This is a genomic window from Marinomonas rhizomae, assembly GCF_003315485.1.
GTDB lineage: Bacteria > Pseudomonadota > Gammaproteobacteria > Pseudomonadales > Marinomonadaceae > Marinomonas > Marinomonas rhizomae.
The window spans coordinates 115,343-230,171 of record NZ_QNSE01000001.1; the positions used below are offsets into that span (position 1 = coordinate 115,343).

General features: G+C 43.0%; 114 protein-coding genes (2 of these 114 cut by a window edge). 66 read left to right on the plus strand and 48 right to left on the minus strand.

Annotation, left to right across the window (positions count from 1 at the left end; genetic code table 11):
- From DFP80_RS00520 to DFP80_RS00545, 6 genes are all read right to left on the minus strand, one after another.
- Positions 1 to 322, minus strand: the start of a protein-coding gene (locus DFP80_RS00520) for a TRAP transporter large permease (RefSeq protein ID WP_113914858.1). 950 nt of this gene lie to the left of the window's left edge; 322 of the gene's 1,272 nt are visible here — the first part of the coding sequence; it begins with the start codon at positions 320 to 322; its stop codon lies beyond the left edge, outside the window.
- Entirely contained in the window at positions 322 to 885 is a 564-nt protein-coding gene (locus DFP80_RS00525; protein ID WP_113914859.1) for a TRAP transporter small permease, read from the minus strand. Before DFP80_RS00525 ends, DFP80_RS00520 begins: the two co-directional genes overlap by 1 nt.
- A gap of 66 nt (positions 886 to 951) precedes the next feature.
- Complete coding sequence (locus DFP80_RS00530) at positions 952 to 1,941, minus strand: TRAP transporter substrate-binding protein (RefSeq protein WP_113914860.1); 990 nt, start codon at positions 1,939 to 1,941, stop codon at positions 952 to 954.
- Positions 1,942 to 1,983: 42 nt separating this feature from the next.
- Positions 1,984 to 2,961: a hydroxymethylglutaryl-CoA lyase gene (locus DFP80_RS00535; RefSeq protein WP_113914861.1), complete on the minus strand. Its 978-nt coding sequence runs from the start codon at positions 2,959 to 2,961 to the stop codon at positions 1,984 to 1,986.
- 9 nt (positions 2,962 to 2,970) lie between these two features.
- Positions 2,971 to 4,206 carry a CaiB/BaiF CoA transferase family protein gene (locus tag DFP80_RS00540; RefSeq protein ID WP_113914862.1) on the minus strand — a complete coding sequence of 412 codons (1,236 nt, stop codon included), beginning with the start codon at positions 4,204 to 4,206 and terminating at the stop codon, positions 2,971 to 2,973.
- 117 nt (positions 4,207 to 4,323) lie between these two features.
- A complete protein-coding gene (locus DFP80_RS00545) occupies positions 4,324 to 5,211 on the minus strand; it encodes a LysR family transcriptional regulator (RefSeq protein ID WP_113914863.1) in 888 nt (295 codons plus the stop codon).
- 179 nt (positions 5,212 to 5,390) lie between these two features.
- Between DFP80_RS00545 and DFP80_RS00550 the strand changes: the two genes are divergently transcribed.
- Positions 5,391 to 6,071: a hypothetical protein gene (locus DFP80_RS00550; protein WP_113914864.1), complete on the plus strand. Its 681-nt coding sequence runs from the start codon at positions 5,391 to 5,393 to the stop codon at positions 6,069 to 6,071.
- A 195-nt stretch (positions 6,072 to 6,266) separates the two neighbouring features.
- Positions 6,267 to 7,655, plus strand: a complete 1,389-nt coding sequence (locus tag DFP80_RS00555) for an MATE family efflux transporter (protein ID WP_113914865.1) — start codon at positions 6,267 to 6,269, stop codon at positions 7,653 to 7,655.
- Between the two features lie 31 nt (positions 7,656 to 7,686).
- Here the strand turns inward: DFP80_RS00555 and DFP80_RS00560 are convergent, their stop codons facing one another.
- Entirely contained in the window at positions 7,687 to 8,436 is a 750-nt protein-coding gene (locus DFP80_RS00560; protein WP_113914866.1) for an SDR family oxidoreductase, read from the minus strand.
- Positions 8,437 to 8,537: 101 nt separating this feature from the next.
- Here DFP80_RS00560 and DFP80_RS00565 point away from each other — a divergent pair, with 101 nt between their 5' ends.
- Positions 8,538 to 8,906 (plus strand): winged helix-turn-helix transcriptional regulator, encoded by a 369-nt coding sequence (locus DFP80_RS00565; protein WP_113914867.1) that lies wholly within the window; start codon positions 8,538 to 8,540, stop codon positions 8,904 to 8,906.
- Positions 8,907 to 8,965: 59 nt separating this feature from the next.
- On the opposite strand, the gene DFP80_RS00570 is transcribed toward DFP80_RS00565, so the two are convergent.
- Complete coding sequence (locus DFP80_RS00570) at positions 8,966 to 9,832, minus strand: LysR family transcriptional regulator (RefSeq protein WP_113914868.1); 867 nt, start codon at positions 9,830 to 9,832, stop codon at positions 8,966 to 8,968.
- 136 nt (positions 9,833 to 9,968) lie between these two features.
- Between DFP80_RS00570 and DFP80_RS00575 the strand changes: the two genes are divergently transcribed.
- On the plus strand, positions 9,969 to 10,370 hold the full coding sequence (locus DFP80_RS00575; RefSeq protein ID WP_113914869.1) for a carboxymuconolactone decarboxylase family protein: 402 nt from the start codon (positions 9,969 to 9,971) through the stop codon (positions 10,368 to 10,370).
- A 78-nt stretch (positions 10,371 to 10,448) separates the two neighbouring features.
- On the opposite strand, the gene DFP80_RS00580 is transcribed toward DFP80_RS00575, so the two are convergent.
- The gene (locus DFP80_RS00580) at positions 10,449 to 12,062 is read right to left on the minus strand and encodes an NAD(P)/FAD-dependent oxidoreductase (RefSeq protein ID WP_113914870.1); all 1,614 of its coding nucleotides are present in this window, start codon (positions 12,060 to 12,062) and stop codon (positions 10,449 to 10,451) included.
- A 220-nt stretch (positions 12,063 to 12,282) separates the two neighbouring features.
- On the opposite strand from DFP80_RS00580, the gene DFP80_RS00585 reads away from it, so the two are divergent.
- Positions 12,283 to 13,110, plus strand: coding sequence for a 5'-nucleotidase, lipoprotein e(P4) family (locus DFP80_RS00585; protein WP_113914871.1), 828 nt, complete (start codon positions 12,283 to 12,285; stop codon positions 13,108 to 13,110).
- Between the two features lie 104 nt (positions 13,111 to 13,214).
- Here the strand turns inward: DFP80_RS00585 and DFP80_RS00590 are convergent, their stop codons facing one another.
- On the minus strand, positions 13,215 to 14,654 hold the full coding sequence (locus DFP80_RS00590) for an SLC13 family permease (protein WP_113914872.1): 1,440 nt from the start codon (positions 14,652 to 14,654) through the stop codon (positions 13,215 to 13,217).
- Between the two features lie 175 nt (positions 14,655 to 14,829).
- On the opposite strand from DFP80_RS00590, the gene DFP80_RS00595 reads away from it, so the two are divergent.
- Positions 14,830 to 15,288: a helix-turn-helix domain-containing protein gene (locus DFP80_RS00595; protein ID WP_113914873.1), complete on the plus strand. Its 459-nt coding sequence runs from the start codon at positions 14,830 to 14,832 to the stop codon at positions 15,286 to 15,288.
- 85 nt (positions 15,289 to 15,373) lie between these two features.
- Here the strand turns inward: DFP80_RS00595 and argC are convergent, their stop codons facing one another.
- Positions 15,374 to 16,312, minus strand: coding sequence for an N-acetyl-gamma-glutamyl-phosphate reductase (argC, locus tag DFP80_RS00600; RefSeq protein WP_113914874.1), 939 nt, complete (start codon positions 16,310 to 16,312; stop codon positions 15,374 to 15,376).
- A 279-nt stretch (positions 16,313 to 16,591) separates the two neighbouring features.
- On the opposite strand from argC, the gene DFP80_RS00605 reads away from it, so the two are divergent.
- Positions 16,592 to 16,960: a Fis family transcriptional regulator gene (locus DFP80_RS00605; protein WP_113914875.1), complete on the plus strand. Its 369-nt coding sequence runs from the start codon at positions 16,592 to 16,594 to the stop codon at positions 16,958 to 16,960.
- 42 nt (positions 16,961 to 17,002) lie between these two features.
- Here the strand turns inward: DFP80_RS00605 and DFP80_RS00610 are convergent, their stop codons facing one another.
- The 4 genes from DFP80_RS00610 to aguA form a co-directional block, all read right to left on the minus strand.
- Positions 17,003 to 18,871 carry a cation:proton antiporter domain-containing protein gene (locus DFP80_RS00610; RefSeq protein WP_113914876.1) on the minus strand — a complete coding sequence of 623 codons (1,869 nt, stop codon included), beginning with the start codon at positions 18,869 to 18,871 and terminating at the stop codon, positions 17,003 to 17,005.
- 56 nt (positions 18,872 to 18,927) lie between these two features.
- Positions 18,928 to 19,458 (minus strand): menaquinone-dependent protoporphyrinogen IX dehydrogenase, encoded by a 531-nt coding sequence (hemG, locus tag DFP80_RS00615; protein ID WP_113914877.1) that lies wholly within the window; start codon positions 19,456 to 19,458, stop codon positions 18,928 to 18,930.
- A gap of 201 nt (positions 19,459 to 19,659) precedes the next feature.
- Positions 19,660 to 20,637, minus strand: a complete 978-nt coding sequence (rsgA, locus tag DFP80_RS00620; RefSeq protein WP_113914878.1) for a GTPase RsgA — start codon at positions 20,635 to 20,637, stop codon at positions 19,660 to 19,662.
- 290 nt (positions 20,638 to 20,927) lie between these two features.
- Entirely contained in the window at positions 20,928 to 22,037 is a 1,110-nt protein-coding gene (aguA, locus tag DFP80_RS00625; protein WP_113914879.1) for an agmatine deiminase, read from the minus strand.
- Positions 22,038 to 22,475: 438 nt separating this feature from the next.
- Between aguA and DFP80_RS00630 the strand changes: the two genes are divergently transcribed.
- Entirely contained in the window at positions 22,476 to 22,748 is a 273-nt protein-coding gene (locus DFP80_RS00630) for a hypothetical protein (protein ID WP_113914880.1), read from the plus strand.
- A gap of 67 nt (positions 22,749 to 22,815) precedes the next feature.
- Here the strand turns inward: DFP80_RS00630 and DFP80_RS00635 are convergent, their stop codons facing one another.
- Entirely contained in the window at positions 22,816 to 24,165 is a 1,350-nt protein-coding gene (locus DFP80_RS00635; protein ID WP_113914881.1) for a sigma-54 interaction domain-containing protein, read from the minus strand.
- 154 nt (positions 24,166 to 24,319) lie between these two features.
- On the opposite strand from DFP80_RS00635, the gene DFP80_RS00640 reads away from it, so the two are divergent.
- A complete protein-coding gene (locus tag DFP80_RS00640; RefSeq protein WP_113914882.1) occupies positions 24,320 to 24,787 on the plus strand; it encodes a hypothetical protein in 468 nt (155 codons plus the stop codon).
- A 106-nt stretch (positions 24,788 to 24,893) separates the two neighbouring features.
- Here the strand turns inward: DFP80_RS00640 and DFP80_RS00645 are convergent, their stop codons facing one another.
- Together DFP80_RS00645 and hisA are read right to left on the minus strand one after the other, a co-directional pair.
- Entirely contained in the window at positions 24,894 to 25,703 is an 810-nt protein-coding gene (locus tag DFP80_RS00645; protein ID WP_113914883.1) for a hypothetical protein, read from the minus strand.
- A 211-nt stretch (positions 25,704 to 25,914) separates the two neighbouring features.
- Positions 25,915 to 26,676 (minus strand): phosphoribosylformimino-5-aminoimidazole carboxamide ribotide isomerase, encoded by a 762-nt coding sequence (gene hisA / locus DFP80_RS00650; protein ID WP_113914884.1) that lies wholly within the window; start codon positions 26,674 to 26,676, stop codon positions 25,915 to 25,917.
- Positions 26,677 to 26,815: 139 nt separating this feature from the next.
- Here hisA and arfB point away from each other — a divergent pair, with 139 nt between their 5' ends.
- The 10 genes from arfB to DFP80_RS00700 all read left to right on the plus strand — a co-directional run bounded on the left by arfB (position 26,816) and on the right by DFP80_RS00700 (position 34,961).
- Entirely contained in the window at positions 26,816 to 27,229 is a 414-nt protein-coding gene (arfB, locus tag DFP80_RS00655) for an alternative ribosome rescue aminoacyl-tRNA hydrolase ArfB (protein WP_113915125.1), read from the plus strand.
- 106 nt (positions 27,230 to 27,335) lie between these two features.
- The gene (locus tag DFP80_RS00660; protein WP_113914885.1) at positions 27,336 to 28,613 is read left to right on the plus strand and encodes an O-acetylhomoserine aminocarboxypropyltransferase/cysteine synthase family protein; all 1,278 of its coding nucleotides are present in this window, start codon (positions 27,336 to 27,338) and stop codon (positions 28,611 to 28,613) included.
- 77 nt (positions 28,614 to 28,690) lie between these two features.
- A complete protein-coding gene (locus tag DFP80_RS00665) occupies positions 28,691 to 28,894 on the plus strand; it encodes a DUF1289 domain-containing protein (protein WP_113914886.1) in 204 nt (67 codons plus the stop codon).
- Between the two features lie 182 nt (positions 28,895 to 29,076).
- Positions 29,077 to 29,658: a DedA family protein gene (locus DFP80_RS00670; protein ID WP_113914887.1), complete on the plus strand. Its 582-nt coding sequence runs from the start codon at positions 29,077 to 29,079 to the stop codon at positions 29,656 to 29,658.
- Positions 29,655 to 30,788, plus strand: coding sequence for a D-alanine--D-alanine ligase (locus tag DFP80_RS00675; RefSeq protein ID WP_113914888.1), 1,134 nt, complete (start codon positions 29,655 to 29,657; stop codon positions 30,786 to 30,788). Before DFP80_RS00670 ends, DFP80_RS00675 begins: the two co-directional genes overlap by 4 nt.
- Before the next feature lie 59 nt (positions 30,789 to 30,847).
- Positions 30,848 to 31,402 (plus strand): hypothetical protein, encoded by a 555-nt coding sequence (locus DFP80_RS00680; protein WP_113914889.1) that lies wholly within the window; start codon positions 30,848 to 30,850, stop codon positions 31,400 to 31,402.
- 2 nt (positions 31,403 to 31,404) lie between these two features.
- A complete protein-coding gene (locus tag DFP80_RS00685; RefSeq protein ID WP_113914890.1) occupies positions 31,405 to 32,190 on the plus strand; it encodes an NRDE family protein in 786 nt (261 codons plus the stop codon).
- A gap of 19 nt (positions 32,191 to 32,209) precedes the next feature.
- Positions 32,210 to 32,653 carry a YHS domain-containing (seleno)protein gene (locus DFP80_RS00690; protein WP_113914891.1) on the plus strand — a complete coding sequence of 148 codons (444 nt, stop codon included), beginning with the start codon at positions 32,210 to 32,212 and terminating at the stop codon, positions 32,651 to 32,653.
- A gap of 68 nt (positions 32,654 to 32,721) precedes the next feature.
- Complete coding sequence (locus DFP80_RS00695; protein ID WP_113914892.1) at positions 32,722 to 33,174, plus strand: hypothetical protein; 453 nt, start codon at positions 32,722 to 32,724, stop codon at positions 33,172 to 33,174.
- A gap of 2 nt (positions 33,175 to 33,176) precedes the next feature.
- Positions 33,177 to 34,961 carry a bifunctional lysophospholipid acyltransferase family protein/GNAT family N-acetyltransferase gene (locus DFP80_RS00700; RefSeq protein ID WP_113914893.1) on the plus strand — a complete coding sequence of 595 codons (1,785 nt, stop codon included), beginning with the start codon at positions 33,177 to 33,179 and terminating at the stop codon, positions 34,959 to 34,961.
- Positions 34,962 to 35,015: 54 nt separating this feature from the next.
- On the opposite strand, the gene DFP80_RS00705 is transcribed toward DFP80_RS00700, so the two are convergent.
- Complete coding sequence (locus DFP80_RS00705) at positions 35,016 to 35,900, minus strand: alpha/beta fold hydrolase (RefSeq protein ID WP_113914894.1); 885 nt, start codon at positions 35,898 to 35,900, stop codon at positions 35,016 to 35,018.
- Between the two features lie 339 nt (positions 35,901 to 36,239).
- On the opposite strand from DFP80_RS00705, the gene DFP80_RS00710 reads away from it, so the two are divergent.
- From DFP80_RS00710 to trxC, 14 genes are all read left to right on the plus strand, one after another.
- The gene (locus DFP80_RS00710; protein ID WP_113914895.1) at positions 36,240 to 37,814 is read left to right on the plus strand and encodes a cytochrome ubiquinol oxidase subunit I; all 1,575 of its coding nucleotides are present in this window, start codon (positions 36,240 to 36,242) and stop codon (positions 37,812 to 37,814) included.
- A 1-nt stretch (position 37,815) separates the two neighbouring features.
- Positions 37,816 to 38,952, plus strand: coding sequence for a cytochrome d ubiquinol oxidase subunit II (gene cydB / locus DFP80_RS00715; RefSeq protein WP_113914896.1), 1,137 nt, complete (start codon positions 37,816 to 37,818; stop codon positions 38,950 to 38,952).
- 64 nt (positions 38,953 to 39,016) lie between these two features.
- Complete coding sequence (gene cydX, locus DFP80_RS00720) at positions 39,017 to 39,127, plus strand: cytochrome bd-I oxidase subunit CydX (protein ID WP_024022402.1); 111 nt, start codon at positions 39,017 to 39,019, stop codon at positions 39,125 to 39,127.
- A 5-nt stretch (positions 39,128 to 39,132) separates the two neighbouring features.
- Complete coding sequence (cydD, locus tag DFP80_RS00725) at positions 39,133 to 40,920, plus strand: thiol reductant ABC exporter subunit CydD (RefSeq protein ID WP_113914897.1); 1,788 nt, start codon at positions 39,133 to 39,135, stop codon at positions 40,918 to 40,920.
- A complete protein-coding gene (locus DFP80_RS00730; protein WP_113914898.1) occupies positions 40,880 to 42,547 on the plus strand; it encodes an amino acid ABC transporter ATP-binding/permease protein in 1,668 nt (555 codons plus the stop codon). The genes cydD and DFP80_RS00730 overlap by 41 nt, the downstream gene beginning before the upstream one ends.
- 817 nt (positions 42,548 to 43,364) lie before the next feature.
- Positions 43,365 to 43,805 (plus strand): helix-turn-helix domain-containing protein, encoded by a 441-nt coding sequence (locus tag DFP80_RS00740; RefSeq protein WP_113914900.1) that lies wholly within the window; start codon positions 43,365 to 43,367, stop codon positions 43,803 to 43,805.
- A gap of 829 nt (positions 43,806 to 44,634) precedes the next feature.
- Positions 44,635 to 45,381: a DUF8608 domain-containing protein gene (locus DFP80_RS00745; protein ID WP_206610552.1), complete on the plus strand. Its 747-nt coding sequence runs from the start codon at positions 44,635 to 44,637 to the stop codon at positions 45,379 to 45,381.
- 114 nt (positions 45,382 to 45,495) lie between these two features.
- The gene (locus DFP80_RS00750; protein WP_113914902.1) at positions 45,496 to 45,861 is read left to right on the plus strand and encodes a VOC family protein; all 366 of its coding nucleotides are present in this window, start codon (positions 45,496 to 45,498) and stop codon (positions 45,859 to 45,861) included.
- 501 nt (positions 45,862 to 46,362) lie between these two features.
- Positions 46,363 to 46,794 (plus strand): acetyltransferase, encoded by a 432-nt coding sequence (locus DFP80_RS00760; RefSeq protein WP_113915126.1) that lies wholly within the window; start codon positions 46,363 to 46,365, stop codon positions 46,792 to 46,794.
- A gap of 515 nt (positions 46,795 to 47,309) precedes the next feature.
- Entirely contained in the window at positions 47,310 to 47,870 is a 561-nt protein-coding gene (locus tag DFP80_RS00770; RefSeq protein WP_113914904.1) for a helix-turn-helix domain-containing protein, read from the plus strand.
- Entirely contained in the window at positions 47,867 to 48,589 is a 723-nt protein-coding gene (locus DFP80_RS00775; RefSeq protein ID WP_113914905.1) for an AzlC family ABC transporter permease, read from the plus strand. The genes DFP80_RS00770 and DFP80_RS00775 overlap by 4 nt, the downstream gene beginning before the upstream one ends.
- A gap of 2 nt (positions 48,590 to 48,591) precedes the next feature.
- Positions 48,592 to 48,933 carry an AzlD domain-containing protein gene (locus DFP80_RS00780; protein ID WP_113914906.1) on the plus strand — a complete coding sequence of 114 codons (342 nt, stop codon included), beginning with the start codon at positions 48,592 to 48,594 and terminating at the stop codon, positions 48,931 to 48,933.
- A gap of 141 nt (positions 48,934 to 49,074) precedes the next feature.
- Complete coding sequence (locus DFP80_RS00785) at positions 49,075 to 49,260, plus strand: hypothetical protein (protein ID WP_113914907.1); 186 nt, start codon at positions 49,075 to 49,077, stop codon at positions 49,258 to 49,260.
- A gap of 443 nt (positions 49,261 to 49,703) precedes the next feature.
- Complete coding sequence (trxC, locus tag DFP80_RS00790) at positions 49,704 to 50,150, plus strand: thioredoxin TrxC (protein ID WP_113914908.1); 447 nt, start codon at positions 49,704 to 49,706, stop codon at positions 50,148 to 50,150.
- Positions 50,151 to 50,174: 24 nt separating this feature from the next.
- On the opposite strand, the gene DFP80_RS00795 is transcribed toward trxC, so the two are convergent.
- The 7 genes from DFP80_RS00795 to rnt form a co-directional block, all read right to left on the minus strand.
- Positions 50,175 to 50,432 carry a YfhL family 4Fe-4S dicluster ferredoxin gene (locus DFP80_RS00795; protein ID WP_113914909.1) on the minus strand — a complete coding sequence of 86 codons (258 nt, stop codon included), beginning with the start codon at positions 50,430 to 50,432 and terminating at the stop codon, positions 50,175 to 50,177.
- Positions 50,433 to 50,441: 9 nt separating this feature from the next.
- Positions 50,442 to 51,818: a prephenate-dependent tRNA uridine(34) hydroxylase TrhP gene (trhP, locus tag DFP80_RS00800; protein ID WP_113914910.1), complete on the minus strand. Its 1,377-nt coding sequence runs from the start codon at positions 51,816 to 51,818 to the stop codon at positions 50,442 to 50,444.
- 529 nt (positions 51,819 to 52,347) lie between these two features.
- Positions 52,348 to 54,483: a TonB-dependent siderophore receptor gene (locus tag DFP80_RS00805; RefSeq protein WP_258546969.1), complete on the minus strand. Its 2,136-nt coding sequence runs from the start codon at positions 54,481 to 54,483 to the stop codon at positions 52,348 to 52,350.
- A gap of 251 nt (positions 54,484 to 54,734) precedes the next feature.
- Entirely contained in the window at positions 54,735 to 54,995 is a 261-nt protein-coding gene (locus tag DFP80_RS00810) for an HP1242/YdcH family protein (RefSeq protein ID WP_113914912.1), read from the minus strand.
- Between the two features lie 359 nt (positions 54,996 to 55,354).
- A complete protein-coding gene (locus DFP80_RS00815; RefSeq protein WP_113914913.1) occupies positions 55,355 to 58,600 on the minus strand; it encodes a DUF748 domain-containing protein in 3,246 nt (1,081 codons plus the stop codon).
- 44 nt (positions 58,601 to 58,644) lie between these two features.
- Entirely contained in the window at positions 58,645 to 59,106 is a 462-nt protein-coding gene (locus DFP80_RS00820) for a YbaN family protein (protein WP_241560180.1), read from the minus strand.
- A gap of 68 nt (positions 59,107 to 59,174) precedes the next feature.
- Complete coding sequence (gene rnt / locus DFP80_RS00825) at positions 59,175 to 59,843, minus strand: ribonuclease T (RefSeq protein WP_113914914.1); 669 nt, start codon at positions 59,841 to 59,843, stop codon at positions 59,175 to 59,177.
- A 95-nt stretch (positions 59,844 to 59,938) separates the two neighbouring features.
- On the opposite strand from rnt, the gene DFP80_RS00830 reads away from it, so the two are divergent.
- From DFP80_RS00830 to DFP80_RS00850, 5 genes are all read left to right on the plus strand, one after another.
- The gene (locus DFP80_RS00830; RefSeq protein WP_113914915.1) at positions 59,939 to 60,826 is read left to right on the plus strand and encodes a flagellar protein MotY; all 888 of its coding nucleotides are present in this window, start codon (positions 59,939 to 59,941) and stop codon (positions 60,824 to 60,826) included.
- A 201-nt stretch (positions 60,827 to 61,027) separates the two neighbouring features.
- Entirely contained in the window at positions 61,028 to 62,260 is a 1,233-nt protein-coding gene (locus tag DFP80_RS00835) for an argininosuccinate synthase (RefSeq protein WP_113914916.1), read from the plus strand.
- Positions 62,261 to 62,441: 181 nt separating this feature from the next.
- Positions 62,442 to 63,359: a ribokinase gene (locus DFP80_RS00840; protein ID WP_113914917.1), complete on the plus strand. Its 918-nt coding sequence runs from the start codon at positions 62,442 to 62,444 to the stop codon at positions 63,357 to 63,359.
- Between the two features lie 74 nt (positions 63,360 to 63,433).
- The gene (locus DFP80_RS00845; protein ID WP_113914918.1) at positions 63,434 to 64,375 is read left to right on the plus strand and encodes a nucleoside hydrolase; all 942 of its coding nucleotides are present in this window, start codon (positions 63,434 to 63,436) and stop codon (positions 64,373 to 64,375) included.
- A 77-nt stretch (positions 64,376 to 64,452) separates the two neighbouring features.
- A complete protein-coding gene (locus tag DFP80_RS00850) occupies positions 64,453 to 64,722 on the plus strand; it encodes an RNA recognition motif domain-containing protein (RefSeq protein WP_113914919.1) in 270 nt (89 codons plus the stop codon).
- A 46-nt stretch (positions 64,723 to 64,768) separates the two neighbouring features.
- On the opposite strand, the gene DFP80_RS00855 is transcribed toward DFP80_RS00850, so the two are convergent.
- The 10 genes from DFP80_RS00855 to metG form a co-directional block, all read right to left on the minus strand.
- Entirely contained in the window at positions 64,769 to 65,095 is a 327-nt protein-coding gene (locus DFP80_RS00855) for a hypothetical protein (protein WP_113914920.1), read from the minus strand.
- Between the two features lie 202 nt (positions 65,096 to 65,297).
- The gene (gene aptA, locus DFP80_RS00860) at positions 65,298 to 66,623 is read right to left on the minus strand and encodes an omega-aminotransferase AptA (protein ID WP_113914921.1); all 1,326 of its coding nucleotides are present in this window, start codon (positions 66,621 to 66,623) and stop codon (positions 65,298 to 65,300) included.
- A 123-nt stretch (positions 66,624 to 66,746) separates the two neighbouring features.
- The gene (gene nth, locus DFP80_RS00865) at positions 66,747 to 67,382 is read right to left on the minus strand and encodes an endonuclease III (RefSeq protein ID WP_113914922.1); all 636 of its coding nucleotides are present in this window, start codon (positions 67,380 to 67,382) and stop codon (positions 66,747 to 66,749) included.
- 38 nt (positions 67,383 to 67,420) lie between these two features.
- A complete protein-coding gene (locus tag DFP80_RS00870) occupies positions 67,421 to 68,182 on the minus strand; it encodes an electron transport complex subunit E (protein WP_241560188.1) in 762 nt (253 codons plus the stop codon).
- Between the two features lie 15 nt (positions 68,183 to 68,197).
- On the minus strand, positions 68,198 to 68,815 hold the full coding sequence (gene rsxG / locus DFP80_RS00875; protein ID WP_113914924.1) for an electron transport complex subunit RsxG: 618 nt from the start codon (positions 68,813 to 68,815) through the stop codon (positions 68,198 to 68,200).
- A complete protein-coding gene (gene rsxD / locus DFP80_RS00880; RefSeq protein WP_113914925.1) occupies positions 68,815 to 69,873 on the minus strand; it encodes an electron transport complex subunit RsxD in 1,059 nt (352 codons plus the stop codon). Before rsxD ends, rsxG begins: the two co-directional genes overlap by 1 nt.
- On the minus strand, positions 69,874 to 72,855 hold the full coding sequence (rsxC, locus tag DFP80_RS00885; protein WP_113914926.1) for an electron transport complex subunit RsxC: 2,982 nt from the start codon (positions 72,853 to 72,855) through the stop codon (positions 69,874 to 69,876).
- Positions 72,855 to 73,451: an electron transport complex subunit RsxB gene (gene rsxB, locus DFP80_RS00890; protein WP_113914927.1), complete on the minus strand. Its 597-nt coding sequence runs from the start codon at positions 73,449 to 73,451 to the stop codon at positions 72,855 to 72,857. Before rsxB ends, rsxC begins: the two co-directional genes overlap by 1 nt.
- 10 nt (positions 73,452 to 73,461) lie before the next feature.
- Positions 73,462 to 74,043 (minus strand): electron transport complex subunit RsxA, encoded by a 582-nt coding sequence (gene rsxA / locus DFP80_RS00895; protein WP_012069258.1) that lies wholly within the window; start codon positions 74,041 to 74,043, stop codon positions 73,462 to 73,464.
- Positions 74,044 to 74,385: 342 nt separating this feature from the next.
- Entirely contained in the window at positions 74,386 to 76,437 is a 2,052-nt protein-coding gene (metG, locus tag DFP80_RS00900) for a methionine--tRNA ligase (RefSeq protein ID WP_113914928.1), read from the minus strand.
- A gap of 232 nt (positions 76,438 to 76,669) precedes the next feature.
- Here metG and apbC point away from each other — a divergent pair, with 232 nt between their 5' ends.
- The 7 genes from apbC to DFP80_RS00935 all read left to right on the plus strand — a co-directional run bounded on the left by apbC (position 76,670) and on the right by DFP80_RS00935 (position 83,209).
- On the plus strand, positions 76,670 to 77,752 hold the full coding sequence (gene apbC, locus DFP80_RS00905; protein ID WP_113914929.1) for an iron-sulfur cluster carrier protein ApbC: 1,083 nt from the start codon (positions 76,670 to 76,672) through the stop codon (positions 77,750 to 77,752).
- Positions 77,753 to 77,798: 46 nt separating this feature from the next.
- Positions 77,799 to 78,383, plus strand: a complete 585-nt coding sequence (gene dcd / locus DFP80_RS00910) for a dCTP deaminase (RefSeq protein WP_113914930.1) — start codon at positions 77,799 to 77,801, stop codon at positions 78,381 to 78,383.
- Positions 78,384 to 79,062: 679 nt separating this feature from the next.
- Entirely contained in the window at positions 79,063 to 79,506 is a 444-nt protein-coding gene (gene tenpIN / locus DFP80_RS00915; RefSeq protein WP_113914931.1) for a type III toxin-antitoxin system TenpIN family toxin, read from the plus strand.
- Positions 79,507 to 79,730: 224 nt separating this feature from the next.
- A complete protein-coding gene (locus DFP80_RS00920; RefSeq protein WP_113914932.1) occupies positions 79,731 to 80,510 on the plus strand; it encodes a hypothetical protein in 780 nt (259 codons plus the stop codon).
- 119 nt (positions 80,511 to 80,629) lie between these two features.
- Entirely contained in the window at positions 80,630 to 81,964 is a 1,335-nt protein-coding gene (locus DFP80_RS00925; protein ID WP_113914933.1) for a KAP family P-loop NTPase fold protein, read from the plus strand.
- A 448-nt stretch (positions 81,965 to 82,412) separates the two neighbouring features.
- A complete protein-coding gene (locus DFP80_RS00930; RefSeq protein WP_113914934.1) occupies positions 82,413 to 82,682 on the plus strand; it encodes a type II toxin-antitoxin system TacA family antitoxin in 270 nt (89 codons plus the stop codon).
- Positions 82,679 to 83,209, plus strand: a complete 531-nt coding sequence (locus DFP80_RS00935) for a GNAT family N-acetyltransferase (RefSeq protein ID WP_113914935.1) — start codon at positions 82,679 to 82,681, stop codon at positions 83,207 to 83,209. Before DFP80_RS00930 ends, DFP80_RS00935 begins: the two co-directional genes overlap by 4 nt.
- Positions 83,210 to 83,277: 68 nt before the next feature.
- On the opposite strand, the gene DFP80_RS20610 is transcribed toward DFP80_RS00935, so the two are convergent.
- Positions 83,278 to 83,445 carry a hypothetical protein gene (locus DFP80_RS20610; RefSeq protein ID WP_158601337.1) on the minus strand — a complete coding sequence of 56 codons (168 nt, stop codon included), beginning with the start codon at positions 83,443 to 83,445 and terminating at the stop codon, positions 83,278 to 83,280.
- A 477-nt stretch (positions 83,446 to 83,922) separates the two neighbouring features.
- On the opposite strand from DFP80_RS20610, the gene DFP80_RS00945 reads away from it, so the two are divergent.
- The 5 genes from DFP80_RS00945 (at position 83,923) to DFP80_RS00965 (ending at position 87,568) form a co-directional block, all read left to right on the plus strand.
- On the plus strand, positions 83,923 to 84,450 hold the full coding sequence (locus DFP80_RS00945) for an NUDIX hydrolase (protein ID WP_113914937.1): 528 nt from the start codon (positions 83,923 to 83,925) through the stop codon (positions 84,448 to 84,450).
- Between the two features lie 34 nt (positions 84,451 to 84,484).
- On the plus strand, positions 84,485 to 84,931 hold the full coding sequence (locus DFP80_RS00950; protein ID WP_113914938.1) for a DUF1499 domain-containing protein: 447 nt from the start codon (positions 84,485 to 84,487) through the stop codon (positions 84,929 to 84,931).
- 36 nt (positions 84,932 to 84,967) lie between these two features.
- A complete protein-coding gene (locus DFP80_RS00955; RefSeq protein WP_113914939.1) occupies positions 84,968 to 85,264 on the plus strand; it encodes a DUF1294 domain-containing protein in 297 nt (98 codons plus the stop codon).
- Positions 85,265 to 85,402: 138 nt separating this feature from the next.
- A complete protein-coding gene (locus tag DFP80_RS00960; RefSeq protein ID WP_113914940.1) occupies positions 85,403 to 86,281 on the plus strand; it encodes a diguanylate cyclase domain-containing protein in 879 nt (292 codons plus the stop codon).
- Positions 86,282 to 86,569: 288 nt separating this feature from the next.
- Positions 86,570 to 87,568, plus strand: a complete 999-nt coding sequence (locus tag DFP80_RS00965; RefSeq protein WP_113914941.1) for a branched-chain amino acid aminotransferase — start codon at positions 86,570 to 86,572, stop codon at positions 87,566 to 87,568.
- 232 nt (positions 87,569 to 87,800) lie between these two features.
- Here the strand turns inward: DFP80_RS00965 and DFP80_RS00970 are convergent, their stop codons facing one another.
- From DFP80_RS00970 to DFP80_RS00995, 6 genes are read right to left on the minus strand one after another with little or no spacing between them, the layout of a single operon-like run.
- The gene (locus DFP80_RS00970) at positions 87,801 to 88,556 is read right to left on the minus strand and encodes an iron ABC transporter ATP-binding protein (RefSeq protein WP_113914942.1); all 756 of its coding nucleotides are present in this window, start codon (positions 88,554 to 88,556) and stop codon (positions 87,801 to 87,803) included.
- Positions 88,549 to 89,511 carry an iron chelate uptake ABC transporter family permease subunit gene (locus DFP80_RS00975; RefSeq protein WP_113914943.1) on the minus strand — a complete coding sequence of 321 codons (963 nt, stop codon included), beginning with the start codon at positions 89,509 to 89,511 and terminating at the stop codon, positions 88,549 to 88,551. Before DFP80_RS00975 ends, DFP80_RS00970 begins: the two co-directional genes overlap by 8 nt.
- On the minus strand, positions 89,501 to 90,463 hold the full coding sequence (locus DFP80_RS00980) for an iron chelate uptake ABC transporter family permease subunit (RefSeq protein ID WP_113914944.1): 963 nt from the start codon (positions 90,461 to 90,463) through the stop codon (positions 89,501 to 89,503). Before DFP80_RS00980 ends, DFP80_RS00975 begins: the two co-directional genes overlap by 11 nt.
- Before the next feature lie 39 nt (positions 90,464 to 90,502).
- Positions 90,503 to 91,303, minus strand: coding sequence for a siderophore-interacting protein (locus DFP80_RS00985; protein WP_113914945.1), 801 nt, complete (start codon positions 91,301 to 91,303; stop codon positions 90,503 to 90,505).
- 26 nt (positions 91,304 to 91,329) lie between these two features.
- Complete coding sequence (locus DFP80_RS00990; RefSeq protein ID WP_113914946.1) at positions 91,330 to 92,235, minus strand: siderophore ABC transporter substrate-binding protein; 906 nt, start codon at positions 92,233 to 92,235, stop codon at positions 91,330 to 91,332.
- Positions 92,236 to 92,261: 26 nt separating this feature from the next.
- Positions 92,262 to 93,146: a helix-turn-helix transcriptional regulator gene (locus DFP80_RS00995; RefSeq protein ID WP_113914947.1), complete on the minus strand. Its 885-nt coding sequence runs from the start codon at positions 93,144 to 93,146 to the stop codon at positions 92,262 to 92,264.
- Positions 93,147 to 93,291: 145 nt separating this feature from the next.
- Here DFP80_RS00995 and DFP80_RS01000 point away from each other — a divergent pair, with 145 nt between their 5' ends.
- Positions 93,292 to 95,379: a TonB-dependent siderophore receptor gene (locus DFP80_RS01000; RefSeq protein ID WP_158601335.1), complete on the plus strand. Its 2,088-nt coding sequence runs from the start codon at positions 93,292 to 93,294 to the stop codon at positions 95,377 to 95,379.
- Positions 95,380 to 95,451: 72 nt separating this feature from the next.
- Positions 95,452 to 96,759, plus strand: coding sequence for an NtaA/DmoA family FMN-dependent monooxygenase (locus tag DFP80_RS01005; protein WP_113914949.1), 1,308 nt, complete (start codon positions 95,452 to 95,454; stop codon positions 96,757 to 96,759).
- A 221-nt stretch (positions 96,760 to 96,980) separates the two neighbouring features.
- Here the strand turns inward: DFP80_RS01005 and DFP80_RS01010 are convergent, their stop codons facing one another.
- Positions 96,981 to 97,505, minus strand: coding sequence for a hypothetical protein (locus DFP80_RS01010; RefSeq protein ID WP_113914950.1), 525 nt, complete (start codon positions 97,503 to 97,505; stop codon positions 96,981 to 96,983).
- A 219-nt stretch (positions 97,506 to 97,724) separates the two neighbouring features.
- Here DFP80_RS01010 and DFP80_RS01015 point away from each other — a divergent pair, with 219 nt between their 5' ends.
- Positions 97,725 to 98,003, plus strand: coding sequence for a hypothetical protein (locus DFP80_RS01015; protein ID WP_113914951.1), 279 nt, complete (start codon positions 97,725 to 97,727; stop codon positions 98,001 to 98,003).
- 110 nt (positions 98,004 to 98,113) lie between these two features.
- Here DFP80_RS01015 and DFP80_RS01020 read toward each other — a convergent pair whose 3' ends face one another.
- A complete protein-coding gene (locus DFP80_RS01020; RefSeq protein WP_113914952.1) occupies positions 98,114 to 98,653 on the minus strand; it encodes a CpxP family protein in 540 nt (179 codons plus the stop codon).
- A 220-nt stretch (positions 98,654 to 98,873) separates the two neighbouring features.
- Here DFP80_RS01020 and DFP80_RS01025 point away from each other — a divergent pair, with 220 nt between their 5' ends.
- From DFP80_RS01025 to DFP80_RS01035, 3 genes are all read left to right on the plus strand, one after another.
- Positions 98,874 to 99,560: a response regulator gene (locus DFP80_RS01025; RefSeq protein ID WP_113914953.1), complete on the plus strand. Its 687-nt coding sequence runs from the start codon at positions 98,874 to 98,876 to the stop codon at positions 99,558 to 99,560.
- Positions 99,560 to 100,948, plus strand: a complete 1,389-nt coding sequence (cpxA, locus tag DFP80_RS01030) for an envelope stress sensor histidine kinase CpxA (RefSeq protein ID WP_113914954.1) — start codon at positions 99,560 to 99,562, stop codon at positions 100,946 to 100,948. The genes DFP80_RS01025 and cpxA overlap by 1 nt, the downstream gene beginning before the upstream one ends.
- A gap of 282 nt (positions 100,949 to 101,230) precedes the next feature.
- Positions 101,231 to 101,452 carry a hypothetical protein gene (locus DFP80_RS01035; RefSeq protein WP_113914955.1) on the plus strand — a complete coding sequence of 74 codons (222 nt, stop codon included), beginning with the start codon at positions 101,231 to 101,233 and terminating at the stop codon, positions 101,450 to 101,452.
- Between the two features lie 20 nt (positions 101,453 to 101,472).
- Here DFP80_RS01035 and DFP80_RS01040 read toward each other — a convergent pair whose 3' ends face one another.
- The 3 genes from DFP80_RS01040 to DFP80_RS01050 form a co-directional block, all read right to left on the minus strand.
- A complete protein-coding gene (locus DFP80_RS01040; RefSeq protein WP_113914956.1) occupies positions 101,473 to 102,216 on the minus strand; it encodes a class I SAM-dependent DNA methyltransferase in 744 nt (247 codons plus the stop codon).
- A gap of 181 nt (positions 102,217 to 102,397) precedes the next feature.
- Complete coding sequence (locus DFP80_RS01045) at positions 102,398 to 103,690, minus strand: NCS2 family permease (RefSeq protein WP_113914957.1); 1,293 nt, start codon at positions 103,688 to 103,690, stop codon at positions 102,398 to 102,400.
- A gap of 275 nt (positions 103,691 to 103,965) precedes the next feature.
- Positions 103,966 to 104,826 carry a TraB/GumN family protein gene (locus DFP80_RS01050; protein ID WP_113914958.1) on the minus strand — a complete coding sequence of 287 codons (861 nt, stop codon included), beginning with the start codon at positions 104,824 to 104,826 and terminating at the stop codon, positions 103,966 to 103,968.
- Positions 104,827 to 105,046: 220 nt separating this feature from the next.
- Here DFP80_RS01050 and DFP80_RS01055 point away from each other — a divergent pair, with 220 nt between their 5' ends.
- From DFP80_RS01055 to DFP80_RS01100, 10 genes are all read left to right on the plus strand, one after another.
- Entirely contained in the window at positions 105,047 to 105,583 is a 537-nt protein-coding gene (locus tag DFP80_RS01055) for an RNA methyltransferase (RefSeq protein ID WP_113914959.1), read from the plus strand.
- A gap of 235 nt (positions 105,584 to 105,818) precedes the next feature.
- Positions 105,819 to 106,574, plus strand: a complete 756-nt coding sequence (locus DFP80_RS01060) for a DUF481 domain-containing protein (RefSeq protein WP_113914960.1) — start codon at positions 105,819 to 105,821, stop codon at positions 106,572 to 106,574.
- 12 nt (positions 106,575 to 106,586) lie between these two features.
- Positions 106,587 to 107,597, plus strand: coding sequence for a CobW family GTP-binding protein (locus DFP80_RS01065; RefSeq protein ID WP_113914961.1), 1,011 nt, complete (start codon positions 106,587 to 106,589; stop codon positions 107,595 to 107,597).
- A 212-nt stretch (positions 107,598 to 107,809) separates the two neighbouring features.
- Complete coding sequence (locus DFP80_RS01070) at positions 107,810 to 109,615, plus strand: acyl-CoA dehydrogenase C-terminal domain-containing protein (protein WP_113914962.1); 1,806 nt, start codon at positions 107,810 to 107,812, stop codon at positions 109,613 to 109,615.
- 82 nt (positions 109,616 to 109,697) lie between these two features.
- Positions 109,698 to 110,012, plus strand: a complete 315-nt coding sequence (locus tag DFP80_RS01075) for an SCP2 sterol-binding domain-containing protein (protein WP_113914963.1) — start codon at positions 109,698 to 109,700, stop codon at positions 110,010 to 110,012.
- A 108-nt stretch (positions 110,013 to 110,120) separates the two neighbouring features.
- Positions 110,121 to 111,818, plus strand: a complete 1,698-nt coding sequence (locus tag DFP80_RS01080; protein ID WP_309472352.1) for an AMP-binding protein — start codon at positions 110,121 to 110,123, stop codon at positions 111,816 to 111,818.
- A 41-nt stretch (positions 111,819 to 111,859) separates the two neighbouring features.
- Positions 111,860 to 112,408 (plus strand): DUF2889 domain-containing protein, encoded by a 549-nt coding sequence (locus DFP80_RS01085; RefSeq protein ID WP_113914964.1) that lies wholly within the window; start codon positions 111,860 to 111,862, stop codon positions 112,406 to 112,408.
- A gap of 11 nt (positions 112,409 to 112,419) precedes the next feature.
- Positions 112,420 to 113,172, plus strand: coding sequence for an enoyl-CoA hydratase-related protein (locus tag DFP80_RS01090; protein WP_113914965.1), 753 nt, complete (start codon positions 112,420 to 112,422; stop codon positions 113,170 to 113,172).
- Between the two features lie 299 nt (positions 113,173 to 113,471).
- Positions 113,472 to 114,242: an electron transfer flavoprotein subunit beta/FixA family protein gene (locus DFP80_RS01095; RefSeq protein WP_113914966.1), complete on the plus strand. Its 771-nt coding sequence runs from the start codon at positions 113,472 to 113,474 to the stop codon at positions 114,240 to 114,242.
- On the plus strand, positions 114,239 to 114,829 hold the 5' portion of the coding sequence (locus tag DFP80_RS01100; protein WP_113914967.1) for an electron transfer flavoprotein subunit alpha/FixB family protein. It continues 339 nt past the right edge of the window; 591 of the gene's 930 nt are visible here — the first part of the coding sequence; it begins with the start codon at positions 114,239 to 114,241; its stop codon lies beyond the right edge, outside the window. Before DFP80_RS01095 ends, DFP80_RS01100 begins: the two co-directional genes overlap by 4 nt.

Here is a 114,829-nt window from a genome sequence, read left to right on the forward strand (position 1 = left end):
CAGAAATAGCCGAAAAAATAGTGCAAGAAGCAATAGTGGCAATACCAAGGCCGCCAGGCCAATGACCGACCCAAGATTGGACGGCTCTAAATAAGTCTTTTCCTATGCCGCCTTGCAGTAAGATATTCGACATCAATAGAAACAGTGGAACAGATAATAAGATAAAACTGTCAAAGGAAGAGTAAAGTGCCAGTGGTGCCATCATGGGGGAAAAACCAGCCAACAACAGCATGCCTAAGCCTAATCCACCAAGAGCAAAAGCAACAGGTATGCCAATCAACAGCGCTAAGACCATAATTGTTAGTAACAGAATAATCGTCATTATAGTGAAACCTCTTCGTGCTCTTGATAATCACCCGCGAACATCAAGAAAATTTCCATGACGGCTTGTAATGTCAGTAACCCAAACCCAATAGGGATAGCGGATTTAGTTGTCCAAAGTGGTAGTCCTAGCATACTTGCTGAGGCGGAACCTATTTCAATGGATTCCCTTAATAACTGATAGCCATAAAAGGTAATAAATCCCGCGAAGAAGATGATCGATAACAGCGCGACAAAATCAGACAGTTTTTTGGCTTTTTCACCCAATATATTGGTGAGAAAATCGATGCGAATGAGTGCTTTGTTTTGTAATACCCAGCTGGCACCCAAACAGGTCGCCCAGATTTGGCACAATAATGAAATATCTTCTGACCAGATAGTTGGTGCCGTAAATACATAGCGTGCAACGACTTCATAAGTGATAACGGCGGCGATGAAAACAAACAGTGCGGCTGATAGTTGGCCGCACAATCGAATGACTCGGTAGTTTATACGAACCCAAAGAGCAGGGTGTTCCGCTCGCCAAGCGGATAAGTCCTGCTTTTTTTCTTCATGGTTGGACATAGCCAATACTCCAAAAACAACGAAATATCGCGGACGAAAAATCATCCGCGATAGATATTTTTAAGCTTAAAGGTTTTCGGCAGCTTGAATGACTTTAAAACCAAGAGGGCCTGAATTATCTAAGAAAGACTCTTTAACAGAGGTGGTCGCTTTACGCCAAGCGATGATGTCGTCATCAGAAAGGTGAATTACCTTCATGTGTTTTTCAGCATCGACGATTGCATCGCTCTCGATTTTTTTGATTTTGTTTCTTAGTTGCACTTCAACTTTACGTGCCGCGTCAGAAAGGATTTTTTGATTGTCAGCAGATAACGATTCCCATACTTTTTCATTGATAACAGTTAAGAATTCAATATCTGCATGGTTGGTTAAAGTAAGGTAATCCATTACCTGGTAAAGCTTACGAGGGCCAACTGCAGAAACACCAGTCATACCAGCATCTACTGTGCCGCGTTGGTAGGCTAGGAATTGTTCCGAGCCAGATAGCGATGTTGGTGCACCGCCGACGGCTTCAACAAATTTCCCCAATGTTTTACCAAACACACGGACTTTCATACCTTCCATGTCTTCTGGTTGTTCAATTGGTTTTTTCTTAGAAAGTAGTGCTACACCACCATAGGCTTGCCACCACAGTGGACGTGTACCTGTTTTTATAATGGCATCATCGAGTAATTTACGAACCTGGCTGTCAGGACGAGTCGCCGCTTCTACTTTATCTTGGGAAGGGAACATGAATGGTACATAAAACACATCTACGGCTGGAATGGTGCCAGCCAGCTGGGAAAGGCTCATCACACCCATCTCAATTGCTCCAGAACTAACCGCTTGGTGTACTTCACTGTCTTTGAATAGCTGAGCAGAAGGGTAAATTTTGATCTTAATGTCACCATGGCTTTTTTCTTCAACTTCTTTTTTGAAGTCGATAAGATTTTGTCCAAGGTGATGTTTTAGCGGAAGCTGTAGTGAAATCCCTAATGTGGTTTCTGCCAGCGTTGGCAACGAAGCCATCAAGGTAGAGGCCAACAAACCCGTTTTTAGAAGAGTTTTATAATTCATGATAATGTCCTATTTTTATTATTAATCGTTATTTTTATACTGCTAGTTGGTGATTTTAGTGCTTTCAATACGAGCTTTAAGGTCAATAACACTTTGTGATAATGACCTTGTTTCAGTTCGTAAGCCTGCCTTGGCAATTTGTCCTGAAATATCGTGTTCTAGTAATTCTGGTAGCTCACGAGCCATGTCTAACAATTTGGTAAGATTCACTCCTGTATCTAAACCGATGGACTCCAACATATGTACAAGATCTTCTGTGCAAATGTTGCCGGTGGCTCCTGGTGCATAAGGGCAACCACCAATACCACCCAATGATGCATCTAATTGAGTGATACCTGCAGATAGACCAGCAAGCGCGTTTGCTAAGCCCATACCGCGAGTATTGTGCAGATGCAAAGTGACATCAAGGGATGGAAAAACATCGCGAACTTGCGAGCAAAGCTCATAGACTTGTCGTGGCGACGCCATGCCCGTGGTATCCGCAATCGAAATGCTCTGAATACCAATTTCAAGATATTGTTGAATGACTTCGATTACACGCTCTGGTGCAATAATGCCTTCAAAAGGACAACCAAAAGAGGTGGCTAATGAAGCATTAATTCCTATGCTACTACCTTTCATTAATTCACAAATGCGCTTGAATTGCGCCAAGGACTGCTCACATGTCATGCGCATATTCGACAGGTTATGTGATTCACTTACTGACATAACCAGGTTTACTTCATCCGCCTTGGTCGCTAAAGCTCGTTCTGCGCCTTTTTCGTTGGGAACTAAGGTGACATAAGTGATCTTGGGATTACGTGTAATGCTATTCATGACTTCTTCAGCATCACGTAAATTGGGGATAGCCTTTGGTGATACGAAAGAAGTCACTTCTATTTTATTGAGACCCAGTAAAGATAGCCTATCTATAATCTCGATTTTTTTATCTGTTGGAATAAAAAGCGCTTCACTTTGAAAGCCATCACGAGTCGCCACTTCGTTAATTCGTACCTTGGTTGGTAGGTTCTGCATAAACATAATAGGCCCCTAAATCACACCCTTGTCGCGTAGCATGGCAAGCTTGTCTTCGTCTATTCCAACTGAGCCTAAAATTTCGTCTGTGTGCTCACCCAGTTTTGGCCCTAACCATTGAGTTTTGCCAGGCGTTAGGCTTAATTTTGGCACTATGCCAGGAAGTGATATTTTATCGTCGCCAGCAAGTGGGTGTTCAACAATCATCTCTCGAGCATGAAAGTGTGGGTCGTTAAAAATATCTTCTGCATTGTTTATGCCGCTAGATGGCACGGCCGCTTTTTCCAAAATCGCAAGCGCATCTTTAAGAGAATGCTGAGATGTCCAAGCTTGAATGGCTTCATCTAGTTCGTCGGAACGTCTAGCTCGACCGTCATTTTGCGCTAACTCTGGGTCGTTCGCTAAATCTGTTCGCTCCATCGCATTCATCAAACGCTTGAAAATACTGTCACTGTTAGCGGCAATAACAATGTAGCGTTCATCTTTACTCATGTAAGAACCTGATGGTGCAATGCCTGGCATACTGGCGCCAGTTCGTTCTCGTATAAAACCGAACATACCGTATTCAGGGATCAAGCTTTCCATCACACCGAACACAGATTCGTATAAGGCAACATCGATAAACTGCCCAGTTCCTTGGTTCACTTTCAAGTGATGCATTGCCATCATGGCACCGATGACACCGTAAAGTGACGCAAGCGTGTCGCCAATACTGACGCCCACTCGAACAGGCGGTCTATCTGGATGGCCAACAAGATGACGTAATCCGCCAATGGATTCTGCTATCGCAGCAAAACCAGGGCGAGAAGAGTAAGGTCCATCTTGACCATATCCTGAAACGCGTAACATGATGAGTTCTGGTTTTATGGATGATAATTGATCCCAACCTAGATTCCATTTCTCTAAGGTGCCAGGGCGGAAGTTTTCGATGACGATGTCGACGTCTTTTACAAGGTCGTGAATGATGGCTTGTGCGTCAGTAGATTTTAGGTCAAGCGTGATCGATTTTTTATTGCGGCTCTGCGAATACCACCAAAGGGAAGTGTCCTTGTACATTTTGCGCCATTTGCGCAATGGATCACCACTTCCGGGCGGTTCAACCTTGATAACTTCTGCACCGAATTGCGCAAAAATGCTGCCAGCATAAGGACCAGCGATGAGAGATCCAAGCTCTAAAACACGCACGCCTTTTAGAGGCAGTTCTGTGTCGTTTTTGGAATCTGTATTAGATGACGAGTCGCGTTGGCTCATTCTCGTTTCCCTTAATTATTTTAATTGTTGGGGTCATTTTCTTTCAAAATAGAGTAAGAGAAAAGTACCTAAATGTTAGGTTGCCATCTCATTAGGATATGGCTGGAATGCTTTTCATCAGGTGGTACGCAAATGGGTTAACAAATGGTGGGCTGCATCAAGTAGCTGATCTGAGCTACGAACACATATTTTAAGTTCTCGATGCGCCCAGCTGTCTAGCAGCGGTAAAGCTTCTATCCGAGAGGCTTTAATATAAGGGCGGGCAATATCGATAGGCATAAGTCCTATACCAAGTCCTGATTCCACCATGCTGCAAAGTGCTTCATAACTGGTGACTTGAATGCGCATATTGAGTGGCTTATTGGCATTAGTCGAGGCATTGATCATTTGGTTGTTAATAGCACTTCCGGTATGTAAACCAACATAGTCATGCCCTAAGGTGTCTACAAAATTCACTTCTTTATACTGTCCAAGAGGGTGCCCTACAGGAGTGATGACCACTAGTCGATCTGTTTTATAAGGGTAGATAGAAAGGTCTGGGTATTCTCTTGAGGCGATGGTAACAATGCCAATGTCTGCTGCATTCTCTGCAACGGCACGAATGATTTCGCTACTGATCTTTTCTTCCAAATGAATTTGTACCAAAGGGTTTTGATTCAGAAAAGAGCGCAGCTGCTTAGGAAGGAATTGGCTAATGGCGGATATATTTGCCACCATTCGAACTTGTCCACGAACACCGTGAGAGAACTCATTCATTTGGTTATAAATGTCATCCAGTTGGTGCAGAACGCCCCGCGACATTTGTAACAAAGCTTGACCTGCAGGCGTGGCAACCACGCCCCGATTGGTACGCATCATTAATGGAGTATGAAGCAATTGCTCTAACTCCTTGATACGTTTTGATACGGCAGACGCAGCAATAAAATTCAATTCTGCAGCGCGAGCAATCGAGCCTTGTTCTATGACACAAACAAATAGTCTTAGGGAAGTTGGGTCAATTCGCATTTAGGGAGTATCCAGATATTATTATTTTTTAGTGTTTTTTTTATTTATGCTATTAAGCGCGCAAAGATCATATCTCATCTTGTTTTTTTCTCATAATATAGCGGCGTATTGGGCCGCAACTAAGCGCTTTTTTGAATTGTTTTTCACTTCTATTAATATTTCTAAAGGGTTATCACAATATGGTCTTCGAAGAGTATTCTCAGGTAATAAAAGAGTTTCAGCATGAGGAGTCATTATCGTTAACAGATCGTTTCGATGCAGTGTGTATGGCGCAGGATGCTCTGATTGCAAAAATTGTTGAGCAAGGTGCCGTGATTGCAGGTTGGAAGATTGTAGATAAAGACGGCGTGATTATTATCTCTCCTATTTTTGACTTCCAAGTATTTGCTAATCTTGGCGACACCTTTGCACATCAAGCATGTCGCGGTACTGAGTTAGAAGTGTGCTTTCAATTAACTGTACCAAGTACGACTGATGCAGTGAATGAGTTGATTAATGAACTGGTACCTTTTGCGGCTGTTGAATTGATTCGCGCAGAGATTCATCCGACTAATCATTCAGCGTGCGACTTTTACTTTAACTACGGTGTGTTGGTTTCTCCAAAAACTGTCACTGGTGAGTTACTTTTTGAAGGTGGCAATCAAGATTATATATTTACGGCTGAACTGGATCAGCTTCTAGCGGCAAAGAAAGAGGTCGTTAAGAAAGGCATACTGCAATGTATTCAGCGCGGCTATGGTAATAAAGACTACTTTTTTATTACTGGAACTTTAAATGGATTAGTGCCAGCCGCTGAGTCTTTAGGTGTGAACCGAGTTATGAATCAGGGGGAAGTGATTATTCAATTTGAGATAGTCTAATAGCTTCATTAACTGTGTTTTTGCTTGATTAAAATCTTAGTATTTAATGATAAAACTTAGCCCGTATTGCTGTTTTAGTGTTTTTTTACGATTATTTCTCACGTTTATCTGCGGCTTAGAATAGTATCTGAGGCTAAGAATTGTAACTTAGGCTTTAAATACCCTGATTCAAGCTGATATATAACGGAATTTTGAATGACAACGAAATCACACAAAAATAATAGCTTTCTTAATGCTCCTTTACCCTTTGTGTTCCTCAAAACGGCCGCTCCCATTATTTTGATCATGATGGTGAATGGTTCATTTGCGCTGGTGGATGCGTATTTTCTTGGCGTATTTGTTGGCGCGGAGGCGCTGACTGCGGTGACCTCTATGTTTCCTGCTTTTATTCTGATCGTTGCTTTATCAACGCTTGTATCGAATGGTTTTGCCAGTTTGATGGCTCGGCAATTAGGCGCAGGAAATAGCTCCAGTGCCGTGGAAGTATTTTCCCAAGCGATAAGTTTGTCTTTAGTGGTCTGCATTGTATTGATTGGCTTGTTTTTACTAGGCGGACACGCATTGACTGATGCTGTGAGTAATGGCTCAAATAAGATTGCCGATATGAGTTATCGATATATTTCGATTTTGATCTTCTTCTCTCCCTTGGTCTTTGTTTTGGCTATTAATGGTGACAGTTTACGTTGCGAAGGGCGTGTTTCTTTCATGGCGTCGGTCTCTATTTTGTCAGTGTTACTGAATGGTGTATTTAACTATTTTTTAATAGTTGGTTTGAATTGGGGAGTAGAAGGCTCAGCTTATGGTACGGTTTTGGCACAAGCTGCTTCTTTAATTATGGTCTTTTACTATCGGAAATATCAGAAAAACGAGCTGAAACTTCAGATTGTTCTGTTGTCAAAATCGCGACAACATTGGCTCACGTTTTTGTCCTTGGGTGCGCCTTCTAGCTTAAATTATATCGGTCTAGCATTAACATCTGGCGCCATCTTATATAATTTGCAAATTTGGGATGCTGATAATTATGCAACGACAGTGGGCGCTTATGGTATTATCACGCGTTTAATGACGTTTATTTTCTTGCCTTTGCTTGGGCTTAGCATGGCGTTTCAAGCGATTGTCGGAAACAACTTTGGAGCGAATGAGTTGGGCCGGGTAAATGTCAGTATTAAAATTGCTCTTACAATTGCCTTTGTTTATTGTCTGTTATTACAGACGATAGCGTTTGTTTTTAAACGGGATTTAGGGATGTTGTTTGTAAGTGATCAAGCTGTAATTAGTGAAGTGGTACGAATTTTACCGTTTTCTACTTTGGCGCTTTTTCTGGTTGGTCCGCAAATGATGATTAGCATGTTTTTTCAAGCCATTGGTGATGCAAAAAGAGCGGGAATTTTAGGCATAATGAAAACCTATGCCTTTTCTTTACCGTTGATTTTTATCCTGCCTTATTTCTTTGCCGAGTGGGGAATTTGGTATGCCGCTGCGAGCACTGAATTTCTCGCTTTGTTACTGACTATCTTTGTATTAAGTCAGCGAAATCGAACTCAAAACACAAGTTTTGGATTGTTTTTTAAAGAAACACAATGAGTTTTTAAAATACTCATTGTGTTTCTTGTTCTTAAAGGTTCCCAACACCACCATCTATGAGCAGTTCCGATCCAAGCATATAAGAGGATTCATCAGACGCCATGAAAACAGCGGCTTTTGCCAGCTCCATTGTGGTTCCCATTCGGTTAAGTGGAATGAGTTTTTTGATCTCTTCACGCAAAGCGTCTTCCTTTTCTTTGGCTAAGCCAAACTTCTTTAGCGCATCGGTTTGAGTTGGGCCAGGACTTAACGTATTGACTCGAATACCTCTGTCTTTTAATTCACCTGATAAGGTTCTAGCTAACGAAATAAGTCCTGCTTTACTGGCGGAATAAACGCTACTTTGAGGTAAACCAATTTGCGCCGAAACACTGCCACAAAGAATGATAGACGCCGAATCTGATAGCATAGGTAAAAGCGCTTGAATGAGAAAAAATGGCCCTTTTAGATTAGTGCTCATAACTTGCTCGAAGCTACTTTCATCCCATTCCTCTAGCGGTTTATGTGTTACGTCCCCAGCATTGATGTACAGAATATCTAGCTTAGGAAAGGTTTTAGACAGTTGCATGGTTAATTTTTCTTGATCAGCTAAGGTGCCAGCGTCACTTTTTATAGTTAGAACCTTGCCTTCCAATTTATTGGAAACAGATTGTAATCCCGCTTCGCTTCGTCCAGTGACCGCTACATGAGCGCCTTCCTGTAAAAATTGTCGAGCGGTTTCTAAACCTATGCCTGCTGTTCCGCCAGTAATTAATGCATATTTACCTTCGAGTCGTTTCATTTGTATGCCTCCTTGAAGTTTGATGTGTGTCGAGGCATTATCTTTTTTTTAGTATGCTTTAAATAGTAGGTACCAATAAGGTACTAAGGAGATTGTTGATAATGGCCACAATATTTACTCATTTAGATGACAAATGTCCTATGGTGGATTTTGTGAATCTTGTCTCGGGGAAGTGGGCGATACCGATTCTTTATCGCCTGATTGTGACGGATGATGTTATTCGCTTTGGAGCCTTACAAAGAGCGATTGCCCCGATTACTCAGAAAGAATTAACCAAGCAACTGCGTGCCTTTGAGACTTTAGGTTTAGTGGATCGCACGGTGTATCCCGAAATGCCGCCACGAGTGGAATATCAAATTACTGAATTAGGGAAAACCTTAAAGCCCACGTTGGATTCGTTAGCCGATTGGATGCGAGAACACAGAGAGCAGCTAATGCAAGCGAGTGAAACTAACTCGATTAATTTATAACATCATCGACATAGTTGACTGTTTTAGAGTTAGGGATTGTTGATAATTTATACAATCGACTATGTCTTAAGCTGGTCTTGATTTGTCTTTACTAGCTCTGAAAGAAAATCCGCGACAGCGCGAATGCGTTTTGATTGGGTTAAATCGGTTTGGATAACCAAGTAAATATCTTGATTGATCTCTGGTATGTCTGCGAGGCAAACAAGCTTAGTGGGCCGAGCAACTGGGTGTGGCAATATCGCCATGCCGATTCCCGCCAGACAAGCACTGACTTGGGTCGCCACGGATGTGGTGGTGATAATAGGTTCTTTTCCGGCTAATTGATTAGAGATCCATTGTGCCGCAGGCAAATGCTCGTAATGTTCTCCCCATTGAATAAAGTTGTCATTATCATGATTGCGTTCCTTTTGGTAATGAGTACTACAGTAGAGTCCGTAGCCTAGCGTGCCGACACGTTGGAAGCTGACATTACCATTGGTTGGACGCACCATACGTAAGGCGAGGTCTGCATCGCGACGATGTAAATTGGCGGTATGAATGTCGGTGACAATATCGATATGTAAGTTAGGGTAAGTTTTCTGAAAACGGCCTAGTGCTGGCAAAATGAGGTGAGTGGCAAGGTTTTCCGCCGTGGCAACTTTGACTCTTCCGGTCAGTTGAGATTCCTTCTCTGCACTCTTGGTAAACGCAAAAGCCGCAGTTTCCATTGCTTCTGCTTTACTTAGGAGACTTTTGCCTTCATCCGTTAGTTGATAACCCGTCTGAAAACGCAAAAAGAGCGGTGTTTGTAGGCTGCGCTCAAGACGTTCTATTTTTCGCGATAGCGTAGCAATCCCCATGTCTAAAGATTTTGCCGCTACGGTTAATGTGCCGCAGCGTGCCAGTGCCAAAAAGGCTTTGGTGTCGTCCCAAATCATCTCATTCATAAACTATTCCACTAAAGCTATTTTTCAATATTGAAAAATGGATTCTCTATTTTATCTAAATATTCCGATTGTAAGAAATGACATAGTAACAAGCAATGCAATAAGAGTCGTTTAATGAAATGTTTAGGAGAGAAAAATGAGTGAAGATCGCTATCAATTAGGTTTGAAAAAGCTCGCTGAAATAGACGGTGAACAAGGGCAGAAAGTCGTCGATGCACTACAACCTATCGCGCCAGAATTCGCTACCTTGATGATCGAGTTTGGTTTTGGTGATATTTATAGCCGCTCTGGTTTGGATTTGAAGTCTCGTGAAATCGCCACAGTAGCGGCATTAACTGCATTAGGCAATGCTGCACCACAACTTAAAGTCCATCTCCATGCCGCTCTGAATGTTGGCTGTTCCCCAAAAGAAATTGTCGAAGTATTGATGCAAATGGCACTTTATGCGGGTTTTCCAGCCGCGTTAAATGGCCTTTTTGCCGCCAAAGAAGTGTTTGACGAGAGAGGCATTGATGTGACAGACGGGTCTGATAAGTAGCTTGTTAGTAAAAGAAAAAGGGCTATCTATGAATTAGAGAGCCCTTTCTGGTGAGATTCTATAATCGATATCTAATGGTTACTTAACGGCTTTAGCGTTAATGCTCAATGCCATAGCTTCGGCGATTTTTATACCGTCGATAGCCGCTGACATGATACCGCCAGCATAGCCTGCGCCTTCGCCGGCAGGAAATAAACCTTTAGTGTTGATGCTTTCTAGGCTGTCATTATCACGCTTGATGTTAATTGGCGCTGAGGTACGTGTTTCTACACCCGTTAATAAAGCATCGTCAAAGGCAAAGCCTTTTATCTTTCTGTTAAATGCGGGAATGGCTTCACGGATGGCCTCGATACAAAAATCGGGCAAGGCATCAGCTAGGTTGGTCAGCTTAATACCCGGTTTGAAAGAGGGGGCTACTGTACCCAGTTTTTCTGGTGTTTCGTTACGTAAAAAAGCACCGACGGTTTGAGCTGGTGCATCGTAGTTACTGCCACCCAATTCATAGGCAAGGCTTTCTAACTTGCGTTGGAATTCGATACCAGCAAGCGGGCCACCTGGATAATCGGAAGGATCAATACCCACCACGATAGCGCTGTTGGCGTTACGTTCGTTTCGAGAATATTGACTCATACCATTGGTCACAACACGATTTTCTTCCGATGTAGCGGCAACTACCGTTCCGCCAGGGCACATGCAGAAGCTATAAACGGAACGACCATTTTTACAGTGATGGACCAATTTGTAATCCGCCGCACCAAGAATTTCGTTACCCGCATTTGGACCAAAGCGTGCTTTGTCGATAGACGATTGCTCGTGCTCGATACGAAAGCCAACCGAGAAAGGTTTGGCTTCAATATAAACGCCTTTGTTGTGCAACATCTCGAAAGTGTCACGAGCACTGTGGCCAATGGCGATAGCAATATGCTTAGAATGTAGTTGCTCGCCATCGGCAAGCGTAACGCCAGTGACTTGGCCATTTTCAATGTGCAAATCATCCACGCGACAACTGAAACGAATCTCGCCGCCTAATTCAATTATTTGCGCGCGCATTTTCTCGACCATGGCGACCAGTTTAAAGGTACCAATGTGTGGCTTACTGACGTAAAGGATTTCATCTGGCGCGCCAGCGGCGACAAATTCGTTAAGTACTTTACGGCTGTATTGTTTAGGGTCTTTTACTTGGCTATAAAGTTTACCATCGGAGAAAGTTCCCGCGCCGCCTTCACCAAACTGTACGTTAGATTCAGTATTCAGAATTTTTTTACGCCAAAAACCAAAGGTATCTTTGGTACGCTCACGTACTTCTTTACCTCGTTCCAGCACGATTGGCTTGTAACCCATTTGCGCTAAAACCAAGGCGGTTAATAAACCACAAGGGCCAAAGCCAATCACAATAGGACGTTCAGTCAAGGTTACTGGCGCTTGCGCCACTGGATGATATTCTAGATCTGGTGTGACTTTCACTTGCTGATGATCCGCAAACTTGCTCAAGAGCTCAGTGTTGCATGTCGTTTCAACATCTAAAGTATAAATCAGCATGATGTTGGTTTTTTTACGCGCATCGTAGCCACGACGAAAAACGTTGAAGCTAACGAGTTTCTCCACGGGAATCTCAAGCATGGATAAAATTGCGTTTTCTATTGCGCTAGCGTCGTGATCAAGCGGAAGTTGGATATTGGAAAGTCGTATCATAGGAATCAATAGTTAGAATGCTGGGTTAATGGCTAATAGCGGGGATAATACGATATTTTCGTTGAAAAAGCTGTTCTCAAATGACTACTAAGCACTTTTTCTGACTGGATAGGTATTATGGCTTGAATGGCAAAAAGAGGAAGACGAATAGATAAAGAAGGTGTATTTTTTGCAAGAAGCGTTTACGGAGTTACATACGTCTATTAATGAGAGGTTTTTAATGTCTTCTATCACTTTTCGTACTCTAGTTTTATCAACTGCACTATTAACGAGCGGCTTTTCGCTCTCCGCACTTGCACAAGAATCTGATTACTCGGCTAAAGACTTGAATGAACAATTGGTTATGTCCACCTTGTGGATGCAAGCCTCAGCTGAATATAAAGCATTGTCTTATCAAGCATTTAATTTGGCAAAAATGCAATTTGATCAATACGTCAGCCAACATAAAGGCAGTAAAAAAATTGCGGTGATTGTTGATGCTGACGAAACGGTTATCGACAATAGTGGTTATCAGGCTTGGTTAATTGGCAAAGATTTTGGTTATTCAAGCAAAACATGGGGGGAATGGATGGACGCTGCAAAGGCCAAAGCCATGCCAGGCGCGACTGATTTTTTAAGCTATGTAGCCAGCAATGGAGCGGAAGTATTTTATATTACCAACCGTAAAGCATCAGGTTTAGAAGGCACGCGTAAAAACTTAATCGCTCTGGGATTTCCGAATGTAGATGACGCACATTTGATGCTTAGAGAAACGACCAGTAACAAAGAACCTCGTCGTGATGCTGTTGCTAAACATTATGATATAGCGTTACTCATGGGAGATAATTTAAACGATTTTTCGAACGATTTTAGAACCAAAAGCCTAGCGGAAAGTAACGCGGCGGTTGAGAAAAATAAAGCGCTGTTTGGTACAACATTTATCATGTTACCTAACCCGGCTTACGGTGATTGGGAAGGTAAAGTTTATGATGGGAATTGGGGCGCTTCTGCAGCAGAAAAAGATCAAATGCGTAAGTCTAAGCTTAAAGTATGGCAGCCTGCGAAGTAGCCTTTGTACTTTTAATGTAAGAAGCTGATTAAATAGTTTAGTCATTAAAAAGCCGCTTATCTGAATGGATAAGCGGCTTTTGTCTATTTTAACTAAAAACTGGATCAAAACATTCCGAGAATGTGCCACCAGAAGAAGTTCAGTGGCAACAGTATCAGGCTTGTCAAAATGAAGGTCATCAAACAGACTTTAGTGACAGCGCTGATGGATAAATTTCCCAATGCAATTGCGGTAATCAGTGGTGGTGCCTGATAGGGTAGCAAGACATTGGAAAAAGCCAATACTTGCGTCATCAGCACGGCATGATTAGAAAGTCCCGTAATGTTAGCGAGATGCTCTGCCATGGGCGTCATAATGGCGGGAACACCGGCCAAATTGGTTACTACAGCTACGCAAGTGGAAATAAAGGTTAACAAGCTCAAATTCAGTAGAGGTGAATCTTTAGCAAAAGGAATCACTTCCGTTAAATAGTTCACTAAGATATTACCAAGACCTGAATAGGCAACGATTGCGCTTAACCCAATAATTCCTGCCGCAAATAACAAGGTGCCGTATTGAATGTCTTTGTCGATGCTATTTTTTGCCATTAATCCAAGGCTTGGTAATAGGCAAGCTAGAGCGGCAATAAGTCCAACCCAACCAGCGGAAATATGATGTAGCGAGTCAGTAAACCAAAAAATAAAGCACACGCAAAGTACAATCAAAAGACGTGTTTCTATTGTCGTTATGGCTGACTTTTCAATGGTTGCTTGTATTGCTTGACTTGGCGCTTTATCTGGAAAAAGCCACAGAATCACACCAATGGTCATGATTAATTTTCCTAGCCCCAAAACAGGGAAGTGCAAAAGTAAATACCCTCCATAAGAGAAAGGCATGTTGTAGAGAGTTTCGGTCATGCCCGAAAGTAGCATGTTAGGAGCGTTGGCAGGCAGGATAGAAAAGGCAGGTAAAAAGGTTCCGAATGCGGCGGCTAACAACATCCCCTTTCGACCATTGGAATTTTGGTCATAACCAAAGTGATCGGCAAGAGACGCGATGATTGGAATGATGAGTACAATACGACTCACTCCAGATGGAATCAAAAACGCCAATCCCATCGCAAACAGAGCAATTTTAATAATAGTGCCTTGGTAACTATTGCCCAAAATAAGCATTAGTAATCGGGTTGCGCGTGAATTGATCCCAGTGTGATTAATGGCCGCACCAAACACCATACCGCTGAATAGTAGCCAAAATGTCGATGATTGAAAGCCTGCAAATATCACCTGTGTTGGCGCCAGCTGTGTTGCTGTAGCAAAAGCAAATAACCCCAGTGCAGGCCAATAGGCGGGTACCAAAGACGTTGCCCAAAAAGCAATACAAATAAACAACAACCCAGCGGTCAAAGATTGGGTTAGTGTCAGAAATTGATAGGAAACAGCGCCTACGACAAATGTCGTCGCTAAGATGAGATAAAGCGGCCAGTGTGGTTTACTTGGGGGTTGCTGGTGAGTCTTTTTAGCTTCAGTTGTTAATGTCGCAGTTGAATTGCTTTGATTTGTCATAAAAAGTTCCAATAGACGATTAGAGCACGGCAAAATGAGTGTAGAGGCAGCGAATCATAGTAGCAGTTTTGAGCTCAAGCTGTTTACTACCGACTATGCTTTGTCTCTTATTTGTTTGGGTGTAAGGCTGATGATATCGTACAACTTCAAGTCGACTTGAGGTCAAGAGATATTTATGGATATCGCTGAAGTAGCTAAACGTTCTGGTGTATCAGCTTCTACACTACGCTTTTATGAGGAAAAAGGGCTAATTAGATCGGTTGGCCGACGTGGTTTGCGTCGGGTATTTGACGCAAATATACTGGAGCAACTGGCACTCATTGCGTTAGGAAGAGCATCTGGTTTTTCGTTAGATGAAATTGCAGGTATGTTGGGGTCTAAAGGACAACCAAATATTGATAGAGAATTACTGATAAGTAAGTCAGAGGAGTTGGATAAAACGATTCAAAAATTGACCGCGATGCGGGATGGTCTTCGACACGCTGCAGTTTGTTCTGCACCAAGTCATATGGAGTGTCCGACATTTCGACGGCTACTTGGCTTAGCTGCATCAAGTGCTATTAATGGGGAAGGAGTGAAGAAAATATCTAAAAAGCAGCGTTTAATTGATTATAAAATCACTCAGGGAAAGTAGGACTAATAATTAAGTAAAACAATTAGGCAAAAATCATCACCTAATTGTTTTGCTTATAGCAGGTAGACCAAGGTCACCGATTTAATTAGCGAAGATTCACGGCGGTTGCTTCGTCAAACCCTAACATGATATTTAGGTTTTGCACGGCGGCGCCAGATGCACCCTTGCCAAGGTTATCTAGTTTGGCAACTAGTATGCCTGACTTGTTACCCGGTTCACTTAGAACCGATAGCTCGATTTGGTTGGTATCTTCAAGACCGTGTGGCGTTAAGAATGGCGCTGCGTTATCTGTAACCACATTAAAGTCATTAACGGTTACAAACGTATCCTTGGCATACACTTCGGCCAATTTAGCTTGTAGCTGTTCCATAGTGGCATCGCCTTTTAGCTGAATTGGCAAGAAGGTCAACATTCCTTGGCGGAAGCTACCTACACTAGGAACGAAAATCGGCGTGTTATCTAAGCCAGACCATTTTTTCATTTCAGCAAGGTGTTTGTGGTTAAAAGACAAACCGTAAGCGCCAAAAATAGGGGCGTTGTTGGTACTTTCATAGCGATCAATCAGCGCGTTACCGCCACCACTGTATCCAGATACGGCATTGATGGAGTAATCATAAGATGCGGATAGTAACCCCGCTTCAATCAAAGGTTTCAGCAACAAGACCGCGCCAGTAGGGTAACAACCAGGGTTAGATACAAACTGTGCGTCTTTAATTTTGTCACGTTGCATGCCATCAAGCTCAGGCAAGCCGTATACCCAGCCTTCGGCGACACGATGGACAGAACTGGCGTCCAAAATACGACAACCTTCTTCTTTTGCCAAAATAACACTGTCTTTAGCAGCATCATCAGGTAGGCAAAGTACTGTTACATCCGCTTCTTTCATCAAACGGCGCTTTTCTTCTACATCTCGTTTTTTGTCTTGATCAATACTGATGATTTCAATACTTGGGTGGTTGATTAGACGATCTTTTACTTGAAGGCCGGTTGTGCCTGTTTCGCCATCAATAAATACTTTTTTCACAGCGTAATTCCTTACTGGGAGTCTTAATCAAAGTAAAAGCAGGGCGTTTTTATAGCGATCCTGCTTTTTATCGAATGTTTGAAAGATGTTTCTATAGTTGGCAAATAGTGTAATGCATCAGAGTGCAGCTGAATAGTTGCTAGAAACGCTTAATATCTAAAAATGCGTTTTTATCCTGGTTGGGTTCCCGTTGATTTGATAATGCACCAGCTCGTGAGAGTTGGTTGTGAATCTGCAACAGGTTACACTTTCAGTCTCTTAAATTAGCTATGTGTTTTTATGAAGAAATCCGATAAGAAAATTGATAATGCACTTCGTGAAGCATTAACGAATGTGTGTGAAATAGCGCTGGATTCCGTGGAAGGTTTTGTCTGGCTAACGCATTTAGTTAATTACAATGCGTTTCCTAACTCACTCAAGGTAGTGTGTGTTTTTGAAACTGACGAATTATTGTCTAAAGCCATTGAAGATAAGCAAGATGATTATTTTTATACGCTTATTAATAATGAGTTAAACAGCATAAACATCAAGCTAAACCAGCTTCGTCAGCAAGTTAGCTTTGATACAGAAGAAGCCTGCGAGCGTTCCCATGCAGGAAAATGGAATGAACGCCTCGCTAAGCTGCAAAGTAAAGTAACGCTCCATTAATGTATTTAGCACTAACTTGCTTGGTGCTAAATACGAATATTTTTAGTCATCTACTTGAGCTTGAATGTCTTTCATAGCTTTTTGAAGTTGTGGGTTTTTCTCTTCAAGGTATTGCTTTAGGCGAGCGATGAATTTGTTGTTCTCATGGAAGGGCACACCTATCTGATGAGCGTCGGCGACTTCTACCATGGATACTTTATCGTGTTGGTTAAACACGTCAATCATCTGTTCTGCCTTATGGTGCGATATGCCTAGTGCCTCAAATGCAGAGCGTCCCATACGTAGGCTACTGTCGTAATTTTCTCGAATAATGTCTCGACAACCCGACGCCCACAAATCATAAACGTGATTATTGTCAAAAGCTCTTGCGATAACATGCAGTTCTGGGTGATGTTCTTTAACGTACTTGACGAGCTTGGTAATTTGCTCTGGGTTGTCAATGGCGATAATGAGCAGCGAGGCTTCATCTATACCTGCTGCTTTTAGTAAATCTGGTCGCGTGGCATCACCAAAGTAATTGTTAACACCAAAACGTTCCAGTGCCCGAAGACGCTTAACGCTGAAGTCGATAACTGTTGAGTGATACCCGGCTAGTCGTAAAAGACTGTCTATTGTGCTCCCCATTCTCCCTGAACCTGCAATAATGATTTTGTTGTCGTCGGGTATATCATCAGAAGCTCCAGCGGTTCGATCTGCAGCGTATCTAGGGGCAATAATACGATCATAGATAATGAACAAAATCGGTGTTAGTAGCATGGATAATGCGACTACTAGCAGCAATATATCAGCAACTTCTTGCGAGATCACTGCATTACTAACGGTAAAAGAAAGTAAAACAAACCCAAATTCCCCTGCTTGAGCTAGGCTTAGTGCAAACAGCCACTTGTTCGAGCCGCGAATTTTGAACATACGTCCCAGTATAAAAAGTGCGGTGGTTTTTAGTAAAATCAATCCGATGGTTAAGCCAAGAATGGACAAAACGTGATTGAACAATAAAGTGAAATTGATGCCTGCGCCAACGGTCATAAAGAATAGGCCTAGCAACAAGCCTTTAAATGGCGCAATGTCGCTTTCGAGCTCATGACGGTAAGGGGAGTTGGCGAGCACCACACCGGCTAAAAATGCACCTAAGGCAGGAGATAAACCAACCAATGACATGAGTAACGTCGTACCGATAACAAACATTAGTGCAGTCGCGGTAAAGAGTTCTCTTAACTCTGCAACTGAGATAAAACGAAAGATAGGTGTTACTAAGAAGCTACCACCTAATACTACTGTTGCAATGGCTCCTACGGTGACTAACGCAGTTTGCCATGACTCTAATCCCTCTACTAATGAAACCGAATGACCGTCGGCCTGTGATATATCAGCCGCATGACTCAAGGATTCAATGAGTTCTGGTGTCGCAAGTAAAGGAATAAAAGCCAACATCGGAATAACAATAATATCTTGTGCGAGCAGCACTGCAAAAGAAGATTGACCACCATCTGATTTCATCAAGCCTTTTTCTGTTAACGTTTGAATGACGATGGCGGTTGAAGAAAGCGCGAGGACTAAGCCGATAGCTAGGCTAGTGCGCCATTCTTGATCTAATAGCATCCCTAGCCCCATAATTAAAAGGGCGGTTAGCATAACTTGTCCGCCCCCCAAGCCTATTAACTTAGACTTTAGGGCCCAGAGCTTTTTAGGGTTTAGTTCTAATCCAACAAGAAATAGCATCATAACCACGCCAAGTTCTGCAAAGTGCTGGATAGAGGTGATGTCTACTTCTAATAGCGTCAGTATTGGGCTGATAATCACTCCCGCTAGCAGATAGCCTAATACAGAGCCGAGCCCAAGACGTGATGCAATAGGGACAGAAATGACTCCTGCAACCAGAAAGATAAAGGCTAGCAACAGCGTATCAGTCATTTCATTTTTTCCTTTTCTAATAAATCAGTAGGATAGCTAGGCGGCTTATTGTTGTGTTATTGCATATCACAAATGGATTGAGCGAACTGGTCGACACGCTTCCAATCGGTAAATTCTATATTGGTTTTTGGGTCGGTCGGTCCTTTAGTCATCCACATAATAAAACGGATCATATTGCGGTCGATAAAACCGTACTTCGGATAATTTAATTTGCCTGCAAAAACCCCTTCTAAGTCTGGTTTCCAATCCAATTGGGCTAACAGTTTAAGGATGTAGGGATTCGTACTAGGTTGGCACTTTTCTGGTTTACGTGCCACAAGGTTGACAGTGTAAAAAGCACTTGGTTTGCTTTCTAACTGGGTTTTATTCTGCTCAATAAAATCGATTACCACTTTTTGATGTTTGCCATAGCGAATGCTGGCACCAATAACCACCTTGTCATGATTGGCTAGTGTGGCGGCCGTGGCTTCTTCCACTGGCAAAAGAGTGACTGAATGGCCTTGGCTCTCGATGAAAGTTTTCATCTTTAGGCTTATCTTTTTTGTGTGACCGTCTGTAGTTGAATAAATCAGTAAAGTATTAGACATGGTGATTCAGAAAAGCTGCCTCTGTTGGAGTGGAGTGAAAACGAATAGAGGGAGTTGTTATAAACACTCAAAGGGGAGCTGTAAAGGGGGATAGCCGTCGTTCTTGATTTTTATAGAATTCTAATCATAAAAAAGCAGGCTAATGAACATTAGCCTGCTTTCTGCTTTCTGCTTGCTGATTTGAGCTATTAATATTAATAGTTACTCGGCAGAGCTGTGTTTTCGAGCACGTATATCAGATTGTGCGCTGCGATAGAACTTTTCTTGCGGTTTAGATTTGGTTACTTGATCATCATCATTATCTTCATTGCGAAGTAACATGAAATCAGCCACGCGTTGCTCATCTAAGCGGTTCGCCTTAACTGCGCCTTTGATAGCACAATCAGGCTCACCTTGGTGATGGCAATCGCTGAAACGGCAGTCTTTTTCTAATGCGATAATGTCTGCGAAGTTCGCAATGGAACTGCTGTCGAATTCAGCAAGTTGTAATTCACGCATCCCTTTAGTATCGAGCAAAATAGCACCAGATGGCATGATCTTTAGTGCGCCAGAATCGCCAATGTTTCTTTGTGTTTTACCTTCCTCTGTGGCTTGCATCAAAGTATTTATCAATGCCGATTTACCAGAACCAACCGCACCAAGCAAAGCAATGGTTTTGCCTTTCTTAAGTAAGGGGGATAAACAGCGCAAGCTGCTAGCATCCAAAGCATTAACGGTTTCTACGATGAGTAACGGATCAAGCTTCTCAACTTGGGCACGCTTTTCAGCCGCATCATCACAAGTATCTGCTTTGGTCAAAATAACAACCGCATCAGCTTGTGCATTGTGAGTCAGTTCTAAATAACGTTTAATCAAGGTTAGGTTAAAATCTTGATTTAAGGCGCACATTAAAAATACCGTGTCTATATTAGAAGCGATACCTTCAAATACAGAGCTTGGTTCTAAAAGACGCAGGACGTTTTGTTCAGTGTCAGTAACAAGCCAATCACCGACTGCCATATTTGGCAAATCTGAATGGTTTTCTAAAGTGAAAAAACCGAACTCACTGACTAGTTCGTACTTGCTGTCTTGCTTAGAACAAATGCGTGCAATACGGTTAGATTCTAAATCATCCAATGATAACTGTTGTTGAAAGTAAGCTTGCCAGCCTAGGTCCAATAAAGTAAACGTGGCATCCATTAATATTACCCCAAGCGAAATACGCCATCGTAAAGAAGAAGCAATGCGCTTCAATTAGTATAACCGAACATAATCAATGACTGGTTATGTTCTAACCAAAAAATAACCTAAACACCAACGTTTTCTAAACCGTTTTATAAGGTGCTAATCCACGAGATTAGCATAGTGTGGAAGCACTACAAACAGAAATATTGCTGCTATAAAAATGGCTTATATTTGATGCTTTTATGTGAAAAAAGCTACAAAATATTTGTTATAAAAGGTTAACTTATTAAAGGGGTTAAGTGAGATTAAAACTCTTTAATAGATCGCTTCATCGGTACTTGTTGAGTAATACAATGGATGTTTCCTCCACCTAACAATATATTTCTGGCATAAACTCCAATTAGGTTATGGTTAGGGAAAGCTTTTTGTAGAGTATCTTTAGCGTGATCATCGGTTTTTTCGCCGAATGTTGGAAATATCACACTGTGGTTTGTTATTAAGAAGTTGGCATAAGAAGCAGCAAGACGCTCTCCGGCTTGTCGATTCATAGAATCGCTGTCGAGTAGGTTTTTAGCTTCGTCTTCAGATACAAAAAGCGGTCCAGGTAGTGGAAGCTTAATGATATCTAGTGTGCGGCCTTTGGCGTCTACTGTTTCACTTAAGACCTTTAGGGCCGCTTTACTGATCGCATACTGTGGATCGCTTGGGTCTTCACAGTCGGTTAATGCCACAACGCCAGGACGAACAACATGCATGATGTTATCCACATGGCCATTGGTTTCATCGTTATAAAGCCCGTTTTTTAACCAAACAATTTTTTCAACGCTTAAGTATGCCTTCAATAAATCCTCGATCTCTTTTTTACTTAGATGTGGATTACGACTTGGGTGAAGTAGGCATTCTTCTGTGGTGAATAAGGTGCCCTCTCCGTCGACATGAATAGACCCACCTTCTAGAATCAACGGCACCTGGTAAACATAGTCATCTGTGACAGCAGCCATTTTTTCAGCGACCGCATTGTCTTGTTCCCAAGAGTCATACAATCCATCTAGTTCGCCACCCCAAGCGTTAAACTGCCAACTATTAGCGCGTCGTTCCCCAAGATCGTTAATAACATAGGTGGCACCTATGTCGCGCATCCAACAATCATCAGAAGGGATTTTGATTACTCTGATTTGATCGTGTAAGGCGAGGCGAGCTTGTTCATAGTGCTTATCATCGACAATGAAAGTGACCTTTGTTGATTGTGCAATCGCAGTAGCAACAGCAACAAACTCAGCTTGAGCATGTTTGCCTTTTTCTCGCCAGTTGTCTTCGCGGGTTGGCCAAGCCATCCACACTTGATCTTGCGGCTCGTGCTCTGCAGGCATACGAAAACCGTCTAGTGTTGGTGAGGTGTACAACGTAGAACTCATTAGCATGTCCTTCATAGTCGCTTTTATAAATAGAGCATAGATTTCGGCCAATTTTATGGTACGTCTACAAACATTCAAGCGTCTTTTGGTTGATTTCATCAAATTAGTGGCTTATTTCATCGATAAAGAGGATTGGCCGTCATATTTTTTGCGTCTTTACAATTGCTCGACGGAAACAGTTACCGAGTCATTTTGTAAAAACTACTTGTTAGTAGGTTAGTGTGAGTTATATGTTTTAAAAAAATATACTTAAAAGTTTTTTAAAATCAATTACTTATATTGTTTTATAAAAGTTGGCACGTGCTTCGCAATACCTTAAGTGAAATCAACAACATGAACATCATTTTCTTGTTTTGGTTGTTGAGTTGATTATTTGGGGCTGGCGTAGATCGCAATGATTGCTCCCAAACTTTTAAACACTAAATGGAGGTTACCATTATGAACATTAAACGTACTCTACTAAATACTGCTTTGGTTCTTGTGACAGCTGGTACATTGGCTGCGTGTGATCAGAGTTCTGATGACAACAAAGTAGAAGACGCAATTTCCAATGCTGGTGATGCTGTTGAGCAAACTATGGATGATGCAGGTGATGCGTTAAACAACGCTGGTAATTCAATTGAAGACACCATGACTGATACAGGTAACGCTATCGAAGACACCTGTGAAGAAGCAAAAGAAGGTGTGAACGCCAAAGACACTGATTGTTAAAATGAATAGAAAAAGGCCGATTACTCGGCCTTTTTCTATTGTTCTTTATAATGTCACTTTGAGTGCTTTATAAAAAATCAGTGTGGTCATATTTATCGAGTTTGTTGTATAGAGTTTTGACACTGATGCCAAGCTGGTTAGCTGTATCCGTTTTATTGCCATCATTATTTTTCAATGTTTTTAAAATGGCAATTTTTTCCATGTCGTCGAGACGCATACCAATAGGGATGCCTGCCGTCGTATCTGTTTCGCTTTGATCGCTGAGGTCATTGGTCACAAGATGTTCTGGATGGATAACGGAGTCGGCTAAAATGTAAGCTCGCTCTACTGCGTGTTTTAATTCACGGACATTTCCAGGCCAAGAGTATCGATTGATTTTTTCTAGGCTTAGTTCTGAAAAGTGTTTGTGTTGGCCATCTTGAGCGTTGCGGTAAGCTAAAAAATGTTGAGCTAGGCCACAGGCATCGCCTTCACGGTCACGCAAAGTAGGCACCATGATAGGAAACTGAGCTAAACGAAAATAGAGATCCTCGCGGAAAACTTCGTCTCGGATGGCATCACTTAATGTACGGTTTGTTGCGGCAACAATACGCACATCGGCCATTTTTACTTGTTGGGAGCCAACGGGTTTATATTCACCGCTTTCAAGGACTCTTAATAGTTTTACTTGCTGTTCATAAGGCATCTCAGTGACTTCATCTAAAAAGAGAGTGCCGCCTTCGGCTTGTTCGAAAACGCCTTGGTGATCTTTATGAGCTCCGGTAAATGCACCTTTAACATGGCCGAATAATTCGCTGTCGATTAATTCAGGGCTAAGTGCCCCGCAGTTTATAGCAACAAAAGGGCCCTCAGCACGCTGACTGAAAACATGCATAGTGTTGGCGATCAGTTCTTTACCTGTGCCGCTTTCACCCATGATAAACGCGTTGGCTTTGGTTGTGGCTACTTTTCGGATGGTGCGATAAAGAGAGTGCATGGCGGTTGAAGAACCGACCAATAATCCAAATTGATCCAAATAACTGGTTTGGGTATTGGTATTTTCGTAGGAGCGGTTTAGATCGCAGAAAACTTCTTCTAGCGAGGACTCAATCAGTTTTAAATTGTAAGGTGATCGATAATGAAATCCAGCGCCTTTCTGCATTAGGCAATCTAGTATTGGATCAGGTTCTCCTTCACTAAAAAATAAAAACTCGGTTTGATACAGAGCGGGGCTGTTAATGAGTTCTTTTAAAGCAACATCATCTAATGAATTGACTTCGATAAGAGCAACATCGCATTTTGATACGGATAATTGATTCAGCCAGTTTTCATTTTGATGGCTTATGTTTAGTTCATATTGTCTAACGCCATTTAAAGAAAGCAGATTTGAAGCTAATAATGGATCTTGAACATGCATAAAGAGCTTTGGTGAAGACATTATTATTTTCCCTGATTTAATTAAAAAATTATTAAGGGTTATGGAATCATAGGAAGATAAGGGAGTCCTAGTCTTTTGCGCTAACTTTGCATTAAACACGGCCTTAATTATCCTTATTTGCACAAAGTTCACCCTTTTGTGAAAGGAGCCAACCATGCTTGACGATCATAGATCAGAGAAAATGCCTTCTCTAAATCGGGATTCACGTATTTTATGTGACATGCTTTCTATGTGTTTTGATGGTTTTTTTGCTAACTCTGCGTTGTGTGGACGAGTAGGTAATACAGTCGATAAACATGTGTTTAAGAAGATATCGTCTTTATATCGGCGCTTGGCAGAGCGCTTATTGCAGAGCGTAGGAAGGTTACCGGAAGATACTGGCACAATGAGTCCAGAGCCAAGGTATATCGCAACAGCTTATTTATCGGCTCTTAATACAGCAGACAAACATTCTTTAAGCCGTGTGATGTCGGTTAATTGGCAAGTGATAAAGTGTATTAGTAAGTTAGTGGGTGAATTAGAAAATAAGCTATTTGTTAGTATGATAGTTGATTATTTAGCCTGCATTCAGGTGGTATTAGATAACGTGAAAAAACGCAGAAAAGCCGCTAAATTGAGCTAGATAAAGACACAAAAAGAGCTTCGAAGCTCTTTTTGTTATGACGGGTGGTGTTTATTTAATGGTAGTTATCTGATGGTTTATTAATGATTTATGTGTCGTTAATAATTTATTGGTTATTAACGATTCTATAGTCTAATTTACCAACAATAGTGCCCGTATTATCTGACGCAGTTACGTTAAAGCTGGCGTTGTTTTTTTCTCGTTTTGGATTGACGGTGGAGATGACTTGATCATTAACAACAAGCTGGTACGTTTCAGAAAACGTAATATGTAAATCTTCAGATTTTGGGTTTTCAAACAAAATATTGTCTTTTAAGCGAATGACTCGGCTTTCGCCACGAACCCATTGCCCCACAAGAGGCTGAGCTTTAAATGTCGAACCGTCATGGGTAACGGTTGCTTCAGATAGAAAAATCCGAATCAAATCCCCATTCATAGCCACTTTTTCTCTATCCTTTACGCGCGAGTTCAATACAGCAAGAGCAGTATTGGTTTTGCTAACATACGAACGAAGTTGTTGAATACTTGAGCCGATCTCTTTTTCGCTCAATTGTCCACTGACGGTCAATTTTGGTAATGCCGGGGCGTTTCCAACTCTATTTTTAAGTTCTGTGAAATTGGCGTAGGCGAGTGTTTTCTGAGCCGTAAGTTGTTTAACCAAGTTAGTATTCGTCTCGGTAACACTTGTGTTTGCTTCCTTACTATTTTCATTAATCTCAGTAATAACGCTTGTCTTTACTTTTTCTATTTCATCTTCCTTTGTCTTACTAGGAAGTGGAAGCGTTTGCTCTGTGCTTACGGTATTTTGTGCTGAATTGGTCTCAGTTTTACTGTTTTGTAAGTCTTTAAAAATTGGCATCGAGCAAGCACTTAGAAAAAGTGTTGCAAGTAAAAGGCCGGTACGGAATGTAGACATTGATTAATCCTGAGATTAGAAGAGAAAAATAAGTCACCAAGTATGCGGTATGACGGATTGTATGTCGAGCTGAAGTGACTGTTACCAATAGCAGTATTCTATTTAAAAGTGCAAATAGAATTAAACGTGTAAATGAAAACTCTATGAAGGCTGGGGCCCTCTGATAGTGTGAATAGAGAGAGACAAGTCAGAACCAGTCTCTCTCTTTTAATTATTTTTGAGATTGATTCCACAGAATACATTCATCTAGCGTGACGCCTTTGCCACCAAAAATATCCAGTGCGCTACCTATGGTCAGATCCACTAAGCCATTAGACAGTTCATGAACACGCTTTAAGTCCGCTAAAGATCGAGCTCCGCCAGCATATGTTACGGCAACCGGACAACCTTGGCCGAGGAGTTGAACTAAGTTCTCATCAATACCTGCTTGTAAGCCTTCGACATCAGCGGCATGAATCAAGAATTCATCACAATGGTTTGCTAATTCAATTAGGTTTTCTTGGTTAACCTGAGTAGAGGTAATGGTTTGCCAGCGATCAGTGGCAATATACCAACCATCTTGAGTGCGACGACAGCTTAAATCCAAGACTAAACGATCGGTTCCTGTTTCGCGTTTGATTTTGTCTAACCGATCCCAAGAGAATTCACCGTTTTCAAACAAATAAGAAGTAACGATGACGTGAGAAGCCCCCGCTTTTAAGTAACTTTCAGCATTGCTGCTGTTAACACCACCGCCAAACTGTAAACCATTAGGGTAAGCTCGTAGGGCGCTGAATGCTTCTTCTTTATTGCCTTTCCCCAATGCAATGACATGTCCTCCAACGAGCCCATGTTCACGATACATGTTGGCATAATGCTCAGCATTGTGTTCACTGATAAAGTTCTCTGTGGCGCCTTTGTCATTCAGACTTCCACCTACAATTTGCTTAACCTTGCCTTGGTGTAGATCGATACAAGGACGGAATTGGGTCACAAAAAACTCCTATTTAGTTTGAAATAAAGTGGCGATTGTAACCGATAATGTACTGATAAACGATGCACCAAAGCAAACACTTCTTAAGCCTGTTATAATCCTTGGTCATTCAAATAGAAAGAAACATAAAGCAATCATCATGCTACAAATTACCCTCGCTGTGGGGATCCCAGACCACGAAATCGAACTAACCGCAATCCGAGCACAAGGTGCAGGCGGTCAGAATGTGAATAAAGTATCCTCGGCCATTCATTTGAGATTTAACGTTGCTAGTTCTTCTTTGCCTGAATTTTACAAAGAACGCTTGTTAGCACTAAATGACTCTCGTCTGACCAAAGAAGGCGATATTGTGCTTAAAGCACAGCAACATCGAACGCAAGAACTGAACCGAGAAGATGCATTGGCAAGGCTGAAAGAATTGATTCTTGAGGCGGTTCGAGTACAAAAAGCTCGTCGACCGACCAAGCCTTCGCGTTCTTCGCAAAAGAAACGGGTAGAGCAGAAAAAACAAAAAGGTCAGATCAAAAGCTTGCGTCGAAATAATTGGGATTAAAAATTTACCTTACATAATGAGTAATACTTGTTTTTCTAAAGTGCGCTAGCCTTGTAATATAATAGGGTCACTTTTCTTTGGAATAATAAAAATAGGTTTGCTCACCATGAAATTAGAATCTCTTGCATTGCATCACGGTTATACCTCTGAAGCCACGACGAAAGCCGCGGCAGTTCCGATTTATCAGACGACATCTTATACCTTTGACGATACTCAGCATGGTGCGGATTTATTTGACCTGAAAGTTCAGGGCAATATTTATACCCGCATCATGAACCCAACAACGGACGTGTTAGAGCAGCGTGTAGCAGCAATGGAAGGCGGTATCGCCGCGCTTGCGGTTGCATCCGGTATGGCGGCCATTACCTATGCTTTGCAATGTATTTGTGATGTAGGTTCGAATATTGTCAGCACCAGTCAGTTGTACGGCGGCACTTATAATTTATTTGCTCACAGCTTTCCAAGACAAGGTATTGAGACTCGCATGGTATCTGCGGATGACCTAGCAGGGTTTGAAGCCGCAATAGATGATAATACTCGTGCTATTTTTTGTGAATCTATCGGTAATCCAGCCGGCAATATTGTTGATATTGAAGCGCTGGCAGCAATTGCCAATAAACACGGCATTCCACTTATTGTAGATAACACAGTGGCAACGCCATTCCTATGTCGTCCTTTTGAATTGGGCGCACATATTGTGGTGCATTCATTAACGAAATACATTGGCGGTCATGGTACCACCGTTGGCGGTATTATTGTCGACTCAGGAAAATTTGATTGGGTGGCGAATAAAAAACGTTTTCCAATGTTGAATGAACCAGATCCTTCCTACCACGATGTTATTTATACAGAAGCTTTGGGTGCCGCGGCTTATATTGGTCGTTGTCGAGTTGTGCCGCTACGCAATACTGGTGCGGCATTGTCTCCACACAGTGCATTTTTAATCATGCAAGGCTTGGAAACGCTTGGTCTAAGAATGGAGCGCCATTGTTCTAATGCAGAAAAACTAGCGGCCTTTTTGCAAAATCACGATAAAGTTAATTGGGTAAATTACGCCGCGTTGCCTGATAATAAATACAATGCAATGAGCCAGCGAATTACCAATGGTAAAGCGTCTGGGGTGTTAAGTTTTGGTATCAAAGGCGGTATCGAAGCAGGAACACAGTTTATTGATGCACTACAAATGGTACTTCGTCTGGTGAATATTGGGGACGCTAAATCTCTGGCTTGTCACCCAGCTTCAACGACTCACCGTCAGTTAAACGATGAAGAGTTAGCCAATGCTGGTGTGAGTCGAGATCTGGTTCGTATTTCTGTGGGCATTGAAAACATAGAAGATATAATCGCGGACATCAGCCAAGCACTGGATAAGGTCACCGTTTAGAGTCCAGGTTAATACAAGTAAGGGGCTACATTTAAAAGTAGCTCTTTACTGTATTTCATAGGAATAGGTTGTAATGCATGTCAGAAAACCATGAAAAAGATCAAGTAATAAGCAGTCCTTGTATTCGACATTGCAGTCTGGATGACGATGATGTTTGTGTGGGCTGCTATCGAACTATTAATGAAATTATGGAATGGCAAAAATCAACACAGAGTAAAAAACTGGATATTTTAGCACATTGTTTAATGCGTAAAAAAAAGCACGATGCTCAGTACTCTTAGTTCTACTGCGATCACTTACGGCACTGTTTCTTTTCCCTTCTTAACTCTCTCCTATTTTTAATTCTAATTTTTTCACTATTTTTGTAAGAAAGTAATTACTGCCCACGTCTAAACCATAGAAACAATATATATGGTGCTTGGAGTTGTCCAAGCTTTTAGATTATACGGGTAGGCGGTTTATCTTGATTGCAGAATTACAAGCATGGCTAACAGCAGGAACAACGTCACTGGCGTTGTTGTGTGTTGGTATTGTGCTCTTGTCCTATTTACTTGAAGACCTTGCTATCGCAACAGCAGCGACCTTATCAGCCCATGGGGACTTGTCTCCATCTTTGGCATTACTGTCGATTTTTATTGGTATTTCGACGGGTGATCTAGGTCTGTATATTTTGGGGCGATATGCGAGAAAAGTTAGATGGTTACGCTATCGAGCTTTAACCAACTCTTCTTTTAAAGTCGTCAGAAGAAAACTCACTCTGCGCGCTTTTGTGAATCTATTTTTGATTCGCTTTATTCCCGGCTTGAGAACTATTGGTTTTACCTTAAGTGGTTTTCTAGTCATTCCGTTACCTGTCTTTTTTAGTGCTGTTTTGCTTGCTACCTCTATTTGGACTCTGGTGGTTTTTACACTGATTTACCAAATAGGCAGCAGTGTATTTATGCAAGTGTCAGAGCTGAAGTGGGTGCTTATTCCTGTGGCTTTTGGTCTGTTGTTTTTGATGAATCGTTTTCTTAATAAATCCTTTACGCGAGGTGTGTCATGAGTGCCATGTTAGAGGGGCAGTTCATTGCGCCGAATAAAATTAATGCAGGAATGCCGATGCTCCAAGTCGACAAAGAGGCGAGCATTTCGCCTTATGAGTTTATGCCGAGCTGGTTTTTTTATGCACCTGTGGTTGTGCAGAGTTTGCTACTTGGTTTGCGCCACGGCGATGTTTGTCTGCCCTTAATTGCCAATCCGAGTATCAAGCTAAGCGGTATGGTGGGTGAATCTAAAACCGATATTTTGAATTTGGCAGGCTCAGTAGCCAAACAATGGATTGAACCTTTTATTACTTTGACGAAAAGCCAAGAGAATATTTCCGTTCAGTTAGAAGATGCCCTGCTAGCCATGGACGCTGCTCAGTTGTCATTTCCCATTGTCGCTAAGCCTGACTTAGGTTGTCGCGGTGTTGGTGTCAAATTACTGAAATCTGCAGTGCAACTTAATGATTACATTAAAGAGTTTCCAGCATCCGCACAATTTTTATTGCAACGCAAAGCGCCATATCAAGCGGAAGCAGGCGTTTTTTATGTCCGTTATCCGGGACAAGAGCAGGGCGAGATTATCTCCATTACCTTGAAATATACGCCAAGTGTGTTGGGGGATGGAACACACACTTTGAGACAACTGATTGAGCGTTGCCCGAGAGCGGGTCAGTTAACCCATTTGTATTTTCCACGACACACACAAAAACTGAATTGGATCCCAGCAGAAGGCGAGGAATACCCTCTTGCGTTTGCGGGTAGTCACAGTCGTGGTTCGATTTTTCGTAATGGTAATCAATATATTACGCAGTCGTTAACACGCAAGTTAGATGAGATCCTGAAGGACGTCGATGATTACTACTATGGTCGTTTAGACATTAAGTTTGCTGATATTGAGTCTTTTATGGCAGGCGAAAAATTTTCCATTTTGGAAATGAATGGTGCGAGTAGTGAAGCAACGCACATTTGGGATCGCCACACCAAGCTGTCTGAGATCTTTAGCACCCTCCTAAAACAGTATCGAATCTTGTTTGAGATCGGTGCTTTACAGAAAAAGCGCGGCTTTAAATCTCCATCTATTCGAACGTTGTGGAAAGCGTGGCGAGAAGAAAAAAGGCTGACTCAAGATTATCCAAGTACTGATTAAATGCAGTGAAAAGTGAGTGTTGAGGCGTTGGCTAAGAGTAATTTTTTGAAGGAAATAATATGCAATCGGTACTAAAACAGAGAGAGGTAATCGCGTTGTCGCCAGTGGGTTATTCAGCAACAGTGCAAGGCTGTCTTGAGATATTATCTCAGGCTTCTCGCTGTTTGCAGATGCTAGATGATGAAGACTATCAAGCATCGGCGAAACCTTTCATTAGCAGTTCTATCGGTGAGCACTTTCGTCATTGGTTGGATGTGTTTAACGCTATTCAGCGTGCAAGCATGGTGATTGATTATAACCAGAGGCGTCGTGGTCACTCGGTTGAGACCTCGCGCTCTGTTGCCTTAGCAGAAATCACCGTCTTGGCAAACTGGCTAACAGGCTTATCGGAAAAAGAGCTTAAGAAAAACGTGAGTATTTTGACGGAAGTCTCTGTCTCGCATACGCAAGCCTGTCTTATGTCATCAACATTGGAGCGAGAGATTACCTTCGCTGCTCTCCATGCAAATCACCATTTCGCCATGGTAAAAGTCGCCGCAAGTTTATTGAATAAAGCCATCGATGACGATTTTGGTATTGCGCCTGCCACCGCTACTTTTTTGCGAGGCCAATAATCATGTGTTCTGTTTCTTGGTGGATAGACGAATCAGGCTATCAAATATTTTTTAATCGTGATGAACAAAAAATGCGCGCTTCTGCATTGCCACCTCAGTCTTTTGTTCAGCAAGACACCGAGGTGTTGATGCCAATTGACCCTGTCGGACAAGGCAGCTGGATTAGCTTGAACGAACAAGGTTTGTCCTTGTGTTTGCTGAATAACTACCAAGGTAAAAAGCCCGCAGGCGAGCTAATTAGTCGAGGGCAATTACTAAAAGCCCTGTCCAGCGCAGAAAGTATTGCCAAAGTCGAACGGCAGTTTAGTCAGTTGGACCTTCAACAATTTGCACCTTTTATTCTGCTGGCCTTTGAATTGGGCAATGACAAGGTTCGGGAGTTTCAATGGAATGGTGGGCGCATTTCTATTGATTATGCTATTTCACCGCATTTTTCGTCTGCTGTGGCGTTAGAAAACGTTGTTACTTATCGACAATCTATCTACTGCGAACTGGCTGCCAAAACACCAGGCGACTTGATGTCATTTCATTCCCAGCATCATCCAGAGCATTCTCACTTATCGGTTTGCATGCACAGGGAAGACGCGCAGACCGTGAGCTTTACACATATTCAAGCAGCAAAAGACAATCTTCAAATGAGCTATGTGGCTGGGTCGCCTTGCTCGCATTTAACGGCAGCAGCGCTGGCGGAACAGACTTATCGTTTTCAAAGCAATCGCTTTCAAAACAATCGTTTTCAAGGCAATCGTTTTCAAGAAAAGGTTCCCCTTGTTGGTATTCCTCTTTAATCAAAGTTTAGGAGTTGTTATGACGCGTTTAGTGATGTTTTTAGCCTTGTTTATAAGCAATTTGGCGATAGCGCAAGATGAGATTTACACCGGTTACTTTAGTAATAAAGCGCTGAGTGGGTATGACACAGTGGCTTATTTTACTGACCATAAACCGGTCGAAGGTAGCGATAAGTTTGTGACTGAATATAAAGGCGCTGATTGGTATTTTGCTTCGCAAGAACATCTCGATATGTTCAAAGCTGAACCTGAGAAGTATGCCCCTCAATATGGTGGCTATTGCGCTTGGGCAATATCAGCCAAGAGTGATTTTGCTTCTGCTGATCCGAAAAAATGGGCTGTGGTCGATGGCAAGCTTTACCTAAATTATGACGAAAAGGTTAAGCAAATGTGGGACCAAAACCAAGCTTTGCATATCAAGCAGGCTGACGCGAATTGGCCTGCATTGATTCGTAAAAAATAATTCTCTAACCCCGATTAGGATTCGCTGCAACGGATCAAAAATCACATTTAAAAATAAGGTTAATAAAAATGAATAAGCAATTTGTGAAATATCTCCCCACGGTGTTCATCGCCTTTGTGTTTGTACAGTCGCTGTTTTTTAAATTTACTGGCTCCTACGAAACAGACTATATCTTCGGCGTGTTGGGTGCTTGGTCTGGTTTGGATTTTTTCGGTAACTACGGTGGTTATATTATCGGTATGGCTGAACTGATTGCTTCTATTTTGCTGTTTACTCGTTGGCATGGCCTTGGCGCTTTGATGGCAATAGGCATTATGAGTGGTGCGATTTTTTTCCACCTCTTTACGCCGTTAGGTATTGTCATGCCCGAGTTCAACGCAGTAGGTGAAGTGGTTGGTAACGACGGTGGTTTGCTGTTTACCATGGCGTGTTTCGTTTGGTTAAGTGCGGCATTTTTATCGCTTCGTGATCTAAAAAATCCACAAGGCATACTAAATAACATTGTGAATAGCGGAGTCTGATTATGTTAGCCAGTCCTTTTCGTCTAAAAAGAGTCACACCATTTGGTGTTGGGGAATCCGTTATTGAATGGGCGACAGGACTCGCTAAATTGGATCGCTTGTATCAACAAAGACCAAGTAATCAGAGTGGTTTTGAATTCATGCGTTATACCCTTGAAGCGTTGGATATTGATTACTCGATTGCCAAAGGAAGTGTTGATAGTATCCCCCAAAAGGGCGCTGTGGTCATAGTGGCAAATCACCCTTTGGGAGCAATCGAAGGGGTGGTATTGGCCGATTTGGTTGGGCGAGTTCGTAGTGATGTCAAAGTACTCGCCAATGAAATGTTGAAGCGTTTGCCCGAAATTAGTGATTTGTTTATTGGTGTTGATGTGTTTGGTAGCAAATCGGCACAACGTACTAATGGCAAGGCGATTCGAGAGGCACATCGACATTTAGCCGATGACGGTCTGTTAATTGTGTTTCCTGCCGGAGAAGTGTCGGCTTATCCTAAGAAATCGAACGATAAAGCGTCATCAAACAAGTCTAGTGAAAAGCAAACATTAGCAGATATCGAATGGAGCCAGTCTGTCGCTAATTTTTTAAAACGTAGCGAAGCGACCACGGTGCCAATTTTTATTAATGGCAAAAATAGCGAGCTGTTTTACCAAGCCGGTCGTATTCATCCCTTGTTGCGAACGGCTATGTTGGGGCGAGAGCTACTGAATAAAGCATCTTCCGTTATTGATATTTCGATCGGCAGTGCTATACCGTTTTCGGAAGTGAGCCAGTTTGATAATAATCAAGATCTTGTCAATTACTTGCGCTTAAATACCTATTTAATGAGCCCTCAATATGCTCAAGAAGGTCTGCTCCAGCATGACAGCACAGACTTGCCAATCATCGCACCAATTGACCCAGATCTGTTAGAAAGCGAAATTGCCAATTTACCAGACGATATGCTGTTGGTTGAGCAAGGTGAGTTCAGTGTTTATTGCGCGCCGACGCAATCGATTCCTCTGCTAATTCAAGATATTGGTCGTATCCGAGAGGAAAATTTTCGCGCTGTTGGCGAAGGAAGTGGCTTGGCGTGTGACGTAGATGAATATGACCTTTATTATCATCAGCTGTTCGTTTGGCATCATGGCAATAAAGAGATTGTTGGTGCGTATCGTATGGGGTTGGTCGATAAATTGGTCGAGGCTCATGGTCTTGAAGGGCTGTATTCACGCAGCCTGTTTAACTATGATCAAGGCTTTATTGACAGCTTAGATCAAAGTATTGAAATGGGTCGATCAGTTGTCGCTGCTAAGTATCAAAAGAACTTACATTCTCTGCTTTTGCTTTGGAAGGGTATTGCAACCTTTGCTTACCGAAACCCCAAATACACGCATTTGTTTGGCCCTGTGAGTATCAGTAATGATTACAGTCATACCGCACGCCAATTAATTGCCGCAACCTTGTCGATTCATTATTACGATAAAGAGAAAGCCAGCTTAGTGATGCCATCGACGCCACTTAGAAACAGTGGTTCGGTTTTTTGGCAGCCTAATTTATTATCGTCACTAGCGAGCGTCACTCTACTGTCAAAGGTCTTATCGAGAATGGAGCAGGGCAAAGGCTTGCCAGTATTGATTCGTCAGTATTTAAAAATGAATGGACAACTAGTGTGCTTTAATGTTGATCCAGCGTTTCATAATTCATTGGATGGACTGATCGTGGTGAATTTAAAAGATGTGCCTTTATCTATATTGGCGAAATACATGGGGCAAGAAGAGGCTAAGACGTATCTAAACGACACTCCCTAAGTGTAAGTGTCGTTTAGAAGGAAATAGTGGCGCAATAGTGAGGCTTTGCCATCACTATTGCTTACTACGGATGTTCATCTCCTGGATAGCCTCAATCACCATGTCTGGATGCTGTAGATTAATAATGTGTCCGGCACCTTGAATCCACTTTACCTTTAGCTCACTGTTGCTAAATAAGCTTGTTGCATAATTCGCGCTGGCTGGATTGACCAAGGTGTCTTCTGTGCCTTGAAGAAGAGTAACGGGCGTTGTTAATTTACTTAATTTAGTTTGTTCTGCCTCTAAGCTCCCCGTTAGATCTAATACTTCCATATTGGAATAATTCCATTTATCTGGAATCAGAAAACTGGGTGTCCAATCTAGAACTCTGTTGTACCAACGAGCTTGCGCTAATTCAGGTTTAAGATCGCCTGCCAAAATAACCACACCGCGTACAAATTGAGGATAATCGGCCGCCAAAACAGGCACGAGAGATCCGCCTAAGGAGTGACCCACTAATATTAATTTTTGTTTGTTATTATGCTCCCATATGTCTTTCAGCATAGGGCCGATCATATTGGCTTGTGCTTGTAGTGAGGTTGGAAATTTTCCAGAGTAAGTCGATTTTCCCCAACCAGGCCTGTCGATGGAAGTGATGCGAAAGCTTTTTTGGAGCTCAGCGTTTAAAAAATAACGGGCAAACGCTGTCCAGCTTCCCGGCGTGCCATGAACAAATACCACTGTATCGCGTGCGGTCTTACTTGGGTCACTATTGACGTAATGAAGTTTAAAGTCTCCATCCGGTCCTTTCATGTACAAGACATGATTTTGAATGAGCCTAGGTGTATTGATTACCTGCTGAGCAATATCTTCATTTTCTTTGATTTCTTTGGGCATGCTACAGGCGGTTAAAGTAATCACTAATATGGAGATAGGTAAGACGTTGAAAATAAATTTCATAGGAAAGTTCCAGAATAAAATAATAACTCTGTTGTCATGGTTTTTCGATGTTGTAAATGATTATACATTGTATTTGAGACGCTAGGTTTTCATTTTATGTTCATGTTTCGAAACTATTTTAGTTCTGCTGTACCTCGTCTTTTTTACTACTTATTTCTTTCACTCTCTTTATCTTGATCTAACGCAATGTTTTAAATCGCAACTACACTCATAATCTGGCCTTATAGTAAGCCTTATAAATATTTGAGGCTTCGGTGGGCGTTGGATAACAAGAACACTAAATAAAGTAAGTGTCTACGATCGTCTTTTTTCTCAATCAAATGAATGGGTTGAAGTTATATGATTAACGAAGCTGTAGTGGAATTATCGCGATTTCAGTTTGCTTTCACTGCTCTGTACCACTATTTGTTTGTCCCTTTAACACTAGGGATGTCTTTTTTACTTGCAATCATGGAATCTGTCTATGTGATTACAGGTAAACAAGTCTACAAAGACATGGTTAAGTTCTGGGGTAAATTGTTTGGTATAAACTTTGCGCTAGGCGTAACAACAGGTTTGACGATGGAGTTCCAGTTCGGGACTAACTGGTCTTACTACTCACATTACGTTGGCGATATTTTTGGTGCACCTTTAGCCATCGAAGGCTTGATGGCTTTCTTCCTTGAATCAACATTGGTTGGTTTGTTCTTCTTTGGTTGGGATCGCCTAAGCAAAGTGAAGCACTTGGTTGTTACTTGGGGTGTTGCACTGGGTTCTAACTTGTCAGCTTTGTGGATCTTGATTGCCAATGGCTGGATGCAGAACCCGGTAGGCTCAGAATTCAACTACGAAACCATGCGTATGGAATTAGTGGATTTTAGTGCCCTAATCTTCAACCCAGTCGCTCAGGTGAAATTTGTTCACACAGTATCAGCAGGTTACACAACAGGTGCGATATTTGTTCTTGTTATTTCAAGCTATTACTTATTGAAAGGCCGCGATCTTGCGTTTGCTCGTCGTTCTTTTGCCATCGCTTCTGCGTTTGGTTTGGCGTCTATCTTGAGCGTTATCCTATTGGGTGATGAATCTGGTTATGAGCTAGGCGAAGTGCAAAAAGTGAAATTGGCCGCGGTTGAAGCTGAGTGGGAAACACAAACAGCACCTGCTGACTTTACGTTAATTGGTTTCCCGAACCAAGAACTTCAAGAAACCGAGTATGCGATAAAAATTCCAGGCCTAATGGGCTTGATCGCGACACGTTCTCTAGACAAAGAAGTTGAAGGTATCAAAGAACTGAAAGAGCATAACCGCCAGCGTATTATCAATGGTATTTATGCAAACCAGTTGCTTGAGAAGTTACGCAGTGGTTCAACCGATCCGCTAGTAAAAGAAAACTTCGAGAAAGTAAAAGACGATATAGGCTATGGTTTGTTAGTCACCGCCTTTAATGAAGACATTAACAAAGTGACTTCAGAAGAGATTGATCAGGCAGTGGAGTACTCTATTCCACAAGTAGCGCCATTGTTCTTCGCTTTTCGTATCATGGTCGGTTGTGGCTTCTTAATGTTGTTCGTCTTTGCCGCTGCTTTTTACCAAAACGCGCGTCGTCGTATTGGTCAAAGTCCTCTGTTCCTGAAATTTATCGTAATTTGTTTACCACTTCCTTGGATTGCCAATGAAGCAGGTTGGTTTGTTGCGGAATACGGCCGTCAGCCTTGGGCTATTGGTGAGATATTACCTGTTCATGTTGCGGTCTCTAGCTTAACAGCAACAGAAATCTGGATCAGCCTTGCAGGCTTCGGACTTCTTTATACAGCGTTCCTAATTGCTGAGATGTACTTGATGATTCGCTTTGCGAAACAAGGCCCTTCTAGTTTGCATACTGGGCGTTACGCACTTGAACAAGAAACGGCTCAGCTGAAGCAGGAGGTGTAAGATGGATTACGAATTATTAAAAGTGATTTGGTGGGTATTGATCGGTGTCTTACTGATTGGTTTCGCTGTGACTGATGGCTTTGATATGGGCGTAGGCAGTTTGCTTAAAGTGATAGGCGGAACAGATTCTGAACGCCGTATCATGATCAACTCGATTGCGCCTCATTGGGACGGCAACCAAGTTTGGTTTATTACAGCGGGTGGTGCTTTGTTTGCTGCTTGGCCTGTGGTTTATGCGACTGCATTCTCTGGTTTCTACTTTGCAATGTTGTTGGTGTTGGCTGCGTTATTCTTTCGCCCAATCGGCTTTGATTACCGCTCCAAATTAGAAAATACCAAATGGCGTACAGGCTGGGATTGGGGGATTACTTTTGGTTCTGCTGTTCCACCGATTATTTTCGGTGTGGCGTTTGGTAACTTGTTACAAGGCGTGCCGTTTGAGTTTGATCAATACATGCGTGCGACTTATACAGGTTCTTTCTTTGCCTTGCTAAATCCGTTTGCGATTCTGTGTGGCTTAGTAAGCTTGCTAATGCTGATGACGCAAGGCGGTGCTTGGTTGCAAATGAAAACCGACAGTGAACTGCTTACTAAAGCAAGCCGCATCACCGCAATTACAGGTGTGCTAGCAGCCGTATTGTTTATCCTTGCTGGTGTTTGGTTGGCATTCGGAATTGATGGCTATGTATTGACCAGCGCTATCGATGGCAATGCAGTGATAACACCTTTGATGAAAACAGCCGAAGTTCAAGCTGGTGCATGGTTGGCCAACTATGAAAAAGTGCCTGCACTTATGTTAGCGCCGATTATTGGTATTGCTGGTATGTTGTTCGCCGCATTGACCGCTGTAATGAGAAAAGGCTTTTTATCTTTCTTGAGTTCATCATTGGGTATTGCGGGCATTATCGTTACTGCGGGTGGTTCTATGTTCCCATTCTTAATGCCTTCTTCAAGCTTTCCAAACATGAGTTTGACTATGTGGGATGCGACGTCAAGTGAGAACACCATGATGATCATGTTTGTGGTTGCTTGTATCTTCGTACCGATTGTTCTGGCTTACACTTTGTGGAACTACTTTGTGATGTACGGTCGTTTGACTAAGAAACACATCGAAGAAAACAATCATTCACTTTACTAGTCATTGGTACAAAAGATAGAGCTCTTTGGGCTCTGTCTTTTAGCAATAAATAGAGGAATAAATTATGTGGTATTTTGCTTGGGTTCTAGGTGTATTATTAGCCTGTTCTTTCGGTATTGTTAATGCCGTTTGGTTAGAGTTTAGTGGTTATGACGGTGAAGAGGAGCAACAGTAAATTCAATGAGAAAGAACAAGGAAGCAAAAGCGGCACGTCGAGCTGGTCGAATTAAAACACCTGAAGCGACATTTTTGGGCGAGTTAGCAAACCAGCAGTCGTCGAAATATCGACTTGCTCAAGGCTTTGGTGTGTTGTTTACGGTGTCGTTGGTGCTCCAAGCATGGGCGTTAGCGAATGTGTTTTCGGACATGGCGTTGCACCAGTCTTTTTCCTTGTCTCTTTTACTATTGGGTTTATTCGCTCTTTTATTACGTGCTTTGGCCAACTTTGGTCGAGAGCGTATTTGCACCAGCGCAAGCCGTGACATTCGTTACGGCTTGCGTCGTAAATTAGTGTCGCATTTGACAAATCTTGGACCAGCACGTTTAAGAATAGAAGAAGATGCGGCGCTTTCTACACGCGTTTATGAACAAGTGGATGCGTTAGACGATTTTTTTAGTCGCTATAAACCGCAAGTGTTTATGGTGACCTTAATTCCCTGTGCCATTCTACTGTCTGTTGCGCCAGTTTCTTGGATCGCCTTTTTGGTCTTTATGATGACTGCGCCCTTGGTCATTATCTTCATGATCTTTGTTGGTCATAAAGCCGCACAAGCCAATCGTCGTCAATTCAGTGTTCTGGCTATGCTATCCAATCAATTTATGGATTTGAGCCAAGGCTTGGCGGAACTCAAACGACTCAAAAAAACGGACGAGGCAAGACAACGCTTGTCTGATAGTGCAAGTGCGTACCAGAAAACAACCATGAGTGTGTTGGTCCTTGCCTTTTTGTCGACAGCTACCCTTGAACTGTTCGCGTCTTTGTCGATTGCGATGATCGCCTTATATTTAGGCTTGGGCTTATTGGAAGTCTTACCGTGGCAAGTGGGAAGTTCTCCGGTTACTTTGACTCAAGCTTTGTTTCTCTTATTACTTGCTCCAGAATTTTATTTGCCTTTGCGCCAGCTTGGGAATGATTACCATGCCAAGCAAAAAGCCGAAGCCGCCGCAACGGATTTATTGGAAATTTTAAATACAGGCTCGCAAGATAATTTTGAAGATGCCAATCAGGTGGCAGAAGTTGATTACGTATCCAGTGCCAGCCAGTTGTCTTTATTAAGTTTTAGAAACCTAAGTTGGCTTGATGAGGGGCGATATCGTCTTGCGCCCATTAGCGCGGATATTATGAAGGGCGAGCGAGTTTGGCTAAGCGGTGAATCGGGCGTAGGAAAATCCAGTTTGTTGCATTTATTACTCGGCTTTGAAGAAGATTACCAAGGTCAATTTTTGATAAACGGGAAATCCTTTCAACAGATAAATTTGCCTGACTGGCGTGCTAAATTGGCATGGTTACCGCAAACACCAGAATGGGTGAATGGCAGTATTCGCCGCAATTTACTTCTGGGTCTTGGAAGTAAAGAGGGCACGGCGTTACCAAGCGAAGAAGATATACAGGTCGCGTTAATAAAAAGCCAGTGTGATGAATTTATTCAAGCATTACCCGCTGGTCTGGATACAAAATTAACCGAACTCGGGGCAGGTTTGTCTGGCGGGCAAATGCAACGGCTTTCCATTGCGCGAGCGTTGTTGTCAAAAGCCGATGTTTGGTTACTCGACGAGCCATGTTCGGGCTTGGATCAAGATACCGCTCAAGCCGTATTAGACACCTTACATCTTGTTTCAAAGGGGAAAACCTTATTGATCGTCAGTCACGACACACATCCCATTTTATGGGCCGATAAACATTGGGCGCTTACCAAAGGAGGCCTGAATGAGCAATCACGCAACAAAAACCGCGAAGCTATCGCTTAAAAGCCTGCTACTCGCCAACCCTTTGGGGTTTGCTGTTCCTGTTTTGGTGGGCATTATCGCGAGCTTGGCAGGCGTGGCGTTATTGGGTGTGTCCGGTTGGTTTATATCCGCGGCAGGGTTGGCCTCTGCCATGGGCAGTGCTTTAGTGTTTAACTATTTAACGCCCGGCGCGATTGTGCGTGGCTTAGCTATTTTTCGTACTGCGGGCCGTTATGGCGAACAGGTAACTGCGCATAATCATCTACTGGGATTATTACGGACGTTACGACTTTGGGTGTGGGATCAGCGCGTCGCAAAAGACTCCGCCAATCTCCATGAACAAAGTCGAGGTGATTTATTGCAGCGTCTCGTCAGCGATCTTGATCAGATTATTCGCTGGCCGCTGGTGGTGTTTCTTCCTTGGATTTATGCTTTATTGGCGTATGCGGCGGTGGCTATTTTAGCGTATTTCATCTTGCCTGTTTTACTCTGGCCATTGGCATTTGCCGCCATTTTCCATGTGTTTGTTGTGCCGTATGTGTGTGGTCGTTTTGCCAGTCACGCTGTGCATGTTGGACAAATTCTTGGTGTGCATCGCCGTAGTCGATTTGTTAGTTTGTTTTCTGCCTTAATTACCTTAACCATTCGTGGGCATTGGGACGATTACGCACAACGTCTTGAGCAGTTGGATGAACGTCAGCGAAGAACCGAAATTCACATTCAACAAGCCGTTAGCCTTGGTCGCTTATTAGCGTATTGCGTGACTATTATCCTACTTGCTAGCAGCTTTTATTTAGCGGGAAGCTTTGATTCAGCAACCGGACACTGGGCATTATTAGAAGGCGTTCAAGGCACTTGGATGGTGGGTTTTGCCTTGTCTATATTAGCGGTTAATGAATTGGTCTTGCCACTGGTACAATCCTTCGTCGCACAAGGCCAGTCTCAGGTTGGTTTACGTCGGTTGAATCAACTTCATCAAGATGCACAATCATCATCTGAACAACCCATAAAAAAAATTGAACAACTATTTTTTAAAACGTGGCGTGGTTATCATGCTTCCAGTGGCATGGGCAGTCCAACCGTCAACATGACAATAAACCACGGTGAATTTGTTTGGATTCGAGGGATTAGCGGCTCTGGTAAATCCACATTACTAGCATCCATCGCTGGTGATTGCTTGTCGTCTGGTGAAGCCTTCATCAACGATGAAAAATACCCAATCTACAGTAACCCTATGTATCAAGCACAACTAAGTTACTTGCCACAAACGCCTTATATCTTCCAACAAAGCATTGCGGCTAACTTACACCTTGGTAACCCCAATGCGACCGACGAACAACTTTGGGGAGTATTGGAAGCCGTTGCACTTGCCGACTGGGCGCGTAGCCTTCCTAATGGTTTAGAAACCCTATTAAGCCCACAAGGTCGTAACCTTTCAGGCGGACAACGTAAACGCCTCGCGTTAGCACGCCTACTATTGAGACAAGCCCCCGTGCTATTACTAGACGAACCCTTCGACGGACTAGACAAAGCCACCATAGAAACCATTTGTCACTCACTGCAGAACGACTATAAACCAGATATCTTAGTCTTAGTCAGCCATGTTGGGAGTCGCATCGGTGATAACGCTAGAGTCATAGAACTGTAGCTCTTTTTCCCTCCCCTTATGTCTTCCAAGGGGTTAGGGTGGGGTTATTCTCTTCTTCGGATTCCACTCAAACGCTTTGTATTCTCAACCTTTATTCCGCTCTGCTGAGCGGGTAACTTTTGTCTAGCGACACAAAAGTAACCAAAAGGTCGCTTTATCGGGCTATCGCCCAAACGTCTCATTTATGTTTTTTAATATTTGTTTAGCAAGACGATTTTTGCCGTAAGGCATGGATTGTTTATTTGCTGGGAGATAGATCTTCAAACAATGATCCTGAAACTCCATAAAGTCGCGCAACTTCGTCGCGTCGAAGCCGCTTTTTGAGTTTATTTGGTTCCATTCAAACGCTTTGTATTCCGATCTTTTTTCCGCTCTGCTGAGCGGGTAACTTTTGCCCAGATCCGCAAAAGTAACCAAAAGGTCTCTTTGTCGGGCTATCGCCCAAACGTCTCATTTATGTTTTTTAATATTTGTGTAGCAACACGATTTTTACCGTAAGGCATGGATTGTTAATTTGATGGGAGATAGGTCTTCAAACAATGACTTTGAAACTCCATAAAGTCGCGCAACTTCGTCGCGTCGAATTGACTTCTAGAGCGGAAAAAAGATTGAGACACGTCATTTCCCACAAGGGGACAAGTGCCTGCGAAGGCGGGAATCAAGCTCTTATGGTCTAGGGGCTTTGACCTCATAGTTAATGGTTGAGGGTTCTTGATAAAAAACAAACAACCTATCAAATTGATATGTTATGGTTCGGGTATGAGAGAAAGCAATGTCATAGTCTTAACATTGGTTTGGGTTCATTAGGAGTAAAACGATGTATCACTATACAGAATGTGGTTTACCTAACGTCTATCTAAAAAACGGTTTTACCATTGAGCATATAGACGGCGAAGACTACACCAGCATTGATGATATGAATAACCTGCACGTCGCTATAGCGCAGACAATAGCAGACAGTCATACGGCACTTCGTCCGGCGGAATTTAAGTTTTTACGCATAGAGCTGAACCTATCGCAAAAAATGCTCGGACACCGCTTTGGTGTATCAGAACAAACGATAGCGCGTTACGAAAAAGGTCAGTCAGATATCCCTCGAACGACAGACGCTGCACTTCGGTCTCTATTCATGGAAAAACTAGAGAAAACCAACTCCGTTAGCTACTTTCTAGACCTACTTTCTGATGCCGAAGCTCAGCAAGCCGCAAAAGAAATCTTACTGGAAGAAATCGATAACCGCTGGGGAATTGCGGTATAGCTAGACGAAGTGAAATTTGGGTATTTCTAAAGCATTCTTCTGCAGGTTCAGACACACCATAAAGTCGCGCAACTTCGTCGCGTCGAAATGACTTCATCTGCGAGGCTGCTTTTTTGTAGGGCATCATGAGCGCAGCGACTCTTAATTTCAAAAAATGCCGCTGAAAGCGAAGCTTTCATTGTGGGTCGCGGCTTTAATCCGACGCGGAATTTATGTTCCATTCAAACGCTTTGTATTCCCGACCTTTTTTCCGCTCTGCTGAGCGGGTAACTTTTGTCTAGCGACACAAAAGTAACCAAAAGGTCGCTTTATCGGGCTATCGCCCAAACGTCTCATTCACTTTGTTTCAGTTAGCGTTTAGCAACACGACTTTTACCGTAAGGCATAGATTGTTTCTGCAGACTTAAGAAAGGGTATTTTTAACTGACCCTGAAACGCCATAAAGTCGCGCCACTTCGTCGCGTCGAATTGACATCATTTTGGGATGAAAGTTAAAGCACAATTTATGGGTGTATATACAGTTTATTTTTTAAATGGTCACTTTCTTGCACGTTTAGCCATTTTAAATAAACTAATTGTGCGCGTTTTGTACTGGAGGTAAGTAAGAAAGTCCTCTAATATCAATGAATAAGGATTCATAGAGCAGAAATAACGCGCTGTGGATAAAAGGAATAAGGCGCACGCTCGCTTTTCCTGATTTAGCTTTTGTTGGTATCTCTATTTATGGTTTTAGAATCAATTATTTATAGTGATATTAAGAAGATTTCAAATCTGTATAAACGCGTATGCGCATTAACAAAATGTTATGCCATATATGGAGAAAGCCTTAGTGCTCGACGATAATTTGTTCAAATCATATTTTCACGGCGACAACATTCCAGTATGGCCATGTCCTAAATGCGGAGTTCAATCGCTATCGTGCGAAAAAGATGAATTCAAAAAACAATATAAAGAACCAATAGACACCAATCATCCGGCTTTTGACCCTGATTGGATTGAATATGTTTTTACGATGCATCTGAAATGCTCAAATTCCTCATGTGGCTGCCGAGTAGTTTGTGTTGGAACTGGTGATGTATCTCAAGAATATCTAAATGATGGCACTGGAGGTTGGGATTGGTTTGATAACTTTCAGATAAAATATTTTGAACCATCGCTCAAAATATTTATTCCGCCAAAAGATACACCAGAATGTATTGAAAGGGCCCTCGATGCCTCGTTCTCAACGTTCTTTTCTTTACCAAGCCTGAGCCTTAGCGCTTTGCGCTCTGCATTGGAAGTCCTCCTTGGTGAAATGGAGGTGGCGTCAATCGATGAAAGTGGAAAATTTTTATCCCTTGCAAAGCGCATTAATTTGCTTCCGAAAGAAAGTAGAAAAATCTTAGAACCGGCTAATGCAATACGATGGCTAGGAAACGACGGTACACATGGGGGTGGCGTTCGGGTTCGGAGAAGTGATGTGCTTGATGGTTATAGGATTTTTGAACACATACTTATAGAGTTATATCCAGAGAAGAGAGCGTCAATTGATGCTTTGGTAGCCCGTATAAACAAGAATAAAGGTTTAGGGCGCTAGGCATAACAAAGTCAGGCACAGCGACGTCTTTTTCGTTGCGGCTTCGCCTTCACTGCAAAGCCGCGCGTGCTGGTGGCGTTAAGCTACAAGCAGTCGAAAGCATTTGGAGTAAAAATGGAAAATTTAAAGACAGTCGAACTAAAGTCTTTTGTTCCTGCAAAGGACTTTGAATGCTCCAAGCGCTTCTATCAGTTAATTGGCTTTGAAATGGCATCTGAATTTGAAGGTATCGCTTACTTTAAGTTGGGTTCATGCTCGTTTTTACTTCAAGACTTTTACGAACCAGTTCATTGTAATAATTTTATGATGCACCTTTTGGTGGAAGATGCTCAAAGCTGGTATGAACACATACAGAAACTGAGCCTTACTGAAGAGCTTGGCTCCAAGGTTACTGAATTGGTTGAACAGCCTTGGGGAATGCTAGAGTTTTGCATGATAGACCCTAGTGGTGTGTTGTGGCGAATAGCCGAGAACAAGTAGCTTAAAGCGTTAACAATTAGGATAAGATGAAGCCTACTTTAACTGGGAGCAGCATACTATAGGTGAAGAGCTCTAACAAACAGCTCTGGCTGGTTACGACTGAGCCGGGTGTTATGTTTAATCAAGCTTAGTGTTTAAATTTAAAAAGGGTTTTGGATTAATATGAGTGAAAGTGCTAATGATTTATCCAATACGTCTATTGAGCAAAAAGAGTCAAGTTGTACTAATACGAGTTGTTGCCCACCTCCACAAAGTCCATTAACCAGAGCGGCTCCAAAAATAGGCCGTAATGATCCTTGTGTTTGTGGCAATGGTTAAAAGTATAAGAAGTGTTGTGGTAAAAACGCATAAATTATTATTTATATAATAGCTATAAGTTTGGGGGTATTAAAACATAACAAGCTGCTCAAACCTCGTAACGGCTGCAAAAAGCGCGGCCTCTAATGGACGCGCTAACGCTCGTTGTTTATGGTGATGTTAAATTTTCAATCGGGTTTAGTGATGGATATAGAGATCGTAGAAAAAGCAGATCACCTTAAGCTTATAGAAGTCTGGGAGGCGTCGGTCAGGGCAACGCATGACTTTCTGACTGAAGATGATTTACAGGAGTTAAAGTCGCTAATATTGGAACAGTATTTTGACGCAGTTGATTTAAGGTGCGCTAAGAACGGTAACGGTGAAATTCAGGGATTCTGTGGGGTACATGACGGCAATATTGAGATGTTGTTCATCTCACCTGATGCACGCGGAAAAGGCATTGGTGCCATGTTAGCGGCCCATGCTATCAAAGAGCAGGGAGCATCAAAGGTCGATGTAAACGAGCAGAATGAACAGGCGGTAGGTTTTTATCGGCATATTGGTTTTAAAGTGACAGATCGGTCGCCGGTCGATGGTCAGGGTAAGCTTTACCCGCTGTTGCATATGGCGCTATAGAAAATTAATAAGGTCAGGCGTAACAACCACCACTGTATTAGGTAATAAATGAAAAGATCTTATATTTTATACGTAACCATTTTTTTGCTTGTCTTGTTTTCAGGCTGTCTTGCAATATGGGTGTATTATTTAAAGGAAGGCAAAGACCTACTGAACTTTACTACATCAATTGTAGGTTTTTTTATTGCATTGTTAGCGTTATTTATCGCTGTCCGGACATATACTTCAATCGACAGCGTTAACAATATAAGCAAAATGGATGGCAAGAACAATTAGGGTCAGAGTAAAATTAAACACTCATAAAGTGTAACCTTGTAGTCTGACAACGCTACCACTGTCTAAAATCCCCACAAACCCAGATAGGGTAAGCCTTAAGAGCACTAAAAGCTCTACGAATCGACGTAGAGCTATTCCTTGATTCTCTGTATTAACTAACTCCATTTTCCACAATTCCATTGACATCCCTTCGTTCTTTATATAGAGCGTTCTATATAAAGAACAATTTTGGATGCATTATGAATAAACCTATTCTCGGTTCGTTGGGTCGAAATATACAAAGGTTACGTATGGCAAAGGGGCTGTCTTTGTCTCAGCTTGCGCTGGATGCTGGGCTGGCGAAGTCTAATTTGTCTCGTATTGAGCAGGGTGAGGGTAATCCGACATTAGAAACAATTTGGCGTTTGGCGGTACAACTGGATGCTCCGTTTGGGGATCTTGTTGTCAGTGTGGAGTCGCCACTGGGTGAAAACGGTGTGCAGGTAAGGCTGATCGACCAAGGCGAGGGGAATCCGCGTGTTGATGTGTACTGGATGTCTTGCGCGCCGAATACGATTAAGCTGTCAGAGCCGCACATTGCTGGCACAACGGAAGCGGTCACCTTGATCAGTGGTCAGTTACTGGCGGGGGAAAGTAATGATCTGCACGATTTGGAAATTGGCAAAGTGCATACTTTCGCGGCCGATGTTCCGCACTGCTATCAAACTGCCGATTCATGGGCGACGTTAATGATGGTCATTACCTATTCAAAACAAGGCTACGCTAAACAGTCTGATTCTAGACAGGATGTTACATTATGAATACGACAACCCAAACCTTTGCAGGAACACCTTGGAAACAAGGTATAAAAGACGCGATTCCACTGCTAGGCGGTTACATTCCGGTGGCGATTTCTTTTGGTCTGATTTCCGTTCAGTCTGGTTTTAGTGTGTTAGAGACCATTCTTATCTCTACCTTTATTTATGCTGGCGCATCTCAGTTTCTCTTTGTTGCCATGGCGGCTTCTGGCGCGCCATTATGGTTGGTAGTTATCATGACCTTGCTAATCAACGCTCGACACATTGTCTATGGTCCAAATCTCTCCCCTTACTTAAATCATGATAAGAAGTGGCTGCCATTAATGCATGGTTTGACGGATCAGATCTTTGCGCTTGCTCATGCCCGTTTGCCCCAACTTCCGGATCAGGCTCGTCTAGGCTGGTACACAGGCGCGGCGATGTTGGCTTGGTTGAGCTGGATTGCTGGAACCGCACTGGGCGCCATTGCTGGTGGGGAATTGACTCAACGTTGGCCATTAATTAACGATATTTTACCTTTTGCGTTACCGGCTCTATTTTTTGTTTTAATTGTGCCGCGTTGTAATAATCGCTTGTGGACATTAACGATCGCTTTGTCTGCCGTTAGTGCTGTTATTTTGAAAGTGTTAGGTTACCCAAATGTCGCTATTCCGTTAGCGGCTTTGTGTGGCGCAGCCTTGTTTTATGCATTGAAAAATCAGCGCGATATGGGAGGGCGATAAGTATGGATATGTCTATGTGGCTGGCGCTGGTCAGCATTGCCGTTGGTACCTATTTAATTCGTTTATTGCCGTATCTTTGGATGAAACGAAGTTTAGCCAAAAGGCAAACAGAGGATGGCGTAGGTTCTATGCCGACTTGGCTAACCATTTTAGGGCCAACTATGATTGCTGCGATGTTTGGTACATCTTTAGTTCCTACCCATTCTGATATTGTATCTTGGCTAGCAACTGGCATCGGAATACTGGTTACGTTCGGTGTTTGGAAGCGTACTCGTTCCATGGGGATGCCTATTTTATGTGGGGTAGTCGCATTTGGGCTGGTAAGATTTTTTTTGGTATTCTAAAAAATATTTGGCGCTGCCATAGTTGAAGAAAACTAAGCACCTGCATGAAAAAGCATCGTTTGTTAGGGTGTTTGTCTCCGATTAAAATTGTACAAGTAGATAATTTTATCTATCCATACATTTTTATTCGGAGTGTTTATTATGAACGCATTAAATAGCAAATCCTTCTTCTCTCATGTGTTAGGTAATGTGAAAATTGTTGGCCTTAGCGGTGTGTTTGACAAACTAGTTAGTCTTTTTAAAAGTAATGAAAAAGTTGCTAAAGCACCATCAGATATGGAAGTAGATAATCTGGAGTGGTATCGTACTTTTCCGGTTAAAAAATAAGCTTTACATGCCAACAAGCAATGACCGAGAGAATAAAAATAACATTCCTCTGGTTCTGCCCAGTATTTAAAATTTCTTTGCCTCCCGTGTGTCCTTTTCGATTTTAGACAGCTAATTAGACTCTTGCTTTAGTTGCTCGTTTACACCCTGTTTTTTTGTGTGCCACTTTGGCTTTGTGTGCTGCTAGCTACAACATCTTCTCCTATAGGAGTTGGTTTCCTTCACTCAAGGTGCATCGGTTGTTCAGTCTGTTACTTTATTAAGATCATTTAAAAGCCTACCAGCGTTTTTCTTGTAATGTTGGCGCTCAAATAGGCGTGCTTGATGTAAGCTAAGCTTCTCGTTCAAATCGATTCAAATCAGGTTTTAATGATAGGTATTAGATCTATTTATTAATACATTACATTTTTAATGTACGAAAGTGCTTTATCACGAGGTTTAAGATGACGAATTCACCTATTCAAATTGTTTGTCAAAGTTGCAGTACAAAAAATCGCGTTCCGAAAGATAGGCTTGGTAATAAGCCTCTTTGTGGAAAGTGTAAAAAGCCCGTTCTTTCAATCAGATCTATTATGGGCGGTGATAATAATTTTAGACGCTACATCACAGACAATGACTTACCTGTGGTTGTCGATTTTTGGGCCACTTGGTGTGGGCCGTGTCAGCAGTTTGCACCTATTTTTGAACAGGTCGCGAGTGAGATGTCGACACAAGCTTGTTTTTTGAAGCTAGATACTGAGCAGAATCAAACCACAGCGGGCAGCTTTAATATTCGTTCTATTCCTACTTTGATGATCTTCCATCATGGTAAAGAAGTCGCTCGCTTGTCAGGCGCATTACCGAAAGCACAATTCCAGCAATGGTTAGCGCAGAACTTGCCTGCTGTTTAAAGTGTGTTTGATATTGGTAGGGCGTTAAACGCTGGTATCAAAGTGCATTTCAACAAACTTTTCGTATAGCGCGTCTTCAGTTTCACATCTGTCAGGGTCGGGTTTAACACAGTCGATAGGGCAGACGGCGACACAGGTGGGTTGGTCATAATGACCAACACATTCTGTGCATTTATCTGGATCGATGACATAAATCTTCGCGCCCATGGTGATGGCGTCGTTCGGGCATTCAGGCTCGCACATGTCGCAGTTTATGCATCGATCGTTGATTAGTAATGCCATACTTTGACCCTAAGCGGTTGCGTTCGCATGAGGTTGGCGGGTGGTTTGCCCTTCTGTCAGGTTCCTTAGCAAGATACCCTTTGTTGCATCAATACCTTGAGGGCAAGGAATAGAAACCACATGGCCACTGCCTTTGGCGACGTCGATAGGGCGACCTTGTTTGTCATTTAACTCGCTTAATTGAAAAGTGACATTACCTTTGGGTGTCATCAATTCTAAGGAGTCGCCAACACTAAAACGATTTTTCACTTCGATGGTGAGTGAATCATTGTTGGTCGCGATGACTTCACCGACAAACTGTTGTTGTTCGCTGATGGAGTTGCCTGTTTCATAGTTTTGTAGGTCTACATGACGATGGCGTTGTAAAAATCCATCGGTATAACCTCGGTTGGCGAGGTTCTCTAGGCTACTCATTAGACCTTTATCGAAATGCTTGCCAGCCACGGCGTCGTTAATGGCTTGGCGGTATATTTGTGCGGTTCTGGCGCAATAATAAAACGACTTGGTACGGCCTTCGATTTTTAAAGAATGAACGCCCATTTTGACCAGACGTTCTACGTGTTGAATGGCACGTAAGTCTTTTGAATTCATGATGTAGGTGCCATGTTCGTCTTCAAACGCTGGCATGTATTCGTCTGGACGGCCGTGCTCTTGCAGTAAAAAGAGTTGGTCAGTTGGTTCTTGAATTTGCACCGTAGCGTTACTGCTGGCGATTATCTGACCCACGTCGTCTTGTGTCGCTTCGTGGGCGTTGTATTCCCACCGGCAAGCATTGGTGCAAGCTCCTTGGTTTGGGTCGCGTTTGTTCATGTAGCCAGACAGTAAGCAACGACCAGAATACGCCATACACAAAGCGCCGTGAACAAAGACTTCCAGCTCCATATCAGGAACTTTTAAACGGATTTCTTCTATTTCGTCGAGTGATAATTCGCGCGATAAAATAACGCGGGAAATACCTTGTTGTTGCCAGAATTTAACCGTCGCCCAGTTGACCGCATTGGCTTGGACGGATAGGTGAATGGCTTGATCAGGAAAGGCTTCGCGAACCATCATGATAAGACCTGGATCAGACATAATAAGAGCGTCTGGGTTTAGATCGATCACTGGCGCTAAGTCTTGTAAATAGGTTTTTAGCTTGGCGTTGTGTGGGGCAATATTGCTGACCACATAGAGTTTTTTGCCTAGTTCATGTGCTTCATTAATGCCAATCCCAAGCTTTTCTAAATCAAACTCGTTATTGCGCACTCGTAACGAGTAGCGTGGTTGTCCTGCATAAACGGCATCTGCGCCATAGGCAAAGGCATAACGAAGGTTTTTTAACGAACCGGCTGGAGACAGCAGTTCTGGCATGAAGGTTTTTGGCTGAGACATTTTTACTTGAGACATTAGGCTTACCGATCGATCAAAACGCGCGGAGTTTACCTGTGTGCTAATTGAACTCAAGCTCTTAGGGCGGGATTAATCGTCTAATTAAGATCAGTTTGATCTGGGTCAAAATACCTATCTATATTGAGGTGTTTTACGGATCGTCGTCCAGCGTTACCCCCGCGAAGAAGGTCATCGCTAAACGACTTCCGTTGATTTGTAGTCAGATGAACCTAGGAACGAAGCTGTGACCTGACGGTTAACGGTATACATGACGGTTGAAAATGTACGTGATGCATACCAATATCCTCACAGCATTGCCTTTGAAAAAAGAGCCGATTAGCTAATGATTCCATATAAAGAAACTATACAAATCAATTGATTGAAGGCGCAATGAATTGAGAGTGAAGAAGCAAGCTGTCAGACGCCTGATCACGGTCGTACCTCCCTCATCAGGCCTACAAAACCCGGTCCAATCTTCACAGACTACCTTTAGCGATCTTCCTTCTCGGAAATGACAGCGGTTAAAGTGTTATTGCTCTTTACTCAGTTAAAAATCGTACGCGGCGGTGACGTAAATACGACGGCGCTCACCGACAAATGAGCCTATTGTTTCGGTAAAACCACTGACGGCGTATTCTTTATCAAGCAAGTTTTTGATGTTTAGTTGGAACTTCCAATCCTGCCAGTTTGTCTGCCATGACATGTCGTAAATCGTGTAAGGTTTCACTGTTTGGCCCTGACGATTAATTTGATCACTAACGTAATCTGCACCGAATGCAATTGATGACGCTATATTAGGGAAGTCATAGCGGGTCCAAAGGCCGAGTTGGTTATAGGGCGTGTTAGCAAAACGATCGCCATTGGCATATTGAATACCGCTGGTTGCTTCTTTGACGACTGTGTCGTTGTAGGCGTAACTAACATTAGCCACCCAACGAGGCGTAATATCGGCCATGACATCGATCTCAAGTCCTTTGCTTCGTACTTTGCCGATAGAAATAAGTAAATCGTCATCGTCTGGATCGGTTTGGAGAATATTTTCCTTAATTATGTGGTAAGCCGCTACGTTAATGTTTAGTTTGTTTTTTAACCAGTATGTACGAACCCCTGCTTCAATTTGGCGGCTTTCCTCTGGGTCGAAATATCCTTCATTAGATGATTCTTGATCAGAAGCAGATTGAGGCGTAAAGCCAGTAGAAGCCGACATATATGGTTTTACATGTTGATTGACTTCATAGGTGGCGCCTAGGCGGGCAGAGTAGCCTGTATCGTCATAATTGGATTCAGTATTGCCTCTATGGTCTTTATATTCTTCTTCAAAGCGATCAATACGAGCGCCAGCCAGTAGGTTTAAGCGGTTGGTCATTTTCCACTGGTCTTGCACATAAACACCAACTTGATTTGATGTGGTTGTGTTGTCTGCGTTGAGAGTCATCGCATAATCGCTAACATTGTCTTGGCCGTATGTTGGGTTTGTTAAGCTGAGGTTGGATACACCCTGAGCTTCTCCTGTGGCTCGATAATAGAGATAGTCGTTTACTTCATGAGAATAATCACTTCCGACTAATACTGTGTGATCACCTAGTTCAGCGATCACGTTGCCAGCAAAAGTGATGCCTTTCCTAGAGCGAACTTGGTCACGATACTGTCGTTTAGTTTCGTCATAGGTTCCATCACTGTTGGTATCCACTAAAGCGTTTAATTCATGGTATTTTTGCGTTTCAGTGTTTTCGAAATAGCGGATAGAGGCATTACTGTCTAGCCACGAGTTGATACTGTGATCTAAACGCGCTTGAAAAACTTGAGCGTCCAGTTCTTGGTAATCACTTTTTTCGTTATTGTTCCAAGAGGTATCGGCTAAAAAATTGCCATCATCATCGGTCGGAATACCACGTAAGCGGGCACCGGAAAGATATTGGTGAATGTCTGTGTACTGAAGGGTGAGAGTGTTGTTTTCATCCATGTCCCAAGCATAACCAAGGTCAATGATGCGGTTCTCTTCTTCCACATTGTTACGGTAAGAGTTTTGGCCATCGGAATAAATTCCTACACGGTAGCGTTGCGAGGCGTCTTCATTGGCTGGGCCAGAGGATTCTATACTGCCACTTAAAAAATCTTTATTACCGGCGCTGACTTTGAGGGTGTTTTTCTGCTCGTAGGTTGGTTTTTTAGTCACATAGTTTACAACGCCGCCAGGTTCTCCCGCGCCATAGATAGCTCCAGATGGGCCTTTAAGGACTTGTATTTGTTCTATGGTAAATAGCTGAGGAATAGAAAAGTCACCAAAAGGATCGCCTTTCAAGCCATCATAAAGTACTTCGTCTTGGCTAAAGCCTCTTAAGGTCACAGTGGAAACGTTATTTTGTGACATACCAGAAATGGATCGGTACAGATCCGTTATCTGTCTTGCCGCTTGGTCTTCAATCAAAGCTTCAGTTACTACTTGAACCGATTGCGGTGTTTCATCAATTGGTGTGGATGTGCGAGTCGCCAGTGCCGCTTCATCTTCCTTGTAATAAGAAAGAGCACGGCCTTGCACCTGAAGTGTTTGAAGTTCTATGTTGGATCCATCCTTAACGGCGTTATCTTCATCATTGAGATAAGTGTCTTGTGTGATATTGCTGGCAGTACTTTCGGCAAAAATCACAGTAGAAAAAGCAAGCGCTCCACATGCTTGCATCATTATTAAGGTGGTTCTTAAGGTCATAGGAAGGCCAGGTTGAAATGATCGGGGCGCGTATATTAGGCGTTATGATAGTCATTTACAAATGAGAATTGATTTACAAAAGATTCAAAACACCCGATGGATAGTGTTTAACCTAAATCTGGTGTATGAAATCGAATAAGAGGTGAGAGTGTATTAACGACCAGCAGGAGCAGGGAAGTAGAGCGGTTTTTAAAATTCAAACCGCTCTTTTTTTTGATATAAGGCTGCTAGGCTTTTTCAGCAGCAAGTCTTGTTGCCTTAATGTAGCCTTGTATGGTGTCTTTCAGTTGCAGGCGTTGTTTTTTTAACTTTTCTTCTTCTAGTGTTGGAGCTGGAGTGATTTCCTGTTCCATTTTTTCCACTTCTTTTGTTAAATGGTTGTATTCATCATAGAGTTTTTTAAAGTGCGCATCGTCCATTTTTAACTGGTGGATGTCGTCTTTATATTCAGGAAATTCGTTTACTAAATTGTGGTCTTCAATCGGCATAATTGCCTCCTATACTTGCTAGCTTTTGTTTAAGACTAACCTAGTTAGATTTGCCTTCCCTTGATGTTGATCATGTTTTAGTAAGTCTTTAAAACATCAACCAATTGCTTTACTACTCAGGCATGTTTGCGCGTTATCAAACGTCCCTAATGCGAATTTAATCCGCAGTAATATAGTTATGGATTGTTTCTTTTGCTTTTCAATGGAGCGCTTTTAAGTTTAGAAGACGTTGCACTGTTTGGTGGGTTTCTTTGCATCTCTTTGACATAAACCGCGATAGAAGCCTCTATCGCGGTTTGCTTGTCTGTTTGTATGTTGGCTTGCTCAGTTCAGTGGGGGAGTTTCTAAGAATACGCCGCTTAGAAGTTTAGCTCTACTCTTGGTTTACTGCTTTTTGATAAATCCACTTCAGGAGAGCAAAGGAAAATTCGTGATGACGAGATGCCTTCTTTCACTAAATAGTCTTTTAAGTGATCGGCACGCTTTTGTGCTAGGTTGTTTGCGGCTTCCTTTGTATCGTTATCTATCGATACTGGCGGCTTCTCAAACCCAAGATCGAGATAGCTTGCAACACCGCAGGCTTTCAGCTGGCTGTCATCTTTGTCTTTCATTAGGGCCACAAGTTGTTTCAAAAAGGCATCTTGAGAGTCGTTTAATTCGTCGTCTTCCGCGTTGAAAATCAAAGGCTCAACGCGAATCTTGAGTAATTGGTCGCCGGCAAATTGCGCGATGCTAATGACATTGGCATAAGGAACAAACGTCTGCATTAAGTAGGTGCTCGATGCACTGTATAATGCTTTTCTTACCGGTAGAAGTAAGAAGTCTTGCCAGCCAAATGAAGGATTCTCTATATCTCCAGAAAGTGGGATATCCAGATCAATATTGTTATCACTGTCTTTTAGAATGCCAACTGCGATATTAAGTGGAACGGCGCCAGCTTTGATAACAGAGTTGCTTTCTTTACGCCCACCAAGGTCAAACTCCCTTAGCACAATATGAGAGTTGCCACTTAATACTCCGCTGTCTGCGTTGAGTTTTAAGTCCAAATCCAGTTGACCAGAGTCTATTTGATAGCCTAAAACATTGGCAATATATGAAGAATAAGGCGGCAATTCTGCTTCACGAATCGTCAAATCACTTTTTAAAGTGAGTTTGTCTGCCAAAGGCCAAATCGTAATATCACTGATTAACGTAGCGTATTTGCCATTACGTGCTTTTAGTGCGAGTACTGTTGCTTGGTCTTTTTTCTGCGTATTTAGGTTGCGCAATGACAGAGTGTCTATATCCAAAGTGCGTTGTAAGGTTGGTGCTGTGCTCTTGTCTTGTACATAGATACTGGATTTTCCTGTCGTATCGTAGGCATCTAAAATAACGTAATAAGGCGCTTTAAATGCTGGGTTTTGTTCTGCGTCCTGAGTATTGTTCATGGCGTGGTTAGCGTCTTTTTCTCTTGGGACGTTTGGGTTTTTAAGTGTTGTGTCCGGTTCTTTTTGCTGGTCTACCTCGACAAAAACGAGATTTTCTATACGTTTCTGGGCATCTAAAATCAGGCTGACTTTGGCTGAATCTGTTGTGATCTGCTTAATTTTTGCGCCGTCTTGAGTCGCGTTTAATTGTTCCACTGTAATGCTGCCAATTTGCGTCAGCGGTGGAAGTGCCTGTTTGCTAGTTGAGTCTGCAAGCAGTTCGGAAATGATTAGATCTGATACGCTGAATTGATTTAGGGAGGCATCAAAATCTTTATCTTGCTGAGTAAATGACAGGCCACTAATGTTGGCGTGGTTCCAAGAGGCAATCCGCTTTTTATTCGCTAACATACTGTCGAGTGATTTACTGGTGAAATTAAAATTGGTGCCTTTTACGAGAGGAGGTTGTTGGTTAGTTTGATTAACGTCTAATTGATCGGCCGTGAGTTTAGCGGCGCCTAATGAGAAATTTTTCTCGTCGCTTTGTGTCCCTTTTAAGCCTTTGATATCGATAGACAGTTGGTTATTTTTAGCCGTAAGCGTATCGCCATTTTTTTGCAGGGAAAGCGCGTTAGATAAATGGAATTCGTTGTAGTTTGCTGTATTGCCTGCTTGCTGTACGGATAAATTATGGCTTTGGATATTAGCCACTAATGAGGTACTAAGTGCTTTGTTATTATCTATAGTAAAAGCGACATCGCTTAATGCAATCTGTAGCTGCTGATTTTGCATCGCCAGACTTTCAGATGAAATAGCAAGCGCATTCAGGTTCAATTCTGTAGAGGTGACATTTGCACTTAGGCCTGACTGATTATTTTGCTTGATGTCGAATGGTGCGTTCAGCGTTAGGTCGTCAAATTGCAAGTTTTGTTCGGCTTGGGCAAAGAGGGGTTTTCCCAACTGCAAATCGAGGTCTCCAGTTGCTGTTAACCCAAGCTCATTCTGCGTTAGATCAAATGGCATATTCAGCACAAGTTTATTGAGCTGTGCTTTTTGTTCTGTTTGAGTGAAGAGTGGCTGTTCTAGCTGCAAATCGAGTTTTCCATTTGCTGCTAGTCCTTGTTTGTCGCGTTTCACATTGAATGGTGTGTTTAAAGTGAGTTGATCAAACTGTGCTGCCATGTCTGCTTGCGCAAAGAGTGACTGCGTAGAATCTAGGTCAAGGGTTCCTGTTGCTGCCAACACATCGGCGGATACGAAATGCAGGTCGGTTTTTGAAAGCGTCAGTGATGTAGATTTGGTAGAAACCTTGTCTTGCTCGCCTATGGGTAAATCGAGGTCATCAATTTGCGTGTTTAGGTTTAGGTTTTTTATGTCAAAAACAGGTGTGTTGTTGTCCTGTTGTTGTAAAAATTGAAAACTCCCTGCGATATCCAATTGGCCTTTGCCTTCATTATAAGGAGCAGGCAGAAAATGCTGAAAGCTGTCTATTAGTATACGCGTATTTTTAATGTCTACGTTCGCACTGGCTTGTTCTGGCGAGTAGTCAAATTGACTGTTTAAAGACAGTGTTGTGGCATTGATTAGAGCGGATAAAGCAATCTCACCTTGCCAGGCGAGTTCTTGTCCCGACAGATCTTTAATAGATAAATTCGTTAAGATGAGTTTATCGGTTTCGGCTGGAACCGTTAAGTCTGGCTGGCGAGATAAATTAACTTGGCTGTCAGTGAACGAAAAAGAAGGCAATTTGATGTTCCAAGGTGCGCTTGGATTTTCTTCCGGTTCAGATTTTGGCTCTTGTTGATCTTCAGATGTGATGAATTGAGAGGTATTAATGCCTGCGATAATCCAGTCTTTCTTGTGTTGCGTGACGACTAAGTTTAACCCTTCAATCTTAGCTTCTGAAATATGAAGGGTTTTAGTGAATAATGGCCATATTTCGACTTCTAAAATAGCGCGCTTAAGTGTCAAGGTATCTTGGCTCTTGTCATTGATGACAATATTTTTTAAATCGGCTTTTGGCGGAAAAAAGTCAATAGACAGCTTGCCAACGCTAATGTCTTCACCTTGTTCTTGAAAGTAGGTCGTGAGGTAATGTTCAGCGACAAATGGCGTAGCGAGCCAGGTTGCCGTAGTAAGGCCAGTCAGAGCGGCAAACGGATAAAAGACAAAGAGTCGAAAGTGGCGGCGTGTCATCATAAAGTGCCTTTCTGCTGTTTAGATAATGAAAAAATGAATATGGGTTAGCTGGTTCCGTCTTTATCTTCTGAATTTTTTAATGTATCCGGTACGGCTGTCTCATTCCCGTTTGTGTTGGTAATGTCTGCCGATGATGGGGGTTCAGAACGAATTGGCATGCGTAACAAATAGACGCTGACGCAGAAACCGATAGTGATTAAGCCTATCGTTGCCCAAAAGCGAGACACAATAAAAATCGAAACCGTCATGCCAATCCACATGAAAATAATGGCGCGGTTTCTTGCTTTACGAGGAATGCCATCTGACGATTGCCAATCACGTACAATCGGACCAAAGAATTTATGCTCAATCAGCCAAGTGTGGAATCGAACCGAGGAGCGAGAAAAACACCAAGCAGCGAGCAGTACCAATGGTGTTGTGGGAAGCAAGGGAAGGAAAATCCCAATGATGCCTGTGACCAGAGAAAACCAGCCTAGCATCAAATATAAGATTCGCTTTCCTTGCATATGAATGCTCTCTTTAAAATGGTAAATAAAATACGCGTTTAAAAAGTAAAACGCGCTTTCCAGTTAGTTTATTTTCCAGAGTTAAAAATAGCGGCCATGCTATCTTCCGCTTCGTTTTCAACTAGCGGCCAGCCGCCAAGTCGTTTCAAACGATTAACCATCTCACAAAATAGTTCTGCGGTTTTTTCGGTATCGTATTTAGCGGAATGTGCTTCGGAGTTGCTAAATGGAATAGACGCCGCTTCGCATGCTTTCGCCAATACAGTTTGTCCAAACACCAAACCTGCTAGACTTGCGGTATCAAAGCTAGAGAAAGGGTGGAATGGATTACGTTTAATGTCTGCGCGTTCGATAGCCGCATTTAAGAAACCGTGGTCAAATGCTGCATTGTGGCCTACTAATATGGCACGTTTGCAACCTACTGATTTCAGTTCTTTACGAACTTTCGTAAACATTTGAGTTAGCGCTTCTGTTTCTGGTATGTCTTGTCTTCCAGGAGCAAAAGGGTCTATGCCGGTAAAGTCCAGCGCCGCTTTTTCAAGGTTTGCGCCTTCAAATGGCTTAATCAAAAACTCCAACGTTTCATGGATATATAAGTCGCCATTTTCATCCATTCGCAGGATACTGGCCGCCATTTCTAATAAAGCATCGGTTTTTTGATTAAAGCCTGCGGTTTCTACGTCGATAACAACAGGTAGGAAGCCGCGGAATCTATCTTTGATTTCATGGTTTGACAAAAGAAGGTCCTTAATTCTGCCGCTTGATCAACAGTAACGGTATACAATAGGATCGGATCATAACACATTTGATAATGCTTGAACGAGATGTCTAAATGGGAATTCCCCAACAACTTCTAATTCGCACAACATTTTTATTAGCTGCTGGCATGCCATTTTTGCAAGCCAACGCCATAACTCATTACCAATCTGGTATTTCAGACTCTGAGTGGCTACTTTCGGGCGATATTTTTTCGTGCAGTTTAACGCATCCCGTACCAAATTACGGTGAAGGTCACTTTATAAAAGAAGCCGGCGAGCCGATGAAGTTTATTTTGCAGCCGCAGAATGAAAAGCTTGGTCCTGGTCAGGTGTATATTATTTCGCAAGCACCAGACTGGTCGCCAGGCTTAAAGCCAGAAACCTTAGATATTCTGCCTTATCCTGGTTACGGTTTAACGGTTGAAGTGGGTGGCAAAGTGGCAGAGCGGATGTTGACAAGTTTGGATCGTGGTCGTCATCCTGTTGTTGCTGGAACCGCTTGGGAAAATAAACGTGAAACGATCGAAGTCGGCCTGTCGAATATTAACTTTGCTCCGGCTTACAATGAATTTAGGCGTTGTTTATCTAGCTTGTTGCCAGTTAACTACGATCAAATTGCGAGAACTGCCGCCTTGTTTCCGACTAATGGCGTAAACCTTACGGATCGAATCAAAGCTCGTTTAGACCTTGTGGCTTTGTATGTATCGTCCGATCCAAGCGTTGAATATATTTATATTGATGGTCATACGGATATCATTGGCTCTCGCCGAGATAATCGTGAGCTATCAAAAATACGAGCAGAAAAAGTTACGTCGTATTTACTTGAAAAGGGCGTGCCAGCAGGAAAAATTATTTCTCGTTACCATGGTGAACGTTATCCTTCTACCACGAATAATACGGCCCAAGGTCGAGAGCGTAACCGACGAGTCACCATTCGCTTGGAAAAAAATGACGCAAGTTGATTTATAAAGTTTTTGATTCTCGATAATTTATAAAAAGAGCTCTGTTTTACTGAATTATCTCAGTAGAGCAGGGCTTTTTACTTGCTAAGCAAGAATCGAGATCTTACACTTACGCTCACTTTTTTAAATTATTTGCGCCGCCATGTACTGGTTTAAAAGCACTGGTGTGGGAGCGCGAGCTTGTTAAGGAGAATAGAAATAATGTCTGACGTGAAGAAGGTAGTGCTTGCCTATTCTGGCGGCCTGGATACTTCCGTAATCGTGAAGTGGCTTCAAGAAGAGTATAACTGTGAAGTGGTTACCTTTACCGCTGATTTGGGTCAGGGTGAGGAAGTTGAACCAGCTCGTGCAAAAGCTCAAGCGTTGGGTATTAAGGAAATCTACATTGAAGATTTGCGTGAAGAATTTGTCCGCGACTTCGTTTTCCCAATGTTCCGTGCCAATACTATCTACGAAGGTGAGTACCTATTGGGTACGTCTATTGCGCGTCCTTTGATCGCTAAACGCTTGATCGAAATTGCCAATGAAACCGGCGCAGATGCCATTTCTCACGGCGCAACAGGTAAAGGTAATGACCAAGTACGTTTTGAACTTGGTGCTTATGCGTTGAAACCGGGCGTTAAAGTGATTGCTCCTTGGCGTGAATGGGACCTAACGTCGCGTGAAACCCTAATGGCATACTGTGAAGAACACAAAATCCCAGTGGACTTTTCAACCAAGAAGAAAAAATCCCCTTATTCTATGGATGCTAACTTACTGCATATCTCTTTTGAAGGGGATCAGCTGGAAGATCCATGGACAGAGCCAGAAGACGATATGTGGCGTTGGTCTGTGTCTCCTGAAGATGCGCCAAATGAAGCGACTTACATTGAAATTGGTTACGAAAAAGGCGACCCAGTTTCTATCAATGGTGAAGCTATGTCTCCTGCTACTATCTTGGAAACATTGAACAAGATTGGTGGCGCGAATGGTGTTGGTCGTGTTGATATTGTAGAGAACCGTTTTGTTGGTATGAAAGCGCGTGGTTGTTATGAAACACCTGGCGGCACCATCATGATGAAAGCACATCGCGCGATTGAGTCTATTACGCTGGATCGTGAAGCGATGCACCTGAAAGATGAGATGATGCCTCGTTATGCAAAAATTATTTACAATGGTTTCTGGTGGTCTGAAGAGCGTCGCATGATGCAAGCGATGATCGACACGTCTCAGAAATACGTTAATGGTACGGTTCGTCTTAAATTGTACAAAGGCAACGTGACCGTTGTTGGCCGTCAGTCTGACAACAGTTTGTTCGACAGCTCTATTGCAACATTTGAAGACGATGCTGGTGCTTACGATCAGAAAGATGCAGCAGGCTTCATTAAGCTAAATGCTCTACGTATGCGTATTGCTGCTCAGAAAGGCCGTGGTTTTCTAGATAGCGACAAGTAACCGCTTGTTGATTTAGAAAAAATAAGCTTTCAAAAAACGCTCCATTCTTGCAGAATTGGAGCGTTTTTTATTTTTGTACACTTGGTCAGTGTTTGCTGCTGAATTGATATAGTATGCTGAACACACAGTAGAATAAAATGTGCCGATACGATCGGCACGCTGATCTTGAAGGAAGAGAACTATGACAATTTATAACTTTGGCTCGATTAACCTCGACCACCTTTATCAGCTAGATCATTTTGTTCGACCAGGCGAGACTATAGCGTCTAGTAGTTACCAGTGTTTGCTGGGAGGGAAAGGGGCAAACCAATCTGTTGCTCTTGCTAAGGCCGGCGCTGATGTAAAACATGTCGGCGCAATCCATCACAGTGATCAAACCGTGATTGATCAGCTAGAGTCCTTTGGCGTGGATACTGGACTGATAAATCGCATTGATGTGCCGACGGGCCATGCGATTATTCAGTTAACGAAAGAAGCAGAAAATTCGATCATTTTATACCAAGGTGCAAATCATGCGCTGACGGAAGAGCAGGTTGATCAAGTGTTGTCGCAAGCGAACGCTGGCGATTGGGTATTGTTGCAAAATGAAACTAATCTTATCGAATACATCATGCGCAAAGCGCAAGAGAACCAGCTTAAAGTCGCATTCAACCCAGCGCCCATGGATGCTGAATTGACGAAGCAGGTGCTTGCTTTTGTTGACCTATTAATTGTCAATGAAGTAGAAGCCATGGATTTAATTGGCACAACGGATATAGACAGTACTATCGCCGCTTTTCCTACAGCTTATCCTGACATGGCTGTATTGATGACGCTTGGCAAAGCGGGCGTTTGCTACTTTACTGGAAAAGAGAGCGATCAAGAGAACACTGAAGAAATGTTGTCAGTAAAAGCATTTTCTGTTGAAGCAGTAGATACCACAGCCGCTGGCGATACGTTTATTGGCTTTTGCCTGTTTTCTCTAATGAATGGTGAAGATATGACACAGGCGATTACTCGTGCCTGTGCCGCATCGGCTATTTGCGTTACTCGCTTAGGCGCTGCCGTTGCTATCCCAACACAAGACGAAGTGACTGCCTTTCTTGCTAAGAACAGTTAGTTCAAAAAATTAGCTAAGAATGCTCAGCCAAAATTATATAGCCAACAACGAATTGCTAAAAGAGGAACTGAAACATGGCTCGCAAGATTATTATTGATACGGATCCCGGTATAGACGATGCAATGGCGATCTTCTTCGCCTTTCAAGCGCCACAGCTTGATGTGTTAGGTCTAACGACAACCTTTGGCAATGTGCCAGTGGATTTAGCGACGCAAAATGCGATTACATTGACAGAGATTGCTAAGGTAAATGTGCCTGTTGCAAAAGGGGTTGCAGTACCAAGCAAGATTGCGCCACGCCCACACCCAGATTTTGTTCATGGCACTGATGGCTTCGGTAATATTAATTGGCCAACACCCAAAGGTAAGGCGATTGAAAAAAGTGCCGCGCAGTTTATCGTTGATACCGTACGTGAGTTTCCGGGTGAGGTAACTATTATTGCTCTTGGGCCATTGGGTAACTTGGCAAAAGCCCTTGAACTGGACCCTGAAGTAGCTAACTTGGTCGACGAAGTTGTGTTGATGGGCGGCACTGCAATTGAATACGGTAACGTATCACCCGTTGCTGAGGCAAATATCATGAACGACCCACATGCGGCAGATCTTGTTTTTACTGCACCTTGGCAAGTCACCATGATTGGCTTGGATGTGACGCATCAAGTCTTGCTGGATAACCCGATTCTAGAACGTATTAGAGAAGCTAATCCGACGGAAGGTGGCTTCTTATACGATTGTGCTCAGCACTACATTAATTTTTACAGCAGTCGCTTTGATATGAATGGTTGCTACTTCCATGATGCATCGACGATTGCTTATGTAATGGACCCAAGTATTTTTGGCGTAGAGCTTGGTGCTGTGCGTGTTGCTTGTGAAGGCATTGGTATTGGGCAAACGATTTTTGCGCCGCAAGGAATGAGTTTCCCCGAACCGCATTGGAATGATGTTCCAATGACGCAGGTTTGTATGGAAGTGGACAGTGAAAAATTGTTGGCCTTGTTTGAGACAACATTGTCTTAAACCGTTAGAATGGCGTAATCAAACTTGAAGGCATGGAATATTACTTCCATGCCTTTTTTATTTATAAAGAGAAATATATGAAATTATTAGTAAGAAACCTTGCTCGCAACACTACTGAAGATGAATTGAGAAGCTTGTTTGCTGTTCATGGTACTTTGCAGTCTTGTACCGTTGTAATGGATAAAGAGACAGGTGAGTCTAAAGGCTTTGCGTTTGTTGAAATGCCAAAAGTTGGTGAAGCTAAAGCCGCGATAAAGACTCTAAACGGTATGGACGTGGATGGCTCTAAAATCCGTGTGAAGAAAGCAGAAGAGACGGCTAATAAAGCGGAAGGTGATTCTAACTAAATAAAGTTTAGAGTGGTTCTTTTTCCTAGCTTAGTTTTATTTTAAGCTAGGAATGAGCATCGGCGAACTCTTTAATAAAGGCAAGGTCTTTGTCTGATATCGTATGATAAACGAGTTTAAAGTAATGTTTGTTATGTTCGTTAAATACATCCAATTGTGGGTCGCATAATGCTTTAAGTGTGGCTGTTTTTCCCTCATGAATTGCCTTTAGTTCTATCTTTACCAGTTTTGATCCGTGCAGACCGTCTGGTGCTTCCACCTCGAGCATTTTTGTGGAGATGTGTGTGCAATGAATAGGCATCACTGTGCCATTGGTTAAATATAGGGAACCAGTCCAAAAGCAGCGGACATAAGGTGAATGTGTAATAGACATTGGTATTATCCTTTACTAGTGAAGATCCAAGGTCGCAGATGGCGCTTATAAAACAGCCATTATAGAGCAAGTAGGGTAGCCATTATAGTGTAAGATAACAGCCAAGTGATAGCTGAATAAAATTGATATGAATCAAGATGTTGCCGGAAAAAAATCGCAACATCTTGATTGTCGGGAGGGTTATAAGGTAGGCGAGAGTCTTTTAGTTTTGCTGCCTAATTGTCTCGCCTAATGCGTTGATTAGACTGTCGATTTCGGATTGTTCTGTTGTAAATGGCGGTGCTAATTGAATAGTATCAGCGCCATAACGTACATAATAACCTTTGTCCCACATGGCCATCGCGATTTGGAATGGACGCTTCGCTGGCTCGCCATCAAGCGGCGCAATAGTAATACCTGCCGCAAATCCATAGTTACGAATATCCGTGACCATAGGACTGGCGTCTTTCAGCTGGTGGACGCTGTTTTCCCATGCAGAGCTCATGTTACTAACTCGTTCAATCAAGCCTTGCTTCTTAATTTCTTCAAGGGACGCTAACCCTGCTGCACAGGCTATAGGGTGAGCAGAATAGGTGTAACCATGAGGGATTTCCAGCATGTAGTCAGGGCCGCCGTTATCCATGAAGGTGTCGTAGATCTCCTGTTTAAAGGCGACAGCGCCCATTGGTATAACGCCATTAGTTACTTGTTTCGCCATGGTAATCACATCAGGCGTGACCCCAAAGGCTTCTGCGCCGGTTTTTGCTCCCATGCGTCCAAAAGCGGTAATAACTTCATCAAAAATTAATAAAATATTGTGCTGATCACAGATCTCGCGCAAACGTTGTAAATAACCTTTTGGTGGCACAATGACGCCTGCGGAACCAGACATAGGTTCAACAATGACTGCCGCAATGTTAGATGCATCGTGCATCATGATGAGGTTAAGTAAATCATCAGCGCGCTCTTTACCTTGTTCAGCCATGCCTTTGGAGAACTCGGTGCCCGGCACTTGGGTGTGAGGCAAGTGATAAGACTCTAACCCCTGACCGTAAAGTGTTCGATTTGCAGGAATGCCGCCTACGCTGAAGCCCGAAACACTGGCGCCATGGTAGCCTTTGGCACGACCAATAAATTTGGTCTTTGTTCCCATGCCCTTTTTACGCCAGTAGGCGCGCGCTACTTTCAGTGCTGTGTCGACAGATTCGGAACCTGAACCAGTGAAGAAAATACGATTTAATCCCGCCGGCATAAATTCGGTAATTTGCTCAGCTAACAAGAAAGATTTTTCGTGACCGAATTGAAAAGCAGGGGAGTAATCGAGAGTTTTGACTTGTTGCGCTACCGCTTCATTAATCGCTGGAACACTATGACCTAAGCCACAGGTCCATAAGCCAGATAGACCGTCAAAAACCTTTCTGCCGTCACTGTCGGTGTAATAGTTACCCTTAGCAGAGGTGATAATACGAGGATCTTTTTTAAATTGACGATTGCCTGTGTAGGCCATCCAATGTGCATCAAGCTGAGCTTGGGTTAAACGGTGACTCATGGCATTCTCCCTCTATAAAAGTGAAATCTAATAGAGTAAGAATGCCGAGCTAGGAAGGTTTAATAAATTTGATGTTATTTAAATTTAGATTACTTTTTAGTTAACTAAAGAAGCTTAACTAAACTAGGTTGAAGTCTTGTCTTTGTATTCACATAAATCTTCAATGATGCAGGCATCACATTTAGGCTTGCGAGCGACACAAATGTAACGACCATGGAGGATCATCCAATGGTGAGCATCCAAAAGAAACTCCTTCGGAACAAATTTCAACAGCTTCATTTCCACTTCTAAAACATTTTTGCCTGGTGCTACCTTCGTGCGATTACCAAAGCGGAAGATATGCGTATCGACTGCCATAGCGACTTGTCGAAAGGCTGTATTCAGAACGACGTTAGCCGTTTTACGGCCAACACCGGGAAGGGCTTCTAGCTCTTCGCGAGTTTCTGGTACAACACTGCTGTGTTTCTCGATTAGGATCTGGCAGGTCTTGATGGCATTTTCGGCTTTAGCGTTAAACAGGCCGATGGTTTTGATGTAGTTTTTTAGACCATCAACGCCAAGTGCCAACATGGTTTCTGGTGTATTGGCGACAGGAAAAAGCTTGCGTGTTGCTTTATTGACGCTTACATCAGTGGCTTGTGCTGAAAACAAAACTGCAATCAAAAGCTCAAAAGGCGAACTGTATTCCAGCTCGGTTACGGGATTTGGGTTTTCAGCTCGTAAGCGAGAAAAAATCTCGTAGCGTTTGTCTTTGTTCACTTTGCAATGCCTTTATTCATTTTTTTTTGAAATAAAAGTTAACTTACTTGCCCAGTCACACGAACTCGTTTTGAAACACTTGGGCCGTCTTTGGCTTTTTGAGCCGCAATGCGTTTTTTCTCGCGTTCGTCTAGGTAGTTTTTACCGGCAATCAAGAGCCCTAAACCAATGAAGGCGCCAGGAGGTAGTACGGCAAACAAGACATTCGGGTAGTTTTCAAATATGACAATTTTCCAATGAGTAGCCATGTCGCCAAACAATAGCTGCATATCTGAAAACAGTGTACCTTGTCCAATTAGTTCACGCATTGCGCCTAAGGCAACAAGAATAAACATGAATCCTAAGCCCATCATAAAGCCATCAAGCGCCGAAGGCAGTACTGAGTTGCGGCTGGCAAAGGCATCTGCACGGCCAAGAATCGCACAGTTGGTTACGATTAGTGGGATGAAAATTCCCAGAATTTGATACAGTTCGTAAGTGTACGCCTGCATTATTAATTCGATGCAGGTGGTGAACGAAGCGATGATCATTACAAATGCAGGTAGACGAACCGCATCCGCAACATAGTTACGAATAATAGAAACCGCAATATTAGAACCGACTAATACGACCATGGTTGCTAACCCAAGGCCTAAGGCGTTAACGACAGTGCTGGTTACCGCGAGCATAGGGCATAGACCCAGCAACTGAACAAGTGCTGGGTTATTTTTCCAAATGCCGTTGTAAATGATTTCTGCGTAATTCGCGCTAGGCTTACTCTCGTCTTGAGTAGCGTCACTTGTGGCTGTTTCTGCGCTCATTTTCATTGGATTATCCTAATACGCTAGCAGCGTATCTCTGTGTTGATCAAAATAAATTAGAGTATTTTTTACGGCACGAACGACAGCGCGAGGAGTAATGGTTGCACCGGTAAATTGGTCGAAATCTCCACCGTCTTTTTTCACGCCCCAGCCTTTTAGGGTTGGGTTTTCTAACGATGTATTAGCAAAGCTTAAAATCCATTTGGATTTTTTAAGGTCTACCTTGTCTCCCAGCCCCGGTGTTTCTTTATGGCTGATGACTCGACTGCCAGTGACGACGCCATTTTTATCGATGGCAACTAACATGTCTAAATTGCCGTTATAGCCCCGTGGTGCAATAGTCTCGAAAATGATGCCTGAAACTTCGCCATTCTTACGGGCGATGTGAATCTTGATTCCTTCCTCGCTGCCAAGTAATGGATCAGCAGACAGCGTCGCTGTGTCTTTGGTTAAATCATTGTCGTATAAGTCGGCTGGCAAGATTTCATTGAAAGCTGAAATTTGTGCATCCAAAATATTATTCTTGATCGTGTGATCTGTCAGCTGATGGGTGATGGCAATTAAGCCAGCAGTCAGTACAGCGAAAATAGCCAAACCAAGGCTGTTACGACGAACAGAGGCGAATAATTCCATTAGTTATCTTCTCCAACTTTTAAACCGGATTTGGCTTTTTTATGGCCATAGGTTCTCGGTTGTGTGTAGTAATCGATTAAGGGGGCTGCAAAGTTCATTAGCAAGACGCCAAATGCTACACCGTCGGGGTAGCCGCCCCAAGAGCGAATGATGTAAATCAAGATACCAATACCGGCACCATAAATTAGCTTGCCGCGATTACTGGTGCAGGAAGACACAGGGTCGGTTGCGATAAAGAAGGCGCCAAACATCGCCGCACCAGTGGTTAGGTGGAAAAATGGCGTTGCAGTGTTGCTCGGGTCGATCAAGTGGAATACGCCTGCCATTACTAGCAAGGCGCCTAAAAGTGCTGCTGGCGTGTGCCAAGTGATAATGCGCAACCAGATCAGCCCAAGACCACCGACAAGGTAAGCTGCATTTACCCAAAGCCAACTATTTAAACTTGGTCCTTGAAGTGCTGCGATATTGCTAAAGGCGGCTTGCGAATCTAATAGGTCTTTGTGTTTAAAGCCATCTAAAGGCGTCGCCATAGTGTAACTATCGATCACGGGTAAATGATGAAAAATAGCTTGTAAGCTTTGCATGAAAGACAATGTTTCACCAGCAGGAATCATGCTTTGCACGCCAAGCCATTGACTCATTGGCACTGGAAAAGACACCAATACAATGGCATAACCGACCATAGCAGGGTTGAACGGATTATTTCCCAAGCCGCCATAAAGTTGTTTGGCAAAGATAATCGCAAACGCCACTGCTGTCACCGTAACCCACCAAGGCACAACGGGAGGCAAAGCAACGCCCAACAGTACAGCCGTTAATAGCGCGCTGTAATCTTTCAAGAAGAAACCGACAGCACGACGACGAATCGCCAAAATAGCCGCTTCGCTTAATAATGCTGTGATACAGGCAATCATCAGATTAATTAGCGTCCCCCAGCCAAACAGCCAAGTCTGTACGACTATGCCGGGGATGGTCGCTAAAATGACCATCTGCATCACCCAAGAGGTGCGACGTCCTGCACGTTGTGTATGGGGGGAGGTAATCCTCAATAGTGCCATTTAACGATTCTCTTGCATGTTGGTTTGCGAATGAATAAGTTTTTCTAACAAGGTTTCGGCGCTCTGTAGGCGTTTCTCGGCAGCGCCAATTTCTTGGCGGATGCTGTTGGCGTCTTCTGGTGAGTTTTCAAGACGCTTGTTGAGTTTGTTTATTTGCGCTTTTGCTAGTGCCACCGCGATTTTTTCTTTTTTGATCTGGGTTGCTAAATCCATTTCTGGTTCGACTTTGGCTTCGCTGTCAGCCGTTGAATTAGCAGTTTTCTCTGCTGGAGAGGAAGCTGGAGTCGGCGTTGCTGCTGGTGCGCTCTCATTTGCTTCCAGAGCGGCTAGTTTTTGCTGTGCTTCAATCAATTTTTTAGGCCATTCTGATGCTTCTATCTCGCTTTCGTCCTTGCTTTGGTCTTTTAGAAGCTGAATGTTCTTTTCGGCTTTTTTGATGCCTGCCTTGGCGATAGCTAGGTCGATTTTACGTTTCTTAGCAGCATCGGCATCGATATTTGTCGTGGCAGCAGGCGCACTGGCTTCTTTTGCGACGGAAGGTGTCGATGTCTCTGCTGCTTGATCTTTTTCAAGAGCGGCGAGTTTATCCTGTGCTTCTTTTAGTTTGCTTGGCCATTCAGAGGCATTGATTTCTGCCTCATCCTTACCTTGCTCTTTCAGAAGCTGAATGTTTTTCTCGGCTTTTTTAACGCCTGCCTTGGCAATGGCTAGGTCTATCTTGCGTTTTTTGATCGCGTCGGCATCAAGGTTGGTTGCAGGTTTTGCTTGTGCCGGAACTGCCTTGGGGGCCGTTGCTTCTGGGTTAGCTAAGGCTTTTTCCAGTTCATCAGCTCGTTGTTGTGCTTCTTTTAATTGCTGGCGAATCGCATCGATTTCAGGCGCGTTTATTTCTTCCGCTTTCTTTAATGCCTTCTCGACTTTCTTCACTGCCGCTTTGGCAATGGCTGCATCGATTTTTAGCTTTTTCAATTCATCGCTAATTGAGGCTTTTGGTTCAGCTGCTGCCGTGCTTGTGCTTGTGCTTGCTTGAGTGTTTTCACTTAGCTTGCTGACTGTGTCTTGCGCGGCTTTTAGATCGGTTTCAAAAGCGCTGATCTTGTCTTTCAACTCTTGATCATCTGGTGTCTCAATAAGCTGTTTTTGCAGTTTCTTCAGTTTCACGCCAATCAAGGCCACATCAACTTTGGCTTTTTTCAGCTCGTCGCTAACAGGCGCAGGGCTGGCTTTGGCGGTATTTGCCACTGGAGCAGCAGGCGCTGCGCTTGGAATTTGCGCAAGCTGTTCTTCCAGTGATGCGATGGTTTTTTCTTGATCAGTGACTTGCAGTTGCAAGCTGTTGATCTCTTCCACGTGTTCGTTTTCTTGCGCTTCAAGCAGCTGTTTCTGTAGCTTTTTCAATTTGGACTTGCCAATGGCGATATCCACTTTGAGCTTTTTCGATTCATCACTCGTCACAGGCGCAGCAGCGGCCGTTGGAGCTGGTTTTGCTGGTGCTGCTTTCTTCTTGTCTGTCGCTTTGTCTGAGGTTGCTTTTTGACGGGCAAGGCGTTTGGCTTCTTTCTCCGCGGCTTCTGCATCTTGACGAGCTTTACGAGCTTCAAAGCGTTGTTTCGCCAAGTCTGATTTGACATTAGCTTCACGAGCTTCACGGATGCTGCTCTTGGAATGACGGTAATATTGCACCAACGGAATGCTGCTTGGGCAAACATAAGAGCAAGCACCGCACTCGATGCAGTCAAATAGGTTATGGTGTTCGGCTTTTTCGAACTCTTGGCTTTTACTGAACCAAAGTAATTGCTGAGGTAGTAAGCTGGCAGGGCAGGCTTGTTCACACATGCCGCAACGGATGCAGGCTTGCTCAGGGGCTGGTGGCGGCAGTTCTTTTTTACTCGCCGCCAAGATGCAGTTACTGGTTTTGACAATAGGCACGACAGCTGAATCTAGGGTATAGCCCATCATTGGCCCACCCATGATCAAACGACTGAGTTTTTTTGGTTCAGAATCGGCGTACTCTAATAAATGCGCTACCGGTGTACCAAGCAAAACTTCGACATTTTGTGGATTTTTTAACGCATCGCCAGTTAAGGTGGTAAAGCGTGAAATCAGCGGCTTACCTAGTGTAACGGCATCGTGAACGGCTACACAGGTGCCGACATTTTGACATAAAACGCCAATGTCTGCTGGGTACTGTCCACTGGGAACTTCTTTGCCCGTTAACAACTGGATTAATTGTTTTTCGCCGCCAGAAGGGTACTTAGTGGGTACAACCGCAATCTGAATTTTGCTATTGCGTTCGGTCAATACGGATTTTAACGCTGCAATGGCGGTGGGTTTGTTGTCTTCAATGCCAATAACAATGTTATCTGCTTCAACAAGGTGTTGAAGTATCTCGATGCCTAACACTAACTCTAAGGTTTTCTCACGAATCAACATGTCATCAGCGGTGATGTAAGGTTCACATTCTGCTGCGTTAATAATGAAATGCGTTAGCGGATTCTTGTGGGCACCTTGCAGTTTTACCTGAGTTGGGAAGCCCGCGCCCCCCATGCCGATAATGCCCATTTCAGACAAATACGCCAACACATCTGTTTTGCTAATGTCTTGCCAATTATTCAGTGGTTCAAGCGTTGTCCATGTTTCATTGCCGTCAGGCGACAGGATAATACACAAGTCGCTCAAACCAGACGGGTGAGCAATAAGGCGTTCTTCAATAGCGGCAATAGTGCCAGAGGTTGGCGCGTGTAAAAAGCTGCTCAAGAAGCCGTTGTTAATAGCGATGGTTTCGCCTTTCAATACCTTGTCACCGACTTTGACCAAAGGGCGAGAACTCTGACCAATGTGTTGGCCAAGGGGCAAAATAAGCTCGTTTGGTAAGCTTGGACGCCCTAAAGGTAGCTGCAAAGATTGGGCTTTGTTTTCCGGTGGATGAATGCCACCATGAAAAGAAAAAACGTTTGCTGTTTGTTGTTTTCCTACTTGCATCAGTGCGTAACCTCCGCTTGGCGGTCGGTGGCAATAATGTTTAACGAGGTTGCCGCGATACCCTGCGGTTTGTCCCAAGACCAAGTTTTCGCTGTCACGCCTACTTCTACCATATCAATACAATCTACGGGACAAGGCTCAACACAAAGGTCACAGCCTGTGCATTCATCCGCAATGACGGTGTGCATTTGTTTTGCCGCGCCTAAAATTGCGTCTACAGGGCAGGCTTGAATACACTTGGTGCAGCCGATACATTCGTCTTCGCGAATAACTGCAACCCGTTTTGCGTTTTCAGTGCCGTGATCGCCGTCCAGAGGAACGGCTTCTACATCTAATAAATCCGCTAGAGCTTGGATAGTGACCTGGCCGCCGGGAGGGCAATGGTTAATGGCCTCACCGTTGGCGATAGCTTCGGCATAAGGGCGGCAACCAGGGTGACCACATTGGCCGCACTGAGTTTGTGGAAGTAGTGCATCGATCTGATCGACAATCGGGTCGCCTTCTACGTGGAAGCGCACATTGGCGTAACCTAAAATTGCGCCAAAAATAAGCGACAAAAGAACTAAGATCCCGATAGCGAGTAAAACAGTAAACATCGTCAGGCTCCTAAATCTGCACTAGGGCGGTGAAGCCCATGAAAGCGAGAGCCATAAGGCCTGCGGTAATCATACCTATAGCAGAGCCTTTAAAAACAGTCGGCACATCCGCTACATTAATACGCTCGCGCATGGCTGAGAATAAAATCAATACGAAGGAGAAACCCACCGCAGCGCCAAAACCATAAAGAATAGATTCAACAAAGCCATTTTGCTTGCTGATGTTTTGCAGTGCGACGCCTAATACCGCACAGTTTGTGGTAATCAAGGGTAAGAAAATACCTAATACCCGATAGAGTAATGGACTGGTTTTATGGACGACCATTTCGGTGAACTGTACAACCACTGCAATTACCAAGATAAAGGAAATGGTTTGCAGGTACTCAAGGCCAAATGGCTGAAGTATGTAGGTATAAGTGAGGTAGCTACACAGGCTCGACAATGTCAAAACAAAGGTCGTCGCCATTGCCATACCAATAGAGGTTTCTAGTTTCCCAGATACACCCATAAAAGGGCATAAGCCCAGAAATTGTACCAGTACAAAATTGTTAACCAGAATGGTACTGACCAGTATCAGGAGATATTCAGTCATTTTATGTCCAATAATAGGAGATCATTCTATGACGGTGTGTAAACGACATCGTAGTGTGGATCTCATAAGAGTAAGTTTATTGATTTTAGACACTTTTAGACAAAGTATCTGTGAGCGTAACTATACCAATCTGCTTATAACTAACAAGACTAAAGCTGATCTATTTTTAGTTTGATTTGGTATATAGATAATAGGTTATGCTTATATAAGTTCGATTTATGGGTTTTTATCAATACCAATGCCCACCTTATTAAGAATGTTTCTTATTTACTAAGGTGAGCATTGGTTTTTATACCATTTTAGAGTATCGCTAAGACGCTCTGTTGTTTGCTTAATCGCCGCTTACATCACACGTTGGCCAGGTTTTGCACCAGTGTGCGGTTCTAGTAGATAAATTTCTTCACCGCCAGGCCCAGCGGCTAAGACCATGCCTTCTGACATGCCAAACTTCATTTTACGTGGTGCCAGGTTTGCCACCATCACCGTGTGTTTGCCTTCTAAGTCTTCAGGCTTATAAGCTGACTTGATGCCAGAGAATACGGTACGAGTTTCACCGCCGATGTCTAAGGTTAATTTTAGTAGTTTATTGGCTTTCTCAACATGCTCAGCTTTAACGATCAAAGCAATGCGTAAATCTACTTTCGCGAAGTCATCAAAATTGATTTCGGCTTCGATTGGCTCTTTGCTCAGTTCAGTTTCCGCTTGCGTTGGTTGCGCCGCTTCTTTTGCTGCAGCTTCGGCCGCCGCTTCCACTTTACCTTCTTCGATAATGGCATCGATTTGAGTCTGCTCAATACGACCCATTAGCGGCTTGAATTTGTTTACCGTGTTGCCAAACAATAATTCGCTACGGTTATCCCAAGTTAGCTCTTTGCCAAGGAAGGCTTCGGCGTCGGTTACCATGTTTGGCATGACGGGTTTTAGATAAGTGGCTAAAATACTGAACAAGTTCAAGGCAACCGTACAAACGTCCTGAACTTTCGGTAAAGTCGCTTCGTCTTTTGCTAACACCCAAGGCGCTTGAACGGCAATGTATTCGTTTGCTACGTCAGCAAGGCGCATGATTTCACGAATGGCTTTACCGTATTCGCGGCTCTCGAAATGCTCAGCAATCACATCGCCAGCGTCGATGAAGGATTGAATCATGTCCGCTTCGCTAACGTCAGTCGCCAATTGACCATCGAACTTCTTGTTGATGAAGCTGGCGGTACGGCTGGCAATGTTAACCACCTTGCCAACTACGTCAGAGTTTACTCGTTGCAAGAAATCGCCTAGGTTAAGGTCGATATCATCAACACGAGAGTTTAGTTTAGCGGCATAGTAGTAACGCAAGTATTGCGGGTCTAAATGCTTCAAGTAAGTACGGGCTTTAATAAAAGTACCGCGCGATTTAGACATCTTTTCGCCGTCAACGGTAACGTAACCGTGTGCATTAACCCCTGTTGGCGTGCGGTAGCCTGCACAATGCAACATAGCTGGCCAGAACAAGGCGTGGAAGTTGATAATGTCTTTACCAATAAAGTGATAAAGCTCAGCATCAGAATCTTTGCTCCAGTAATCATCAAATTCTAAACCTTCCGTGCGATCACATAAGTTTTTAAAGCTCGCCATGTAACCAATCGGTGCGTCTAGCCAAACGTAGAAGTACTTGCCCGGCGCATCTGGGATTTCAAAGCCGAAGTAAGGTGCATCACGGCTGATGTCCCATTCTTTTAATCCAGAATCTAACCATTCAGATAGCTTGTTCGCAACTTGGTCTTGCAGGGTGCCGCTGCGCGTCCATTCTGCTAGGAAATCTTGGAAATCTGGTAATTTGAAAAAATAATGCTCAGAATCTTTTTCAATCGGCGTCGCACCAGAATAAACAGAGCGAGGGTTGATCATTTCCATTGGCGTGTAAGTCGCAGAACAGACCTCACAGTTGTCGCCGTATTGATCTTCTGCTTTACACTTAGGGCAAGTTCCCTTGATGAAACGATCTGCAAGAAACATTTCTTTTTCTGGATCGTAGGCTTGCACGATAGAGCGAACAGCGATTTTGCCATTCTCACGAAGAGCCGTGTAAATGCTGTTTGATATCTCGCGGTTTTCGTCAGAATGAGTAGAGTGGTAATTGTCGTAACCAATCAGGAAGTCATTAAAGTCCGCCATGTGCTCTTGGCGAACTCCGTCGATTAACTCTTCTGAGGTAATACCATTCTGCGCGGCTTTAATCATAATTGCTGTACCGTGTGCATCATCCGCACACACTGCTGTACAAAGATGGCCGCGCATTTTTTGAAAACGCACCCAGATATCGGTTTGGATGTGTTCCAGCATATGCCCCAAATGGATAGAACCATTGGCATAAGGAAGGGCGCTGGTGACTAAAATTTTGCGTTGCGTTTGTGCCATTTTTGATAAGCCTGCTGGATTAAAAAAGGTCGGGTATTCTATCAATAATTAGACACAGATGACGAATAAATAAAGCGCCTAAAGAATAGATAGTCTAAAAAGGCGTCATTATAAGTCTCAATCTGCCGCGTGCAAGAGCTTGTCTCTGTCTCTAGGCTTGCTTTTCTTCAATTTGCCCCCACACTTGGCACAACGTTCAATTATTTATAATCACGCCTTATAAGGAATCCCCATGCTAACTGATGCCCAACTACAGGCGAGTTTAGAAGCTCTAATCGACGACAATACCGGCCAACCTTATGGTGCTGTTTGGAAGATCGTCACAGATGATAACCGTGTTCATGTGACCTTGACACTTGGCTATCCAGCGCATAAACAGCAAGAGGTACTGGAAGGCAAAATCAAAGAACTCATGGACGATTCACGTAACCTAGTGTTAGACATCGACTTCCAAGTTAAAAGCCAAGCAACCCAGGGCAATATCGCAGGACTAAAAGGCGTGAAGAACATCATCGCCGTCGCGTCTGGTAAAGGCGGCGTGGGTAAATCCACCACTACGGTTAACCTTGCCCTTGCCATGGCAAAAGAGGGGGCTCGTGTTGGTATTCTGGATGCGGATATTTACGGCCCAAGCCAAGGCATGTTACTTGGTTTCGCCGAAGGTACTCGTCCCCAAGTTCGTGAAGATAAGTTTTTTGTACCGCCAACTGCGTTTGGTGTGCAAGTAATGTCCATGGCATTTCTGACCACCAAAGACACGCCGGTGGCGTGGCGTGGCCCAATGGTGACCGGCGCCTTGATGCAGATTTTGACGCAAACCGATTGGAACGATCTCGATTACTTATTTATCGATATGCCACCGGGCACCGGCGACATTCAACTGACCCTGGCGCAAAAAGTTCCCGTGGCAGGCTCTGTCATCGTAACCACACCGCAAGACATTGCCTTACTCGATGCACGTCGCGGCATTGAAATGTTCAATAAGGTGAAAATCCCAGTGTTGGGCGTGGTTGAAAACATGTCGACGCACATTTGCTCCAACTGTGGTCACCACGAAGCCATTTTCGGTGATGAAGGCGGCGTGAGCCTAGCGAAAGAATACAGCGTCAATGTATTGGGGAAATTGCCATTAAGCTTAGCGATCCGCGAACAGAGCGATGCTGGCCGCCCCATTGTCGTCAATGCGCCAGAAAGTGATACCGCAGACATTTATCAGTCGATTGCACGCAAGCTTGGTGCTACCCTTGCATCCCAACAAGGTTCTGAACAAGGTGAGCAATTCGCCATGCCGACTATCAGCATGAGCGACGACTAAAAAGCGCCAGCATCAGAGCGATTAAATAGAAAATTGAGGAAAAGAAATGCGTTTGTGTGACCGAGATATTATTAAAGCTCTAGACGAAGGTTCTATTGTCATCGAACCTCGCCCCGACAACAGCGTCATCAGTGGTGTCTCCGTTGACCTACGATTGGGTAATTCGTTTCGCGTCTTTCAAGGTCACCCAGCACCTTACCTTGACTTAAGCAGCTCAAAAGCCGACTTAAGCAAAGTCATTGAATCCGTCATGAGCGAAGAAATTATCGTCGAAGACGGCAAGCCTTTCTTTATCCATCCTGGTGAACTCGTGCTTGGCGTCACCAAAGAATCTGTCACCGTACCTGATAACCTAGTCGGCTGGCTCGATGGGCGTTCTTCCTTGGCGCGCCTTGGCTTAATGGTTCACGTCACCGCACACCGCATCGATCCAGGTTGGAGCGGCGGCATCGTTTTAGAGTTCCTTAACGGCGGCAAACTGCCTATCGCCTTAAGCCCCGGCATGACCATCGGCGCCATCAACTTTGAAACCATGTCAGGGGCGGCGGATCGTCCTTATAACAAGCGGGATAACGCTAAGTACAAAGACCAGACCTCCGCGGTTGGTAGCCGGATTTCCGGCGAGAACTAGTTTTCAGTTTCTTCCCCTTTCTTCAAGGGGAAGACGGAAGATGGGGTTAATCTCTTCTTTGGTTTCCATTCAAACGCTTTGTATTCCCAACCTTTATTCCGCTCTGCTGAGCGGGTAACTTTTGTCCAGATCCACAAAAGTAACCAAAAGGTCTCTTTATCGGGCTATCGCCCAAACGTCTCATTCATATTGTTTAATACTGGTTTAGCAACACGATTTTTGCCGTAAGGCATAGATTGTTCTTGTGGATTCTAGGAAGAGTGTTTTTAACTGACCCTGAAATTCCATAGGGTCGCGCAACTTCGTCGCGTCGAACTGACTTCATGTGTGATGCTGTTTTTTGTAGGGCGAGATGAGGGAGGTACGACCGCTTTCTGTAATATAAGAGTGCCGCTGAAAGCGAAGCTTTCTTTGTATTGTTGGTGGCTTTTGTAACCTGATTGTATATATTTTTAGGCTAATAAATGTACAGTCTTGTTGACATTAACGTCTGAGATAATGATACTAAACATGTAGATGACGTGGCGGTAGAGGCATCCCCACATGAAAAACACCAACCTCATTTGAAGTCGCGGCGGTAGAGGTATCCCCGCAATAAATAGCATCAACCTCAATGGAAGTTCTACTCAAAAAGCCCTTATTTTATAAGGGCTTTTTGTTTTTTATAACAAGGATGGTTATGAAAATTAGGCTGTTAACAGAAGCTGCTTACAATCGAATAATTATACTAAAAGAAACCATGAGCAAAAAAGATCGTGGTTATGGTGTGATTCCAATCAAGATTAAAAATATCACCTTTGCGATTCCATTCAGAAGCAATATGGCTCATAAACATGGGTTTAAAACCATATTCCACAATGGTGTATGGAATGGCGTTGACTACTCCAAAGCCATCATCATCACAGAAGACGACCTACAACCCAAAGCCTTTAAACTTCGTAGTGAAGCGGAATACCAAAAAGTAAAAAATAACAAAGACAAAATTCAACGGCAATTTGAAAAATACGTAAACGACTATGTCTCACAGGCCAAATTGGGAAAGCTCCCAAATCTACAGCGCTTTGGTTACACCACATTGATAAATTACCATGAAGAGTTTGGAGTAGGGGATAGCAGTATATAGGCGCTTATTATAAGGAAACGTTATTAGTAAAACGGGTCAGGTCATAAGGTCTGAAAGGCGATCATTGCCTAATGCCCAGCATTCGAGTAAAAAGAATGATACTGCCATAAAAGATAAAGGCAAATCCCCTATATAGGCAACACAGCCGTTCAACAGTGGGTTATAGCCATGGTTTCGCTACTGTATAACCGCTTAGTCGTTATGTTTCCACAAGGAGGAAGTGAGTGAGCTTCGATATAGTTGAATTTACAGGCCGGTTAGAGCATGTAATACGAGGTTCCATAAATGGTGTCTCTGGGCATGAGTGGGATGAAGATTTTATTACGATAAATCTTCTCAGAGATATTCGAAATGAATTATCAGGATCAAGGTTTACTGGCAGGGATAGTAGAGGCAGCATTGATTGGCAGATTTATAAATTAAAAGGAACGTTCGAAAATAACTATGGCGATGTAGCTCTGGTTGTAAATATAAATTACAAGGATGGAACATCAATTAACGGAGCGGCTTTTTTGGAAGCCAAAAAACGGGATTGGCGAAAGACAACCTTTGGTGCAATGAAGATCCCACAAGCAAAAAGAATTCTTAAAAATGCACCAAGATCACAATATCTGCTTTATGACTATGAGGAAATAACTAATTTTTTGAATGGTTCGTTGCACCTAGAAGAAATAAGTCCCTTCTATCATAGTAGAGGGTTGCAAGTTCCATTTGCGCCAGTAACTAGGGCTGTGTGCGTTCCACTCAATCTTGCAGTTGCTACAGCATCTAAAGATACAATTCTTTATCGTCATAGTGTGCCATTATCCCAAATGCTATCAAACCGATACTTTCAAGGGCTGGACTTAGAGTTTGACGATCAGGCAAAACAGATAGCCACTGGTTTTTTGACAAAATTTGGTCTTCCAAAATATGTGGTAAAAGTAGACATCTCAGCTAACGAAGTAGATGGCAAAGACCAAGATCTTAGAGTGAATCAACAACATTACTTGCAATTAGATTAAAACATAACAAGTGACATGTTGCCGAACTGGTTTTCCGCTGCGCTCCAAACCAGCCGAAAATGCGGGCGTTTATAACACTTCAAACAGCTGCATCAAAAATATGAATATAAGGATTTAATATGAAGATAGTTGTACCAGAAGTTCAGATCTCTAGTGACTGTGGATTTCGTCCGGATATAGATATATTTAAACGAAAAGGCTTTGGTGAAAGACTTGCTAACCTTGTTGAAAATTCAGGTGGAAGTCCTGTTGTAGCATTGGATTCTGGCTGGGGTGAGGGTAAAAGTACATTTATAAAAATGTGGCGTGGTTATCTTGAAAATCACAGAGAACCGGAAATGATATCCATTTACTTTGACGCTTTTGAAAATGATTATCAGAAAGACCCATTTTTGACGTTGGCATCTGAAATTTATCAACTCATCAAAGTCAAAGATGAAGAAACGAAGACAAGGTTTAAGGATAAAGCTGCAAAGGCAGCTAAGTCTCTTTTCAGAGGGGCTTTGAAAGTGTCTGTTAAAGTAGGTACAGCAGGTCTTGTTGATGGTAGTGCTGTTGATGTGGCGGAAAAAGAAATATCGAACTTGGTTGCAGATCAAGTCGATGATTTGATAAAAGAAAGATTTGAACATGCAGAAAAAGATAAGTTGGCTCTCAAAGAGTTTAGGAATTACCTGTCAGATTTTGCTAGTGAAATTAATGGTGGTAAGCCGATCGTATTTATTATTGATGAACTTGATCGCTGTAAGCCTGATTTCGCTTTAGAGCTACTCGAACAAGTGAAGCACTTGTTTTCTGTTCAAGGTATAACTTTCCTTCTAGTTACCAATAGAGAGCAATTAGAAGAATCAATCAAATCCAAGTATGGTCAAGGAATCGATCCTACAAACTATCTTCACAAGTTCATCAATGTATGGTTAACGATGCCTCGTGCTTCAAGTGAATATGACGATCATGGTTGTCAGTTTTTAAAAAACGCTCTTTCTTCAATGAAAGAGGAAAATGAAGTTATATTAAACAATGAGTCAGTTTCTGTGCTGAATGATATCGTTAAGTTTTATCAACCATCATTCAGAGAGATAGAACGTATATTGTCTTATTTCTCCATCATAAATAATATGTTAGGCAGTCAACAATACACTGAAAATTATCAGTATATAATTGCAATGGTGTGTTACCTGAAAGCCTGTCAACCAAATTGTTTAAAATTGGTAAATGGGAAGTTAAATTATAGCTATATTATCGATGCTGCTAGGTTAGACGAAATCGGTTCCTCTGAGTCATATTCTTCTCTTCAATATGTTAATAAGCTTGTACGCTTCGACTTAGCTGACGAAGATACACGAAAACAAATGTTGGAAGAAAAGGAGATTCAAATGGTTCGAATGGGGCACACACCACAAAACTTGCTCAAAACAATTAGTTCATGGCTGTCGGAAATTAACCCTGGCTAACGGTGTTATAACAGAGCATTTAAGAGTGATTCCCAACGCTTGTCATTTTAAATTCAGGGTTAAGTTTTGTGTTTATAGCGCAACGGTTTAGGCTCGTGGTAACGTTGCTCACACCTTAATGCGACGTTAATAGCCCCTTCGACGCAATCCCGATTGCGCTACCCTATTGAGTTTCTGGGTCATTGTTTGACGAGCTATCTCTTACTAAATAACCAATCTATGCCTTACGATAAAAGTCGTGTTGCTAGGCGCGATGTTTAACAATGTGAATGAGACGTTTGGGCGATAGCCCGAAAAAGAAATTAACCCTATCCTGACCTTACCCTTGGAAGACAAAAGGGGATGACTAACTCTAATCTTCCGTCAAGTATCCGTACAAGTTGAGTGTGTTTAAAATTTGCACTATAATCTCTAATATTGCGGAATACATCCGTACATAGGAGGGGCTATGGCAACGGCACGTTTAGATATCCGTCTTGATGAAGAGATCAAGGCAAAAGCTGAAAAGGCATCGGCTTTACTTGGTTTAAAAAGTCTTACTGAATATGTCGTGAGGCTTATGGACGAAGATGCCACTCATGTTATCGAAGAGCATGAAAGTATTGTGGTTAAAGACAGCGTCTTTGACGAGTTTATGGCGGCGTGTGATAAGGCAAAAGCACCAAATCAAGCTTTGCTTGAAGCGGCCAAATTTACAGGTGAGAGTGGTATTAGGTGAGTTGGGGTAAAGAGTTCGTAGAGCTTAGTAAATCAAAGCATGACCGAAATTCATTCGACTGTGGTGAAGAAGAGCTCAATACATTTATCAAAACTCAAGCAGCAAAGCACATGCAAGCAGGTATTAGCCGAACGATGGTGTTACCCAGTGCTCAGCCGCTGTTAAATCAAAAATACGCTATTTGTGCGTTTTATAGTGTTGCCCCGAGTTCTATCAGCCGCGAAACATTACCGACACGACTAGCAAATAAACTTCCTAGATATCCCATCCCCGTTTTTCTTTTGGCTCAATTGGCCGTGCACAAAGAATTTCATGGTTCAGGACTCGGAAAGGTGAGTCTAATTCGTGCGCTGAAGTATTTGTGGGAAGTGAATCATCACATGAGAGCGTACGCGATTATTGTGGACTGCCTGACAGCTTCCGCTCAAGCGTTTTATACGAAGTTCGGCTTTGAAGTACTGTGCGAACATAATGGGCGTGTTCGTATGTTCTTACCTATGAAAACGATAGAACAGCTTTTTAATTAATAGGCCATGAATCTAACCATGTGAATGAGGTGTTTGGACGATAGCCCAAAGAAGAAATTAACCCCATCCTAACCTTCCCCTTGGAAGACAAAAGGGGAAGGGACTAAGCCACCGACCAGCAGGGCTGAATAAAGGTCGTGAATCCAAAGTGTTTGAATGGAATCTAAATAACGCGTCGGGCTAAAGCCGCGACCTACAAAAGACCACAAGAGCTTGATTCCCACTTTCGTTGGCACTTGGCCCCTTGTGGGAAATGACGTGTCTTCGGCCTATTTACACTCTGGAAGTCAGTTCGACGCGACGAAGTTGCGCGACTTTATGGGGTTTCAGGGTCATTAACAGAAAGCCTTTTTCGAACAGCAAGATCAATCTATGCCTTACGATAAAAAATCGTGTTGCTAGACGTGATGTTTAACAATGTGAATGAGACGTTTGGGCGATAGCCCGATAAAGAGACCTTTTGGTTACTTTTGTGGATCTGGACAAAAGTTACACGCCCAGCAGGGCGGAATAAAGGTCAGGAATCCAAAGCGTTTGAATGGAACCAAAGAAAACCCCATCCTCCGCCTTCCCCTTGGAGGACAAAAGGGGAAGGGACTAACCCCACGCCCAGAGGGGCGGAACCAAGCTTGCAAACTAGGAATCGTTGAGAAGTAACAGATATACTTGCAGATCAAAGAAAACTAACCCAACCACACGAAGTACCCCAATCTATGCGTTTACTAAAATCCTCTATCCACCCAAGTATCGAGTCTGTCGATCAGTCTTCCTTTTTACGCCTTGCTGCCCGTGGGATTATTTTAAATGGTGAGGATGTTTTAATGCTGTATACCCAGCGTTACGATGATTACACCTTGCCGGGTGGTGGGATTGATGAGGGTGAAAATCAAGTGGAAGGTTTGATTCGAGAGTTAACGGAGGAGACGGGTGCGCGGAATATTCGTAATGTCGAGGCGTTTGGTTTGTATGAGGAGTTTCGGCCTTGGAATAGGGATGGTTTTGAGGTCATGCAGATGAAGTCTTATTGCTACACCTGTGAAATTGACGAGCAGTTAGGCGAGACGAGCCTGGAAGATTACGAGGTCAATAATGGTATGAAGCCAGTGTGGATTAATGTTCACGATGCGATTAAACATAATCTCGATACGATTAAAAACAGCGATAAAAAAGGGATGTCGATTGAGCGGGAAACCTTTTTGTTATGCTTGATTAGGGATGAGTTACTGGTGGTTGTAAATTGAGGCCGATTCTGTATTTCACGCATTAGGGTTGAGAATGTTGACGAGAAAGTTTTTATGTTTATTGGTGTTTATTTTATTGCAGGGGTGTTCAAGCATTATGCCGAATTTAGGGGTTACAAATGGGAAGTTAGCGGCTTGTCCTAGTTCGCCAAACTGTGTGAGTAGTCAGGTCGAAGTCAATGATAAGCATTTTATTGAACCTATAGTGGTTAAAGGCTCCAGTGCCGATGCTCATGACAAGGTGGTTGCGGTACTGGAATCTTCGAAGCGAACTAAGGTTGTAGTGAATGAAGCGGATTATATTCATGCTGAGTTTACGTCGGCGGTGTTTCGTTTTGTCGATGATGTGGAACTCCTATTTTCGCAAGAACGCGATGGAGAAGTGGTTGTTAATATTCGGTCGGCGTCGCGAGTTGGGCATTCTGACTTTGGTGTAAATCGAAAACGTATGGAAGCCATTCGCAGTAAGTTACAGGAGTAATGTTTATGACGTTTGATTTGATGGGCAAGAAATAAGGTGGTTGATTCTCTTCTATTATTGTTCTTCTTCTATGGCTCTATAAGTCTTGTGACCTTTTGTTTCTATGGTGTAGATAAGTCCGCAGCTAAGCGGGGTAAGCATAGAATTCGCGAATCAATTTTGCATTTGTTATCTCTTTTTGGCGGTTGGTTTGGTGCTTTATTAGCGCAGAAGGTGTTTCGGCATAAGACGAAGAAGCGACGCTTTTTGGTAGTGTTTTGGCTGACGGTTGCGGTGAATGTTGCTGTAACTGGTTATGGTTTTTATTTTTCTCATTTCCCTAATTTTGGCTAATCTCGTTACGTTATGTAATAAGCATAGATTTTTCATTCAAACTCCGTAGATAATTAACGCTTATATGAAAGCGCTTTGATTAGTTGTCATCTACAATCCATAAATGACTCTGGTTTTTATCTTTAGGTGTAATGTTTTATGAAAAACAATGAGCTAGCCATTAGTCTTGCTGATGTAATGGAGCTGATGCTCGATGCAGTTTGTGTTGTTGATCGCAATGGGAGTTTCGTTTTTGTTAGTGCGGCTTTTGAGAATATGTTTGGTTATGCGCCTTGTGAAGTGATTGGTACGCCTATGGTTAATATGGTGTATCCCGAGGATAGAGAAAAAACGCTAGTCGTAGCCGAGTCTGTCGTTGCTGGTGAAGTTTTACCACGTTTTGAAAATCGCTGGGTGCGTAAAGATGGCAAGGTGGTGAATGTTCTGTGGTCGGCTAGATGGTCTGAAGAGCATCAGGTTAGAATTGCAGTGGCCCATGATATTTCCGAACGCAAGGAAATGGAGGCACAGCTGCTTTACGCGGCGGGCCATGATGATTTGACGAGTTTACCGAATCGTACTTTGTTGTTAGATCGTTTGCAGTCGTCGTTAATGTTAGCGAAGCGTGAGAAAGCGGTTTTATCTGTTTTGTTTATAGATATTGACGGTTTTAAAGACATTAATGATGGTTATGGCCATGCGGTTGGTGATTTGCTGTTACAGCAAATTGCAACAAGACTAGTAGCCTGTGTCCGTAAATCAGATACTGTTGGGCGTCTTGGTGGTGATGAATTTTTAATTATTTTAAATAAGATAAATAATACGGAAAGTGCTGCTTTGGTGGCTGAAAAAATTCGTATGGCTTTATCCGAAGAGTTTATTGTTAAAGGCTCTTCATTGTCTGTTGCTGCTAGTATTGGTATTGCCTGTTACCCTGAAAACGGTAAAGAGCCATTAGACTTGGTGCAGTCTGCCGATCATGCTATGTACCAAGCCAAAAATAATGGTGGCGATAAGGTTATTTTAGCTACTTCTTAGGCTTTTTTGCTTTAGGATGTGCTTTGGGTTATTGAGCCCTTCTTATCGAGAAGGTAATATTCTTGTCACGTCTCATCACTCTTCTTGTCAGTTTATTTTCTGGTGCAAATTAGCAAATATACTGGAAATACACATTCTGTTTGATCTGTGGTTTACGATTTGCTTTCTTCGCGCTGGTTTCCGTTTTACTATCGAGGGATTGGGCGAAAAGCAAAGTCTAGAGTCCACATAACACCTGTGCCTATCATTGGTGTTGTTTGTAATCATTTAACTTTATAGGAAACAATAATGGCGGCTTTTGGTAGCGTGTTTATGCCTAAAATGGCATTGGCAACATTCGAAAATAATCAATGGAGTGACGCAAGTATTGTCGCATCGGATAGCATTCAATTACATCCTGGTGCCCATGTATTGCATTACTCGAGTACCTGTTTTGAAGGTTTGAAGGCGTTTCGTCATGCTGATGGCAGTGTACATGTATTTCGTATGGACCAAAATATTAAGCGTTTGGCGCAAAGTAGCCGTTTATTGTCTTTGCCAGCCATTGATGAAGCACAAGTTTCTAAAATGATTGTTGATGCTGTTGCAGAGTTTGCTACTGACGTACCTGAGCCACCAGGGTCTATGTACATTCGCCCAACTCACATCGGTACGGAAGCGGCAGTGGGTAAAGCAGCGGCACCGTCAGCGACGTCTATCTTGTATGTTTTGTTGTCACCTGTGGGTGATTACTTTACGGGCGGTGCTAAAGCGCTTCGCCTTTTGCTGGATGAAACCGGCATGCGTTGTGCGCCTCATATGGGCATGATCAAAAGTGGTGGTAACTACGCGAGTGCTTTGGGTCCTATTTCTAAAGCACAGGCAGAAGTACAAGCAGATCAAATTCTATTTTGTCCAAATGGCGACGTGCAAGAAACTGGTGCGGCGAACTTCCTGTTGATCGATGGTAATGAAATCATTACTAAAGGTTTGGATTCTTCTTTCCTACACGGCGTGACGCGTTCGTCTATCTTAACTCTGGCTGCCGATTTGGGTATGACAGTGACTGAGCGTGATTTGACGGTTACTGAGCTACTGGAGCGTGCTGCTAAGCCAGAAGTGGAAGCGGTATTATCTGGTACAGCGGCGGTATTAACGTCTGTTGGTACTTTTATCCATAATGATAAAGAGTATAAAGTAGGTACGGGTGAGCCAGGTCCTATCGCTCAGAAACTTCGCCAAGCATTGAATGATATTCAATGGGGAAAAGCAGAAGACAAGCACAACTGGCTAACAAAAGTTTGCTAAGTTAACAGACTTAGTTGTAAAAAAATGGGCTGGCGTGATGAATGTCGGCCCATTTTTGTATGGTGCTGAGGCCGCTTTATAAGGGGAAGGTCGAGTAACATAAATATGGCGTTTAGGTTATTGCTATCTTCTTCTTTGGTGTTGCAGCAAGAAATCCTTGCCAAAGAGGGTGCTGATAAATCTGTAGAGCCTGAAAGATCACCTAATAGGCGAGGTAATACCTGCGCTTTGTTTAAAAGTGCACGCTTAGCCGTTTACCTTGATGTTCAATGATATCAACGTCAACACCATACAGGGCCTGAATATTTTCATGCGTTAACACTTCATCTGGAGTGCCTTGAAATAGTATTGCTCCCTGTTTTAGGGCGATAATTTGATCCGCATAAAGACTGGCGTAGTTGATATCATGCAATACAACAACGATGGTTTTATTCCAGTCAACAATGGCACGCCTTAGTGTCGTCATCAAATGCCGCGCGTGGTACATGTCCAAGTTATTTAAAGGTTCATCCAGTAGGATATAGTCTGTTCCTTGGCAAAACACCATGGCCACCAATGCCATCTGACGCTGGCCGCCTGACAATTCATCCAAAAAAGTAGTGCGGAATTTTGACAGTTCAAAATACGCCAGCATTTGTTCCACCACGTCGTGATCCTCGGACTTTGGTCGACCTTTATGATATGGGTACCTCGCGTAGAGCAATAAATCTTGCACCGTCAGTCGGCTCATAAAGTGGCTATGCTGCTGTAAAATCCCCACCTTTCTAGCCATTATCTGGCTTGGTGTGGTCGAAATATCTAAATTATCGTAACGAATCTGGCCTGTTTGTAAGGGTAATAAGCGCGCCATAAGGGATAACAGGGTTGATTTTCCAGCACCGTTTGGACCAATTAAGGCGATGCTTTGCTTGGTTCCTAATGTGAGCTGGGTTGTTTCTAAAATGATTTTTTCTGCCCGTTTAAACCCCACGTTCTGAATTTCAATCACTGCGACCTCGCTTTATTAACAGCATAAAAAATACACATCCACCAATGACTTCAATTACAACACTCAATGTTGCCTTCATTGAGAGAACATGCTCAAACAAGGTTTGGCCTGCCACTAAAATCAATGCGCCCACCATCGCCACTAGCAATAAGTGATAGCCAGATTTTCCAGCAGGAAAGCATTGTTGGACCAAGGCGACAACCAATAACCCAAAAAATAAAATGGGTCCGACTAAGGCGGTTGAAATGCTCACCAACACTGCCACTAACATTAGGAATAAACAGGTCATTGGCACATAAGCAATGCCTAAATTGATCACATGACTGCGACCCAAACGGAAGATGTCTAGTACCGGATGAAAGCGCCAAATCAAACACAAACAACCAGTTAATAACACTAAAGCTACCCAAACCACTTGTCGATCTAGCTGATCGAATCGCGCAAAGGCGGCCCCTTGAAAAACGACGAAGTCTTCTGGTGAAATCATCCGCCCCAGAAACTCATTCAACGCCTGTATTAATAGGCCAATCACAATGCCAATCAACAGTAACCGGTTCATATCTTGATGAAATCGCAAGATCAAGCCACCAAAAATAAGCAAAGCAAAGCCGATCATCACCAAGCTATTGATTAAAAACAAATTAATGGCGTCAATTGCTAAGTAACTCCCCGTGCCTAACGCTGAAATAATGACTAAGCTAATCAATAAATAAATGGCATCCAAACCCATAATTGATGGGGTCAAGATGCGACTATGAGTCAAAGTTTGAAAGACATAAGTGGATACCGCTACTGCTACGCCAACGGCATTTAGTGCTAACCATTTTTCGAAACGTAACATGAGAAAGAAATGATCGCCCGGTGTTAATCCCCAAGTGATAAACAAGAAAGAGGATAATAGCCAAACACTGATGACACCTTTTAATATAGACTTTTGAAATTGATTAGAGAGCACGTCGATCGCCTCGCCATAACATTGCTAAAAAAACCGTCCCGGCGAATACCGCAAACACTAAGTTAGCTGGTACTTCTAATGGATGAGTGAGTAAGCGACCAATGACATCACATAGCAACAGAGAACTGGCACCCATCCATGCACACCATGGCAAACTGTGTTTTAAATTATCACCGCAATATTGTCTTACGATATTCGGGATCACGAGTCCAAGAAAGCTAATCATCCCGACCGTTGCGACTACTAAGGAGGTGGCAAGGGCAATCATAGCTAAAGCGATGAACACGAGTGCGCGATAAGGTACGCCTAATGTTCTAGCCAGATTTTCTCCCATACCTAGCATGCTAAATTGATTGGCCATCCAATAAGCCATAATGCCAATGATTAAAGCGCCCCATAGTAGTTCATAACGGCCTTGAATAATGGTTGCAAAGTCACCGTTGAGCCATACCGCCAGCATTTGCATTCGATCAAATTCAAAAGCCAAAAAGGTGACACCCGCCCCAAGAATGGCACTGTAAACCAGACCAATTAAAGGCAGTTGTAATGGATCTGATAAGGTTAGTTTTTGCAATAATGCGAAGAACAATAGCAAGCTGAAAAAGCCCATGCTGGCACCAAATAGCATTTTTCCTACTAGCCCTATCTCAGGAAAAATAACACTGGAGAGTAATAGTCCAAGAGCAATGCCTTGAGGGGTTCCTAAGGTAGTTGGCTCAGCAAAAACATTGTTCATAACTGATTGTGATAAACAGCCTACAATACCTAAAATACTGCCGACAATTAACACCGCTAGGGTTCTTGGTATTCGGCTAGATATCATCACATTTGCCATATCTGGCTGGCGCCAAATGTCCATTATCGAGATGGAGTAGGCACCAACTAACAGGCTAAAAAAAGTCAGTGCCAACAAGCTTGAAAGCGCCAAGAGGTAGTAACTAAATGGCCTCATACAGCTCCAAAGATACAGGCTCAAAAATAGCACACAATGTCATGGAGAGGTTTTCCAGTAAGCCACTAAATCAAGATGGGCAGGGTTAATGATCGAATTTAAATTCATCAAGCGGCGCTTCATTTGCGCGATGACATGCGCTTCCGTCGCGGCCCATAACCAAGTGGCATTGCTCAGTGACAAAATTGGTAAGGTTTCTACCGCATGATATAACAGAGCCCCATACGGCTGGCCGCCGTCTGAGTCTCGGTATAACCAGTTCAAGTTTGTGTTATCACCGTGGGAAATAGGGATTTCACTGTCTGCACTTGCCACTTCAATCCAGGCATCAATGTGAGCATCATTTGGTAACACTTCTAACCATCTCGCGAAGGCCGGCAAGCTGGTTTCATCCACAAAAAACACATAATTGGCCGCATTGGTCGGCGGCAACTTAACCGATCTAGGACCAAAAATGCCCAGAACATCACCGACTTTCGCTTGCTTTGCCCAAGGGCCACCCACGCCTTCGTCGTGCAAAACAAAGTCAATGTCTAAAGTGCATGTGTGCTCATCGAAAGCACGAATGGTGTAGTCACGAAAGGGAGAAAAGCGACCCTCCCTAGCGCCTTGCCAATCGGCTGAACCATTTTCCATCACATCTGGCATGCGTAGGTGGTTTGGCGCTTGAGGGAAAAACAATTTCACATGCGCTTCAGGGGCCAAAGGGTGAAAACCAAAACCTTCTAACTCAGGCCCTTGCAGTCTAATGCGTCTTAAAGTGGGTGAGAGGTCCATTATCCTTGTCACCTTGGCGGAGCGGGGCGTAAGAGGAATTTCAATCCTAGTGTTTTTTAACATGCTCTGTTACTCATTCATCAACCAATTTAAAAACGGGAAGGGTCGTTAAAGGCCTGTTCCAGCTGCTGTAATGTGTTTCTTAACCCTTGCACACCGCCGACGGCATTCAGGGTTCCAACTCCATCCAAATACACAATTTGTCCTTTTTGAGCGGCGGTCGTAGCATTCACCAAAGGGTTATTCATTTGCTGTTGAGCGTTTGAAGAAGGTTTGCCAACCGCCGCGTCACGATCCATCACAATTAACCAATCTGGGTTTTGTGCCAAAATATACTCAAAAGAAATGGGCGCTAACTCACCTAATTGCTTACTGTCATCACCGACTAGCGTCATGCCCAACTCGGACTGAAACCAATCTATGCGAGTTTTCGCGGTTAACATATTTAACGAGCGGCCAATCACCATCACCACCATCACAGAACCTGTCTTCGACACAGACGCGGCGACCTGATCACGCAATTGTGTTAACTCATGCTCGATGGTCTTAGCTTGCTCAGCTTTATCAAACAGCCGTGCCAAATCGTTCATACGCTGAATAGCAGCTTGATATGTGTTGCCTCTGGCCAAAGACAAATCCACTGTCGGGGCGATTTCAGCAACCGATTCAAATTGCTTCGCGGAGCGCGTTCCTACGACAACAAGATCGGGCTGAAGGCGATGAATCGCTTCTAAGTCGGCGGTAAATAATGTTCCTACCTCTGACGCCTGATTCTGATCTATGTAATTGAGGTGTATTCCTGCTGGCATGCCGACTAATTTGACGCCAAGCGCATCCAGCGTATCCACCACACCGGCCGGAAACGCAATGATTCGCTGCGGTGTTCCCGGCACATCAACGACGCCTCGGTACGTCTCAATGTCAGTCGCTTTCACACTAAATGACGTTAGAACTAAAACCGTAAAAATCACGCTAAAACGCATTACTGAGCACATTTTTTGATACCTATATCATTCAAAATTTATTTCTGCGCCTGATAATCTTCTAAGAATGCTTTTGGCGTCACACCATAAGCTCGACGAAAAGCATGAATAAAACTCGAAGCATGTTGATAACCTACAAGCCATGCGGCTTCTGAAATAGACTTCTGCTGCTCTAACATAATCACTTTGGCTCGGGCTAAACGCTGTTCAGTGACCCAGTTTCCCAGGGGTCTTCCTAGCTGCTCAACTGCACGTCGTTGTAAAGTTCGAACGCTCATATGTAACGCCTCAGCCATGGCTTGAATATCAAATATCCCCTGATCCAAAAGCCGTTCTAGGCTTTGCTGTAATGGTGTCGTGCTACCTTGCTCTAAAGCAATAAAGTGTTGCCACGTGGTGTTTAATAACAATAACCCCAACATATCTTTATGCAGAAGATTGTCATCATCACGCGCTGCTAACCATTGCTCACAGCCTGTTTGCATCGCCAGTGTCAAAGGCCAATCCCTGACCGCTTGATGGTAAACATCAACAGATAAGGTACCTTGAGCATCATTATCTTTTAACCAACGCTCCATGCCTCGCAAGACCACTTTTTCATCACATTGACCCGCAAACGTCACTCGGCGAAACAAGGTTCTGTCACTCAAACTGATCATGATGCAGCGGCCTTGATCCGTCGCCGAAAAATGGTAGTCCTGCTTCCCTAGGGAAAACTGCAGCTCACCTTTTAGCAAAAAGATAAAAGTAATATGTGGGTTCACATTCACTGTGTTATCCACGCTACGGCGATAGGTATTACGCCCACCATGAATCGCTACACCACTTTTGAGTGAATCAAAACGATAATCCCCTGAGTAATAGTCACGAATTAACGCATCGTCATAAGAATCATTATCGTGCAGTGAGCGAGTATAGAGCACTGTTATCCCCTCTCTAAAGGTGTTGGCAGATTTTCCAAGTAGATTGGCAAAATTTCGACATCAGACAAAAATTCACTTGGCATATAATAAATGTAAACGATAACCCTTCTCATTAGCAATGAGAAAAATTATACAAGGAATAAAAATGTCAAAATACCCTAAGTTTGCATTTACCACGCTTTTCTCTTGCATGGTCTTTAGTTCATTTACTTGGGCCGAAAACCAAATTCGCTTATCAACCCTGACCGTTGAAGGGAATGAGCTCTACCAAGAAGAAGCATCTGAAGAGTCAGAATCCTACACTGTGAATGGTGCAACCGTAGGTAGCAAAACCCCCGCTACTCTACGTGACATTCCTCAATCTGTGAGCGTCATTACTCATCAAAGTATCAAAGATCAAAATGCCGATACCTTGGAAGAAATAGCTGAAAATACCCCTGGTTTGAGAATGCTGCCAAACGAAAGAGGTCGTTCATCGGTCATTGCGCGTGGCTATAAATATTCTGAGTACAATGTGGACGGTCTTCCCGCTCAGATGGAAAGCCGATTGGGAACCATGCCTAACCTAGCGGCGTTTGACCGCATCGAAATTATGCGAGGCCCATCAGGCTTATTCGATGCCAGCGGAGAAATGGGGGGAATCATTAACCTCATTCGAAAACGTGGCACAGATGAGTTTCAAGGCAACGCGGAAGTCAGCCTAGGCACCAATGAGCAATATGAAGCAGGGCTGGACATTGGGTCACCACTCAATGACGACGGCAGCGTCCGTGGCCGCTTAGTCATCAACGGTTTTGGCGAAACACCGGAAGAAACTGACAAGTCGGAACATCACGAAACCTTGTACGCAGCGGTCGACATCGACCTAAACGACGACACCACATTGGGGTTGGGGTTCCTTCATCAAGCCCGCGATGTTACGCCCAACAATGGCTTACCACTGGATGCAAACGGCAATTTATTAAGCCTGCCAAATCACGATTACTACGCCCCAAGTTGGAACAGTTTCACTATGGAAAGTGATGACTTCTTTGCCGACCTCACTCACTCTTTTGCTAATGGTGGCTATGGCAAAGTGGGGATGCGTTACCGAGAAAACACCAGTGACTGGAATTATATGTATGCGGGTTCCGCCATTAGCTCGACAGATACCGTTTCCATGCTCCCTTACGCAGGCGATGTCGAACAAAAGGCCTTTGTTGTCGATGCCAGCTACAGCCAACCCTTTGACTTTATGGGAACGATTTCCGAATTCGTGATGGGCGCGGATTATAAAAAATTTGAAGATGACCGACGCGAATACAAAAGTCGAGCAGGCACCACTTACGCCGTGTCAGACCTCAGTAGCATTGCTTATTACGATATCCTAGCAACCAATGGTGCAAGCTCTTATAGCAATGTTCAACGAGAAGAAACTGGCTTATATGGCAAGTTAACCCTTCGTCCGATCGCCAATTTGGCTATCATTGCAGGGGGCAGAGCCAGCCAATGGGACATTACCAACACCAACAAACTCACTGACTCAACCACAAAACGCAGTGACAACAAAGCCATCTGGTACGGTGGCGCAGTATACGATCTCGATGATTCTCATAGCCTGTACGCCAGTGCTTCCGAATTGTACGTTCCTCAAGAATATGTCGATGCTAATGGGGACGTACTTGACCCACGTGAAGGCAAGCAAGTCGAGTTGGGCATCAAATCAAGCTACCTAGATGACGCCATTCAAGCACGCTTTAGTCTGTATCAAATTGATGATAAAAACGCCTGGGGTGTTAATTCTTCACGAGAATTCATCGCAACCGGTAAACGCCGAATGCAAGGTGCTGAAATTGAAATCATTGGTCAGGTAACAGAAGACTTTAAAGTCATCGCGGGGTACAGCTACATTGATACGGACATTATTGAAGAAAGCTCATATGACGTACTGATTAGCTATATGCCAGAGCACATGTTCAACCTATGGGGTAGCTACCAGGTAAATGAAAAATTGAATGTGGGTCTTGGTTTGAACACCTTGAGCAAAATCGAAAACGATTCCGGTGCCGATGCCAGTGCTTACGAAGTGGTCAACGCTATGATGTCTTACCAATTCACTCCAGAACTAAGCGCACAGCTGAATATTGATAACCTACTCAATGAGAAGTACTACGCTCGCGTTGGTGATTCAGGTCAATTCAATATCCCAGGGGCAGAGCGCGCCGCGAAAGCCACTATCCGCTATCAATTTTAACCATTATCCGTTATCAATTTTAATCACTAAGGTATCGGTCTCATAGGGCAATATGAGACCGATAAAGGCATTATGAGTCAATCTAGTATCCATATCGGTCTCGCCTTAGTCATGGGCTGGCTAAGCGCAAATGGCTGGCGACGAGACAACAGCCAAGTCGAGCAACTATTCAACCTCCAACCTTACCTTGATCTTGCTAAGCAAGCCGAACAAGCCAAACTCGATTTCGTTTTTCGCCCCGATACACTCTTTTTAAAAACCGCTCCTTTGGCGACCGAACCCGGCTTTAGCAATCTCGACCCTTTTGTCTTACTGTCCGCGATCGCCAGCCATACTCAAAAAATCGGTTTAGTCGCCACCGCGTCTACCACCTTCCTACCGCCTTATGTTGTCGCACGACAATTACAATCACTCCATTGGTTAAGCCAAGGCCGTGCAGGCTGGAACCTCGTTACCGCTATTGAAGGGCAACAAAACTTCGGTGAAAGCCCATTATCGCCATCAAAGCAGCGTTATGAAAAAGCGCAAGAACATCTAGAAGTGGTTCAGAAACTCTGGCATAGCTACCCAAATAGCAGCCTCAAAATGGACAAACACAGCAAGCAATTTGCCGATATCGAACAGGTTCAACCCATTCAGCACACTGGCGAATACTTCCATGTCAAAGGCCCACTTAGCACACCAGCTACGCCTTTCGGTGACATTCCCTTATTTCAAGCAGGTGCCTCCGATCAAGGACGTGCCTTTGCCGCTAAAGTCGCCAGCGCAGTGTTTGCCGCGACTCCCGATTTAGAAGCCGGCATCGAACTACGGCAGGACTTGAGAAAAAGAGCCGCACAACTGGGCCGAGATCCAAACGAAATTAAAGTATTGCCTGGGTTAAGCTTATACCTCGCCGAAACACGCAAAGAAGCCGAGACCTGTTACCGCGACACGCATGCAGGTTTCGACCTTGAGCGTCGCTATGCTTATGTTGAAGAAGCCATTGGCTTAAACTTGCGAGAGTATGACGATCACCATGTCCTAACGGAAACCGATCTACCTGAATTGACCAGACCAGTCCGCAGCCAAACCCACAGTAACCTTATGCGACAATACATCATCCGAGAACACCCCAGTGTAAACACCTTTCTACAACGCCCCGAAGTCTGCGGTTCATCCCACTGGTTAGTCATCGGAACAGCGGAAGACGCGGTAGACAGCATTATCGAGCGTATATCGGCTGGTGCTGCAGACGGCTTCATTGCTATACCCGGTGGTCACATTCAATCTGCTCAATTATTTTTTGAGAAGGTCATGCCTGCATTAGCTGAGCAAGGCTGGTTTAGACGAGAATATCAAGGGACTACATTAGTAGAGCATCTTAATGAATCATTTTAATCATCAAGTTATTACACTGTGTAGTGATAGTAATACAGAGAATTGCCTTTCTGGGTATCTAATAAACGACGTGGTGATTATCAGAGAGACGCATGAATAAATACTGATAAGAAATAGAATCGTATATGGGTATGTACTTCTTTACTAGAACACGATATTGAATAAAATAAAAAGGGTTAAAACACTATGTTTCAACCCTTTTTACGATCAAGGATCTTGCTTTAAAAGCTCAATCGAGCTGTTGCAGACATAATGTTGAAGTTGTCTGCTATTTGATAGTTTCCTGACAGCGAGAAGTGCGGGGTCAAATAATAGCCTAATGACAATTTGGTATTGTCTAAGCCATCTTGATCAGAATAAAGCGTGTGTGACAATCTTACTTCCAGACGATCTGATATCGTACTGTTAATGCCAACTCTAAAACTAAAATCTGAATCTGTGCTGCCTTCATAGTCGTTGTAGTGAATGAGGCCATAGATATTGCTCGCACTGCCAACATCAATGGAAGAGCCTAGGCCTGCTTTTAAAATGTCGAAGTCATTTAGGTCTATGGACTCTACTGAGATGATCGGAATGATGGGTGTTTCAATAGAAGCCGTAAGTGCGGAATAATCACCGTCATCTGAACCTGCATCATAGTCCACGGTACCTAATGTGTAGTCCACGAATGTCATTGATGAGGCATGCGTATTCATAGATAGGGAAATTATTGTCGCTGCAACTCCTGTGGCAATAATATTCTTCATGTATTTCTCCGTTAATTTGATAAATGAGAATGGACATTGAGTTTTATATTGTTTCCTACCTGTACTCCATCGGTTAGTTTTGAATAAACTTTAATCAAATGACTTCAGGTTTTTTCTTATACTTCTAATTTTTCGTCCAGCTTGATGATATATAAGGTATTCTATATAGACGATTTTTTTGAATGTATATCGATTCCTCCATTTAATGAAGAAGGTATTATGAAAAAAGCAATGAGAAAGCTCTGCTCCCCAGTATTGGGTGTGTTCGAGTCTGGCGAAGGGGAGTTTGACTATAAGCCATCCCATCGAACGATATTGATTGTGTTGGGGTTGCTTTGTTTTTTGCTTGCGAGTGTTTCTTTGGTTATGACGCTGATGACAGGTGAGGCGGCCGGTATCATTCCTATTATGGTGTTTTTTCTAATAGGGTTGGTGTGTGAAATTGTCGGACTGTTAGGAAGCGATCGAGCAGTGTCAAAAATTTGGAAACGCAGTTAAGTTGATGCTTTAAGATAGGATGTGGTCAGACATTGTTTTAGAAAAAATAAGCGACCCTTAAGTCGCTTATTGTCTTTTCCAGTAGTGATAGTTAATAGTCACTAAGTGACTTAGTGACGGTCTTTGTCATGACGGTGAGGCATATCGTCACCACGAGGTCTGTCATCACGACGAGGTCTATCGTCACCACAGTCTTCTAAGCGGTCTTTTTGCATTTCGATAAGCTTAGTTTTTTGCTCTGGGGTTAAAATACTCAGCATCTTGTACTGTTTACTTAGCATATCGACCTGACGCTCAATGTGTTTTTGAGACATTTCTTGTGCCAATTCAGTTGCCTTGGCTGGATCGAATTTATCGGCAGTTAGTAGAGCATTGATTTTATCGAATCGCGCCATACGAGCGTTTTCTTCTTGGTCTTTTTTGTCTTTGAAGCGTTCTTTCATTTCTTCTTTGTTACTTTTGCGAAGTGTTTTGAATTGCTCTTTTTGATTGTCTGTTAGGTTTAACTCTTTCATCATGCCGCGGTCTAGACCTGGACGACAGTCTTCTTGCGGGCCTTTGTGGTCTTTTCCGCCGAATGCAAATGCGCTAGTGCTTAATACTAGTGGTAAAACTACAGAGGCTAGAATAAGTTTTTTTGCCATTTTCATACTTTCTTCCTTATATATTTTAGGGGATCAGATTATTGATAACTGCTGCGTTCTGAACGCATAGGAGTAGAATAGAGGTTGTAAGGTAAAGTGGCGTATCTGCTAGGTAAAGTATCGTAAAGGCTGCATAGTGCTTGGCATTTCGACGTAAAATACTATCTATGAGCAAGGTGTTTGCTTGCTAGCTACTAATTAATCTAAACCGTTTTAGGAACTATTGATGCCACATATTTTAATCATTGATGATGATGTTGAGTTGAGTGACTTACTCAAAGAGGTTTTATCTTTTGAAAATTGTGCTGTTTCTACTGCCTATGATGGTGAGGCGGGATTGGCTTCGATGGACGACAGCGTGGATTTGATCTTGCTTGATGTCATGATGCCTAAACTCAATGGTTTTGAGACCTTAAAGCAGTTGCGTGAAAAATGGGATGTGCCTGTTTTAATGCTGACAGCAAAAGGTGAAGAGATTGATCGTGTGGTGGGGCTTGAGTTAGGTGCAGACGATTATTTACCAAAGCCTTTTAGTGAACGCGAGTTGTTGGCTAGAATTCGAGCTATTTTACGTAGGACTCAGACAAGTAAAAATCAGCAACAAAATGATTTTGTGACGTACCGAGATATCAAGCTTTATCCGGGGCGTCTTGAAGCCTATTGCAATGGCGATCTATTAGATTTGACCAGTACTGAATTTGCTCTGCTGCATCATTTCTTACTTCACCCAGGTCAAGTGTTAACAAAAGAAGTTCTAAGTCTTGATGTATTGGGCAAACGCTTGGCCGCTTTTGACCGAGCGATTGATATGCATGTGTCGAATTTACGTAAAAAGCTACCAGACTGGCCTAATGGCAAATCGCGTATTAAAACCTTACGTGGGCGCGGTTATTTGTTGGTGGAGGGCGATTGATGCGCTTACCAAAAATCACGAGTTTGTATGGGCGTATTTTTGCTATTTTTTGGTTTACCATGTTTTTGGTTATTTTAGCTGTGCTGGCGCTGCCTCATTTAGATCCTCGTAAGTCACGAGATATTTCGCCTCCTCATTACGATCGTATGCTGAAAATACGCGATCAGATCGAGCAAAATTTTGCTTTTGCTCCAGATTTAACTCAAGTTCTGAATCGTCTAGAAGGCTGGTCTCGTCGTGGGCCAAACGATAATAAGCTGCGCCTTTTTATCTCTGACCTTGATGGTAATGTGATTACGACTGATCGCCGTCCTGACTTTAGTTATAAAGCATTACGCAATTTTGTGACTTCTATTGATAACCCTCAGGAGCCCCAGCAAAAATTGTATGGAAAGACGTTGATCTCTGGCCCACTTCCTGTTCGGTTGGCTAAGCACGATTATTTTCTTTATATCGGAGCCCGCTGGAGTGAGCCTCCGCATTTTTTATTACAATTGTTTGATCACCCTTTTCGGTTGTTGTTGGCGGTAATGTTGGTCAGCACACCGCTGTTATTGTGGTTGGCGTGGGCCTTGAGTCAGCCTGCTCGTCGGCTTGAAAGGGCAGCGCAGCGCGTTGCACAAGGTGTGTTTGAAATTGATCCAGCACTTGAAAAAGGCACCTCAGAGTTTCGCCAAGCAGGGGCAAGTTTTAACCAAATGGTGGAAGCGGTTAACTTGATGATTTCACGGCAGCAACGTTTGTTATCGGATATTTCCCATGAGCTGCGCTCGCCTTTGACACGTTTAAGAATGGCGCAGGCGTTAGCAAAACGAAAGCTGGGTGAAAGTACGGACTTAACGCGTATTGATACTGAGGCTCAGCGCCTTGAGCAAATGATAGGCAAGCTGCTTGAACTGTCTAGTGTGCAAGTAGATAGCCATTTGAACCGAGAGATTCAGCCATTATCGAGTCTTTTTGATGGTTTATTGGCGGATAGTCAATTTGAAGCTGAGCAAGTAGGAAAGACTTTGCTTATGTCAGAGGTTCCTCATCGAATGATTCATTGTCATCCGCAGCTGTTGATGAGTGCTTTGGAAAATATTATTCGTAATGCCATTCATTATGGTAAAAAACAAGTGTTGTTTTCTCTGACTGTGCATTCGGATATGTTATCTATTCGAGTGGAGGACGATGGTGATGGTGTGCCTGATGATGAATTTGACTCTATTTTCCGGCCTTTTTATCGTGTTTCCACAGCACGTGATCGACACAGTGGCGGTGCGGGGTTGGGTTTAGCCATCGCAGAGAATGCAATTCGTCAGCATAATGGTACGATCAAAGCCGCTCGAAGCTCATTAGGAGGGCTGTTGGTGGAAGTAACCTTGCCACTGCAAAAAGCGCCCTAATCGCTTTAAATATCTGTTTATTAGTAGACAAAGCGATTAATTCGGCTCATATTAGAAATGCATTTTTCTTATTCTGCATTCGGTTAATTGCTTTTCCCAAAAGCTACCCCTAAAAGTACTGAGTAACGCAGAGAGTGTTTCTCTCTCGCACCTTGCCTTTTTTATATTTTATTTGAATAAGAAGTTTGTTAATAAGCGTTTGGTCTATTTGCTTAGACTCGTTTTGTAAAAACAAGAAAAGGAAAAAGCTTTGTCGCTTTTTTCTAAAACCATAGGTAATACATGATAGATACAGCCAAAGAATTTGTACTACAGCGCATTTGCATTTTTGCAAGCCAGAATTTTGACCCCAATTCAGATACACAAGTTGTTGGGTTATTGAAAAGTAAATTCAACATACGTTTGCCGCAGCGACGTTCTATTAATGAGTCTTTATCCTCTTCCGTTAGTGATCATGAAATTATTGCTTTGATTCTAAAATATCGTTCGATGACTGAATCATAAGTTTATACCTGTCGTCTGCTTTATTTTTTGACACACACAAAGATTGCGTTGCCAGACTGCTGATTCCAGGGGATGATTTTGTCATGCTCGTGCTCAAAAATATGAACGTCAAAGTAGGGTTTTAGTAAATCTTGAAGCTCACTAAAACTCAATGCCACCATTGGATGCTCATCTGCCCAACGTTGAGTTTGTAGCGCAGTGGCTTTTTCAATACTTAGCTTTAGTGTCTGTTTGTTCCCTTCACCACAATAATACCAAGAAGAACCAAACGAGAATTCACTCTCGTCATGCACAACACTGTGCTTTGCAGATAGGCTATTGTCTATGTGGTTTTTATCTACCGAATTAAAGCAAAAAACGCCACCGCTACTGAGTGAGTTGTATACGCTTTGAATGCAACTTGTTAGGTTTTTAATGTCGCCACTGTAATGAACCGAGTATAAAAAACAGGTGATCAAGTCGTAGGGCTCGGCCACATTAAATTCACACATATTACCGAGTTCGAACCGCGCCCCAGGGCATCGCAGCTTAGCAATATCTAGCATAGGTTGATTAATGTCTAGGCCGCTAGATTGATAGCCGGCTTGGCTAAGATAGTGAATATGTGGACCAGTACCACAAGCCAAATCTAAATGCTGCTTTCCACTATTTCCAAATATTTGATGAAGCCGGTGTGCGCTGTTGCTTTGGGCTTGATAATTAATATCGGCACACATTAAATCGTAATAGTTGGATAAGTCCGTGTAGAGCGCATTGTCAGACATTTTTTCACTCGGCGAGTAGGTCATAGGGTAGGTGAAATTTGATGGCGCATAATATAGTAGATACTTTCGTTCGACTACAAAAATGTTTAGGCGGGAATGAAGGTGGTAATGCTTGAAATTAAGACAAACAGGAGCAAAGAGTGACTTTGCTCCTGTTTGTCTTGGTATGTCGTTATCTTATTTAAACGAAGATAAAGAATTTAGCGATAAACAAGGCTGCTAAAAGGTATACGGCAACGCCTACTGTCTTGCCTTGGCCTGATAGGAGTTTGATCACCGCGTAGCTGATAAAAGACAATGCAATGCCATCTGCGATTGAGTAGGTTAGTGGCATTGTGAATGCTGCAATTAGAACTGGTGCGGCTTCAGTAATATCATCCCAATCTACGTGCGCTAGGCTGCTTGTCATTAATACTGCAACGTACATTAGTGCGCCAGCCGTTGCATAAGCAGGAATAGATCCAGCCAATGGGGCAAAGAACAAGCTTAGTATAAACAACAATGCAACAACGACAGCGGTTAGCCCTGTACGTCCACCAGCAGCAACGCCAGAAGCACTTTCGATATAGCTTGTTGTTGAAGAGGTACCTAATGCAGCACCGACAACAGTTGCTCCGGAATCGGCTAATAAAGCTTTTTTAAGGCGAGGTAGTTTGCCTTCTTTATCTAGTAGTCCACCACGCTGACCAACGCCAATCAATGTGCCTGAAGTATCAAATAAATCGACAAAGAAAAAAGCGAAGATCACGCTTAGCATGCTTATTTGGAAAGCACCTTCTATGTCCATTGCAAGGAAAGTAGGAGCAACAGAGGGTGGCATAGAAACCACGCCACCAAATTCATTTTGACCAAATAGAATTGACAAAACAGTGACGAAAAGAATGCCAATCATTACAGCGCCAGTGATATTCAAATACGCCAAAGCACAGATTACAAAAAATCCAAGCAGGCCATAAATCGCTGAAGGTGAAGATAAATCACCTAGAGATACCATGGTGGCAGGGTTTTCGACAATAATGCCTGAATTTTGCAGCGCAATCATGGCGAGGAAAAGGCCGATACCTGCTGCAATCCCTAGTTTCAACGAGGACGGAATGGCATTTATGACCCATTCACGAATTTTAAAAATACTGATAAAGATAAAAAGAATACCAGATAAGAAAACAGCGCCGAGTGCTTGTTCCCATGTGTAGCCCATGCCTAAGACTACACCGTAAGTAAAGAAGGCGTTTAATCCCATGCCTGGTGCAAGAGCAATCGGATAATTTGCGTATAAGCCCATAATCAAGCAACCAATTGCAGCAGCAAGACAGGTTGCGACAAATACGGCGCCTTGATCCATTCCTGCTTGAGCAAGAATAGAAGGGTTAACGAAAATAATATAAGCCATCGTTAGGAAGGTAGTGATACCTCCGACAACTTCATTACGTACTGTGGTGTTGTGCGCTTTAAGTTGAAAATAACGTTCGAGCATGAGGGGGACCTTTTGCTAGTAGACGATGGCGATTATTTTATTGTGAATTTACGGACCTAAGTCGCCTCACAATAAAATGCGCCGGGATAATTTAGTAACTGATCATTTGGTCAGTAAGTAATTTCGGCGCAAGTATAAAAAATTCGAGATGATTTGGGGAGATAAATTGCAATAAATAATCGTTAAGGCAGGATTTAGCAGTAAAAACACACTGATGTTGTGAGTTTTTACTGTTTATTGGGGGCTTGCCGTATAAGGCACAGTAAATGAGGGGGTTATAATTTAGAGACTTGGTAACCAACAGCTTCAAGTTTAGTTAGTAAACTATCTGGACCTGCAAGGTGCATCGCCCCAACCATGATGAATTCGACTTCGTCATTTTTGAGCATGTTTTCAATTTTCGGCATCCATAGGTTATTTCGCTCCACTAGAAGTGATTGATACACCTCAGGGTAATCTTGCTTAAAATCTTTTAATTCGATGTCTGCCATGGATTTCATATCACCTTTTCGCCAGCTTTTTCTGAGCTCATTCATCGTGTTTGGCATATCTTTGATATCAGATAAGGTGTAGTTAATTACTTCGTTATTGTCTTGATCGTTGAGGTTGCTGAGCATGTCAACTTGGGCTTGGGGTTCTTCTAGCCAGCTTTTAGGTTTATGGTCTTGTTGCGCCTTTTTTGCATAGAACTGATCAACACCTTCGCTGGTAAAGCCGAGATGCTTTAATTCAATCATGCTGAGAGAAATAGCAAGTGCACTGGGTTTTAGGTGTTGGATTGCAGTAATGGGGATTTGTCTGGCGTTCAAATAGATTTTTAGTGATCGATAGGTGTCTGGTGAGATGACTTGATCTATGGTGGTGCCATCGGAATAAGACAACTCTGATTGCATTTTCCTTATGAAAGCTGAGTTTCCTAGGGTTTCCATATCTGTTTCAAAAACAACGCTGTCACAGGCTTGATAGGCCTTATCGTAAGCTTTTGGTAAAGGGTAGTCTTGTGGCGTGAGTAAATGAATTGTACCGCCAATGTAGAGCGTATTGGTACCTGATGATACTTTCCAGACAGAGGCTGCTTGGGTTTGAAATGTGGCGGCTGCAAGTAGAGTTAGACCAAGTTTTCTGAAAAAATGCATTAGATACCTGAATGATATTGTTAATCTTTTATAGGTTTTAGTGTACCTATTTCAATGGTGAGCGGAAGGGGGGGTTGATAGTTGTGCAGCTTTTTTCTCATTTATTGCTACGAAATAGGTAAAATTTAGTAAGTCCAGAACCCCATAAAGAATGGCTGGTTTAATCAGTAAAAGTGATATTATCCTTGTTCTTATTTAATTCGAGTGGGTGAGTTTTTTGATGCAAAATGAGTTTGTCTCTGTAGGGTTAATTAATCCCAAAAGCCCTTCAAATGTTGGTTCTGTGATGAGGGCAGCGGGTTGCTATCAAGTAAATCAAGTTGTGTATTCTGGTAATCGATATGATCGAGCAAAAAAAATGTCGACGGATACCAAAAAAGCGACTTCTTCCATTCCTTTAATAAATGTGGACAGTCTTGGCGTTGATGATTTAATTGATGCGGTGGATGGTGATACTAAAATTGTATGTGTTGATCTAATTCAAGGTGCAACACCCTTACCTGCATTTAAACACCCAGATAAGGCCTTATATATTTTTGGGCCAGAAGACGGCACGATAGGACAAAAAGTTGTTGATAGAGCTGACTTTGTTGTCTTTGTTCCGACGGTGGGTTGTATGAATCTTGCCGCATCAGTGAACGTTCTGCTTTATGACCGCCTGGCTAAGTCTGTTCAATCGTTCGCTGGCGACGAACTAATTCGCCAGAGTAAAGATGTTAATAATAACGTGAAGGTTCGCTCTAATATTCAAAAGTAAGGCTTTTAAGTGTAAGGCTCTGTTGTTTTCTTATCTATTACTTTGCATATAGTTAGCAGAATTTTGACTGTGATAAGTTTGTATCAATGCAAAAATATCTCTTAAACCTGATTGGCGATTAGGAAGGAGGTAAGAGGTCTGTTTTTCCTGAATCTAAATATTGTTCCATTCTCTGTAACCTCCTTTTCTTAGCCATCATGGAACCAGTTTGACGAGATAGAAGGAATGCATACAAATGGAGTCTATAAAACGAGCCGCGCTTGCTGTATTGGCTTGCTCTACGTCTGCCGTTTATGCTGCTGACACCCCCTTTACCCCTCTAGAGCCTTTGAGTGCAGAATTAGAATTGGGTGTTATTTCCATCACGGGTAATACAGAAAGTACGGCAGTGAAAGCAAAGGCAACCGTTAAGCAAGATTTTATGGCTTGGAAAGCAAAGTATCAGGTAGATACACTTTATAAAAGAGGTAGAAATGAGGGGGAAGTTGACACTAAAACAACGGCACAAAAGGTGTTCTTATCTGCTCAGAGTGATTATAAGTTAAGCAGTAATAACACTTCCATATTTGTCTACGGGTCTTATACTGATGATAGGTTTAGTGGTTATGAGTATCAAAATACGGTGTCTGTTGGTTATTCTGCGCGCTTATTTTCCGACGATAGCTCTTTTTTAGATTACAGTATTGGTCCGGGTTATTCCTTCAGTCAGACTGATGAAGGTGAAGAGGATGAAACATCAATAGTGCATGTGGAGTTGCAGTACGAGTATGAAATTAGCTCGAATGCTACTTTTCAGCAATCTTTAAGTACGGAAGCCGCGTTGCAGGATAATAAAAATACCCGTTCGAAATCAGAAACTTCGGTTAGTGTTCAGCTCAGAGATAACCTCAGTATGAAGGCCTCTTACGGTATTACTCATAATAGCCAGGTCTTGGATGATAAAAAGAAAACAGATGGTACGACAAGTATTATATTCGCTTATACATTTTGAGAATTTTTCCCTATGCGTTATCAAGGTATAAAAGTCACTTTGGTGACGGGGTTTTTAGGGGCGGGTAAGACTTCTCTGATTCGTCATTTACTTGCACAGTCGCCTTTAAATGAACGTTGGGTCGTATTGGTGAATGAGTTTGGCAACATTGGCCTTGATGGTGCATTTTACGCAGATTTAGGTGTCGCAATTAGTGAGGTTCCTGGTGGTTGTGTTTGCTGCACGACGTCTGCAGCTTTTCAACAAGGGTTAAACCAATTAATTCGTCAGTATAATCCTGATCGTATTTTCATTGAGCCATCTGGCCTCGGCCATCCCAAGCAAATTATGCAGCAGTTACGCGGTGCTGCTTATCACGATGTGCTTTTATTGACAGGGGCATTTTGTGTATTAGATGCCCGTAACTTGAATGATGAGCGTTATACCAAGCATGATATGTTCAACGATCAAATAGAGTCAGCTGATGGTATTGTATTTAGTCATGTTGATTGCTACCAACAAGAAGACTTTGATCGGGTGAAAGTACGGTTTGGGGCGCCTACTTCAAAGATACCAACGCCTGTTCTTTTTATGTCCGATCCTATGACTTTAGGTGTCGACTCGTTGGATATTGGTCTGATAAACCTAACGAATGACGAAGTTGTGACTGAAAAAAACTCATCTCATTCCTCTCACCACCATACCCATGGTGCAGTTAAAGCAACCAATCAAGACAAGCGTTCGAGTTACCATAAACAACAAGGTGATATGCAGGTTGTCGGCTGGCATTGGCCCAAACAAGATTATTTCGATCAAGAAAAAATAGTGCCTATCATTGAGGGGCTGTCTAGGCTTGATGGTGTTTACCGAATTAAAGGCGTGTTTATGATTGGTCCAAGCGAAGCGCTTTTTGTCAATGTTTCGAGAGGCGAGGTTGTAATAAAAAAATCCCCTTGGTGTGACGGTAGCTGCTTGGAAAGTATCGGTGGAATTGAGGGTGATTGGTTGGAATGTGTTTATAAAGGCTGCGCTGAATTGCTTTGATAAGGTTCTGCTAATTATATTTCTCAGCCTTGTATTGGCTTTAATTATGATATTTCTCTTTTTTTGACGGGTAAAAAACTAAGCTTGGTCTATTTTGTCATTAACTTTGGCACCTTTTGTTATTGAGAGAAAGGCTCTGATAGAGGAACCTTTCCACTATAAGAGGTTCCTATTGGAACGGATGGAATAAAAACAATAAGAGGTCATAGGCCATGCCTGAATATAAAGCGCCATTGCGCGACATCAAATTTGTTACTGAAGAAGTTCTAGACTTTCACGGACATTACGCCAAGTTACCGGGAGCCGAAGAAGCGACGCCTGATATGGTGGCGGCGATTCTGGAAGAAGGTGCTAAGTTTGCTGAGCGTGTTCTTTCTCCTCTAAACCGTGTTGGTGATCAACAAGGTTGTCAATTTCAAGACGGTGTAGTGACTACGCCAGATGGCTTCAAAGAAGCTTATCAACAGTATGTTGAAGGCGGTTGGCCTTCACTGTCTCATCCTGAAGAAGTGGGTGGACAGGGGCTGCCAGACTCTCTTGGTATGATGGTGACAGAAATGATTGCCACCTCAAATTGGTCTTGGGGCATGTACCCAGGTTTAAGCCACGGCGCCATGAATACTATTGAATTACATGGTACTGATGAGCAAAAACAAACCTATCTAACAAAACTTGTGTCTGGTGAATGGACAGGCACCATGTGCCTGACTGAGCCTCATTGTGGTACAGACCTTGGTATGTTGAAAACCAAAGCTGAGCCACAAGCTGATGGCAGTTATGCAATAACGGGTACTAAAATCTTCATTTCTGCGGGTGAGCATGATATGGCGGATAATATTGTCCATATCGTATTGGCTCGTTTACCTGATGCACCTGCTGGCACCAAAGGTATTTCTTTATTTATTGTTCCAAAGCATAACGTCAATGATGCTGGCGAAATGGCAGACCGTAATCAGGTTTCTTGTGGTTCAATTGAGCACAAAATGGGTATTCATGGCAACGCAACTTGTGTCATGAATTTTGATGGTGCAAAAGGCTTTCTTATTGGCGAGCCAAACCGCGGTTTGAATTGCATGTTTACCTTCATGAATACAGCCCGTATTGGTACCGCTTTGCAAGGTTTGGCTCATGCAGAGTGGGCACTACAAAACTCCGTTTCTTATGCGAAAGATCGTCTGCAAATGCGTTCTTTATCTGGTCCCAAAGCGCCTGAAAAAGCGGCCGATCCAATCATTGTGCATCCTGATGTGCGCCGTATGTTACTAACGCAAAAAGCCTTTGCAGAAGGTGGTAGAGCCTTGATTCATTACTGCTCTATGTTGGTAGATACGACTAAAAAAGGCACAGCAGACGAGAAAGCGGAAGCGGATGAACTTATGTCTTTGTTGACGCCAATTGCCAAAGCATTTTTAACGGAAACAGGTTTTGAAGCTGCCAACCATGGTTTGCAAGTGTTTGGCGGGCATGGCTTTATTGCCGAATGGGGCATGGAGCAAAACGTTCGAGATTGCCGTATTTCTATGTTGTATGAAGGCACAACGGGCATTCAGGCATTGGATTTGTTGGGGCGTAAGGTACTGATGACACAAGGTGCTACATTGCGTCGTTTTACCAAAATTATTCATAAGTTCTGTAAAGAGCATAAAGGCGATAAACGCTTAAAAGCTTATATCACGGCACTGGATAAATTGAATGGCGAATGGGGCGATGTGACGATGAAAGTCGGCATGAAAGCGATGCGCAACAAAGATGAGGTCGGTGCTGCTTCTGTGGACTATTTAATGTTCTCTGGTTATGTCGTCTTAGCGTACTTCTGGGCTCGCATGGCCGTCACAGCACAAACAAAACTAGATGAAGGCACGGATGAAGTCGGTTTTTATACTGCCAAGCTACAAACGGCCACTTTTTATTATGAGCGCTTATTGCCACGTACTCGTGCTCATGTAGAAGCTATGTTGTCAGGAGCTGATAATTTATTGGCGATGGATGAAGATAATTTCTTATTCTTAAATGCCTAGTTAGTGTAATAAATCATCACTTAGGCATTCATTTTCTTTGCTTAGGTAATTAAAGTTTTGAAAGATTAAAGAGGTTAATATTATGAGTGAATCAAAAGCAGTATTTGAATCTATGCTAAATCGTTTTGATGCGGATGAAGCCGATGATATGGAGGCCGTCTTTCAATTTGACTTAGACGATGATGGCAGTTATTACTTAAGTATCATTGATGGAAAGTGTGAAATGGGAGAAGGTGAGCATGATGATCCAACCGTCACTCTTAATATGGACTTAGATACCTTGAAAGATGTTATGAGCGGCGAATTAGATGGAATGGCGGCTTTTATGCAAGGAAAGATTCGTGCTGACGGAGACATAATGCTAGCGACGAAGTTGACTCAAATTTTCCCACAATAAGGGATTTTTTAACAATTTTATAGCTCTTAAGCTCAACTGCACTGTATGTGGTTGAGCTTTTATGCTTGATCACTTTCTCCTAAATAAAAAAAACAAACGGAGCTTATTATGACTATGGATACTTCATCTCCTAGCAATACAAATATTGGAAAAGCACCGGGTAGCTATTTGCCAGAGTCGCTGAATCCACATGGCTATCAATCCTTGAATGATGTTTTAGCCTTAGCAACGAAAAAATTTGCAGATCGACCTGTATTTACCAGTGTTGGTCGCACTTTGACATATCGTGAATTAGGTGAAAAATCTGACGCCTTTGCTGCGTATCTTCAACACGAAACGGATTTAATGCCCGGTGATCGGATCGCGGTACAATTGCCTAATGTTATTCAATATCCTGTCGTGTTATTTGGTGCTATGAAGGCAGGCCTGATTGTTGTTAATACCAACCCACTTTACACACCAAAAGAGCTTGAGCACCAATTCAATGACGCTGGCGTCAAGGCCTTGGTAGTGTTTGCTAATATGGCACATAACGTCGAAAAAATATTGGCTAAAACATCAATAAAGCACGTTATTATTACTGAAATTGCTGATTTTCACTCTCCTTTAAAGCGCCTGCTAGTAAACTCCGTGGTTAAGTATGTGAAGAAAATGGTGCCTGCGTATCATATTTCTGGTGCCGTGACGTTAAACGATGCATTGGCAAAAGCCAATGGCAAGTCAGTTTCAAAAGTTGGCGGTAGGCCTGACGATATTGCTGTATTGCAATATACCGGTGGTACAACCGGTGTCGCAAAAGGTGCCATGCTGACACACGCTAATTTGATTGCCAATATGTATCAGTTAAGCTCAAGACTAAGCTCAATCATTAACGATAAGAACGAAGTTTATATTGCCCCATTACCGCTTTATCACATCTATGCCTTTCTAATTCATGGACTAACCTTATTGGAACGCGGCGCGCATAGCGTTTTAATTCCTAACCCCCGAGATTTGCCCGGCTTTGTTAAAGAGCTGAAAAAATGGCCGTTTACCGGTTTTGTTGGATTAAATACTTTGTTTGTGGGGCTTTGCAACAAAGCAGAGTTTAAAGCGCTTGATTTTTCTACGCTTAAGCTGACTTGTTCTGGTGGTATGCCTCTGACTCATGCTGCCGCGGATGAATGGGAAAGAATCACCGGCTGTAAAATAGTGGAAGGTTATGGCCTTACAGAAACATCACCGGTTGTTTCTTTTAACCCTATTGGTAAGGAGCGTATTGGCACGATCGGACTGCCTGTTTCTGAAACAGACATTAAAATACAAGGGCGTGATGGCGAAGCTTTGTCACAAGGGGAATCGGGTATGTTATGCGTACGTGGGCCTCAGGTGATGAAGGGTTATTGGAATCGCGAAGAAGCAACCCGAGAAGTTATGACAGAAGACGGCTTTTTAATCACGGGCGATATTGCTATGCAGCACTCAGATGGCTATTTGCAAATCGTTGATCGTGCGAAAGACATGATTATTGTATCTGGTTTCAATGTATATCCAACTGAAGTGGAAGATTGCCTTTCCTCTCATCCTTCGATTCTGGAATCGGCCGCTATCGGTGTGCCTGATGATAAGACGGGCGAATCAGTCAAAGCATTTGTTGTTTTAAAAGCAGATGTTGAGACACTTGATGAAAAAGCCTTGCGCATATACTGCAAAGAAAATCTTGCCGCTTATAAGGTTCCTAAGTTCGTTGAAATCCGCAAAGAGCTACCAAAAACTAACGTTGGGAAAGTGTTACGTCGTGCTTTGCGCGAACAAGAGCAGGCTTAAGTCTTATTTTCTACGTTTTTTGAAGCACTGGGAGAGCGGCAATGTCACAGGTTAAGCGCAAGCAAATGCATCGACGCTGTATTGAGTCTTTTGGCTTTCTGCGGGAAGACGGTCTATGGGATATTGAGGCAAGTATGCAGGATTTAAAAGCCTATGATGTGAAGCGTGAATTTGATGGTAGCTTGTTGCCTGAAGGCAGCCCTTTTCATGATATTCGTGCTTGTTTGACGATAGACGACACCTTTTTAATAAAAGAGGTGTCAGTGACTATGGACTCTTATCCCTTTCCTAGCTGCGGAGGTGCGGCACCTAGTTTTTCTATTCTAAAAGGTACTCGACTTGAGCCTGGCTGGAGTCGTTGGTTAAAAGAAACCTTTAGTGGAAAAGTGGGCTGTACTCATGTTTTGGAACTCTTTCCTGTTATGGCCACAACAGCGTTCCAGACAATGTGGGGCCCCCTAGGTGAAAAGTATCCGGAGCAAGTTTCATCGGCAGTGACTAAACTCGTTAACAGTTGCCATGGCTGGTCTGAAGACGGACCAATGGTGCGCAAATTGATTGATGAACAGGTGCTTAAACTACCATCATAAGGGAGCCATTAATGAGTGGTTTTGTTACTGAAAGTATTGAGTCTGGTGTACAAATTTTGTGCCTAGACCGAGTTGAAAAGAAAAACGCCATTACGCTAGATATGTATCAGGCATTAACGGATGCGTTACGTCGAGCTGAGCTTAACTCTGACATAAAGGTGACCTTAATCCATGGTGCGGGGAATGATTTTTCTTCCGGGAATGATATTAATGAATTTGTACAAATTGCTCAAACACCAGAAAAAATGGAAGCTATTATGGCTTTCTTACAAGCGTTAAGTAGTTATAAAAAACCGCTTATAGCAGGGGTTGAAGGTCGAGCTGTTGGTGTTGGGGCGACTATGCTACTTCATTGTGATTTAGTGCTTGCTTCTCGCGAAGCGCGATTGCAGTTTCCGTTCGTGCAATTAGGGCTGGTGCCTGAAGCGGCGTCTAGTCATTTATTGCCTCAGTTAGTGGGCCACCAAAAAGCCTTTGAGATACTTGTTCTGGGTGAGGTTGTTGATGGCACGCAAGCATATGAATTGGGGTTGATTAACCATATATGTGAAGAAGGCGAAGCCTATAAAGTAGCATTGAATTTTGCAGAAAAAACGGCAGCTCTCCCTGTCGAAGCGGTAGCATTAAGCAAGGATCTATTGAAGTATCGAGCTCAGGATGATGTGCAAATGGCCTTGATGCGAGAAGGGCGAATTTTTAAAGATCGGTTACGCTCAACGGAAGCGCATCAAGCTTTTACCGCGTTTTTGTCGCGCAATAAGTAATACCTTTTAATGATTTCTGTAAAGCCTCACTTATCAGTGGGGCTTTTTTGTTATTAAGGCTAGACTAACACGGTTGAAAAGGTTTGGAGCCTTTTAACAAATAATGCACCATCTGAACGGAGCTTGAATATTTTTGTCAGTTAACTGGCGCTTTTTTGTTATTGATGAAAAGCATTCCCAAACTACTATAGAGGGTATGTGAAGAGTTCTATTGATAGGGAATATTTACATGCTATTAATCGGCTAAAAACCAAGGTTGATTATATGCATCAGAACTTAATAATAAATACGAGGGGCTTATGAAAATCTTAGTATCTGTAAAGCGAGTCATCGACTACAACGTCAAAGTTCGCGTCAAATCTGACCAAACAGCGGTCGATCTTACCAATGTCAAAATGTCCATGAACCCTTTCTGTGAAATTGCCGTGGAAGAAGCCATTCGTTTAAAAGAGAAAGGTGTTGCTTCTGAAGTTGTGGTGGTATCTGTTGGTTCAAAGTCTTGTCAAGAAACCTTGCGCACAGCAATGGCGCTAGGTGCTGACCGCGCTATCCAAGTTGAAACAGAAGACGGTTTAGATTCTTTATCTGTCGCTAAGCTAATTGCCAAAGTTGCTCAAGATGAAGCTGCTGATTTGGTGATTATGGGGAAACAAGCGATCGATTCTGATAATAATCAAACTGGTCAAATGGTGGCGGCATTATTGGATTACCCTCAAGCGACCTTTGCGTCTGAGGTTGTTGTTGAAAACGGCGAAGCACAAACATCTCAAGAAATAAAAGTAACCCGCGAAATTGATGGTGGTTTGCAAACCTTAGCGATTACGCTACCAGCGGTTGTTACTACAGACCTTCGTCTAAATGAGCCGCGCTTTGCTTCTCTGCCTAATATTATGAAAGCGAAGAGAAAGCCATTGGATGTAAAAGCGCCAGCTGATCTAGGTGTTGAAGTTGGGTCTAACGTTAGTATTGTCTCCGTTACTCCTCCACCGCAGCGTGCTGGTGGTATTAAAGTGGGCTCTGTTGCTGAGTTAGTAGACAAACTTAAAAATGAAGCGAAGGTGGTGTCATGAGTATTTTAATCATTGCAGAACACGATAATAAATCTCTGAAGTCTGCGACTTTAAACACAGTGACCGCAGCAACACAAATTGGCGCTGATGTTCATGTTTTGGTTGCCGGTTTTGAATGTCAAACCGTTGTTGAGCAAGCATCACAAGTGGCAGGCGTTACGAAAGTTCTGGTTGCTGATAATGCAGTTTATGAGCATCAGTTGGCGGAGAATGTTTCTAAATTAATTGTTGAAATCGCTAGTAGCTACGAGCACATTCTAGCGCCAGCAACGACGACAGGTAAAAATACCTTGCCGCGTGTGGCTGCGCTATTAAATGTGGCTCAGTTGTCCGACGTGATAAAGGTCGAATCTGCAGACACTTTTGTTCGTCCAATCTACGCAGGCAATGCTATTGCGACGGTAAAAACAACGGATGCAGTAAAAGTATTGACTGTTCGCGCCACGGGGTTTGATGCCGCGGCGAGTACGGGGGGGAGCGCAGAACGCCAAGTGCTTTCTCAAGTGATTGCCTCTGATCGCAGTCGTTTTGTGAAAGAGCAATTGGCTGAGTCTGATCGTCCTGAATTGACCGCAGCGAATGTGATC

What these genes read in the sequence shown, in the direction of transcription:
- DFP80_RS00525 (WP_113914859.1), bottom strand. Translation starts at nt 885, where the DNA reads ATGTCCAACCATGAAGAAAAAAAGCAGGACTTATCCGCTTGGCGAGCG.
- DFP80_RS00530 (WP_113914860.1), bottom strand. Translation starts at nt 1,941, where the DNA reads ATGAATTATAAAACTCTTCTAAAAACGGGTTTGTTGGCCTCTACCTTG.
- DFP80_RS00535 (WP_113914861.1), bottom strand. Translation starts at nt 2,961, where the DNA reads ATGTTTATGCAGAACCTACCAACCAAGGTACGAATTAACGAAGTGGCG.
- DFP80_RS00540 (WP_113914862.1), bottom strand. Translation starts at nt 4,206, where the DNA reads ATGAGCCAACGCGACTCGTCATCTAATACAGATTCCAAAAACGACACA.
- DFP80_RS00545 (WP_113914863.1), bottom strand. Translation starts at nt 5,211, where the DNA reads ATGCGAATTGACCCAACTTCCCTAAGACTATTTGTTTGTGTCATAGAA.
- DFP80_RS00550 (WP_113914864.1), top strand. Translation starts at nt 5,391, where the DNA reads ATGGTCTTCGAAGAGTATTCTCAGGTAATAAAAGAGTTTCAGCATGAG.
- DFP80_RS00555 (WP_113914865.1), top strand. Translation starts at nt 6,267, where the DNA reads ATGACAACGAAATCACACAAAAATAATAGCTTTCTTAATGCTCCTTTA.
- DFP80_RS00560 (WP_113914866.1), bottom strand. Translation starts at nt 8,436, where the DNA reads ATGAAACGACTCGAAGGTAAATATGCATTAATTACTGGCGGAACAGCA.
- DFP80_RS00565 (WP_113914867.1), top strand. Translation starts at nt 8,538, where the DNA reads ATGGCCACAATATTTACTCATTTAGATGACAAATGTCCTATGGTGGAT.
- DFP80_RS00570 (WP_113914868.1), bottom strand. Translation starts at nt 9,832, where the DNA reads ATGAATGAGATGATTTGGGACGACACCAAAGCCTTTTTGGCACTGGCA.
- DFP80_RS00575 (WP_113914869.1), top strand. Translation starts at nt 9,969, where the DNA reads ATGAGTGAAGATCGCTATCAATTAGGTTTGAAAAAGCTCGCTGAAATA.
- DFP80_RS00580 (WP_113914870.1), bottom strand. Translation starts at nt 12,062, where the DNA reads ATGATACGACTTTCCAATATCCAACTTCCGCTTGATCACGACGCTAGC.
- DFP80_RS00585 (WP_113914871.1), top strand. Translation starts at nt 12,283, where the DNA reads ATGTCTTCTATCACTTTTCGTACTCTAGTTTTATCAACTGCACTATTA.
- DFP80_RS00590 (WP_113914872.1), bottom strand. Translation starts at nt 14,654, where the DNA reads ATGACAAATCAAAGCAATTCAACTGCGACATTAACAACTGAAGCTAAA.
- DFP80_RS00595 (WP_113914873.1), top strand. Translation starts at nt 14,830, where the DNA reads ATGGATATCGCTGAAGTAGCTAAACGTTCTGGTGTATCAGCTTCTACA.
- DFP80_RS00605 (WP_113914875.1), top strand. Translation starts at nt 16,592, where the DNA reads ATGAAGAAATCCGATAAGAAAATTGATAATGCACTTCGTGAAGCATTA.
- DFP80_RS00610 (WP_113914876.1), bottom strand. Translation starts at nt 18,871, where the DNA reads ATGACTGATACGCTGTTGCTAGCCTTTATCTTTCTGGTTGCAGGAGTC.
- hemG (WP_113914877.1), bottom strand. Translation starts at nt 19,458, where the DNA reads ATGTCTAATACTTTACTGATTTATTCAACTACAGACGGTCACACAAAA.
- rsgA (WP_113914878.1), bottom strand. Translation starts at nt 20,637, where the DNA reads ATGGATGCCACGTTTACTTTATTGGACCTAGGCTGGCAAGCTTACTTT.
- aguA (WP_113914879.1), bottom strand. Translation starts at nt 22,037, where the DNA reads ATGAGTTCTACGTTGTACACCTCACCAACACTAGACGGTTTTCGTATG.
- DFP80_RS00630 (WP_113914880.1), top strand. Translation starts at nt 22,476, where the DNA reads ATGAACATTAAACGTACTCTACTAAATACTGCTTTGGTTCTTGTGACA.
- DFP80_RS00635 (WP_113914881.1), bottom strand. Translation starts at nt 24,165, where the DNA reads ATGTCTTCACCAAAGCTCTTTATGCATGTTCAAGATCCATTATTAGCT.
- DFP80_RS00640 (WP_113914882.1), top strand. Translation starts at nt 24,320, where the DNA reads ATGCTTGACGATCATAGATCAGAGAAAATGCCTTCTCTAAATCGGGAT.
- DFP80_RS00645 (WP_113914883.1), bottom strand. Translation starts at nt 25,703, where the DNA reads ATGTCTACATTCCGTACCGGCCTTTTACTTGCAACACTTTTTCTAAGT.
- arfB (WP_113915125.1), top strand. Translation starts at nt 26,816, where the DNA reads ATGCTACAAATTACCCTCGCTGTGGGGATCCCAGACCACGAAATCGAA.
- DFP80_RS00660 (WP_113914885.1), top strand. Translation starts at nt 27,336, where the DNA reads ATGAAATTAGAATCTCTTGCATTGCATCACGGTTATACCTCTGAAGCC.
- DFP80_RS00665 (WP_113914886.1), top strand. Translation starts at nt 28,691, where the DNA reads ATGTCAGAAAACCATGAAAAAGATCAAGTAATAAGCAGTCCTTGTATT.
- DFP80_RS00675 (WP_113914888.1), top strand. Translation starts at nt 29,655, where the DNA reads ATGAGTGCCATGTTAGAGGGGCAGTTCATTGCGCCGAATAAAATTAAT.
- DFP80_RS00680 (WP_113914889.1), top strand. Translation starts at nt 30,848, where the DNA reads ATGCAATCGGTACTAAAACAGAGAGAGGTAATCGCGTTGTCGCCAGTG.
- DFP80_RS00685 (WP_113914890.1), top strand. Translation starts at nt 31,405, where the DNA reads ATGTGTTCTGTTTCTTGGTGGATAGACGAATCAGGCTATCAAATATTT.
- DFP80_RS00690 (WP_113914891.1), top strand. Translation starts at nt 32,210, where the DNA reads ATGACGCGTTTAGTGATGTTTTTAGCCTTGTTTATAAGCAATTTGGCG.
- DFP80_RS00695 (WP_113914892.1), top strand. Translation starts at nt 32,722, where the DNA reads ATGAATAAGCAATTTGTGAAATATCTCCCCACGGTGTTCATCGCCTTT.
- DFP80_RS00700 (WP_113914893.1), top strand. Translation starts at nt 33,177, where the DNA reads ATGTTAGCCAGTCCTTTTCGTCTAAAAAGAGTCACACCATTTGGTGTT.
- DFP80_RS00705 (WP_113914894.1), bottom strand. Translation starts at nt 35,900, where the DNA reads ATGAAATTTATTTTCAACGTCTTACCTATCTCCATATTAGTGATTACT.
- DFP80_RS00710 (WP_113914895.1), top strand. Translation starts at nt 36,240, where the DNA reads ATGATTAACGAAGCTGTAGTGGAATTATCGCGATTTCAGTTTGCTTTC.
- cydB (WP_113914896.1), top strand. Translation starts at nt 37,816, where the DNA reads ATGGATTACGAATTATTAAAAGTGATTTGGTGGGTATTGATCGGTGTC.
- cydX (WP_024022402.1), top strand. Translation starts at nt 39,017, where the DNA reads ATGTGGTATTTTGCTTGGGTTCTAGGTGTATTATTAGCCTGTTCTTTC.
- cydD (WP_113914897.1), top strand. Translation starts at nt 39,133, where the DNA reads ATGAGAAAGAACAAGGAAGCAAAAGCGGCACGTCGAGCTGGTCGAATT.
- DFP80_RS00730 (WP_113914898.1), top strand. Translation starts at nt 40,880, where the DNA reads ATGAGCAATCACGCAACAAAAACCGCGAAGCTATCGCTTAAAAGCCTG.
- DFP80_RS00740 (WP_113914900.1), top strand. Translation starts at nt 43,365, where the DNA reads ATGTATCACTATACAGAATGTGGTTTACCTAACGTCTATCTAAAAAAC.
- DFP80_RS00750 (WP_113914902.1), top strand. Translation starts at nt 45,496, where the DNA reads ATGGAAAATTTAAAGACAGTCGAACTAAAGTCTTTTGTTCCTGCAAAG.
- DFP80_RS00760 (WP_113915126.1), top strand. Translation starts at nt 46,363, where the DNA reads ATGGATATAGAGATCGTAGAAAAAGCAGATCACCTTAAGCTTATAGAA.
- DFP80_RS00770 (WP_113914904.1), top strand. Translation starts at nt 47,310, where the DNA reads ATGAATAAACCTATTCTCGGTTCGTTGGGTCGAAATATACAAAGGTTA.
- DFP80_RS00775 (WP_113914905.1), top strand. Translation starts at nt 47,867, where the DNA reads ATGAATACGACAACCCAAACCTTTGCAGGAACACCTTGGAAACAAGGT.
- DFP80_RS00780 (WP_113914906.1), top strand. Translation starts at nt 48,592, where the DNA reads ATGGATATGTCTATGTGGCTGGCGCTGGTCAGCATTGCCGTTGGTACC.
- DFP80_RS00785 (WP_113914907.1), top strand. Translation starts at nt 49,075, where the DNA reads ATGAACGCATTAAATAGCAAATCCTTCTTCTCTCATGTGTTAGGTAAT.
- trxC (WP_113914908.1), top strand. Translation starts at nt 49,704, where the DNA reads ATGACGAATTCACCTATTCAAATTGTTTGTCAAAGTTGCAGTACAAAA.
- DFP80_RS00795 (WP_113914909.1), bottom strand. Translation starts at nt 50,432, where the DNA reads ATGGCATTACTAATCAACGATCGATGCATAAACTGCGACATGTGCGAG.
- trhP (WP_113914910.1), bottom strand. Translation starts at nt 51,818, where the DNA reads ATGTCTCAAGTAAAAATGTCTCAGCCAAAAACCTTCATGCCAGAACTG.
- DFP80_RS00805 (WP_258546969.1), bottom strand. Translation starts at nt 54,483, where the DNA reads ATGATGCAAGCATGTGGAGCGCTTGCTTTTTCTACTGTGATTTTTGCC.
- DFP80_RS00810 (WP_113914912.1), bottom strand. Translation starts at nt 54,995, where the DNA reads ATGCCGATTGAAGACCACAATTTAGTAAACGAATTTCCTGAATATAAA.
- DFP80_RS00815 (WP_113914913.1), bottom strand. Translation starts at nt 58,600, where the DNA reads ATGATGACACGCCGCCACTTTCGACTCTTTGTCTTTTATCCGTTTGCC.
- DFP80_RS00820 (WP_241560180.1), bottom strand. Translation starts at nt 59,106, where the DNA reads ATGCAAGGAAAGCGAATCTTATATTTGATGCTAGGCTGGTTTTCTCTG.
- DFP80_RS00830 (WP_113914915.1), top strand. Translation starts at nt 59,939, where the DNA reads ATGGGAATTCCCCAACAACTTCTAATTCGCACAACATTTTTATTAGCT.
- DFP80_RS00835 (WP_113914916.1), top strand. Translation starts at nt 61,028, where the DNA reads ATGTCTGACGTGAAGAAGGTAGTGCTTGCCTATTCTGGCGGCCTGGAT.
- DFP80_RS00840 (WP_113914917.1), top strand. Translation starts at nt 62,442, where the DNA reads ATGACAATTTATAACTTTGGCTCGATTAACCTCGACCACCTTTATCAG.
- DFP80_RS00845 (WP_113914918.1), top strand. Translation starts at nt 63,434, where the DNA reads ATGGCTCGCAAGATTATTATTGATACGGATCCCGGTATAGACGATGCA.
- DFP80_RS00850 (WP_113914919.1), top strand. Translation starts at nt 64,453, where the DNA reads ATGAAATTATTAGTAAGAAACCTTGCTCGCAACACTACTGAAGATGAA.
- DFP80_RS00855 (WP_113914920.1), bottom strand. Translation starts at nt 65,095, where the DNA reads ATGTCTATTACACATTCACCTTATGTCCGCTGCTTTTGGACTGGTTCC.
- aptA (WP_113914921.1), bottom strand. Translation starts at nt 66,623, where the DNA reads ATGAGTCACCGTTTAACCCAAGCTCAGCTTGATGCACATTGGATGGCC.
- DFP80_RS00870 (WP_241560188.1), bottom strand. Translation starts at nt 68,182, where the DNA reads ATGAGCGCAGAAACAGCCACAAGTGACGCTACTCAAGACGAGAGTAAG.
- rsxG (WP_113914924.1), bottom strand. Translation starts at nt 68,815, where the DNA reads ATGGAATTATTCGCCTCTGTTCGTCGTAACAGCCTTGGTTTGGCTATT.
- rsxD (WP_113914925.1), bottom strand. Translation starts at nt 69,873, where the DNA reads ATGGCACTATTGAGGATTACCTCCCCCCATACACAACGTGCAGGACGT.
- rsxC (WP_113914926.1), bottom strand. Translation starts at nt 72,855, where the DNA reads ATGCAAGTAGGAAAACAACAAACAGCAAACGTTTTTTCTTTTCATGGT.
- rsxB (WP_113914927.1), bottom strand. Translation starts at nt 73,451, where the DNA reads ATGTTTACTGTTTTACTCGCTATCGGGATCTTAGTTCTTTTGTCGCTT.
- rsxA (WP_012069258.1), bottom strand. Translation starts at nt 74,043, where the DNA reads ATGACTGAATATCTCCTGATACTGGTCAGTACCATTCTGGTTAACAAT.
- metG (WP_113914928.1), bottom strand. Translation starts at nt 76,437, where the DNA reads ATGGCACAAACGCAACGCAAAATTTTAGTCACCAGCGCCCTTCCTTAT.
- apbC (WP_113914929.1), top strand. Translation starts at nt 76,670, where the DNA reads ATGCTAACTGATGCCCAACTACAGGCGAGTTTAGAAGCTCTAATCGAC.
- dcd (WP_113914930.1), top strand. Translation starts at nt 77,799, where the DNA reads ATGCGTTTGTGTGACCGAGATATTATTAAAGCTCTAGACGAAGGTTCT.
- tenpIN (WP_113914931.1), top strand. Translation starts at nt 79,063, where the DNA reads ATGAAAATTAGGCTGTTAACAGAAGCTGCTTACAATCGAATAATTATA.
- DFP80_RS00925 (WP_113914933.1), top strand. Translation starts at nt 80,630, where the DNA reads ATGAAGATAGTTGTACCAGAAGTTCAGATCTCTAGTGACTGTGGATTT.
- DFP80_RS00930 (WP_113914934.1), top strand. Translation starts at nt 82,413, where the DNA reads ATGGCAACGGCACGTTTAGATATCCGTCTTGATGAAGAGATCAAGGCA.
- DFP80_RS00945 (WP_113914937.1), top strand. Translation starts at nt 83,923, where the DNA reads ATGCGTTTACTAAAATCCTCTATCCACCCAAGTATCGAGTCTGTCGAT.
- DFP80_RS00950 (WP_113914938.1), top strand. Translation starts at nt 84,485, where the DNA reads ATGTTGACGAGAAAGTTTTTATGTTTATTGGTGTTTATTTTATTGCAG.
- DFP80_RS00960 (WP_113914940.1), top strand. Translation starts at nt 85,403, where the DNA reads ATGAAAAACAATGAGCTAGCCATTAGTCTTGCTGATGTAATGGAGCTG.
- DFP80_RS00965 (WP_113914941.1), top strand. Translation starts at nt 86,570, where the DNA reads ATGGCGGCTTTTGGTAGCGTGTTTATGCCTAAAATGGCATTGGCAACA.
- DFP80_RS00980 (WP_113914944.1), bottom strand. Translation starts at nt 90,463, where the DNA reads ATGAGGCCATTTAGTTACTACCTCTTGGCGCTTTCAAGCTTGTTGGCA.
- DFP80_RS00985 (WP_113914945.1), bottom strand. Translation starts at nt 91,303, where the DNA reads ATGTTAAAAAACACTAGGATTGAAATTCCTCTTACGCCCCGCTCCGCC.
- DFP80_RS00990 (WP_113914946.1), bottom strand. Translation starts at nt 92,235, where the DNA reads ATGTGCTCAGTAATGCGTTTTAGCGTGATTTTTACGGTTTTAGTTCTA.
- DFP80_RS01000 (WP_158601335.1), top strand. Translation starts at nt 93,292, where the DNA reads ATGTCAAAATACCCTAAGTTTGCATTTACCACGCTTTTCTCTTGCATG.
- DFP80_RS01005 (WP_113914949.1), top strand. Translation starts at nt 95,452, where the DNA reads ATGAGTCAATCTAGTATCCATATCGGTCTCGCCTTAGTCATGGGCTGG.
- DFP80_RS01010 (WP_113914950.1), bottom strand. Translation starts at nt 97,505, where the DNA reads ATGAAGAATATTATTGCCACAGGAGTTGCAGCGACAATAATTTCCCTA.
- DFP80_RS01015 (WP_113914951.1), top strand. Translation starts at nt 97,725, where the DNA reads ATGAAAAAAGCAATGAGAAAGCTCTGCTCCCCAGTATTGGGTGTGTTC.
- DFP80_RS01020 (WP_113914952.1), bottom strand. Translation starts at nt 98,653, where the DNA reads ATGAAAATGGCAAAAAAACTTATTCTAGCCTCTGTAGTTTTACCACTA.
- DFP80_RS01025 (WP_113914953.1), top strand. Translation starts at nt 98,874, where the DNA reads ATGCCACATATTTTAATCATTGATGATGATGTTGAGTTGAGTGACTTA.
- cpxA (WP_113914954.1), top strand. Translation starts at nt 99,560, where the DNA reads ATGCGCTTACCAAAAATCACGAGTTTGTATGGGCGTATTTTTGCTATT.
- DFP80_RS01035 (WP_113914955.1), top strand. Translation starts at nt 101,231, where the DNA reads ATGATAGATACAGCCAAAGAATTTGTACTACAGCGCATTTGCATTTTT.
- DFP80_RS01040 (WP_113914956.1), bottom strand. Translation starts at nt 102,216, where the DNA reads ATGTCTGACAATGCGCTCTACACGGACTTATCCAACTATTACGATTTA.
- DFP80_RS01045 (WP_113914957.1), bottom strand. Translation starts at nt 103,690, where the DNA reads ATGCTCGAACGTTATTTTCAACTTAAAGCGCACAACACCACAGTACGT.
- DFP80_RS01050 (WP_113914958.1), bottom strand. Translation starts at nt 104,826, where the DNA reads ATGCATTTTTTCAGAAAACTTGGTCTAACTCTACTTGCAGCCGCCACA.
- DFP80_RS01055 (WP_113914959.1), top strand. Translation starts at nt 105,047, where the DNA reads ATGCAAAATGAGTTTGTCTCTGTAGGGTTAATTAATCCCAAAAGCCCT.
- DFP80_RS01060 (WP_113914960.1), top strand. Translation starts at nt 105,819, where the DNA reads ATGGAGTCTATAAAACGAGCCGCGCTTGCTGTATTGGCTTGCTCTACG.
- DFP80_RS01065 (WP_113914961.1), top strand. Translation starts at nt 106,587, where the DNA reads ATGCGTTATCAAGGTATAAAAGTCACTTTGGTGACGGGGTTTTTAGGG.
- DFP80_RS01070 (WP_113914962.1), top strand. Translation starts at nt 107,810, where the DNA reads ATGCCTGAATATAAAGCGCCATTGCGCGACATCAAATTTGTTACTGAA.
- DFP80_RS01075 (WP_113914963.1), top strand. Translation starts at nt 109,698, where the DNA reads ATGAGTGAATCAAAAGCAGTATTTGAATCTATGCTAAATCGTTTTGAT.
- DFP80_RS01080 (WP_309472352.1), top strand. Translation starts at nt 110,121, where the DNA reads ATGACTATGGATACTTCATCTCCTAGCAATACAAATATTGGAAAAGCA.
- DFP80_RS01085 (WP_113914964.1), top strand. Translation starts at nt 111,860, where the DNA reads ATGTCACAGGTTAAGCGCAAGCAAATGCATCGACGCTGTATTGAGTCT.
- DFP80_RS01090 (WP_113914965.1), top strand. Translation starts at nt 112,420, where the DNA reads ATGAGTGGTTTTGTTACTGAAAGTATTGAGTCTGGTGTACAAATTTTG.
- DFP80_RS01095 (WP_113914966.1), top strand. Translation starts at nt 113,472, where the DNA reads ATGAAAATCTTAGTATCTGTAAAGCGAGTCATCGACTACAACGTCAAA.